The sequence below is a fragment of the Allobosea sp. GW823-FHT02B03 genome (assembly GCF_058797755.1).
In genome coordinates this window covers 56,061-167,051 of the sequence record NZ_JBXAJY010000007.1, presented here as the reverse complement: position 1 = coordinate 167,051, position 110,991 = coordinate 56,061, and the positions used below count along the sequence as shown (strand labels likewise).

Below are 110,991 nucleotides of genomic sequence, written 5' to 3'. Positions count from 1 at the left end.
CCGCCGCCGCCGGTGAAGACGAAGACGTCGCTGCCGGCGCCGCCGGCAAGAACGTCGTCGCCGGCACCGCCGAAGAGCAGATCGTCACCCGCTCCGCCCTGGAGGACGTCGTTGCCGTCGCCGCCCTGGAGGACGTCGCTGCCATCGCCGCCCTGGAGCAGGTCGTCGCCATTGCCGCCCTGCAGGATGTCGTCACCCGGACCGCCCTGCAGAATGTCGTTGCCTTCACCGCCGCGCAGCACGTCGTCACCGGCATTGCCGCGCAGGATGTCGTTGCCGTCGCCGCCCGAGAGCACGTCGTTGCCCTCGCCGCCGAACAGCGCGTCATTGCCGACGCCGCCGTCCAGGACGTCGTCGCCCAGCCCGCCGAACAGGGCGTCATCGCCTTCGCCGCCGGACAGGAAGTCGTTGCCGCCGTCGCCGTAAAGCAGATCGTCGCCTTCTTCGCCGAACAGGGAATCGACCTGGTCGCCGCCCTTGACGATGTCGTCGCCGGCGCCCGCCATGATCACGTCGCTGAACCGGGTACCAATCAAAAAGTCGTCGAATGCGCTTCCTTCGATCGTGGCCATTCGTCACCTCCTAGGCAGTTTGGGGCACCACCAGCATCGCGGATCAGCGTCGCAATGGATGCTGGATAAAAGGTGCGTTTCCGATGAAGTCGAAAGACGTATCATCGCTCGACGGTCGGAGATTATTCAATATGTGCGACGCAGCAAGGAATTTATTGTGACCATTTTGCGGTGCAAAATCGATTTTATGCTTATATGTATTGTCTAAGCGTAGATTTATATTCGATGTTGTTTCGATTTTTGATCTATTTATACGATTGTTTCGTTTCAGGTTTCGAATCAAATCCGGGCAAGCAGGCGCAAACGCTTGATCGGCGTCGTGAAATCAATCCTCCCGGAAGGCGCGGTTGAAGCTGTCCTTGAAGGGCGACAGCAGATAGTCGGCGGCGAAGCGCCGGCCGTTGACGATCAGCACCTCGGCCGCCATGCCGGCATGGAGGGTGACCTTGTTCTCGGCCAGGCTCTCGGGGGTGATCTCGGCGCGGACGATGAAGTAGGGCACGCCGGTCTTGTCGTCGACGAGCTGGTCCGGCGCGACATAGCTGACCTTCGCCAGCAGCGGCGGCATCAGCCGGGCGTTGAAGGCGGTCAGCCGGATCCGCGTCTCGGCCCCGACCCGCACCGAATCGATGTCGCGCGGATCGACCCGCGCCTCGACGATCAGCGGCTCCTGCTCGGGGACGATGTCGAGGATCGCCTCGCCGGCCGCGATCGCGCTGCCGGCGGTCCGCATCCGGATATTGGCGACGATGCCCTCCTGCGGCGAGGTCACCACGAGCCGGCGCAGCACGTCCTCGGCCTGGACGATGCGCTCGACCACCTCGGAGAGCTGGAGCTGGCTGTCCTGCAGGTCTTTGGCGATCTCGCTCTGGCGCTCGAGGCTGATCGAGAGGATTTCGAGATTGGCGCCGGCGACCTGCTGCTCCGCCTTGGCCTTGCGGGCGGCGATCTCGCCGCCGCGGCCGCTGAGTTCGCTCTGCTTGGTCTGCAGTTCGACGAGCTGCGAGCGCTTGGCATAGCGCTTCTCGTAGAGGTCGGTCATCACCTTGACCTCCTCGTCGATCAGTGAGCGCTGGTAGCGCACCGCCTCGATCTGGGCCTGGAGCGCCTCGGCCTCGGCCTGATGCTGCTCGATGACGCGCTGCTGAATGCCGACCTTGCCGGCATGGACCTTGGCACGGGCCCGAAACAGGGTGCGCTCGGCCGTCACCACCTCGCGGGCGATCGGCGTGTGCCCTTCGCCGATGTCCTTGGGAAAGGTGATCTCCTGGAGGTCGCCCTGTTCCGCCCGCAGGCGCGCGAGACGGGCTTCGAGGCCGACGCGCTTGCCCTGCAGCTGCTGCAGTTCGGCGCGGGCTCTAGCATCCTCCAGCCGCAGCAGGGGTTCGTCCTGCCCGACGCGCTCGCCTTCCGCCTTCAGCAGGGTCTTCAGGATGCCGCCTTCGAGATGGCTGACCGTCTTGCGCTTGCTGTCGACGACGACGGTGCCGGCGGCGACGGCGGCATTGTCGAGCCGGGCCGTGATCGCCCAGGCGCTGAAGCCGCCGAAGCCGATCGCCACCGCCGCGACGCCGGCGAGCACGAGATTGCGCAGCGAGGGCGTACGCTCGGCCGGCTCCGCTTCGGCAGCGAGCGGCACGAGGGCGGTTCCAGGCTTGCGGAGCATCGGCAGCTTGCTCATGCGCTGGCCTCGCGAATGGGGGTGGGCTGCTTCGCAGGCTCGAGCTCGACCACGCCGCCGGGGGTGATCATGCCGGCGATGGCCGAACGCGGACCGAACTGGGCGACGCGGCCCTCGCGTAGCACCAGGATCTTGTCGACCGTCTGCATCACCGAGGGGCGATGGGCGATCAGCACGACGATGGCGCCGCTGTCGCGGGCCGCGTTGATGGCGCGGATCAGGCTCTGCTCGCCTTCTGCGTCGAGATTGGCGTTGGGCTCGTCGAGCACGATCAGCCGGGGCGAGCCGTAGAGCGCGCGCGCCAGGCCGATGCGCTGGCGCTGGCCGCCCGAGAGCTTGAAATCGCCATCGGCGACATTGGTGTCGTAGCCGAGCGGCAAGCGGCCGATCAGCTCGTGTACCCCGGCGATCCGGGCCGCTTCGAGGATGGCGTGCGGATCCGGCTTGCGCATCCGCGCAATGTTCTCGCCGATGGTGCCGTTGAGCAGCGAGACCGATTGCGGGAGATAGCCGACCATCGCGCCGAAGGAGCCGCGCTCCCAGAGATAGGCGTTGTGACCGTCGAGATAGACGCCGCCGGCATTGGGCTTGAGTACGCCGACGAGCAGCCGGGCGAGCGTCGATTTGCCGGCTCCGGACGGGCCGACGACGCCGAGCACCTCGCCGGGCTCGAGGCTGAAGGAGACGCCCTTGATGATCGTCTGCTCAGACCCCTGCGGGGCATAAATCACCCGGTCGATGACGAGGTCGCCCTGAGTCGCCGGGGTCGGCACGGTCTGGCGCTGCGAGGCGCGCGACTGCAGGAGCTCGCGCACCCGCTTCCAGGCCTGAGCGGCGGTGACCCATTGCCGCCAGTCGGTGATCATCGAATCGAACGGCGCGAGCAGGCGTCCGAGCAGGATGCTCGCCGCCATCAGCGTGCCGATGGAGACCTCGTTGCGGATGATCAGCACGGCGCCCGTGGCGTAGATCGCAAGCTGCATCGTCATCCGGCTGGAGCGGGTCAGCGCGGCGATGAACTTGCCGCGGGCCATACCGAGGTCGAGATGCTCCAGCATCGCGATCTGCCCGGTACGCCAGCGCGCCGCCAGGGCCGGCAGCATGCCCATGGCCTCGATCGTCTCGGCATGGCGCAGGCTGGCGCCGACCTCGTTGATCGAGGTGACGCCCTCCTCATTGGCCTCCTTCAGGACGCGCCGCGTCAGCACGTCGGCGAGCACGCCGAGGATCAGCAGGATCAGGAGCGAGACGACGCCAACCAGCCCGTAGACCGGGTGGAAGGCGAAGAGCACGGCAAGGAAGATCGGCGACCAGGCCGCTTCGAGCGGCGTCGCAATCGCCGAACTCGCGATGAAGGTGCGGATGTCGTTGAGATCGCGGATCGCCTGCGTCGCCTGGCCCGAGCCGCTCTCCAGCGCGGCTGACACCGCCGCCTGAAGTGCCGGCAAATTGAGCCGACGTGCAAAAATGCTCGCCATCGTCTGGAAGGTCAGCGAGCGGATGAACTCGATCGCGCCATAGAGCACGAGCGCGCCGACGGCGATCACCAGCAGCATGGTCAGCGTGTCGTAGCTGCGGCTGACGATGACGCGGTCCTGCACCTGCAGCATGAACAGCGGCACGGTCAGCAGCAGGACGTTGACGCACAGGCTCAGGAAGCCGGCATAGGCCAGGCCGCCGGCGAACGAGCGCTGCAGGTCCCGGATCAGGGCATCGGTTTTCGCTGTCGGAATCTTCATGCATCTCTCCGGCGCGGAAGCGGCGGCTGCGCGCCTGTGAACGAAGCAGTAGGTGATTGGATGATGATCAGCGTGCCACGAAAGACGTGTCCATAGTATGACAGAATACGTCTTTGGAAGTGCTAGAAAATATCTCAGAGTATGGCGAAAAAGTGTGCTATTTCAAATTTTGAAACAGTTTATGACTATAGAGCAACTGTTAAAATCTTAATCCGATGCTATTTGAGGTGGCATGTGCTTTGCGTCTAGGCTATTCGACGTGCGGAGTGGTTCGCAGGGGTAGGCTGCCCATCTCGAGATCAGGCGGAGTAGGGAATGCATTTCAAACCGCATGTCGGCGATAGATTCCTCGGCCAGACCTTCAATGGAGAGCATGGAGAGGGGGTGGAGCGAAGCGATCCTGATTCGGCTCCGGGGCGTGCGCTGGTCTCGCAACTCGAACTCGCCCGCATGATCGAGCGGGCCAGCCGGCGCTTCCTCGATTATCTCCGGCTCGAGCTGGGAAGGCTCGGCGTCGATGACATCTCGCCTTCGCAGGTCATGGTGCTGTTCACCATCGGCAGCGGCGAAGTCGCCGTGCGCGACCTGCTCGACCGCGGCCACTATGTCGGCTCGAACGCCTCCTACAATCTCAAGCAGCTGGTCGAGAGCGGCTATCTCGACCGGGGCGCTTCGCCGCGCGATCGGCGGCTTGCCCGGATTTCGCTCTCGCCGAAAGGGCAGCTGCTGGTCGAACGGCTGCGCATGCTCGACGAGAACAGCCAGTTCGGCCAGGGGCTCGACAGCGACCTCGTCGCCGATCTCCAGACCACCCACGATACGCTGCGCCGGCTCGAACAGAGCTGGGGTGACGCGCTGCGCTATGGAGGGATCCTGCTCGCCTCATGCACGTCCTATTCGTTCATCGTTCAGGATCTGGTCAATTCGCTCACCTGATCGCGCGCCTCGCCGCCGAAGGCGCCGAGGTCACGCTGGTCACGGAGAGGCCCGAGCCTGCTCAGCCTGGCGTCCATCAGATCGCCTATGCCGTCGGGGAAACCACGACGGCGCATCCCGCCCTGGCGGCGACCGAGTATCATGTGCGCACCGGCGAGGCGGTGGCGGCCGAACTCTCGCGTCTGCCTCGCCATGACCGGCCGGACGTCATCGTCGGCCATACCGGCTGGGGCGGCCTGCTCTTCGTCAAGGATGTGCTGCCGGCGGTGCCGCTGCTCGGCTATTGCGAGTATTTCTACAACGCCAACGGCTCCGATCTCGATTTCGGATCTGCTTCCGAGGTCACGGAGGCGGAGCGCCGGCGCATCAGGATGCGAAACGCCGCCCAGTTGCTGACGCTGGAGGCGCTCGATTTCGCCTATGCGCCGACGCGCTGGCAGCGCCAGCAATATCCGGCCTCGGTCCGCGAGCGCATCGCGCTCTGCCATGACGGCATCGACATCGCGGCCTGCCGGCCCGATCCGGAGGCGGCCTTCGCCTTGCCCGACGGCCGGGTGCTCCGGGCAGGCGACCCCGTCGTCACCTTCGCCGCCCGCGATCTCGATCCCTATCGCGGCTATCCGCAGTTCATGCGCGCCGCGGCCCGTATCGCGCGCCAGCGGCCTGATACGGTCTTCGTCGCCGTCGGGGGCGACGGGCCGGGCTATGGCCGCCCGCGGCCCGATGGCAGGCTCTGGCGCGAGGTCATGCTGGCCGAGACCGGCCTGGCGGAGCGTGTCGTCCACATCCCCTGGCTCGCCCACAAGGAGCTGGTCCGGCTCTTCCAGGTCTCGGCGGCCCATGTCTATCTGAGCGTGCCCTTCGTCCTGTCCTGGTCGCTGCTCGAAGCGATGGCCTGCGGCTGCCTGATCGTAGGCTCGGCGACGCCGCCGGTTCGCGAGGTGGTCCGGGACGGCATCAACGGTCTGCTCGCGCCCTTTTTCGACGAGGCGGCACTGGCAGACCGCGTCCTCACCGGACTCTCCGGTACAACCGGCCTGGCGGCGCTGCGGCAGGAGGCGCGGCGCACCGTCGCCAGGGGCTATGAGCGCGAGGCCTGCGTCGACCGGCAGCTCGGCTTCGTCATGCAGCTCGCCGCGGAAGCGGAGTTCGCGGCAGCCTGACGGCAGACTGCCGCACTGCGTGACAGCATGCGGCCGGCCTCAGCCCTCAGCTGTCGACGCGAAACTCCCAGCTGCCTTCCGTCTCGATGGCGCTACGCACGGAATTGGCGAGAAAGCAGTTCGCATGCGCTTCGTGGTGCAGCGCTTCGACTGCTGCGTCGTCGGGAGACTGCGCGCCGCCGAACAGGACCTGCGGTCGCAGAACCACGCGCGCGACCCATTCCTTGCCCTCGGCTTTCTTCGCCATCACGCCCTCGGCGGCGTCGCGATAGCTGTCGATCCGGAAGCCAGCCCGCGCGGCGAGGTCGAGAAACCAGAGCATGTGGCAGCTCGAAAGCGCCGCGACATAGGCCTCTTCGGGGTCGACATTGGCCGGGTTCGAGAAGGGCTCGCGCACCACATGCGGCGAGCTCGAGGCCGCGACCTCCGCCCCGCCGTCGAAGCGCCAGCGATGCGCCCGGCTGTAACGCCGGTCGAGGAAATCCTGATCGCCGCGCTGCCATTCGATCGTCGCGCCGTGATTCGCCATCATCTGTCTCCGAGGTCGGCGCAGGCCGTCAGCACGACCATGCGCGTTGCGTCGAGATGTGCCGCCAGTGTCACCAACGCCGCCGGGACATCGCCGGACGCCGCGGCTGCGATCAGTTGCCGGTGCTCCTCGGCCCAGCCCTGCTTGCGGGCTTCCGGGCCGAGTTGCTGCACGCTGAAACGGTCGATCGGCGCGCGCAGCTGCCTATAGAGCGCAAGGCTGCGCGGGCGTTCGGCCGGCCGGTAGAGCGCTTCATGGAAGGCGATGTCGCCGCCGATCCAGCCGAGCCGGTCCTGCGCGTCTTCGAGCTGGTCCTGCAGTCTCGCCAGTTCGCGGCAGGACCGCTCGCCGTGTCGGGGCAGGGCCCGGGCGGTGAGATCGCTCTCGACCAGAAGGCGCAGGTCGAAGATCTCGTCGATCTCGGCCGGCGTCGGCCAGCTCACGCGGGCGCCGCGATAATGCTCGATCCGAAGCAGGCCCTCGCTCTGCAACTGTGCCAGCGCCTCGCGCACCGGGATCCGGCTGACCCCGAACTCGCTCGCGAGTTGCTCCTGGCGGAGCAGCTCGCCGGCTTGCCAGCGTCCCTGGTCGATCTCCTGACGCAGACGCGCGGCGAGGGCGGCGGCGGTGGTCGTGGCGGCTAGGGGAGGAGTGTTCATCGAATAATTGTATCCAATTATTCGATCGATGCAATCCTGCCTCTCCAAGTGCACAGCGATGCAGCCCGTAGTCGAGCGCCGCAGCGGCGCCTTGCCCGTCGGATCGGATCACGCGGCCGCGGGTTCGCAGCCGATCATCCAGAGCGCCCCGTGGCGGTCACCCAGCATGCCGAAGCGCGGCGCCCAGAAGGTCTCTGCCATCGGCATCGTCACCGTTCCGCCTTCGGCCAGTGCGGCGAAGATGCGTTCCGCCTCGGCCGGCTCCTTCACGGTGACGCTGACATAGACGCTCCGCATCGGCCCGCTGCTTTGATCGGGCGGCGCGTCGGAGGCCATCAGCATCTGGCCATCGGCGAGTTCGAGGCAGGCATGCATGATCTTGGAGCGCCATTCCGGCGCGACGTCGACCGGCGAGCCTTCATAGGGCAGCATCGCCTCGATCCGGCCGCCGAGGATCCGCTGGTAGTCGGTGAAGGCGGCTTCGCACTGGCCGTCGAAGAGAAGATAGCTCGCAAGTTTCATCGTCATCCTCCCGGTGTATCTCTGGCCGGCGCGCATCGCCGGCATGGCTGCGAAGCGCGGAGCGTGGCAGGATCGCAAGACAGGCCTCGTCAGCAGGCCGGCCGCCCGTCGCTGCGACGGGCACCTGAACCGGAGACTTTCCCGCGACATGACATTCGAGATCGCCGCCACCCCCGAAGCCGCCGTCGACCGGCTCGAGGCGCTCTACAGCCAGGCGAAGCAGGCTCTGTGCGACGACCTGCAGCGCTTCTTCACCACGCAGGAGCCGCCGACGCCGGAAGAGCGCGCGCTCTACCGCTATCCGATGCTGCGCGTCACCTACGAGCCGTCGAAGCTGCCGGCGGCGACGCGGCGCGGCTATGCCAAATTCGCCATGCCCGGCGTCTACTCGACGACGGTGACGCATCCGGCCGAGTTCCGCGCCTATCTGCTCGATCAGCTCCGGCCGCTGGTCGGGGAATACGGCGCCACCATCGAGACCGGCGTCAGCGCACAGGAGATCCCGTACCCTTACGCCCTCGACGGCGGCGACGAGCTCGGCCGCGGCAAGGTCAGCCCGGCCGAGCTGGCCCGGCATTTCCCGACGCCGCTGCTCTCGCTGGTCGGCGACGAGGTCGCAGACGGCTCGTTCGACATCATCGAGGGTGAGCCGCGCCCGCTCTCGCTCTTCGATGCGGTCAGGGTCGACTATTCGCTCCGCCGCCTTGTCCACTACACCGGTACCGACTGGCGCGCCGTCCAGCCCTGGGTGCTGCTGACCAACTACCACCGCTATGTCGACCAGTTTGTCCGGCTGGCCCTGGCCGAGATCGAGGCCGGCACGGCGCTGGCCTTGGTTGCGCCGGGCGGCGTCCGCATCGAGCGTGAGAGCATCGACGTCAGCGCCGCCGAGCGGGTGATGTCCGCGCCCTGGCACCGTTTCCAGATGCCGGCCTATCACCTGATCCGGGCGAAGGGAGAGGGCGTGACGCTGGTCAATATCGGCGTCGGTCCTTCCAACGCCAAGAACATCACCGACCATCTCGCGGTGCTCAGGCCGAATTGCTGGCTGATGGTCGGCCATTGCGGCGGCCTGCGCCAGACCCAGATCATCGGCGACTACGTCCTCGCCCACGCCTATCTGCGCCAGGACGGCATTCTCGACGAGCTCGTCCCGCCCGACATCCCGATCCCGGCATTGGCCGAGGTCCAGGTCGCGCTGCAGGAGGCCGCCGCCGCCGTTACTGGCGAGAAGGGCGACCGGCTGAAGCAGCGCCTGCGCACCGGCACCGTCGTGACGCAGGACGACCGCAACTGGGAGCTGCGCTGGACCAAGGAGCGCAAGCGCATCAACCTCTCGCGCGCCATCGGCGTCGACATGGAATCGGGCACGATCGCCGCCCAGGGTTACCGTTTGCGCGTGCCCTACGGCACCTTGCTCTGCGTCTCCGACAAGCCGCTCCATGGCGAGATCAAACTGCCCGGCGCCGCCAACGCCTTCTATGAGCGCGCCGTGAGCGAGCATCTGAAGATCGGCCTCGCCGCGCTGGAACGGCTGAAAGAGGCCGGCTCCTCGATCCATTCGCGCAAGCTCAGGAGCTTCGACGAGCCGCCCTTCCGTTGAGAGTGGCGGCCTGCTGGCCGATCGTGTCGGCGCGGGGCGCAGGGGTGCCCCGCATCGCCATCGCTGGGCATTTCCGGCGAGGCGGGCCATAGGCCCCAGAGCATGCTGCGGAGATGTGGCAACGATTGTCGTGTCGGACATGCTCCAAATCAATGCAATCGATCGCATTAACTGCGCGATCTGGCAGCCTCGCCGCTTGCAGGAAGGATTTCAGGGGAATTGGAGTCCGGAGTGACGATGGCCCTGATCGGGCCGGCCGTTCTATGCGTTTTCAGTCTCGCCTTCCTCTGGGCCTGGGTGATCGAGCGACGGCGCGACCATCTCCTGCTGCTGGCCGCAGCTCCGGCGCTGTTCGCGATCGCAGTGACGATCCAGGTCTTCTTCTGGCCGCCATCGGTGCCGGCGAACGCCGTTCTGTCGGGAGTGTTCTACACGCTGGCCGTCCAGATCGCGGCCGAAGGCGTGCTGCGCCGCTCCGGCAAGCGGCTCGGGCGGGCCTGGCATCTGTGCGCCTTCGCAGCGGTGATGGGCGGCCTCTGGTACTTCGCCTATCTCGTGCCGAACCTGCTGGCGCGCGTCTATCTGCAGAATTTCGGCTACGGCTTCGTCCTCCTGGTCGCGAGCCTGCAGCTGGCACCTCTGATGCGTGGCCGACCGGTCGACCGGGTGCTGTTCTGGGTGCTGTTCGTCTTCGGCCTGCACTTCTTTCCGCGCACCATCCTGACGATCGGGCTGGAGGCGCCGGGGGATGTCAGGATCTTCCAGGAATCGCTGTTCTGGCAGGCGATGCACTTGTCGCTGGCCGTGCTCGGCGCCGCCCTCGCGGCGGCGCTGCTGGCGGCGACGCTCTCCGACGTGATCGACGATCTGCGCCGCGAGCGCGACAGCGACGGGCTGACCGGCCTGCTCAACCGACGCGCCTTCGAACAGCGCGCCGGCGCCGTGCTCGCTGCCACGGGAGATGCGCCCTGTGCGCTGCTCGTCTGCGATCTCGACCATTTCAAGCGGATCAACGACAGCCATGGCCATGGCGCCGGCGACGAGGTGCTGAGCGCCTTTGGAAGGCTCCTGCGCCGTGTGAGCCGTGAGAACGATCTGGTCGGGCGGATCGGCGGCGAGGAATTTGCGATCCTGCTGCCGGGAGCGGCGGAAGCCGCCGGCCAGGCCTTGGCGAAGCGGGCGCGTAACGGACTGTCCGGGCTGGTCGTTTCCTTTGCGCCGAGCGGTGGCGCGGTCACGGCGAGCTTCGGGATCGCGGAACGCCAGCCCGGGGACTCGTTTTCCGAACTCTTTACCCGTGCCGACCGCCGCCTCTACCTCGCCAAGGCGGGCGGCCGGGACCGTGCGGTCGCCGATGATGCGGCCCCGAGTCCGGCAGCGGGAGCGGTCAGCGCGGCAGCCCTGGACGCTTCCTCCGCCCCGGCGCCCCGATGACATCCCAGCCCGCCGGATGCTACGACACGGGCCGTCCTGGCCCAGGAGCCCGCCCTTGTCTGCTTCCCGCTCCATCCTGCTGATCATCGGTGGCGGCATCGCCGCCTATAAGTGCCTGGAACTGATCCGGCGGCTGAAGGATCGCGGCATCGCCAGCCGTTGCATCCTGACGCGCGCGGGCGAGCAGTTCGTCACGCCGCTCGCGGTTGGCACACTCGCCGGCGAGCGCTGCTTCACCGACCTGTTCTCGCTGACCGACGAGGCCGATATCGGCCATATCGCCCTGTCGCGCTCGACCGACCTCCTGGTCGTCGCCCCCGCCACCGCCGACCTGATCGCCAAGATGGCGAACGGCCATGCCGACGATCTCGCCTCCACCGCGCTTCTGGCGACCGATAAGCGCATCCTGATCGCCCCGGCGATGAATCCGCGGATGTGGCAGCACCCGGCGACCCGCCGCAACATGGCGCTGCTGCAGAAGGACGGCGTCCTCGTCGTCGGCCCGAATTCCGGCGCGATGGCCGAGCGCGGCGAGAGCGGGCCGGGCCGGATGGCCGAGCCGCAAGAGCTACTGGCGGCGATCGAGCAGGCACTGGCCGGCGAGCAGCGCCAGCCGCCTTCGATCGGCTTTCTCGGCCGCCTGCCGGGCCAGGGCACGGCGCTTGGCCGGGCGCTGGCGGGCAAGCGCGTGCTCGTTACCTCCGGGCCGACCCATGAGCCGATCGACCCGGTGCGCTATATCGCCAACCGCTCCTCCGGCAAGCAGGGCCACGCCATCGCTGCCGCCGCGGCCGCTGCCGGCGCCGAGGTCACGCTGATCTCCGGTCCGGTAGCCATTCCCGATCCTGCGGGCGTCACGACCATCCATGTCGAGAGTGCCCGCGACATGCTGGACGCCACCGAACAGGCGCTGCCGGCCGATATCGCGATCTTCGCGGCCGCCGTCGCCGACTGGCGCGTCGCCGGGGCGGCCGACCAGAAGATGAAGAAGGGCGAGCACGGCACGCCGAGCCTCGCCCTCGTCGAAAATCCGGACATCCTCGCGACCATCGCGGCCCGCGAGATCGACCGGCCGCAGCTGGTCGTCGGCTTCGCAGCCGAGACGCAGAACGTCATCGCCTATGCCCGCGCCAAGCTGGCGAAGAAGGGTTGCGACCTGATCGTCGCCAACGATGTCGGCGGGACCGGCGTCATGGGCGGCGACGCCAACACCGTCCATCTCGTCACCGCCGATGCCGTCGAGACCTGGCCGACTCTGCCCAAGGCCGAGGTCGCGGCGCGGCTGGTCGAGCATCTCGCAGCCCTGCTGGCGGATAAGGGGTGAGTGGCGATGGAGCCCGTCCGTATCAAGCGCCTGCCGCATGCGCAGGACCTGCCGCTGCCGGCCTATGAGACGCAAGGCGCCGCCGGGCTCGACCTGCGGGCCGCAATCCCCGAGAGCGATCTGGAGCTTGCTCCCGGTGCACGGGGCCTGGTTCCGACCGGGCTGGTGCTGGCCTTGCCGCCGGGTAGCGAAGGACAGGTCCGGCCGCGTTCCGGGCTGGCGCTGCGCCATGGCGTGACCGTACTCAACGCGCCCGGCACGATCGACGCCGACTATCGCGGCGAGGTCCAGGTCCTGCTGGTCAATCTCGGGCAGGAGCCCTTCACCATTCGCCATGGCGACCGCATCGCCCAGCTGATCGTCGCGCCGGTGGCGCAGGCCAGGCTCGTCGAGGTGCAGTCGCTCGACGATACCGTCCGCGGCGCCGGCGGCTTCGGCTCGACCGGGATCACGGATCCTGCGGTCTCCTCTGCCCGCGAGGCCCGCTCATGATCCAGCTTTCGCGCCGCAGCCTGCTCGCCATCGCCGCGGTGGTCGACATCGCGCTGCATGCCCGCCCGGCCCCGGTCGCGGCCAAGGCGCTCGCCGCCCGCCACGAATTGCCGCCGCGCCATCTCGAGACGATGCTGCAGGCGCTGGTCAAGGCCGGTATCCTCAAGGGCGTGCGTGGCCCGCGCGGCGGCTACGAGCTTGCCCGAGAGCGTAGGCGCATCACAGCAGGCGCGATCGTCCGTGCCGCAATGCAGGCCAATTCCGAGGAGAACCTGCCGCCGCTGCCGCGCTCGCCCCTGGTCGAGAGCGTCGTCGGGCCGGCTGTCCAGAGTGCGCTCGACGCGTGCCTTGCGGCGCTCGACGCGGTCACCGTGGCCGAGCTCTGCCAGCAGGCGGAAAGCCTCGCAGCGGCGGCAGGCAAGGATATCGGCGCAGATTTTACAATATAGAACGTAAATTTATCTGTTTCTCGACAGATTCTGTAATTTGATGCTAGCCTGTCGTCGAACCTACTGATCTTGACTCAGGGAGGCCGCCATGGCCGACGCCGCGCAGAAGCTCAACCCAGTCCCGACACCCGGCCGTGGCCGGGTCTATGACTCGATCACCGACACGATCGGCGATACGCCGCTGGTGCGGCTGAACCGGCTTCCTGCCGAGCGCGGGGTCAAGGCCACGATCCTCGCCAAGCTCGAATTCTTCAACCCGATCTCGAGCGTCAAGGACCGTATCGGCGTCAGCATGGTCGACGCGCTGGAGGCCTCCGGCGCGCTGAAGCCCGGCGGCACGCTGATCGAGCCGACCTCCGGCAATACCGGCATCGCGCTCGCCTTCGTCGCCGCCGCGCGCGGCTACCGGCTGATCCTGGTCATGCCGGAAACCATGTCGATCGAGCGCCGCAAGATGCTCGCCCTGCTCGGTGCCGAGCTGGTGCTGACGCCCGGCCCCGGCGGCATGCGCGGCGCCATCGCCAAGGCCGAGGAGCTCAAGGCCGAGATTCCCGGCGCGATCATCCCGCAGCAGTTCGAGAATCCGGCGAACCCGGCGATTCATCGCAAGACGACTGCCGAGGAGGTCTGGAACGACACCAATGGCGACGTCGACATCTTCGTCTCCGGCGTCGGCACGGGCGGCACCATCACCGGCGTCGGCCAGGTCCTGAAGGCGCGCAAGCCCGGCGTGAAGATCGTCGCGGTCGAGCCCGAGGATTCGCCGGTGCTCTCCGGCGGCCAGCCCGGCCCGCACAAGATCCAGGGCATCGGCGCCGGCTTCGTGCCCGGCATCCTCGATCGCGGCGTCATCGACGAGGTCGTGACCGTCGGCAACCAGACCGCCTTCGAGACGGCGCGCGCGCTCGCCAAGAGCGAGGGCATCCCGGCCGGCATCTCCTCGGGTGCGGCGATCGCCGCGGCGCTCGAGATCGGCGCCCGGCCGGAGAATGCCGGCAAGAAGATCGTCGTGATCGTCCCGTCCTTCGCCGAGCGCTACATTTCGAGCGCGCTGTTCGAAGGTCTCTGAGACGCTTCCCAACGAAAGCAGGGCGCCTTTCCGGAGAGGGAAGGCGCCCTTTTTCGTCAGCGGCTGAGTTCGACCCGGTTGCCCCAGGGGTCGGCGATCCCCGGCGCGCCGCCGGCCTCGTCGCCGCCGGCCGCCAGCATGCGCTCGCGCAGGCCGGCATAGGCCGCATCGTCACGGGCCACGAGTTCGAAACGCGAAAGCCCGGCCTCGTTCGCCCGGCGCGGCCCGGCGCCGCGGCTGTGCCAGATATTGGCCGCGATATGGTGATGGTAGCCGCCTGTCGCCATGAAGGCCGCGCCGGGATAGTGCACCATCACCTCGAAGCCGAGCTTGTCGCGATAGAAGGCCTCGGCACCCGCGACGTCGCCGACGCGCAGATGGATATGGCCCATCACCGTGCCGTCAGGCATGCCGGCATGGTCGCCAGCGTCGGCCTCGCGCAGCAAGGCGTCGAGATCAAGCCGGTCGGTCGCCATCTTGATCTCGCCCCCCGGTCCGCGCGGCCATTCCGCCCGGCTGCGGTCGCGATAGATCTCGATGCCGTTGCCCTCTGGATCGGAAAGGTAGAGCGCTTCGCTGACGAGGTGATCCGAGGCTCCTTCGAGCGGCAGGCGCCGGCTTGCGGCATGGCCGAGCCAGTTGGCGAGATCGGCGCGGGAGGGCAGCAATAGCGCGAGGTGGAACAGGCCCGCGGCTGAGGAGGGCGCCTGCGCGCCCGCTTCCAGCCTGACCAGCGGCACCCCGCCGGCCCCGAGCACGCTTTCCCGCTCGTTCTCGCTGATCACGGAAAGGCCGATTGCGTCGCGATAGAAGGCGGTCAGGCCGGGCAGATCGCGCACGCGCAGGCTGACCGTGCCGATATGGACGGGGGCGTCGAGGGACTCGTTGGCGCGGGGCTGGGTGGTTGTTGTGACGGCCATGGCGGGCTCCGAAATGACTGCGGCCAATGCCGCGTGCCCCTAAAATGGTCCTTCAGCCCCCTCTTGTCGTCCCCGGGTGCGGCAAATCCGAGATTGCGCAGTTGCAATCGAAGCTTGCGCCAGCTCCGCCTTTCGCTGGCGCAGGGTCCGCTTCGGAGCCCTCAGCGGCCGCGCCCGGCGACCCTCCGCGCCAGCTGCGCGGTCGGCGGAATCGCGGCGCCATGCCGGCTCTGCTGCTCCAGCTCGGCATTGAGTTCGGCGCCCGCAAGCACGATCGTCGCCGAGAGCCAGAGCCAGGTCATGAAGACCACCACCGTCGCCAGCGAGCCATAGGTCGCGGTGTAGTTGCCGAGCGTGCTGACATACCAGGAGAAGGCGCTCGACGTCGCCGCCCAGAGCAGCGAGGCGACTGCCGCACCGGGCAGGACCCAGGCGAAGCGCGGCGGCTTGCGGTCGGGGCCGATCCAGTAGAGGCAGCCGATCGCGATCGTGCCGATCACGAAGAAGGCCGGCCAGCGGGCGAGGCGCACCATGGTCTCCAGCTCGTGGCCGAAGGGGAAGAGGGCCGTCACCACCGGCAGGCTGGCGATCGCGGTCAGCGCCAGGACGAGCAGCAGGAGCCCGCTCAGTGTCGTCGCCAGCGAGATCAGGTTGAGCTTCAGGAAGCCGCGCTGCTCGCGCGCGCCATAGATGATGTTGAGCGCGTCGAAGATCGCCTTCACCGCGGCATTCGCGCTCCAGGTCGCCACCGCAAAGCTGATGAGGAACGTCAGCGACAGGCTTGCCGCATCGCGGCCCGCAAGCCGTACCGCCTGCTCGCGGATCAGTTCGCGCGCTGCTTCCGGGAAGACCAAAGTGAGATCGTCGAGCTGGGCGGCGATGGTCGCGGGATCTGTCATCCCGCCATAGATCGTGACCAGCAGCGACAGCGCCGGGACCAGCGAGAGCAAGGTGAAGAAGGCGACGGCGCCGGCGAGCGAGAGCACGCGCGCCTCCTGGATGCGGACGATGAAGCGGCCGAGCACGTCCTTCCAACCGCGCCAGGGCAGGGCGATCGGGGAGGCGGCGCCGCGGCCGCGGCGCGTCTGGCGCAAGGGATCGCGGACGCGCCGGGTGAAGGTCGCGTGGACATAGCCGAGCGCCAGCGCCGCCAGTCCGGCAGCGCCGGTGATTCGTTTCAGATACGCCATGCCCGTCTCCGCCGATCGATGCGGCCCCGCCTGCCGGGAACGCCGGGCGACCCGGATCGTTCCAACTCCTGACGCTCGAATAATCTGCTTAGAGCTTTGTTAACCTTAACGGTTTCTTATCGTGGCAGGCCAGCGCGTCTTGAGAGGCGCGAAAGGCGGGGCGAGCTGCCCCATCTCCTTCTACGACCAGAGTGCCCGATGAAGACGCTCCTCAAAGCCACCGTCGCGACCTTCCTCCTGCTCGGCAGCGGTGCTGCTCTGTCCGCCGATCTGCCGTCGAGCAAGTATCTGCCGCTCGCTCCGGCCCTGCCGCCGCTCTACAGTTGGACCGGCTTCTATGTCGGCGGCCAGGCTGGCTACTCCTGGGGCTCCGATCGACAGAACCTCTACACCACGGTCGGCCGCGTGCCGGTCGGTGTCTCCTTCGACTACAGCCCGTCCTCCTTCATCGGCGGCGTCCATGCCGGCTTCAACTACCAGATCGGCTCGGTCGTCCTCGGCGTCGAAGGCGATATCGAGGCGATCAATGGCCGCGATCAGCGCAGCGGGCTGTTCAGGGTCGAGCAGGACTGGCAGGGCTCTGTGCGCGGCCGCATCGGCTATTCCTTCGACCGCTTCATGATCTATGGCGCCGCCGGCGCCGCCTTCAGCCGCTTCGAGTACGGCTACTTCAACCCGGCGCTCGGCTTCGGCGAGAATGGCAGGTTCTCCCGGACTGGCTGGACCGTCGGTGGCGGCGTCAACTTCGCCTGGACCGACAATCTCATCTTCGGCCTCGATTATCGCTACACCGATTATGGCAATTTCGATTTCGTCGCGAGAAACGCCTATCTCGGCCTGACTGCCGAGCATGAGCCGACTTCGCACGCCGTCCGCGCCAGCGTCGCCTACAAGTTCTGATCCGCCGCCCACTCCGGGTATCGACGAGGCCGCGCCGCAAGCGCGGCCTTCCTGCTTGCGCGTTGTCGCCTGAATGCGCGCAGGCTTCACGGCTCGTCGCTTCGGCCGCGCTGCGCCAGCAGCCAGGACCTGACCATCGCGGTCGGCTCCGGATGGCGCGGCTTGCGCGCCGAGACGACATGGAAGTCGAGGCTGCCGCGCATCGTCGCGGGGAAGGCCTGGACCAGGCGGCCGGCAGCGAGGTCGGGCTCGACGAGGAAGCGGCTGGCGAGCGCCAGGCCCTGGCCGGCGAGGGCGGCATCGAGGGCCAGCGCCGTCTGGTTGAAGCGCATGCTCCGCATGCCCGGCGGCATCGGCCGTGCCAGAGCGCGCTCGATGAATTCCGGCCAGAGGTCATGTCCGTCATGCAGCAGCACCAGCTGCGCCAGTTCGGCATCGTCGAGCGCGGCCGCGGCGCCGGTACGGAGCTTGGGGCTGCAGATGGCGACGACATCCTGCGGGAACAGCAGATCGGCTACCAACCCGGCTCCAAAGGGCGGCCGGCCTTGCCGCACCGCGATGTCGACCCCGTCGGACTGGAAATTGGCGAGGCTGTCGCTGGCGAGGATGCGCAGGTCGAGCTGCGGATGGGCGGCGGTGAACGCCGGCAGGCGCGGAATCAGCCATTTCGAGGCGAAGCTCGGCGTCACACTGATCGTCAGCCGCAGCGGCTGCGGGCGCAAGGCGGTGGTCGCCTCGGTGATCACAGCGAAGGCGCGGGCAAGCTGCGCTGCATAGCCCCGGCCGGCGCTGGTCAGGGCGAGACCGCCCTGCAGCCGCTCGAACAATTGCATGGCGAGGTCCCGCTCAAGGCCGCGCACCTGCTGTGCGACGGCGCCCTGCGTCACGCCAAGTTCCTCCGCTGCCAGCCGGAAGTTGAGATGGCGGGCGGCGGCCTCGAAGGCGCGCAGGGCATTGAGCGAGGGCAGGCGGCGTGAAGGTTTCATCAGCCAGTAGATTTCCTACAGTCTGAGCGGTGACGAACTCGCTGGCCAAGGCTCGTGCCTGCTGCCAAGAACAGGGTGTGCATGGCGCCGGCTTTGTGCATGGAGCCGCTTGTAGAACGAATGGTGGACGCGATGGCAGCAGAAAAAGTAGCGATCGTCACGGCAGGCGGCAGCGGCATGGGTGCCGCCGCGGCGCGGCGGCTGGCGCAGGACGGCTTCAGGGTCGCGATCCTGTCCTCCTCGGGCAAGGGCGAGGCGCTGGCGGCGGAGCTCGGCGGCCTCGGTGTCACCGGCTCGAACCAGTCGAATGACGACCTCAAGCGCCTCGTCGACGAGACCATGGCGCGCTGGGGCCGGATCGACGCGCTCGTCAACAGCGCCGGCCATGGCCCGCGCGCGCCGATCACCGAGATCACCGACGAGCAATGGCATACCGGGCTCGACGTCTATCTGATGAACGTCATCCGCGCGACACGCCTCGTCGCCCCGGTGATGGCGGCGCAGAAATCCGGCGCGATCGTCAACATCTCGACGGCCTGGGCCTTCGAGCCGGCAGCGACCTTCCCGACGTCGGCGGTGTTCCGCGCCGGGCTCGCCGCCTACACCAAGCTCTTCGCCGACCAGTATGCCGAGCATAATGTCCGGATGAACAATGTCCTGCCCGGCTGGATCGATTCGCTGCCGCAGACCGAGGAACGCCGCGCCGGCGTGCCGATGCAGCGCTACGGCACCAGCGAAGAGATCGCCGCGACGGTCGCCTTCCTCGTTTCCGAGGGCGCCGGCTACATCACCGGCCAGAACCTGCGCGTCGATGGCGGGTTGATGCGCTCGGTCTGAGCGACGGCTCGGTCTGGGCACGCTCCTGGCGTCATGGTCGGCCTTGAGCCGACCATCTCGGTCCGGATGAGGCTCCTGCCGGGGCCCGCTCGTCGCTGCGAGATTCTCGGCTCTGCGCTCCGCTCCGGCCGAGAATGCCTTCCGCGAGGGTCAGAACCCCGTCCGCTGGCGGATCGCCGCCGCCAGCGTGCCGTCGTCGAGATAGTCGAGCTCGCCACCGACCGGCACGCCATGGGCGAGCTTGGTCACCTTGACCTCAAGATGCGCCAGAAGGTCGGTGATGAAATGCGCCGTGGTCTGGCCCTCGACCGTGGCGTTGAGCGCCAGGATGATTTCCTTCACCGCCGGTTCCGAGGCGCGGGCGACGAGCGCGTCGAGCGTCAAATTCTCCGGCCTGATGCCGTCGAGCGCCGAGAGCACGCCGCCGAGCACGTGATAGCGCCCGCCGACCGCGCCGGAGCGCTCAAGCGCCCAGAGATCGGCGATATCCGCGACGACCACGATGACGCTGTCGTCGCGGCGCGGATCGCGGCAGAGCCCGCACGGGTCGCTGGTGTCGACATTGCCGCAGCTCGAGCAGACGACGATTCGTTCGCGCGCCACCGCCATCGCTTCGGCCAGGGGGCCGAGCAACTGCTCGCGCTTCTTGACGAGATGCAGCGCCGCGCGCCGCGCCGAGCGCGGCCCCAAGCCCGGCAATTTCGCCAGGAGCTGGATCAGGCGCTCGATTTCGGGGCCGGCAATGGTGCGGGACATGGCGAGCCTAAATAGGGAATAGCGCCGTCATTCCGGACAAGCCGCGCAAGCGGCGCCGATCCGGAATCCATCGAGGGGCGCGGCGCTCTACGATGGATTCCGGGACGTCGCTGCGCTTGCCCGGAATGACGGTGCGCGAGGCGGACTCAGAACAGCTTCATGCCGGGCGGGATCGGCAGGCCGCGCGTCACCTCGGCCATCCGGTCTGCGACAGCGCGCTCGGCCTTGTTGCGGGCGTCGTTACAGGCGGAGATCACGAGGTCCTCGAGGATCTCCTGCTCGCCGGCGACCATCAGGCTCGGGTCGATCTTCACCGACTTCAGCACGTTCTTGGCGGTCATCACCACCGTGACCAGCCCGCCGCCGGCCGAGCCCTCGAACTCGAGCGTGTCGAGCTGGGCCTGCATGTCGGCCATCTTCTTCTGCATGTCCTGCGCCTGCTTCATCAGGCCCATCATGTCGCGCATCGCGGCGCTCCCTCTTGCTCAGTTGTCCGTCCAGAACTCGAAGCCCTCGAAATCCGGCTCGCTGTCGTCGAACAGCGGCTCGGCCTCGGGCAGATACTCGTCGCCGGCCGTCGCGCTCGCCTGCTGCTCGGCCTCGGCGGCACGCGGGTCGCGGACGTCGACGATGCGGGCGCCGGGGAAGCGTTCCAGCACCGCGCGAACCACCGGGTGGCTGGCGGCATCGCTCTCGCGCTTGTCGCGCGCGGCCTCGGCCTGCTCGCGCAGGGTCGGTGCGCCTTCGGTGTTGGCGAGGGCGACCAGCCAGGTCTGGCCGGTCCAGTCCTTCAGCCGCTTCGACAGGTCGGTGGCGAAATGGCGATTGCTCGAATTGGCCAGCGCGAACTCGATGCGGCCCGGCTCGAACTTGACCAGCCGGACGTCGCGCTCCAGCGCCAGCTTCATGGTGATGTCGCGCTGGCGCGAGGCGAGCGCGACGAGATCCTCCAGGCTTTGGGGCTGCGGCAGGCCACCCGCCATCGCGCGCGGTGCCACCGCGACGGCCGGCGCCGGATTGGCGGCGGCGAGCACCGGCCTTGCCGCCAGCGCGGTCGCGCCTCCGCCCGAAGGTGGGCGCGGGGAGGGGGAGCCGTTGCCGTTGCCGGCGCCGCCATTCCCGTCACGCAGCATCCGCAGCGCCTCGTCCGGCGTCGGCAGGTCGGCGGCATGGGCGAGGCGCACCAGCGCCATCTCGGCCGCCATCACCGGGCGGTCGGCCTGGCGGACTTCGGCGATTGCCTTCAGCAGCATCTGCCAGGCGCGTGCGAGCACGCGAATCGACAGGCGCTGGGCGAAATCGGCGCCGCGGGTACGCTCCGCCTGGCTCAGGCTGTTGTCCTTGGCGGCATCGGGCACGAGCTTCAGGCGCGTCACCAGATGGCTGAATTCGGCGAGGTCGGAGAGCACGACGGCAGGGTCGGCGCCGGCATCGTATTGCGCCCGGAGCTCGCCGAGTGCCGCCGCGATGTCGCCCTTCATCACCTGCTCGAACAGGTCGATAACCCTGGCCCGGTCGGAGAGGCCGAGCATGGTGCGGACTTCTTCCAGTGTGATCTTGCCGCCGGCATGGGCAATCGCCTGGTCGAGGATCGAGAGCGAATCGCGCACCGATCCCTCGGCGGCGCGCGAGATCGCGGCCAGCGCCTCGTCCTCGGCCTCGATGCCCTCGGCCTTGCAGATGCCGCCGAGATGGCCGACCAGCAGGCCGGCATCGACGCGGCGCAGGTCGAAGCGCTGGCAGCGCGACAGCACTGTCACCGGCACCTTGCGGATTTCCGTGGTGGCGAAGATGAACTTGGCGTGCGGCGGCGGTTCCTCCAGCGTCTTCAGGAAGGCGTTGAAGGCGCCTCCCGAGAGCATGTGGACCTCGTCGATGATGTAGACCTTGTAGCGCGCGCTGGTCGGCGCATAGCGCACGGCGTCGTTGATCTGGCGGACATTGTCGACGCCGTTATTGGAGGCGGCGTCGATCTCCATCACGTCGATATGCCGGCCCTCGACGATCGCCTGGCAATGTACGCCGAAGCTCGAAAGGTCGGTGGTCGGCGCGCCCGTGCCGTCGGCATTCTGGTAGTTCAGGGCGCGCGCCAGGATGCGTGCCGTCGTGGTCTTGCCGACACCGCGCACGCCGGTCAGCATCCAGGCCTGAGGGATGCGGCCGGCCGCGAAGGCATTGGTCAGTGTCCTGACCATGGCATCCTGGCCGATCAGGTCGCCGAAATGCGCCGGCCGGTACTTGCGGGCGAGCACGCGATAGCCGGCCGGCTGGCTCGCAGCGGCGGCGGGCGCGGGGGCAAGGCCGGGGAAGCCCGGCTCGTCGGCGGGGACGGTCGCGTCGGTCATGCCATTGCTTTCGCCAATCGCGGCGCGGCGGTCAACGGCGCCTTGCATCCGCCGGGCCTGACCATGTCAGGAACCGCGCCACAGATGCGTCGCCGCGCGAGGCGGCAGGTGGGAGGCTGGACGAAGACCCGTTCGGTCTCGTTACGGCTGCTTCCTTCCGGACCTGACCGGGTTGGCGAGTGAGACGTCCCTCGCCAACCTCCCGCCGGCTATATCGGTGAAGTGAGGCGCGAGCGCAAGTCGGCTTTCGACAAGTCGCCTTCCCAGCAAGTCGACTGGAAAACCATCCCTGCGCTGCTGCGACACAGGTGTTTCGGCATTGACTCGGGTCGCCCCTTCCGCCATAAGCCCGCGACCTGTGCAGCCCAACGGCGGCGCGGAACCTTTTGCATGACAGGCTTGGTTGGCCTTGGCTTTCTCTTCGAGAGCTGTGGTCGCTACGCCGAGACAAGGCCCCGGAGACGGACCGTGAAGAGAACCTATCAACCCAGCAAGCTGGTTCGCAAGCGTCGCCACGGCTACCGTGCCCGCATGGCGACCAAGGGTGGCCGCAAGGTCATCGCTGCCCGTCGCGCCCACGGCCGCAAGCGCCTGTCGGCCTGATGAGGTGAGGCGCGCGCTCCCGGCGCGCCGGTTTCGTGAAGACTGGCCAAACGCCATGCGCATCGCCCGTCTGACGCAACGCAGGGACTTTCTCGCGGCGGCCGAGCACGGCCGCCGTTTTCGTTCGCCTGCCTTCGCCGTGCAGGTCAACGATCAGCGGCGCGACGCCGCCGAAGTCGGGCTGAGGCTCGGCCTCACTGCCTCCCGCAAGGTCGGCGGTGCGGTCGAGCGCAACCGTATCCGCCGGCGCCTGCGCGCCGTAGCCAAGCTCGCTCTGGCCGAGCAGCTCGATCGCTCCTGCGACGTCGTCGTCGTCGCCCGTCCCGAAACGATCGCCGCCGATTTTCGCGCCATGGTCGCCGACCTCTCGGTCGCGCTCGACCGCGCCCGCCCCGGCGGTAACCGTCGCGGCCCGCCTTCCGGCAAACGCCCCCTTCCCGAGAAGCCCGCCAGGGCCGACAGCGAGACCCGTTTTCGACCATGAAGATGAAAGAAGAAAACCGTAATCTGCTCCTGGCGATCACGCTCTCCGTGGTCGTGCTGCTCGGCTGGCAGTTCTTCTACGGCGTGCCGCAGATGGAGAAGCAGAAGCAGGTCGCGCAGCAGAACCAGCAGACGCAGAGCCAGCAGCCGCCGGCTCCGGGAAGCGTGCCGACGCCGGGCGCCGCCCCGGCCCCTGGCGCTGCCCCGGCGCAGCCTGCTGCCGCCGCTGCGCTCGCGACCCGTGAGGCCGCGCTCGCCGCTGGCCCGCGCATCCGCATCGAGACGCCGAAGATCGCCGGCTCGCTCTCGCTGACCGGCGCGCGCATCGACGACGTTTCGCTCAAGGCCTATCACGAGACGGTCGACCCGAAGAGCCCGATCATCGTGCTGCTCTCGCCGGCCGGCGGCCCGAACGCCTATTATTCCGATTTCGGCTGGGTCGCGGGGCCGGGCGTCAACGTTCCCCTGCCGAACGCCTCCACAGTCTGGACCGCCGACAGCCAGGTCCTGACGCCGGCCAAGCCGGTGACGCTGACCTGGGACAACGGCCAAGGCCTCCTGTTCCGTCGCATCATTTCGGTTGACGACAACGCCTTGTTCTCGATCCGCGACGAGGTCGACAACAAGGGCTCGACCCCTGTTTCGCTCTACCCCTATGGCCAGGTCGTCCGCGTCGGCAAGCCGGCGACGCTCGGCTACTACGTGCTGCACGAGGGCATGATCGGCGCGCTCGGCGAGCAGGGTCTGCAGGAATACACCTACGACGCCATCGACAAGGAGCCGGCCCTCGGCGCGGCGACGCATGGCAAGGCCTGGAAGGACGCCGTCGGCGGCTTCGTCGGCATCACCGACAAGTACTGGGCCGCTGCTGCGATTCCCGACCAGACCAAGAAGTACGAGGGCCGCTACTCGTCGGTGCAGACCGGTCCGGTGCGCACCTATCAGGCCGACTTCCTCGGCGAGGCGGTCACGATCGCGCCGGGTGCTTCGGCCACCGCCTCTTCGCGCCTGTTCGCCGGCGCCAAGGAAGTCGCGGCGATCGACGGCTACGAGAAGAATCAGGGCATCAAGCGCTTCGAGCTGATGATCGACTGGGGATGGTTCTACTTCATCACCAAGCCGATGTTCTACCTGATGGACTGGGTCTACAAGCATGTCGGCAATTTCGGCATCGCGATCCTGGTCGTCACCGTCCTGCTGAAGCTGCTATTCTTCCCGCTCGCCAACAAATCTTACGCCTCGATGGCTAAGATGAAGGCGGTGCAGCCGGAAATGATGGCCATCCGCGAGCGCTATGCTGACGACAAGATGAAGCAGCAGCAGGCGCTGATGGAGCTGTACAAGACCAACAAGATCAACCCGCTCGCCGGCTGCTGGCCGGTGCTGGTCCAGATCCCGGTCTTCTTCGCGCTCTACAAGATCCTGTTCATTACCATCGAGATGCGGCATGCGCCGTTCTATGGCTGGATCAAGGACCTTGCCGCGCCGGATCCGACCAATCTCTTCAACCTGTTCGGCCTGCTGCCGTTCACGCCGCCCGCCATGCTGCATCTCGGCATCTGGCCGATCCTGATGGGCGTGACGATGTTCGTGCAGATGAAGATGAACCCGGAACCGCCGGATCCGGTCCAGAAGATGATGTTCACCTGGATGCCGGTGTTCTTCACCTTCCTGCTCGGTTCGTTCCCGGCCGGCCTGGTGATCTACTGGACCTGGAACAACCTTCTCTCGATCCTCCAGCAGGGTTTCATCATGCGCAAGCACGGCGTGAAGATCGAGCTCTGGGACAACCTGAAGGGCATGTTCGGCAAGAAGCCCGCGGCCGCTGCCGCGGCGGGCGTGCCGAAGCCGGCGAACAGCAACAAGAAGTGAGAATGGCCGGGGCGTTTCGCCTCCGGTTTCCGAAAACCTCATCCCGGGCGGCGCGAGCCGACCCGGGATGTGTGCTTTAAGAGCCCCGAGAAGCGCGGGGCGAAGGCCGGTCGGCATTTCACCTGCGGCCGGGCCGACGAGGAGACCGGCATGCCCCTTCCCGATCCGCTGACGCGTCATCCGATTCCCGGCTGGAAGGGCACTGCCTTTCTGAAGGCGATCGTCGACCATCCGCTCGTCGAGGTCGGCGACTACTCGTACTATGACGACTCGCGTGGCCCCGAGCATTTCCTCGCCCGTTGCGTGCGCTACCATTTCGACTTCATCGGTGACCGGCTGGTCATCGGCAAGTTCGTCGCCATCGCCCAGGCGGCGCAGTTCATCATGAACGGCGCCAATCATCCGATGGGAGGATTCTCGACCTTTCCCTTTCAGATGTTCGGTTTCGAGGGTGCGCCTGCGATGACGCCGGAGGGCCTCGGCCATCGCGGCGATACCGTGATCGGCAACGATGTCTGGATCGGCCGCGAGGCGGTGATCATGCCCGACGTCACGATCGGCGACGGCGCGATCATCGGGACCCGGGCGCAGGTCTCGCGCGACGTGCCCCCCTACGCCGTCGTGGTCGGCAATCCCGGCAAGGTGGTGAAGCTGCGCTTCCCGCCGGAGGTCGTTTCGGCCCTGCTCGCGATTCGCTGGTGGGACTGGGATTCGGAAAAGATCGCCCGCAACCTGACCTTGATCGCCGGCGCGGACATCGACGCGCTGCGACAGGCCGTGTAGGCAAGGCAGATGACCGCAAGCACCACCACACCCTACGACGCCGACGAGATCGAGGCGGCCCGCAAGCTCTTCGAAGGGCCCTGGGATTTCGTCTGGGCCTCGACCAAGATCGATGACCTGCCGCCCATGGTCGGCCAGGAGATCGCCTTCGCCGGGCGCTCCAATGTCGGCAAGTCGAGCCTGATCAATGCGCTGACGCGGCGCAATGCACTCGCCCGCACCTCGCATACGCCGGGCCGCACCCAGCAGCTCAACTTCTTCCGCCAGGTCGACCATGACGAGCGCCTGACCATCGTCGACATGCCGGGCTACGGCTATGCCGCCGTCGGCAAGGAGAAGGTCGCGGCCTGGACGAAGCTGATCCACGACTATCTGCGCGGCCGCTCGAACCTGATGCGCGTCTATGTGCTCATCGACGCCCGGCACGGCATCAAGGAAGTCGACAGCGCGGTGCTGGAGACGCTCGACAAGGCGGCGGTCAGCTATCAGGTCGTTCTGACCAAGGGCGACGCCATCAAGCAGTCCGACCAGACCTTCATGGCCGAGGCGACCTTCGACGAGATCAAGCGCCGCCCGGCCGCCTTCCCCGAGGTTCTGGTGACCTCGAGCGAGAAGGGCCTCGGCATTCCCGAGCTGCGCGCCGCGATCGCCCGGGTGCTGGCGGAACGCAGCTAGTCGACTGCGATCGCGCCGCTTCACCGCGCCGCGGCGGCCGGGCTTGACGCTGGCCCGGCCGCGTCGTCTTTGGCGCCCGCAGATGCCTCGCGCCGGCCCTGGTGCGCTGCCGGAGCCCGTCATGATCACCGCCACCCGCATCCATCTCACCATCGCCATGCTGATGGGACTGTTCGGCGTCACCCTGCTCGCCGCCGCGACCCATGCGGGTGCTGCCGACACGCTCCAGATCGCCGGGCAGATGCTGCTCTTCCACGCCTCGGCCGTGATCGGCGCCTGCGTCGCGCGTCGTGCCGGCCTGCTCGCCGATATCGGGGCGCGCCTCGCGATCTCGCTGCTGATCCTCGGCGTCGCTCTGTTTGCCGCCGATCTCGCCATGCGCGGCTTCCATGGCGCGCGCCTGTTCATGGGCGCCGCCCCGGCCGGCGGCTTCATGATGCTCGGCGGCTGGCTCGGGCTCGCCGGCTCGGCACTGTTCGCAAGGCGGGTCTGAGCCGCGCCGCCGCGCTTTCGCCGCGGCGCGTCTTCGGCTAGAAGGCGGCCCGGCGCGGATCGGGCGCGCCTTCGCGGAGCCTGCCGATGAACGCCCCTCACAACCTCACGCCCTCGCAAGCCGCCGATCTTCTGGTGCAGGCGCTGCCGCATATGCAGCGCTACGACCAGGAGGTGATCGTGATCAAATATGGCGGCAACGCCATGGGCGACGCCGCCACCGCGGAGGATTTCGCCGAGGACGTGGTGCTGCTCGAGCAATCCGGCCTGAAGCCGGTGGTCTGCCATGGCGGCGGGCCGCAGATCGCCCGCATGCTCGACAAGCTCGGCCTCAAATCCGAGTTCAAGCAGGGCCTGCGCGTCACCGACGCGGCGACGGTCGACGTCGTCGAGATGGTTCTGGCCGGCTCGGTCAACAAGGAGATCGTCGGCTATATCTCGCGCGAGGGCGGCAAGGCGATCGGGCTTTGCGGCAAGGACGGCAACATGGTGCTGGCCAAGAAGGCGACGCGCACCATCGTCGACCCCGATTCGAAGATCGAGCAGATCCTCGACCTCGGCTTCGTCGGCGAGCCGGACAAGGTCGACACCACCGTGCTCAAGGCGATCCTCAAGGAAGAGCTGATCCCGGTGCTGGCGCCGGTCTGCGCCGCCGCGGACGGCCAGACCTACAATGTCAATGCCGACACTTTTGCGGGTGCGATCGCGGGCGCGTTGAATGCCAAGCGCCTCCTGCTTTTGACCGACGTGCCGGGCGTCCTCGACAAGGACAAGAACCTGATTCCGGAGCTGACCGTCGAGCAATGCCGGCGCCTGATCGCCGACGGGACCATCTCCGGCGGCATGATCCCGAAGATCGAGACCTGCATCTACGCGCTGGAAAAGGGCGTCGAGGCCGTGGTCATCCTCGACGGAAAGGTGCCGCATGCCGCCCTGATCGAGCTCTTCACCGACACCGGCTCGGGCACGATCATCAGGAAGTGAAGGGGCGCTGCGCCGGTCGGGCTCGTGGAGGCGCATCGGCGCGCCTCCTACCCCTCACCCGTTCGGGCGAGGGCACTCCGCTGGTGCCCCCTCGCAATGAGGACCTCGTCATCGCAAGGACTTTGCAAGAACCTTGTATGTCATGCTGGCGCGTCCCACATGACATGATCCAATGAACCACAACGCAAAAATCACCAGCGCTCTGCCGCTCCTGCCCCAGCTCGACGCCTTCGGCCATGTCGACCACTGGATTTTTGATCTCGACAACACGCTCTATTCGCACGAGGCGAAGGTCTGGCCGCAGGTCGACGAGCGCATCACGCTCTTCCTCGCCGAGATGTTCGGGCTCGATGGCATCTCGTCGCGGGCGCTGCAGAAATATTATTACCAGCGCTACGGCACGACGCTGAAGGGGCTGATGGAGGAGTACGGCATCGACCCCGCCGATTTCCTCGACTTCGCCCACGAGATCGACCTGACGCTGCTCGATCCCAACCCCGCTCTTGGGGCGGCGATCGCGGCGCTGCCCGGCCGCAAGCTGATCCTGACCAACGGCTCGCGCGGCCATGCCGAGAATGTCGCCGGCAAGCTCGGCATCCTCCAGCATTTCGAGGACATCTTCGACATCGTCAACGCCGGTTTCACGCCGAAGCCCGAGCGCGCGACCTACGAGAATTTCCTGACCAAGCACGGCGTCGATCCCGCCCGTGCGGCGATGTTCGAGGACATCGAGAAGAACCTGATCGTCCCGAGCGCGCTCGGTATGAAGACGGTGCTGATCGTGCCGCGCACGCCCGATCCCTTCCGCGAGGCCTGGGAGCAGGCGGCGGTCGAGGCCGGCCATGTGCATTTCGTCACCGACGACCTGACCGGCTTTCTGGGGCCGCTGACACGTGCGGAACTCCCTTCGCTTCCTGTTTCGAAATAGCTCTGAGTCATCCCGGGCGACCGAAGGGAGGCCCGGGATCCATTCCGGAACGGTTTAGGCATGGATCCCGGATCAGCGCCGCTTCGCGGCTTGTCCGGGATGACGCTGCAGGGGCTCAGGCGTAGCGGCGCGACGCGAGCCCGTGCGACCGGCGCAGGCCGGTGAGGTCGAGCCCCGGAATTTCGCCGTCGATCACCCGCCAGCGTCCGCCGACCAGCACCCGGTCGGCCCGGCTGGCGCCGCACAGCACCAGCGCCGCGATCGGGTCATGCGCGCCGGAGAAGCGCAGCTCATCGAGCTTGTAGAGCGCGAGGTCGCCCTGCAGCCCCGGCGCGATCTTGCCGATATCCTCGCGGCCGAGGCAGCGCGCCGAGCCTTCCGTCGCCCAGCGTATCGTGTCGCGCGCCGTCACCGCGCTGGCGCTCTTGTAGTGCAGCCGGTTGAGCAGCAGCGCGTGGCGCAGCTCTTCCATCAGGTTTGAGCCGTCATTGGAGGCCGAGCCGTCGACGCCGAGGCCGAGCGGAGCGCCGGCCGCCTCGAGCTCGCGGGTCTTGCAGAAGCCGGAGGCGAGCACCCCGTTCGAGGTCGGGCAATGGCAGACGCCGACGCCGGCCTTGCCCAGCCGCTCGCATTCCTCGCAGGAAAAGTGGATGCCGTGCGCCAGCCAGGTCTTCGGCCGCATCCAGCCGGCTTCCTCGAGCAGGTCGAGCGGCCGCTTGCCGTAAACGTCCTGGCAATAGGCGTCCTCATCCTCGGTCTCGGCGAGATGGGTGTGCAGCGGCGCATCGAAGCGCGCCGCGAGCTCTGCCGATTTCGCCATTAGCGACGGCGTTACCGAGAAGGGCGAGCAGGGCGCGAGTGCGATCTGGACCATGCTGCCGGGAGAAGGGTCGTGGAACAGTTTCAGCACCCGCTCGCTGTCGACGAGGATCGTCTCCTCGTCCTGGACGACCTCGTCCGGCGGCAGACCGCCATCCTTCTGCGACAGGTTCATCGAGCCGCGCGAGATGGTGACGCGGATGCCGAGCGCGCGGGCTTCCTCTACCGCGATGTCAACGGCGTTCTCCAGGCCTTCGGGGTAGAGATAGTGGTGGTCGGCCGCGGTCGTGCAGCCGGACAGGAGCAGCTCGACCAGCGCCGCCCGCACAGCGATGCGCAGATCCTCCGGCCGCAGCCGCGCCCAGAGCGGATAGAGCGCCTTGAGCCAGGGAAAGAGTTCGCGGTCGACCGCCGCCGGATGGGCGCGCGTCAGCGTCTGGTAGAAATGGTGATGGGTGTTGACGAGCCCCGGCAGCACGACATGGTCCGAGGCATCGAAGCTCTCGGTCACCGGCAGCGAGGGGAAGCCGCCAAGCGTGACCAGCTCGACGATGACGCCGTCCTCGATCACCACCCCGCCGCCGGCGTTTTCAGCGAGAATGGCGAGCGGGTTTCTGATCCAGAGGCGCATGATGAGTCCGGGTATAAAGGCGGCGATTCAGTCAATTGTCCCGCATAGGCGGGGCATTGGTCGAAGGCCAGCCCGGGGTACTCATTTCGCGGTGGGTCAATCGTCCCAGAACGGGCCGCTCTTGCAGCGATAGCCGATGAAGCATTGCGGGGTGTCGCGTGCCGGCACCCAGGCCGGATCGGCATATTCGTCGAACTGGCAGAAGCCGCGATGGGCGACGAAACGGTCATAGGTATAGCCGCCGGTGCCGAGCACGATCGCGCCATTGGCGCGCACGGTCTGCTGGTTCGCGGCGCAACTGCGTGACAGCGTCGACGGTCGGCCCTGGGCGAGGCTCGCTCCGGTGAAGGCGAGCATCAGGACGAGGGTCAGGGCGATCCGTTTCATCGGGTTTTTCCGCGTGGCAAGCCTCTCCATCATAACACGTCTCGCCGGCCGGCGTTCCCCAGCCTTGACGTTGCCCCCCGCATCGGCCATCGCTCCGGGCGACCTCATGACTGCCGGAGCTGTCTCATGTCGCTGACCGATCTCGCCGCCACCATCGATGCCGCCTGGGAGAACCGGGCCGAGATCGGCATCTCGACCAAAGGCGCCGTGCGCGAGGCCGTCGATCAGGCAATCGAGATGCTCGATGCCGGCCAGGCCCGCGTCGCCGAGAAGATCGACGGCGAATGGGTCACGCATCAGTGGCTGAAGAAGGCGGTGCTGCTCTCCTTCCGCCTGACCGACAACCAGATCATTGCGAACGGCCCGGGCGAGGGCGTGTTCTGGGACAAGGTGCCGTCGAAGTTCGAGGGCTGGGGCGAGAACCGCTTCCGGGCCGCCGGCTTCCGCGTCGTGCCGCCGGCCGCGGCGCGCAAGGGCTCCTTCCTGGCGCCGAACGTCATCCTGATGCCGTCCTTCGTCAATATCGGCGCCTATGTCGATTCCGGCACCATGGTCGACACCTGGGCGACGGTCGGCTCCTGCGCCCAGATCGGCAAGAACGTCCACCTCTCGGGCGGCGTCGGCATCGGTGGCGTGCTCGAGCCGCTGCAGGCCAACCCGACGATCATCGAGGATAACTGCTTCATCGGCGCCCGTTCCGAGGTGGTCGAGGGCGTCGTCGTCGGCGAAGGCTCGGTGCTCTCGATGGGCGTCTTCATCTCGGCCTCGACCAAGATCGTCGACCGCGCGACCGGCCAGGTCCATATCGGCAAGGTGCCGCCCTATTCGGTGGTGGTCTCCGGCTCGCTGCCGGGCAAGCCGATGAATGACGGCACGCCCGGCCCCTCGCTCTACTGCGCGGTGATCGTCAAGACGGTCGATGCCCAGACCCGGTCGAAGACCGGCATCAACGACCTGCTGCGGGACTGACCGCACCGGACGGAAGATCCGAGAGGGTCCGCAGCGCTCCGCGTGCGGGCCTTCTCGTCCTCGTCGCCCTCGGCCGGGGCGGACGATCGCCCTCACCGGGGGCGAGACTCCAGGCGGAGTCGAGGTGTAACGGTCGCGCAACGCGAAACGCCGTCATTCCAGATCTGCGCCGCTGCGCGGCTCTCCGGAATGACGGGTTCTTCAGCTTGTCCGAGGACGAGCGAGTGCCTCAGGCGGCCGGGGCAGGGTTCGTGGTCGCCTCAGGGCCGGGGCCGGTCGGCAGCGGCTGGGCGGCCGGGGAGGCGGCGAGCGCATCGCGCAGGGCCTGCTCGCGGGTATGGTCGAGCGAAGTCTTCAGCACGACGCCGCCGGTACCCTTGATCGCTTCGAGCACCTTGTCGCCGGTCATCTTCTGGATCAGCACGAACAGCGCCGCATTGCCGGGCTGCAGGCTCCCCGAGAGTTCCTTCATGAAGTTGTCGTTGACGCCGTAATCGGAGAGAGCGCCGCCGAGCGCGCCCGAGGCGGCACCGATCGCCGCGCCGAACACCGGCATCAGGAAGATCGCACCGATCAGCAGGCCCCAGAAGCCGCCGGATGCGGCACCGAGCGCCGTGGTGTTGAGCAGCTGGTTGAGCTTGATCTTGCCGCCTTCATGCATCACGGCGATCGCCGCGTCGCTGATCTGGATCAGGTATTCCTTCTGCAGCCCGAAGAGCTTCTGGCGCATTTCCTCGGCCTTGGCCTCGGTCGGATAGACGATGACGACGAGATCAGACATGGGGGAACTCCTGGTAAGGCGGGAATGCCAAGCTGACGATAGCTTGTGACAGGCTTGCGGCGAAAGCCATGATTCAAATCAAGGCAGGTAGGGCTCGCCACCTCTGCTTGGCGCCGGGAATCCGCGCTTACTCGGTCGTCAATTCCTTGGCAGCCTCCTTCGCCGCGCCGCGCAGCGGCAGCTCCTTCATCCGCGCGAGGAACAGCAGCGAGAGCGCGAAGCCGACGAAGGTCGCGGCGAAGACATAGGTGAACAGCCGGACCATGATCTCCCGGTCGACCGCGCCGGCCTTGAGCGTCTCGGCCGAGAGCCCGGCGCCGCTCGCGCCCATGCCGCCGAGCACGATCGCGCCGAACACGGCGACGATCAGCGCTCCGCCGATCTGCCGGAAGAAATTGGCGGTTGCCGTCGCAGTGCCGAGCTGGTGCATCGCGACGGCGTTCTGGATCGCGACGGTCGCGACCGGCAGCAGCGTGCCGAAGCCGAGGCTGATCACCGCGAGCACGGCGCCGAAAGGCACGAGCGGCAGGCGACCGGAGAAGATGGCCAGCACCGCCGTGCCGATGAGCGCCACGACAAGGCCCGCCAGTGGTACGCGCTTGTAGTGCGTCAGCTTGGTCATCGCCCGGCCGGATGCGGTCGCGCCGATGACCGTGCCGCAGGTCAGCGGGATCAGCCCGAGCCCGGAATGGGCGGCGGACAGGCCGGCGACGGTCTCGAAATAGAGCGGCAGATAGATCGTCAGCCCGATGAAGGTCCCCATGCCGAAGCCGGCGGCGATGGTGCCGTCGCGCACCACCGGATTGGCGAGGATGGCGAGCGGGATCAGCGGCTCGGCCGCGACCCGCAGCCGCCAGGCGAAGCAGAGCCAGAGCCCGAGCGAGAGCAGCACCAGCCCGAGGATCGGCGCCGAGAACCATGCGTAGACGACGCCACCCCAGGACAAGGCGAGCAGCAGGGTCATGGTCGCGCTGGTCATCAGCAGGGCGCCGAGCACGTCGAGCTGGTGCGGTCGCTCATGGCGCGGCAGCCGGCGCAGCGCCTTGTCGGTCATCCAGTAGGCGGCAAGCCCGAGCGGCAGGTTGATCCAGAAGATCACCGACCAGTGCAGCGCCTCCGAGATTACGCCGCCGAGCACCGGCCCGAGCAGCGAGGAGGAGAAGAACACGCTGGCGATGTAGACCTGATATTTCCCGCGTTCCTTCGGCGGCACCATGTCGCCGATGATCGTCTGGGCCAGCGCGATCAGCCCGCCGCCGCCGAGGCCCTGGATGAAGCGGGACACCACCAGCAGCCAGATCGAGGAGGAGAGCGCGCAGGCGACGGAGCCGACGATGAAGATCACGATGCCGCCGAGCAGCGTCACCCGCCGGCCATGGATGTCGGCGAGCTTGCCGTAGAGTGGGGTCACCGCCGTCGAGGCCAGCAGATAGGAGGTCACCACCCAGGGCAGGTGGGTGACGTCGCCCAGTTCGCGCCCGATCGTCGGCATTGCGGTCGCGACGATGGTCTGGTCGAGCGCCGCCAGGAACATTGCGAGCATGATGCCGATCAGGATCGAGCGGATATCGGCATGGCTGAGCGCAGCCGCCGGCGCCTCGGTCTCGACCCGCTTGTCCATCGGCACTGCGCCCGTCCTGTGAATTGGGAATGGCGGACCTTAATGCGCTGTCAGGCCATGCGCCATGCGCGGGCGCGCAGGGCCGATCGGCGTTGCGATCACGCTGCCGTTGCGGAGGCCTTCAGGCAATGCACAATATCGGCAGGCGCGGTACGGCGCCGGGGAGGGGGGCTGCGATGCGGGCGGTGTTGCTGCCGATAGTCGTGCTGCTCGGCGCGGCGCCGGCCTTCGGGCTCGAGCTCGAAGGCCGCTATGGCTTTGCCGGAGAGTGGGCGGTCTCCGCGAGGCTGACAGAGGGCACGGTCCCGGGCCTCTGGCGCAAGCGCGAATTCGCCGGGCCGGTGCAGCTGAAGCACCTCGCCATCTGCGGGCCGGGAGAAGTGTCCGAGAAGACCGGTACGCTGCGCTTGAGCCGCACTGGCGCGCGCTATCTCGCGAAGCTGACCGTCGGCGAGGACAGCTGCGAAGCCAGCGGCGTGCTCAACGAGGACGGGGTCGCCTTCGCCGATTGCGGGAAGAACGGCAAGATCCCGCTGCGACTCTGGTCGAAATGAGGCGGGCGATCCGGCGTTGCGCCGCCTTCGAGCCGGGGCGCTGACAAAGCTCGGCCGCGCCGCCGCGATGGGCGGTGGCGCGGCCGGATCAGGCACCGGTTCGTCGGCTCACTTCAGCTTGGCCGCGATCGCCTGGAGGCCGGCATTGGCGCATTCCTCGTCGAGATGACCGCCCGGCGCGCCACCGACACCGACCGCGCCGACGACATCGTCGCCGACCTTGACCGGCACGCCGCCGCCGAGCAGCAGGAAGCCCGGGATGTGCACGAGATTGCGCGCGCCGGCATTGTTGGCGGCGGCTTCCGCCATCGCGCCGGTGTTCGAGCGGGCCGAGGCCGAGGTGAAGGCCTTGGCGCGGCTGGCTTCGAGGGTATGCGGGCCGGCGCGGTCGGCGCGGACCATGGCGCGCACGACGCCCTGGCGATCGACCACGGTCGCGGTGACATTGAAGTTCTTGGCGGCGCAGGCCGCGACTGTCGCCTGGGCGAGCTCGACGGCGAGGGTGGAGGGCAGGACGCGCTCCTGCGGCACCTGCGCCTGGGCGAGGGCCGGCAGGGCGACGGCGGCGGAAATCAGGACGAGACGGGCGAAGGACATGGCGAACTCCTCTGACGGCCACCGAGGGTGGCGGCGTGAGGGGAGAATGGCGAAGCCGCCCGGCCGCGTGCATCCGGGTGATCGACGCGCGGTATCGGTAGTTCTACCGATCGGCGCCTTGCAGGTGCAGCCGCACCATCTCCGCGAGCGAGCTGGTTTCGAGCTTCTCGGCGAGGTGGGCGCGATGCGTGTCGACGGTCCGCGGCGAGATGCCGAGCAGGCGCGCTGCCTCCTTGCTCGAATGGCCCTCGGCGATCAGGGCGAGGATTTCCCGTTCGCGCTCCGAGAGCCGCTCCAGCCGCTGCCGCGAGGACGAGGCATCCGCTTCCGACGCGAGCATCGCCTCCAGCCGGGCGAGCGCAGCCTGGACCGTGTCGATCAGCACCTGCTCGTCGATCGGCTTGGTCAGGAAATCGGCGGCGCCGTTGCGGAAGGCGGCGCGACAGGCCTCGACATCGCCATGGCCGGTGATCACGATCACCGGCCAGCGGCAGCGGCTCGCCGCCAGGCGCTCCTGCAGCTTCAGCCCGGTCAGGCGCGGCATCCGGATATCGGTGACGATGCAGCCGGGCGGCAGCCCGGGCAGCGCGTCCAGGAAGGCGAGGCCATCCTGATAGCCCCTGACCTCGAGGCCTACGGTGCGCAGCAGGAAGCTGAGCGCCTCCCGCACCTCCCAGTCATCGTCGATCAGGTGGACGAGGCGCAGGCTCATTCGGCGGCCTCGCGGCGGATCGCTTCGGCCGCCAAAGGCAGGTGGAAGCTGAACACGGCGCCGCCGGTGGCGGCGTTCCTGCCCTCAAGCGTGCCGCCGAAGCGCTCGATCAGCCGGTTGCAGAGCGCAAGGCCGAGCCCGAGCCCTTCCGGCTTGGTGGTGAAGAAGGGTTCGAAAAGCCGCGCCTCCGCCTCGGACGAGAGACCGGGGCCGGTGTCGGCGACGCTGAGCACGGCCTGTGCTCCTTGCGTCGCCACGGCAATCGTAACGATCCGCTCGCCCTTGGCCTCCGCGACCGCGTCGAGCGCGTTGCGGCCGAGATTGAAGACGACCTGTTCGAGCTGGACCCGGTCGGCTCGGACCAGTGGTCGGCTGCCATCGCTCTCGACCTTGAGCGCGGTGCCTGCCGGCAAGGCTCCGGTCGTCAGCAGATGGGCAACCTCGCGAGCGAGTTCGGCGAGATCGACGATTTCGAGATCGGGCTCGGACTTGCTGATCCAGGCCCTGAGCCGGCCGAGGATTTCGCCGGCCCGCTTGGCGTTGCGCGCAATCGCGTCGAGGGCGGGCGCGAGCGTGGCGGGCTCCATGCCGGGACGTTGTACGAGGCGCTGGCCGGCCTGGGCATGGCTGAGGATCGCGGTCAGCGGCTGCGTCAGCTCATGGGCGATGCCCGAGGCGAGCTCGCCCATGGCGTTGACGCGCCCGGCGTGGGCGAGCCTTGCATCCTGGGTGGCCAGGGCGGCCTTGCGCGCCGCGTCATTGGCCTTGGACCGGGCGTCGAGCAATCTTTCGATCAGCGCTCCGCCGAGCGCTGTGAGCAGCGCTGCGAGCAGCAGGAAACCCAAAGGCGGAACCGGCCAGCGCGGTGCGGTCGAGGCGAGGTCGAGGCGCAAGGGCTGGGTGCGGCTGGCGATTTCGGCGCTGAACGCGCTGGCCTTGTTCCCGGCCGGAGGCGGCTCGCTGGCGAGCCGCAGAGTCGCCGTCGCACCCTCCGGCAAGGCGATGTCGCTGGCCGACAGCCTAGCGATGTCGACGATCAGCGCGATTGCATAGTGTCCGACACCATCGGTCAGGGCGCGCTTGACGAGGAGCAGCTTCGACCCGTCCTCGATGGCGCGAGTCCGCACCGTCGCGCCGGAGGCCTGCGCCGCCTCGGCTGCGACGATGGCCGGGTCGCTGGCGTCGAGCAGGGAAGCCGGCGGCGTGGTGGCGAGATCGATCACGTCGATCCCGATGATGCGCGGGTAGAAGCGCGTAATGCTGGCGGCGACCTGCTCGACCGTCGCGATCTGCGCGGGGTCGGCGGCCTGGACCAGAGCGGAGAGGCTGGTCAGATGCGCGTCGTGCTGGTCGGCCCGCTGCGAGATCAGGCGATGCAGCGTCTGGCCCGCGCTGGCGAGTTCCGCCGCGGCCTGACGGCGCTGCAGCAACGAATAGAGGACGCAGACGAGCCCGAGCACGGCGATGCCCGAGAGGAGAATGATGCTGCGCCGCCGCCGTCCCGTCATCCTGCTTCGTCAGCTCCATCCGGGTCCGCTCCCGGCAGGCCGAGGATAGCGATTTTCCGGCGGGGCTGCACGGGCTCGCGGCGGATCGTGACGAAGCTAGGTTTCGGCCAAGCCCGACAGCGGCGCCCGCAGGGATAGGATGATGCCTTCGGCCGCATAGTCGGTCTGGGCCGTGCCGCCGAGATAGCTGCCGAGCGCCTTCTCGATCATCTGCGAACCAAAGCCGCGCCGGGTCGGCGGCGTCACCAGCGGGCCGCCGCTCTCCTGCCAGCGAAACAGCATCTCCCCGGCCTCGATCTGCCAGATAACTTCGACGCGGCCGGCCTCATGGGACAGCGCGCCATACTTGATGGCGTTGGTTCCGAGCTCATGGGTGGCCAGCGCCATGGCCAGGGCGCATTTCGGCGACAGCGCGACGGCCGGCCCTGCGATCGCGATGCGGGCGCCGAAGCGATGGGGGGCCAGCACGACCTCGACCAGTTGCTTCAGGTCGGCGCCGTGCCGGCTCGCCGACAGCAGCAGGTCCTGCGCCGCGCCAAGCGCCTGCAGACGGTCGAGCAGGCGGGGCTTGGCGGTCTCGATTGGCTCCTCGCGCTGGCGCAAGGTCTGGTTGACGATGCCCTGCACCATGGCGAGCAGGTTCTTGATGCGGTGGTTGAGCTCGCCGGCGAGCATGCGATAGCGCTCTTCGCTGGCCCTGAGTTCGGTGATGTCGCGAGAGACCGAGAGAATGGCCTCCGTCCGGCCGTCCGGCCCGATGATCGGCGAGACCTGCACGTCCCAGTAGCGGGGATTGCCGGCGGCGGTGTTGGCCGGGCCCTGGAAGCGATAGCTCTTGCCGTCGCGCGCCGCGCCAATCGCGGCCCTGGCTTCCTCAGAGCCGGCATTGTCCCAGAAATCCGGCCAGGCGCAGCCACGGATCGCCTCGAAGTCCGTGACCTCCATGACGCGCTGGCCGCCTTCGCTCATGAAGGTGAGCCTGCCCTCGAGATCGAGCACCTTGATGCAGTCATCCGACGCCGCGAGCACCGCGCGCATGAGGCGCGCATCCTTGTCTACCTGTGTCGGCACGTGCGCGCTTTCGATCGCTGGGGCTGTTCTCGTCCAGTTCGACCGCTACAGCATTGCTTGTCAAACCAGCATGTCTTTTGACAGGTTTTCCCGCCTCGTCGTCGGCGGGGCGGCGATTGACGCGAGCCCCCGGTCCCGTCAGCTTGGCGCGATCCCGAAGGAGCCTCGCCCATGGAAAGCCTGACGCCGCGCCAGCGCGAGATCGTGACGCTGGCGCGCAGCCAGGGCCGGGTCAGCGTCGAGGAACTGGCGGCGCGCTACGAGGTCAGCGTCCAGACCATCCGCAAGGACCTCAACCAGCTCTGCGAGCAGCGCGTGATGTCGCGCGTCCATGGCGGCGCGGTCGTCGCCTCCAGCGTCGAGAACCTCGCCTATGAGGCGCGCCGCTTCATCGCCGGCGAGGAGAAGGCGGCGATCGGCCGTGCCGCCGCGGCGCTGATCCCCAACGACGCCTCGCTCTTCATCAACATCGGCACCACCACGGAGGAGGTCGCCCGCGCGCTGACCGACCATCAAGGCTTGCTGGTGATCACCAACAACCTGCATGTCGCAACGCTGCTCTATCCGCACCCGCGCATCGAGGTGATCGTTGCGGGCGGCCCGGTGCGGCGTTCGGATGGCGGGGTCATCGGTGCGGCCGCGATCGACCTGATCCGCCAGTTCAAGGTCGACTATGCCGTGATCGGCACCTCGGCCATCGACGAGGAGGGCGCGCTGCTCGATTTCGACTATCGCGAGGTCAGGGTTTCGCAGGCGATCATCGAGAACGCCCGGCAATGCCTGCTCGTCGCTGACAGCACCAAGTTCGAGCGCTCCGCGCCCGTCCGCATCGCCCATCTGCGCGATGTCGACGTGTTCGTCACCGACCGTCTGGAGGCCGAGCCGCTGCGCGAGCTCTGCCGCAGCGAGGGGGTCGAGCTGGTCGAAACGGCTGCGAAAGGCTCTTCCTGAAGCAAGCTTCGCGCTGACCAGTCGTCATTCCGGACAAGCCGCGCAGCGGCGCAGCTGCGGAATCCATCATGGAGCGCCGTAGCCCTGCTAAGAATTCCGGCATTCCGCTTCGCTCCAGCCGGAATGGCCTTGGAATTTTGTTGGAAGGCGCTTCATGCGGGAGAGCTTCTAGAAACAGGGTTGAGGTTTCGTTTTTGATTTCGCTTTTGCATTGCACGCAAGCAAAGCGCGCATTATCTATCCCGTTGCAGGCGGCGTCCGATGCTCCCTGCCGGGAGGGTAATCGTGTCGGCTCCGGTCTTCGATGTCGCCATCATCGGCGGTGGCGTGAATGGTTGCGGGATCGCCCGCGATGCCGCCGGCCGCGGCGCCTCCGTCATCCTGTTCGAGCAGGGTGACCTTGCCGGCGCCACCTCTTCGGCCTCGACCAAGCTGATCCATGGCGGCCTGCGCTATCTCGAGCATTACGAGTTCCGGCTGGTGCGCGAAGCGCTCACCGAGCGCGAGGTGATCTGGCGTGCCGCCCCGCATATCGTGCGCCCGCTGCGCTTCGTCCTGCCGCATCACGAAGGCCTACGACCCTGGTGGCTGCTGCGGCTCGGCCTCTTCCTCTACGACCATCTCGGCGGACGAAAGCTCCTGCCGGCGACGCGCTCGCTCGACCTGCGCCGCGACGAGACAGGCGAACCGCTGCAGCCGCGCTTCAGCCGCGGCTTCGAGTATTCCGATTGCTGGGTCGACGATGCGCGGCTCGTCGTGCTCAACGCCCGCGATGCGGCCGAGCGCGGCGCGCAGATCGTGACACAGACCAAGGTGGTCGGCGCGCGTCGCCAGGGCGATCACTGGCTGGTCGAAACCGAGGCTGCCGATGGCAGCAGGGCGCAGACGGCGGCCCGGACCCTGGTCAATGCCGCCGGGCCCTGGGTGGCCGAGGTGCTGAACGGCATCGCCCCAAGCGAGCAGCCGGCCGCCGTCAGGCTGGTCCAGGGCAGCCACATCGTCGTGCCACGCCTGTTCGAGCATGACCGCTGCTACATCTTCCAGAATGCCGATGGTCGCATCATCTTCGCGATCCCCTATGAGGGCGATCTCACGCTGATCGGCACCACCGACAGGGATTATCGCGCCGATCCGGCCAAGGTCGCGGCCAGCGAGGAGGAGATCGCCTATCTCTGCTCCGCGGCCAGCGAGTACTTCCGCAAGCAGATCCGGCGCGAGGACGTGGTCTGGACCTATTCCGGGGTGCGGCCGCTCTACGATGACGGCGCCAGCAAGGCCCAGGAGGCGACGCGCGATTATGTGCTGAAGCTCGACGAGCCGGCCGGCTCGGCGCCGCTGCTCTCGGTCTTCGGCGGCAAGATCACGACCTCGCGCCGCCTTGCCGAGGCCGCGGTCGAGAAGCTCGCAGCCGCCGTGCCGGCGCTTCGCGCCGCGCCCTGGACGGCCGGGGCGCCGCTTCCCGGCGGCGATTTCCCGGTCCAGGGTTTCGGGGCGCTGGTCGAGCGGATCTGCACGGCGCGGCCCTGGCTCGACCGGGCGCTGGCACGCCGCCTGGCGCGTGCCTATGGCACCCGCGCCGAGCGTCTGCTGGAAGGCGCGGCGTCGATGGCCGATCTCGGCCGGAATTTCGGCGCCGACCTGACGGAGCGCGAGGTTGGCTGGCTGATGGCGCAGGAATGGGCGGTGACCGCCGAGGACGTGCTGTTCCGGCGCAGCAAGCTCGGCCTGCGTCTCTCGGCCGAGCAGCGTCAGGCGCTCGACGACCATATGGCAGCGCAGCGCGCCGGCGCGCCGGCTCTGGCCGCACAGGGCTGACGCCGGCGGCCTCCATCGGAGCTCTACTGGGCCGTTGCCGCCGCCGGGTCCATTCAGAACGCCTCCCAGACATGGCCGTCGAGATCGCGGAAGGCGCGGCCATACATGAAGCCGTGATCCTGGGGCTCGCTGAAGGTGCTGCCGCCGGCCGCGAGGGCGGCCGTGACGATGGCGTCGACCGCCGCGCGATCGTCGCGGGAGAGCGCGATCAGCACCTCGGTCGTCTTCTGCGTATCGGCGATCGGCTTAGGCGAGAAGCCGGCGAATTTCTCATGGGTCAGCAGCATCGCGAAGATGGTGTCGCTGATCACCATGCAGGCGCCGGTCTCGTCGGAGAACTGCGGGTTGAAGGAGAAGCCGAGCGCCTTGAAGAAGTCCATCGACTTGGCGAGGTCCTTCACTGGCAGGTTGACGAAGATCATCTGAGGCATCGCGTTCTCCTTGGAGGGCGTCCTTGCGCGGGCATGGAGCAGGGCGGGAATGGCGTGGTCATGACAGGGCGCGCAGCGTCTGCCTGAGCCGTTCCGGCTCGGCTTCGCCCAGGCGCTCGTCGACCGCGTCATGTGTGCTTCGCCAGATCGGCACGGCCTCTGCCAGCAGCGCAATTCCCTCCGGCGTAATTGCCAGCAGCCGGCTGCGGCGGTCCTTATCGCCGGGAGAGACGGAGACGAGGCCGCGCCGCTCGAGCGGCTTCAGCGCTGCGGTCAGGGTCGTGCGGTCCATGCCGAGCAGCTTCGCCACCGGTGCGATGCTCGGCGGTTCCGGCCGGTTGAGGGACATCAGCAGCGAGAACTGCTGGTTGGTCAATCCCAGAGGCCGCAGCGCCTCGTCGAACAGCCGGGCCAGTGCGCGGGCGGCGCGCTGCAGGTGCAGGCAAAGGCAGTGGTCGCGCACATGCAGCGTGGTCGCGAAGGGGACCGGCGATTCCGCTGGCATGAGGGCTGATTTTGACATGGCTCAATTATGTTGATATCAACTATTAAAGTCAAGAACAGGGGCGCAGCGCTGAAGGGAGAAAACCATGCAGCATCATCAGCTTGCCTCTAAGGCCGAGTGGCTTGAAGCCCGCCGCGCGCTTCTGAAGCGTGAGAAGGAGTTCACCCGGCTGCGCGATGCGATCAATGCCGAGCGCCTGGCTCTGCCCTGGGTCGAGGTCGAGAAGGACTACGTCTTCGACACGCCTTCCGGACGGCGCAGCCTCGCGGAGCTCTTCGACGGCCGCAGCCAGCTCATGATCTACCATTTCATGTTCGGGCCGGACTGGGAGGCGGGCTGCCCGGGTTGTTCCTTCATGGCCGATCATTTCGACGGGACCTTGCCGCATCTCAACAACCATGACGTCACGCTGGTCGTGGTGTCGCGGGCGCCGCTCGCCAAGATCGAGGCCTACAGGAAGCGGATGGGCTGGAATTTCCCCTGGGTCTCATCCTTCGGCAGCGACTTCAATGCCGATTTCCACGTCTCCTTCACCAAGGAGGAGCTGGCGAGCGGCAAGGTCGAATACAATTTCACGCAGACGCCGTCGGAGCAGGCTTTCGATGAGCTACCGGGCATGAGCGCCTTCAGTCGCGACGAGCAGGGGCGGGTCTTCCACACCTACTCCTCCTATGCCCGCGGCGGCGAGGAACTGCTTTCGACGTTGATGATCCTCGACCGCGCGCCCAAGGGCCGCAACGAGACGTCGACGCTCAGCTTCGTCAAGCGCCATGACGAGTACGAGGAGCCGGCACGGGCCCACGCCTGCTGCGCCGCCTGAGGCGGCGCGCCACGGAACGCGCGCATAGGGTTGGCAGGGTGTCCGCCTCTTCAGGAGAACGGACTTGGGGCGCGTGATTTCGCAGAGCAGTGGCCGCCAGTGCTGTCATTGCGAGGAGCGGACCGACGAAGCAATCCAGGGCGCGCAAAGCCCTCCTGGATTGCTTCGCTTCGCTCGCAATGACGACTGGCTCAGCCCTGCGCCACGGTCGCCCGCCGCACGATGCCCGCCAGTTCCGGCGAGGGCTCCAGCGTACCGAAGACATAGCCCCAGTCGGCATCGAGCCGCGAGCGGCAGAAGGTTTCGAACACCGCCTCGTCGGCATGCTTGCGCAGCTCCGAGGCCTGCAGCGCATAGGCCATCAGATTGGCGAGCCGCCGGCCATGGCCGTCATCATTGCGCGGCTTGGCGACTTCCGTGCCGAGCCGGTCGAGCCAACGGTCGAGGGCACGATTGGCGCCGCGCGCGCTGTCGACCTCTGCCATGAAGGCCTCCTTCGTGCGCGGGTCGCGGTTGAAGGAGCGCAGCACGTCCATGCACATCATGTTCGAGGTGCCCTCCCAGATCGCGTTCAACGGCGCCTCGCGATAGAGCCGCGCCATCGGGTTCTCCTCGATGAAGCCGTTGCCGCCATGGCATTCCAGGGCTTCGACGACGAAGGCGGCGGCGCGCTTGCAGTTCCAGAACTTGGCCAGCGGCGTCGAGACCCGGGCGAGGTGGCGCTCCTGCTCGGAGCTTTCCATCGCGTCCGTCGCGGCGGCGATCCGGAAGGCCATCAGCGTCGAGGCTTCCGAGTCGATCGCGAGATCGGCGAGGATGTTGGTCATCATCGGCTGCTCGGCGAGCGAGGAGCCGAAACCCCGGCGCGACTGGGTGTGGTTCAGCGCCAGCGTCAGCGCCTGCCGCATCAGTCCGGCCGAGCCGACGGCGAAGTCGAGCCGGGTGAGATGGGCGTGGGAGAGGATCTCCTTGATGCCGGCGCCCTCCGCGCCGACCAGCCAGCCCAGGCACTCGCGGAACTCGACCTCGGAGGAGGCGTTGGAGCGGTTGCCGGCCTTGTCCTTCAGGCGCTGGATTTGCAGCCGGTTGCGGCTGCCATCGGGCAGGAAACCCGGGCAGAACAGGCAGGAGACGCCGCTCTCGGTCTGCGCCAGGGTAAAGAACCCGTCCGATTGCGGCACCGAGAAGAACCATTTGTGCCCGGTGATCAGGTAGACCCGGCCTTCCGGCGTATCCTCGAGGAAACGCGCCGTCGTCTGGGTTTGGCGCAGATCCGAGCCGCCCTGCTTTTCTGTCATCGCATAGCCGATGCTGGCCCCGGTCTTCTGGGCCACCGGCAGCGGGCGCTTGTCGTAGCGGCCCGAGGTGATTTTCTCGCGCCAGAGCGAAAATTCGGACTGGGAGAGGCCGGGATAGGCCGCGTAGGTCATGCCGGTCGGGCAGCCGACGCCGTGCTCGACCTGGTTCCAGAGATAAGACATCACCGCCCTGGCCGCGTGGCCGTTCGGCTCCTTCGTCGTCCAGGCGAGCGAGGGCACCTCATGGGCGAAGGCGAGGCCCATCAGCTCGTGCCAGGCAGGATGGAACTCGATCCAGTCGGTGCGGTTGCCGAACCGGTCATGCGTCTTCAGTTCGGGCCCATAACGATTGGCGAGCCGCGCCAACTCCTGCACCTCGCTATCGCCGGCGAGCGCGCCGAGCGCACGTGCTTTCCCGGCGGCCCAGGGCGCGAGCCGTGCGACGACGCCCTGCAGCACGGCGTCCCCGGAAAAGGCGTTCCAGCCGGTCGCCGGGCGGGCCTGGTTGAGGACCTGGTGGGTGGCGCTGGTGTGAATGTTCATTCCGCCGCCTCCTGCGTGGTCATGCGTTCCGGCACCTCGCAGCCGGTGACGCAGCAGCGCCCGGGCTGCTTCGAGACACGCGAGCCGTCGGCGAGGACGCCGCGGTCGAGCAGGCTCTCGACCAGCTCGACCTTTTCCATGACGGGATAGTTGCGCCAGATCTCGCGCTTCATCGCCTCGGGCGAGCCGCCTCCATGCAGCGAGATCACCGAATACCAGCCGGCCTCCTTGGAGACGGTCAGGTCCTCGATGAAGCGCGCCACCTCGGCGCGCTGTTCATAGGGCACGTCGGGACGCCCGGTCAGCACGGCGGCGAGCGAGCCGGCGGTCTCGGGATTGTGGTCTTCGTCCGGCCCAGGCAGGGCGACGATCAGTCCGCCCGAGACGTAATGGGCGATGCGGTGCATGTCATAGATCTTGGTTGCGAGCAGCAGCTTGCCGATGTTCGAGAACACCGCGTCCGGCATCGCCACGCCCGAAGCGTCCTTCTGGCAGTAGACCGAGGCCGCAACGCCGCAGGCGAAAAAGCTTTCGGTGATGGTGATCAGCTCGACCATCTGCTCGCGGATATGGGAGTGGCGGTCGGCGTCGAGCCCGTTGGCCTCGATCATCAGCGCCCCCGCGCCGATCAGCAGGTCGCCGAAGCCGGCCCGCGCCCCGATGCAGCTATGGCGATGATGGCTGGCATAGCTGGTGGTGAGGTAGCCGGCTTCCTCGATCTCGCCGGCCATGAACACCCGGTCCCAGGGCACGAAGACGTCGTCGAACATCACCGCGCCGGTCGATTGGCCGTACTTCGCCGAGAACTTCGCGGCCGGATCGCCCGGCCTGCCTGCTGGGCGGGCGACGATGGTCACCCCGTCCGCATCGCAGGGCACGGCGCAGCACAGCGCGAAATCCTCGTCGCCCGGCGCATGGGTCCGACAGGGCATCACCAGGAATTCGTGCATATAGGGCGCGCCGGTAACGATCGCCTTGGTGCCGCGGATGACGATGCCGTCCTTACGTCGCTCCTTGATGTGGACATACGCATCGCGGTTCGCCTGCGCGCCAGGACGCTTCGAGCGGTCGCCCTTGGCGTCCGTCATGGCGACGCCGATCGTCAGGTCGCGATCCTGCGCATCGTGCAGATAGGCGAGGAAGCGCTGGCCGTAATCGGTGCCGTGGTTCGCGTCGGCCCGCGCCGTCGCTTGCAGGATGCCGCCGAAGGCGTCATGCGTCAGATAGCGCTGGGCGCAGCCGGAGATCTTGCAGACCAGCCTGACAGCTTCGAGCTTGGCGAGCAGATCGCTGGACGAGCCGTCGACATGCAGCATGCGGTTGACGGTCTTGCCCGAGCCCGCCTGCACCGCGGTCATGATCGGCCGGTGTGCTTCGTCATGGGCAAGATCGTAGGTGATGCCGACAGCGTTGATCCCGGGCGCCAGCAAGGGTTCGTCGGCGACGCTCTCGACGCGCTGTCCGTTGACGAAGACCCTGGGGTGATAGGCGCGCAGCGATTCGCGGTAGCCGGCGGCATCCATCAACATGGCGTCGTCCTCCAACGGGTTGTTGTCGACAAAATCGAACGGTGTTAGATTTTCGTCAAGCGGTCATTTGCAGGCGGTCTTTTGGAAGGGAGTTCCAGCGTGGGGGGCGAGGCGACGGGACGAAAGCGCGGCCGTTATGCCGCGACCGATCTCAAGCGCGGCCTGATCCTGACCGCGGCGCGGGCGATCTTCGAGCGCGACGGGCTCGACGGGGCTTCCTTGCGGGCGATCGCGGCCGAAGCCGGCTACACCCCGGCGGCGCTCTATTTCCATTTCGACTCGAAGGAGGCGCTCTATGCCGAGGTGCTCGGCCAGTCGCTTGCGGCTTTGAGCGCCTTCGTCGACGCCGCGGTCGCGGGCGCGGAGACGCCGCCTCAGCGCTTTCGCGCGGCTGCGCTCGGCTTCTTCGACTTCTACGCCGCCAATCCGCGCGATCTCGATCTCGGCTTCTACCTGTTTCGCGGCGGCATGCGTCCGCACGGCCTCGGCCGCGAGCGTGACCGGGCGCTGAACGAGGCGCTGGAGGCGAGCCTGTCGCCGATCCGCGTCGCGGCGCGCGAACTCGGCGCGAATGCCGAGCTCGCAGACTTGATCATGGCCGATGCCTTCGCCCATGCTTCCGGCGTGCTCCTGCTGGCGCATACGCGGCGCATCCGGATGTTCGGGACGCCGCCGCGTACGCTGATGGAGCGCCATGTCGAAACGGAGCTGGACCGGCTCCAGCGCGGGGTATGACGTCGATGAGCCTGATGGATGCCGCTCGCTCGCGCCTCGTCATCGTCGATTTCCAGGCGCGGCTGATGCCGGCGATCCATGACGGGCCTCGCCTCGTTGCCAATGCCCGCCGGCTGGTCGATGCCGCCTTGCTGCTCGGCGTGCCCGTGCTGATGACCGAGGAGAACCCGGCGGGGCTGGGAACGACCGTCGCGGAGCTTGCCGGCGCCGGTCCCGTGATCGCCAAGATGAGCTTCGATTCCTGCGGCGAGCCGGCTTTTCTCGCGGCGCTGGCCGACGACGAGGATCTGATCCTCTGCGGCTGCGAGGCGCATGTCTGCTTCGGCCAGACCGTGCTTTCATTGCTGGCCCGCAGGCGCCGCGTCTTCGTGGTCCAGGATGCCGTCGGTTCGCGCGCGCCCGAGAGCAAGGAGGTGGCGCTGCGCCGCATGGAGCGCCATGGCGCCGAGATCGTCACCACCGAGATGGTGGTGTTCGAATGGCTGCGCACCGCCGAGCATCCGCAGTTCCGTGCCGCCAGCAAGCTGATCAAGTGAGCCCCGTGACCAAGCCCGCCATCTGGTATTTCGACATCATCTCGCCCTTCGCGCATCTCGCGCTGACGAAGCTCGACGAGATCCGCGCCTATCGGCCGGTCGAGCTGAAGCCGATCGTCTTCGGCGGCGTGCTCAAGGCCTGGGGCCAGCTCGGCCCGGCCGAGATCGCGCCCAAGCGCGTCCACACCTATCGTCTCGCCACGCATCTCGCCGAAGCCATGGGCGTCCCCTTCCGCTTTCCGCCGAGCCACCCGTTCAACCCGCTGGCGATGCTGCGCCTGCTGACAGCGCTGGAAGGCGACGAGCACGCGGTGGCGGAAGCCTTCCGCCTGGTCTGGGCCGAGGGGCGCGACGCCAACGACCTGCAAGTGCTCGGACTGGTGGCGATCGCCGGCGGCCAGCCCGACGCCGTCCAGGCGATCGGCTATCAGAACGTCAAGGACAGCCTGCGCCAGAACACGGAGGAGGCTGTCGCGGCGGGGATTTTCGGCGTGCCGAGCCTGCTGATCGACGGCGAGATCTTCTGGGGCGTCGATGCCATGGCGATGGCCTGCGACTATCTCGCGGCGCCCGAGGAATTCCTCGGCGGCGAGATGGCGAGGGTCTCGACCTTGCCGGCTTCGGTCCAGCGGCAGCTATAGAGCCGAATCCGATCGGATTGAATCGATCTGATCGGTGAATCCGTCTCTCACTTCTAAGGGAACCGCGGCGCAGCGAGCCAAGTTTCACCAAGTTGTCGGTTTAGGCCAAGGGCCGATGGCTGGATGATCCAGCCTGCCGACAGCGAAAGGAGAAGCCGATGCTGCGCCGTTCGTTCCTGAAAGTCGGTCTTGCCGGCCTTGCTGCTCCCGGCCTGATCCTGCGCGCGCAGGCGACCGAGCAGCCGCGGCCCGGCAGCCCCTTCATTGTCACCTATTTCGACGTGCCCGGGATCAAGGGCTCGCGCGACGTCACCGATGCCGGCGACGGTACGCTCTGGGTTTGCGGCCAGCGCAACGGCACGCTCGGGCGCTTCGATCCGCGCACCAGCCAGATCAAGGTGATCTCGCTCGGCGAGGGCGCGGCGCCGCATGGCGTGGTGCGCGGCCCGGACGGCGCCGCCTGGGTCACCGAGGGCGGCCAGAACGCCATCGCCCGGGTCGACGACAAGAGCCACGAGGTCCGGCTCTTTCCGCTGCCGGCGGGCCGCGAGCGCGCCAATCTCAACACCCCGGTCTTCGACAAGAAGGGCATTCTCTGGTTCAGCGGCCAGAACGGCATCATCGGCCGGCTCGATCCCAATTCCGGCAAGATGGAGGTGTTCGACGCCCCGCGCGGCGCCGGTCCCTATGGCATGACCCGCACTCCCTCGGGCGAAATCTGGTTCGCCTCGCTCGCCGGAAACTACATTGCGCGGGTCGATACCGAGACCGCTGCCTTCACAGTGGTCGACCCGCCGACCGAAGGGCAGGGCGCGCGCCGGGTCTGGTCGGATTCGAAGAACCGGATCTGGGTCAGCGAATGGAACTCCGGCCAAGTCTCGTCCTACGACACCGAGAGCGGCAGCTGGAAGGGCTGGAAGCTGCCGGGCGACAAGCCGCGGACCTATTCGGTCTATGTCGACGATGCCGACAAGGTCTGGCTCACCGATTTCGCCGCCAACGCCATCCTCCGCTTCGACCCGCTGACCGAGGGCTTCCACAGCTTCCCGAGCGACCGGGCAGGCGCCAATGTCCGGCAGATGGACGGGCGCTCCGGCGAGGCCTGGGGCGGGGAGAGCGGCACCAACCGGCTGGTCCGGATCCAGACCGTGAAGCCCGCGTGAGGCTGGGCCTTGCCGTGCTGACTGCATTGACGCTCGCCGGCGGCACGAGCGCGTCGGCCGATGAGTCAGGGCGCGGCGAGCTCTTGTTCCAGGGCTGCCGCTCCTGCCATGCGCTCGAGCCGGGCAGAGTCGCGATGGCCGGCCCGACCCTCGACGGGCTCGCCGGCCGGCTTTTCGGTGGGGCCGCCGGCTTCGATTACTCGCCGGCCTTCAATGCAATGCGCGAGAAGGGCCTGCGCTGGGACGCGGAGCGCCTCAAGGCCTATCTCCGCGATCCCGATTCGGTCGTGCCGGGCGGCTGGATGAGCCCGCCCGTCGGCCTTGGCGAGGCTGATCGGGCGGCGCTGGCAGAGTTCCTGCTGGAGCGCTGAAGCGTTTGATCAGAGCGGCTTCTTGATCCATTTGGCGATGACGCCGAGGATGCCCTCGCGGAAGAGCAGCACGCAGAGCACGAAGATCACGCCCTGGATGACCGTGACCCAGGCGCCGAGCGTGGCGAGGAAATTCTGCATCGAGACGATGACGAGGGCGCCGACGATCGGGCCGAAGATGGTCCCGAGCCCGCCGACCAGCGTCATCAGCACCACTTCGCCCGACATTGACCAGTGCACGTCGGTCAGCGAGGCCAGCTGGAAGACGATCGCCTTGGTCGAGCCGGCGAGCCCGGCCAGCATCGCCGAGAGCACGAAGACGGCGAGCTTGTACTGGTTGGCGCGATAACCGAGCGAGATGGCGCGCGGCTCGTTGTCCCGGATCGCCTTGCAGACCTGCCCGAAGGGCGAGTGGATGATGCGGTAGAAGGCGAGCAGCCCGGCCATGAAGATCAGCGCCACGACCCAATACAGGGTGCGGTCGTCGGCGAGGTTGATCATGCCGAAGAGCTTGCCGCGCGGCACGGCCTGGATGCCGTCCTCGCCGCCGGTGAAGCGCGGCGTCTGCAGCGAGAAGAAGAACACCATCTGGGCCAGCGCCAGGGTGATCATCGCGAAATAGATGCCCTGGCGACGGATGGCGAGCGAGCCGAAGACGAGGCCGAGGATCGCGGCGACGCCGGTGCCGACCAGGATCGCGAATTCCGGGTTGAGGCCCCAATGCTTGGCGGCATAGGCGCAGACATAGCTCGCCATGCCGAAATAGGCGGCATGGCCGAAGGAGAGCAGGCCGCCATAGCCGAGCAGGAGGTTGAAGGCGAGCGCGAACAGCGCAAAGCACAGCACCTTCATGACGAAGACCGGATAGGCCACAAAGGGCGCGATCACCAGCGCGATCGCGATGCCGATCATGACGTTGCGGTGCAGGCTCGCCGTGTCGCGCTCGGCTGCGGCGTGCGTCACGGAGCCGTCGGCGGGGAGGACGTCAGCCATGAGCGGCTCCTTCGAAACGAAGCGGCAGCGAGGCCGTGATGACGAGAGGCGCGCGCATCAGGCGGCGCGCCCGAACAGGCCGGCCGGCTTCACCAGCAGCACCAGCACCATGATGATGAAGATGACGGTGGCGGAGGCTTCCGGATAGAACACCTTGGTCAGGCCTTCGACCAGGCCGAGCGAGAAGCCGGTGACGATCGCGCCCATGATCGAGCCCATGCCGCCGATCACGACGACCGCGAAGACGACGATGATCAGGTCGGCGCCCATGTTGGGGTTGACCGAGTAGATCGGTGCCGCGAGCACGCCGGCGAAGGCGGCGAGCGCCACGCCGAAGCCGTATGTCAGGGTCACCAGCAGCGGCACGTTGATGCCGAAGGCCTGGGTCAGCGTCGCGTTCTCGGTGGCGGCGCGCAGATAGGCGCCGAGCTTGGTCTTCTCGATCATGAACCAGGTCGCGAGGCAGACCGCGATCGAGGCGACGACCACCCAGGCGCGATAGGTCGGCAGGAACATGAAGCCGAGATTGTAGCCGCCGCGCAGCGCGTCGGGAATCTGGTAGGGCAGGCCGGACGAACCGTACTGGTTGCGGAACAGACCCTGGATGATCAGCGCGAGGCCGAAGGTCAGCAGCAGCCCGTAGAGATGGTCGAGATGGGCGATCCGTGACAGGAACAATCGCTCGATGACGACGCCGGTAAAGCCGACGATCACGGGCGCCAGCAGGAGCGCGGCCCAGTAGTTCACGCCGAGATAGTTCAGGCACATCCAGGCGACGAAGGCGCCCATCATGTACTGCGCGCCATGGGTGAAGTTGATGATGTTGAGCAGGCCGAAGATCACCGCCAGCCCGAGGCTGAGGATGGCGTAGAACGAGCCGTTGATCAGGCCCAGCAGAAGCTGGCCGAACAGGGCTTGCGGCGGAATGCCAAGTAACTCGAACATGCGGATCTACCGTTCCCGACAACAGCGAATCCGGGGCCGTCTCGCGGCCCCGGAGCCTCGGATGGTGCGGAGGCTGTGGTCAGCCCCTCACTTCTTGACGAGCGGGCACTCGCTTTCGGAGAGCGGCTTGAAGGCGTCGTCGGCCTTCAGCACCGCGACCTGCTTGTAATAGTCCCACGGAGCCTTCGATTCAGACGGCTTCTTGACCTCGAACAGGTACATGTCGTGCATCTTGCGGCCATCGGCGCGGACCGAGCCCTTGCCGAACAGCGGGTCGTCCGTCGGCATTTCCTTCATCTTTGCCATCACCGCGGTCGGGTCCTTGCCCTTGGTCGCCTCGATCGCCTTGAGATAGTGCAGCATGCCCGAATAGACGCCGGCCTGGACCATGGACGGCTTCTTGCCGCCATTGGCCTTGGCGAAGCGCTCCGACCAGGCGCGGGTCCCGTCGTTGTTGTCCCAGTAGAACGCCTCGGTCAGGACGAGGCCCTGCGCCGTCTGCAGGCCGAGCGCATGCACGTCGGTGATGAAGACCAGGAGCCCGGCGAGCTTCTGCCCGGCCGAGGTGATGCCGAACTCGCCCGCCTGCTTGATCGAGTTGATCGTGTCGCCGCCGGCATTGGCGAGGCCGATGACCTTGGCCTTCGAGGCCTGGGCCTGCAGCAGGAAGGAGGAGAAGTCGGTGCCCGGGAAGGGCGTGCGCACCGCGCCGACGACCTTGCCGCCATTCTTGGTGACGATCGCGCCGGTGTCGCGCTCGAGCGCATGGCCGAAGGCGTAGTCGGCGGTCATGAAGAACCAGCTGTCGCCGCCGGCCTTCACCATCGCGCCGCCAGTGCCCTGCGCAAGGGCATAGGTGTCGTAGGTCCAGTGGATCGTGTTCGGCGAGCAGGCCTTGCCGGTCAGGTCCGAGGAGGCCGCGCCCGAATTGATGTGGATCTTGTTCTTTTCCTTGGTGATCTGGTTGACCGCCAGCGCGACCGACGAGGTGGGCACGTCGAGGATCGCGTCAACGCCGTCCTGGTCATACCACTGCCGGGCGATGGTCGAGCCGACGTCCGGCTTGTTCTGGTGGTCGGCCGAGACGATCTCGACCTTGATGCCCTTTTCCGCCGCCTTGAAGTCCTCGACGGCCATGCGGGCCGCGATCACCGAGCCTTCGCCCGAGAGGTCGGCGTAGAGGCCCGAGCGGTCGTTCATCACGCCGACCTTGACGCTGGTCTGGGCCTGGGCGGCACCGGCCGCCAGGGCGGCGAGCGCGGTCCCGAGAAGCAATGCTGTAGTCTTCATGCCGTTCCTCCACCTTATGTCTTTGTTCTGGACTGGTTCAGACGCCGAGATAGCCGTGCAGCTTGTCGATATTGGCGTCGAGCTCCTCGTTCGGGATCATGTCGATCACCTTGCCCTGCTCGACGATGTAGTGCCGGTCGGCGACGGTCTGGGCGAAACGGAAGTTCTGCTCGACCAGGACGATGGTGAAGCCCTTCTGCTTCAGCATGCGGATGGTCGCGCCGATCTGGTCGATGATGACCGGGGCGAGGCCCTCGGTCGGCTCGTCGAGCAAGAGCAGGTTGGCACCGGTGCGCAGGATCCGGCCGATCGCCAGCATCTGCTGCTCGCCGCCGGAGAGCTTGGTGCCCTGGCTGCGCAGCCGCTCCTTGATGTTGGGGAAGAGCTCGAAGATCTGCGCGACCGAGAGCCCTCCCGGCTTCACCTGCGGCGGCAGCATCAGGTTCTCCTCGACCGAAAGCGTCGAGTAGATGCCGCGCTCCTCCGGGACATAGCCGAGGCCGAGCCGCGCGATCGCGCGCGAGGGCAGGCCGATCGTCTCCTGGCCGCCGAAGCTGACCGAGCCCTTGCGCTTGCCGATCACGCCCATGATCGACTTCAGCGTCGTCGTCTTGCCGGCGCCGTTGCGCCCGAGCAGCGTCACCACCTCGCCCTCGCCGACGTCGAGATCGATGCCGTGCAGGACGTGGCTTTCACCGTACCAGGCCTCGAGGCCGCGCACCTTCAGCAGTGGCTTCGTCCCGGTCTGCGCCTTGCGCTCCAGGGTCGCTTCAATGGCCATGGCCGACTCCCGAGCCGATATAGGCCTCGACCACGCGCGGGTCCTTCGAGACCGTGGCGTAGTCGCCTTCGGCAAGGACCTGGCCGCGGGCGAGCACGGTGATACGGTCCGACAGCGAGGCCACCACCGAGAGGTTGTGCTCGACCATCAGGATGGTGCGGTTCTTCGAGACCTTGCGGATCAGTGTCGCGATCCGGTCGATGTCCTCGCGGCCCATGCCGGCCATCGGCTCGTCGAGCAGCAGCATTTCCGGATCAAGCGCCAGTGTCGTCGCGATCTCGAGCGCGCGCTTGCGGCCATAGGAGAGCTCGACGGCCGGCAGGTCGGCGAAGGCGGAGAGGCCGACCGCCTCGACCAGCGCCAGCGCCTCCTTGTCGAGCGAGCGCAGCACCTCTTCCGAACGCCAGAAATCGAACGAGTCGCCGCGCTTGCGCTGCAAGGCGATGCGCACATTGTTCATCACGCTGAGCTGCGGGAACACCGCCGAGATCTGGAAGGAGCGCACCAGCCCGAGCCGCGCGATCTCTGCCGGCTTCTGCCGCGTGATGTCGCGCCCATTATAGACGATCGAGCCGCGCGTCGGTGCGAGAAACTTGGTCAGAAGATTGAAACAGGTCGTCTTGCCGGCGCCGTTGGGGCCGATCAGCGCGTGGATCGTGCCTCGCTTGACGCTGAGGTCTACGCCATTGACTGCTGTGAAGCCGGCGAATTCTTTCGTAAGACCCGACGTCGAGAGAATAATATCCTCAGACATACAACTCACGCATGTCGGTCACCCCGTTCAACCTTGTTTGATCGTTTCCCCTAGTTCATCATGCTGCACCGCGCATATCACCCATGTCAACGGCGCGGGTGTGCGGGTTCGTCCATCCCGTTGTGCGACGGCGCCGGGCCTAGACCAAAGGTGTAGACCGAGTTGCAAGCTGAGTTCGCTTGTCGAGTGGCGCCCGGTCCAGGGATGCCGGTCGGGCTACGCAGCGCATCTTCCGATTGTCTGTGTCGCTTCTAGAATGGAAGTGCAGGGAAAAATCGTCGTTAGGTAATTGTTACAAGGCGTCTATGGATTGACGTAGCGTTCTGGCTTCGCGATCCTGTTTTCCTGGGTTTATGCGGAGCGTCCGTTATGTTCGTCTCCTTGCGACTGCTGTCTACCCTGCCGCTGACGATGCTCCTGATGGCGGCCTTTTGCTGGTTTTTCGTTCCGGCCCATGCCTTCGCGGAAGCGCGCGTCGCGCTGGTCGTCGGCAACGGCGCTTACGTAAACGTCGCATCGCTGGCAAACCCGCTGGGCGATGCGAAGGCGATGGCCGCCTCGCTCAGACGCCTGAATTTCGAGGTCGTCGAGGGCTACGACCTGAACGTCGTGGAGATGACCCGAATCGTTCACGAATTCGCCAGGAGGATGGAGGGGGCGAAGGTCGGCCTGATCTTCTATGCCGGGCACGGAATTGCCGTTGGCGATGAGAATTATCTGCTGCCCGTCGATGTCGATCTGAAGTCTGAATCCGATCTCGATTTTCGCGCGGTCAATCTCGATTTCGTCATCCGGCAGATGCAGCGTGAGGAGCGCGTCAACATCGTCGTGCTCGATGCCTGTCGCGACAATCCCTTCGCATCGCGCTTCAGCACCAGAACGCGGTCGATCACGCGCGGGCTCGTTCCGGTCGAACCGCGCGGCGCCTCCGGCACGCTGATCGCCTTCGCGACGGACCCGCGTGCTGTGGCGTTCGACGGCGAGGGTGGCGGGAACAGCCCCTTCACCGCGGCGCTGCTCAGGCACATGGAAACCCCGGAGATATCGATCACGACGGTGATGGACCGTGTGCGGGCCGACGTCTGGGAGGCCACCGGAAAACGGCAGAAGCCATGGACCAACTCATCGATCATCGGTGAGTTTCGGCTGAACCCGGTATCACCGACGGCAACAGCGCCGGCGCTGGAAGCCGCGAGCTCCGCAGCGTCCGGTGCCGAGGCCTCAGTTGCCGCCATCGGCCGGCTCGCAAGGCTCGACGAGCGCGTTCCGAGCCAGCGCCCTTCGGCCGTCGACTCGTTGGGGGCCGGCGATGCGCTGGCGCGCGAAACCGGTTCGCGGGAAACGGAGGCGGCAATGAAACTCGGCCCTTCCGATTATCGGGAGCTGCACGCGCGGCTTCGCGCGAGTGGGTTTGGAAGCGGGCGGCCGAGCGGCTGGTTCGGCGCGCGCGAGCGGGAGGCGGTGCGGCAATGGCAGCTCTCGCGCAGGATTCCGGCCACGGGCTTCTTCACCGACGCACAGGTGAAGGCGCTGGTCGGCCAGAGCGAAAGCGCCTATCGCCGCAGCCTGGACGCGGAACCGCCAGTGTCGCCGGCTCGAAAGCCGAGGAATGCGAGGCCTGTCGAGGAACCGCCGCGCTCCGTACTGCAACGCGGGCGGGCCGCCGCTCCCGCGCAGGCAGAGCCGGGCGGTGCGCGCGCCGCGGCTCCGGCAGCCACCTTCATCGATCCGGTTCTGCGGGGGCGCGATCGGTCCTGGCCCGATCTGGGGCGCTACCCGAAGCCCGCGGAAGGGCGGTAGGCGGCAGGCCATTGGTCTGGGCCTATGGCGAAATCGCCCGCGCCTCATGGACTCGGCGCACGCTTGTCCATGTTGCAACCGCACCGGGGGCTCGGCTAGTCCTTGAGGGGAACGCTCCTCCTCATTCCCAGTGGCAAAGGCATCACGATGAAGAAGGTCTATCCCGATGCGGCGGCAGCGCTCGCCGGCATCGTCAAGGACGGCATGACCATCATGGCCGGCGGCTTCGGTCTTTGCGGCATCCCCGACAAGCTGATCGAGGCGATCCGCAATTCCGGCGCCAAGAACCTGACCTTCATCTCAAACAATGCCGGCGTGGATGGAGCCGGCCTCGGCATCCTGCTCGAGACCAAGCAGATCAAGAAGATGATCAGTTCTTACGTCGGCGAGAACAAGCTCTTCGCCGAGCAGTACCTTTCCGGCCAGCTCGAGCTCGAATTCAACCCGCAGGGCACGCTCGCCGAGCGCATCCGCGCCGGCGGCGCCGGCATCCCGGCCTTCTTCACCAAGACCGGCGTCGGCACGCTGATCGCCGAAGGCAAGGAGGAGCGCGAGTTCGACGGCGAGCGCTACATCATGGAACGCGGCCTCTTCGCCGACATCTCGATCGTCCATGCCTGGAAGGGCGATACCGAGGGCAACCTCGTCTACCGGAAGACGGCGCGCAACTTCAATCCGATGATGGCTTCGGCCTCGCGCATGACGATCGCGCAGGTCGAGCATCTCGTCCCGGCCGGCGAGATCGATCCCGACCACATGCACACCCCCGGCATCTTCGTGAAGCGGATCGTCCATGTGGCGAACCCGGCGAAGCGCATCGAACAGCGCACCGTCCGCAAGCGCGAAACGGTCTGAGAAGGAGATCACGCACATGGCCTGGACCCGTGAACAGATCGCCGCTCGCGCCGCCAAGGAGCTGAAGGACGGCTTCTACGTCAATCTCGGCATCGGCATCCCGACGCTCGTCTCGAACTACATCCCCGACGGCATGAGCGTGCAGCTCCAGTCGGAGAACGGCATGCTCGGTATGGGCCCCTTCCCCTATGAGGGCGAGGAGGATCCCGACCTGATCAACGCCGGCAAGCAGACCATCACCGAGCTGCCGACGACGAGCTATTTCTCGTCCTCCGACTCCTTCGGCATGATCCGCGGCGGCCATATCGATCTTTCCATCCTCGGCGCCATGCAGGTTGCGGAGAATGGCGACCTCGCCAACTGGATGATCCCCGGCAAGATGGTGAAGGGCATGGGCGGCGCCATGGACCTCGTCGCCGGCGTCAAGAAGGTCGTCGTGGTGATGGAGCATGTCGCCAAGAACAAGGACGGCTCGGAATCGCCGAAGCTGCTCAAGGCCTGCGACCTGCCGCTGACCGGCGCCGGCGTCGTCGACATGGTGATCACCGATCTCGGCGTCTTCACCGTCGACGAGAACGGCGGCGGCATGACCCTGATCGAGCTCGCCGACGGCGTTTCGCTCGACGAGATCAAGAGCAAGACCGAAGCGCCGTTCAAGGTCGCCCTGTAATCGCAGACGTCATGGCCGGGCTTTGCCCGGCCATCTCCTGGATAACGGAACTCCGGCAATGAAGGGCGCAGCTCAGCTGCGCCCTTTCTCCCAGCCCGCCCGCACCAGCTCGGGCACGTCGTGCTCTTCCACCGGGAAGCCGACGCAGAGATAGCCGACCAGCTTCCATTCCGGCGGCGCCTCGACGATCCGCCGCACCGCGTCTGGATCGAGGATCGAGACCCAGCCGACGCCGACCCCGTGGGCACGCGCCGCAAGCCAGAACTGCGTGATCGCGGCGACGACCGAATAATCCAGCATTTCCGGCATGGTCCGCCGGCCGAGGCCGTGGCCCTGACCGGTGCCGTGGTCGCAGAACACCGCGAACTGCTCCGGCGCCTCGCGCAATCCCTCTAGCTTCAGCGAGGCGTAGAGCCGCGCCTGCTCGCCCTCGTAATCGGCGAGCGCTGCGGCGTTGCAGGCCGCGAAGCTCGCCTGTACCGCCGCGCGCTGCTCGAGGTCGCGCAGCCGGACCCAGCGCCAGGGCTGCGAATGGCCGACCGAGGGCGAAAGCTGCATCAGAGCGAGGAGCTTCTCCAGCAGCGCTTCCGGTAGGGTGTCCGTGCGGAAGCGTCGGACGTCGCGGCGCCAGGCCAGCAATTCGCCGAGCTTCGCAGTGAAGGCCTCATCGAAGGAGGGCGCTGCACTCAAGGCTCAACCCTGCGCGGCGATCGCGTGGAAGAAGGAGCCGGTGACCAGGCCGCGCCGGCTGCCGGCCGGGACGGGGGCCGAGCCGTGCGGGTCGCCGACCATGGCGAGCGGGGGATCCTCGCCTTGCGAGACGATGCTGGCATAGTGGAATTCGTGCCCGCTCAGCCGCCCGCCCGCCGCGCCGAGCGGGCAATCGGCCTGCAGCACGGCATTGCGGTAGCCGAGATTCATCTTGCGCCTGGCAAAACTGGTCTCGACCGAGAGCAATCCGGCCATGGCATGGCTCGCGCCGTCGGCGTCGGTCAGGCTCCTGCCCAGCACCATGTAGCCGCCGCACTCGCCATGGACCGGGCGTGTGCGCGCAAAGCTGCGCAGACCGCCTAGGAAGCGCGAGGCGGCGGCGATCCGCCCGGCATGCAGTTCGGGATAGCCGCCCGGCAGCCAGCAGGCGTCGCATTCCTCCGGGGGCGCTTCGTCGGCGAGCGGCGAGAAGGGAAGGAGTTCGGCGCCCTGCGCCCGCCAGCTGGCCTCTACATGCGGGTAGACGAAACTGAAGGCGGCATCGCGTGCGATGGCGATCCGTTTTCCCGGTGCGGGCAGGGCCGGTAGGGCCTCGCCCGATGCCGGCAGCGTCGTCGCACCGGCGGCGGCGACGACCGCATCGAGATCGACCGCCGCTGCGACCGCCTCCGCCAGTGCATCGAGCCGGGCATGCAGATCGGCGGTTTCGCCGGCCTGCACCAGCCCGAGATGGCGCTCGGGCAGGATCAGGCTGGCTTCGCGCGGCAGGGCGCCGAAGACAGGCAGGCCGATCCGCTCCATGCCGGCCGCGGCAAGCCGGCGATGGCGCTCGCTCGCGACCTTGTTGAGGATGACGCCGGCAATCCTGATGCGCGGATCATAGAGCTTGCAGCCGAGCGCGACGGCGCCCGCTGATTGCGCCTGTCCTGAGACGTCGACGACGAGCACGACAGGCCAGCCGAACAGCGCGGCGATATCGGCGCTGGCGCCGGTATGGCCTTCCCGTCCCGGGACCCCGTCGAACAGCCCCATCGAGCCTTCGGCGACGATGACGTCCACAGCCTCCGCTGCCGAGCCGGCGATGCCGAAAAGCAGGGCGTCGGGCATGGCATAGCTGTCGAGATTGGCACTGGGTGCGCCTGTCGCAGCCGCATGGAAGGCAGGGTCGATATAGTCCGGCCCGCATTTCAGACCGCGCACGGAAAGCCCGCGGCGGACCAGCGCCCGTTGTAGGCCGAGCGTGATCGTGGTCTTGCCGGAGCCGGAGCGCGGCGCGGCGACGAGCAGGCCCTTGGCCGTCATGCCTGGCCTCCGTTCGGCCGGAAGCGGCGATCATAGCCGGCGGAATACAGCGCACTCTCGCCGAAATCCTCGGAGCCGAGCGCCGGGCCGACCAGGATCAGCGCGGTGCGCTCCAGTGCGGCTGCGCGGACCTCTGCGACGATGCTCGCAAGCGTGCCGCGCAGTACGCGCTCATCGGGCCAGGAGGCGCGAAACACGACCGCCACCGGGCAATCGGCGCCGTAGAACGGGGTGAGTTCGGCAGAAACCTGCTCGATCACATGGATCGAGAGATGGACGGCGAGCGTCGCGCCCGAGGCGGCGAAGGTCGCGAGCTTCTCTTTCTCGGGCATGGCCGAGGCGCGGCCGGAGGTTCGGGTCAGTACCAGCGATTGCGCCAGCCCCGGCAGGGTCAATTCGCGCTTCAGCGCGGCCGCGGCCGCGGCGAAGGCCGGCACGCCCGGCGTGATCTCATAGGGGATGCCGAGCGCTTCCAGCCGGCGCATCTGCTCGCCGACGGCGCTCCAGATCGAGATGTCGCCGGAGTGCAGGCGGGCGACGTCCTTGCCTTCGGCATGCGCAGCCTCGATTTCGGCGATGATCGCGTCGAGATCGAGCGGGGCGGTGTCGACGATGCGCGCATCCGGTGGGCACCAGCCGAGCATCGCCTTAGGGATCAGCGACCCCGCATAGAGGCAGACCGGGCAGGACGCGATCAGGTCGCGCCCGCGCAAGGTGATCAGGTCGGCGGCGCCTGGGCCGGCGCCGATGAAATGCACTGTCATCAGGAATTCCCGTCCGCTTCGGCGCCGCGCGCGAGCGCACAGGTGACGCGGCTCGTCGCGATCCGTGGCTGCACCAGGACGGCGCCCGGCCCGGCCGCCGCGAGCGCTGCGGCTTCCGCGACGGAGCCGACGCCGTAGAGACCGGCGATGCGGCTCGAGCGCGTCGCGCAGGCGGCCTCGAAACCGGCCAGCGCCTCGTCGGGAATGGCGACGAGTGTCAGGTCATGGGCCTGTGCCAGGGCGGAAAGCCCCGGCTCGTCGCGACGCGACGCCAGAGTGGCGAGGCGCGTCAAGGCCGAGCGTGCGAGGCCGGCGACGGCCAGCGTTTGGTCGAGACAGGCTTCTATCTCGGCCGCCGCCGTCCCCGGACGCAGCCCGATCCCGGCGGTGATCATGTGCCAGACCTCTCTTGGTCATCCCGGACGGAGCGCAGCGAAGATCCGGGATCCATTCCGGAACCACTTTCGGCAAGGCTCCGGAATGGATCCCGGGTCTCCCTTCGGTCGCCCGGGATGACAAGGAACTGTCGGACAAGAGCGCGCGAATTCAAGGCTTCACCACCCGCCATTGCGTCACCGGCATCGCAGGGCGCCAGCCATGCATCGTTCCGACGGGGTCGAGATGGGCGATGCCGATGCGGCGCAGATTGCCGCCATGCTGCGCGAACAACGCTGCGAGCCGGGCTTCGCCTTCGAGCGTCACCGCATTTGCGACCAGCCGGCCTCGCGGCTTCAGCGCCGCGAAAGCCGCCTCGAACAGGCCAGGCTCGGCCAGTCCGCCGCCGATGAAGACTGCGTCGGGGGAAGTCTTGCCGGCAAAGCTTCCGGGAGCCTTGCCCTCGACGATCTCGATCGGTGGCGCGCCCAGCGCCAGCCGGTTGCGGCCGATGCGTGCCGCCCGCTCCGGCCGCTCCTCGAAGGCGATGGCGCGGTTATGGCGATGGCGCAGGCACCATTCGATGCCGATCGAGCCTGAGCCGGCGCCGACATCCCAGAGCAGTTCGCCTGCGCGCGGCGCGAGAGCCGAGAGCGTGATCGCGCGGATGTCGGCCTTGGTCAGCTGGCCGTCGTTCTCGAACCATTCGTCGGCCAGCCCGTTGGCCAGAGGCAGGATTTGGGCATCGTCGCCGGCGACGACGCTGACCGCCAGCATGTTGAGCGGCACGATCCCGTCCAACGCGAAATCCTGCGCGCGTGTCTCGCGAATGCGCTCCTTCGGGCCGCCGAGCGCTTCCAGCACGGCGAGAGGACTGGCGCCGAGGCCGCGTTCCGACAGAAGCGCCGCGACCGCGGCCGGAGTCGATTCGTCCCAGGACAGTGCCAGGATGCGTGCGCCCGGCTGCAGCAGCGGGATGATGCGCTGCAGCGCCCTCCCATGCAGGGAGACCAGCGCGCACTCCTCCTGCGGCCAGCGCATCCGCGTACAGGCCATCGAGAACGCCGACAATTGCGGGATAACCCGCATTTCCTCCGGGGCGAGCGCCTTGGTCAGCCCGGCGCCGATGCCGTAATGGAACGGGTCGCTGGTCGCCAGCACGCAGACCGCCCGGCCGCGTTCCGCGAGGATCGCCGGCAGCGCGTTTCGGAAGGGCTGGGGCCAGGCCCTGGCCTCTCCGGGGACGTCGCCGATCAGCTTGAGATGACGCTCGCCACCGAAGACGATCTCCGCCTGCCTCAGGGCAGCGAGGGCATCGGCACATAGCCCGGAAGGCCCATCCTCGCCGAGCCCGACCAGGGAGAGCCATGGGCCGGTCGGCCCCGTGCTCGACAGTTCACCGGTTTCGCGCGAAAACTGATTCATGACGGTCCTCATCCTAGGCGGCACGAGCGAAGCGGCTGCACTTGATCAGCTTCTGGCTGAGCAGGCCCCCGAAATCCGTGCCGTGATCTCCCTGGCCGGGCATACATCCGACCCGCGGCCGCTGTTGCTGCCGAGCCGTATCGGCGGCTTCGGCGGCATTGCCGGCCTGCGTGAATATCTCGTCGAGGAAGGCGTCGTCGCAGTCATCGATGCGACCCATCCCTTCGCCGCGATCATGCCCTATCACGCCGAAGCCGCCTGCAAGGCCGAGGGCGTGCCGCTGCTGGCGATCCGGCGCGAAAGCTGGCGGCCGCAAGCTGGCGACCGCTGGCGCAGCGTGCCCGACATCGGGGCCGCCGTCGAGGCGCTGGGTACGGAGCCGCAGCGCGTCTTCCTGACCATCGGCCGGCTCGAGCTGCCGCAATTCTTCGCCGCCCCGCAGCATCGCTATCTTATCCGGGTGATCGAGCCTGTCGGCGAGCTGCCCTTGCCGCATGCCAAGGTGCTGCAGCAGCGCGGGCCCTTCGAGGCCGAGGCCGAGGAGAGGCTGATGCACCGCGAGGGCACGCAGATCCTGGTCAGCAAGAATGCCGGTGGCCCGATGACGCTCGGCAAGCTCGTCGCGGCGCGCCGGCTCGGCCTGCCCGTCGTCATGGTCGAGCGGCCACCCAAGCCCGATGTCGAATACGTCACCCATATCGATCAGGTTCTGCCCTGGCTGGTGGCGCAGGGGCTCTTCGTCACCGAGCGCGGCGTATAGACGAACGGCGCCTTTCCCTCGCGTGCGATCAGGCGTGTGCCGCTCGCGCCGATCATCACCAGCGTCGCCATGTCGGCTGAGCCGGCAGTTTCATGGGCTTCGGCCAGCGTCAGAATGCGCAGCGCCTCGTCGGCTCGCCCAATCGAGCGCGCGAACAGCACCGGGGTTTCCGGCGCCCGGACGGAAAGGGCGAGCTCCAGCGCCTTGCCAAGCTGCCAGGGCCGCGCCTTCGAGATGGGATTGTAGAGGCAGATCACCAGATCGGCACGCAGCACCGCTTCCAGCCGGGCGGTGACGACCTCCCAGGGCTTCAGGTTGTCGGACAGCGAGATCGCGCAGAAATCGCTGCCGAGCGGGGCGCCGGCCGCCGCCGCCGCCGCCAGCATCGCGGTCACGCCGGGCTCAACTGTGATCGCAAGCTCGCGCCAGCCGGGCTCTCCAGCCTCGACGGCCTCGAACACTGCCGCCGCCATGGCGAAGACGCCGGGATCGCCGCCGGAGACCACCGCGACGCGCTTGCCTGCCGCGGCCAGTTCCAGCGCGTGCCGCGCCCGGTCGATCTCGACGCGGTTGTCGCTGGCATGCTTCGTCTGGCCACTCTGGGCGGGGATGCGGTCGAGATAGGGGCCGTAGCCGATGAGATCGCTCGCCGCATCGAGCGCCGCCTGCGCCGCCGGCGTCAGATAGCGGGCCTCGCCGGGACCAAGGCCGACGACGGTGAGCGAGCCGGTCACAGCCGCCGCCCTTCGCCGGGCACCAGGATCATCGAGAAATAGGGCGCCTCGTCATCGGACTTCTCGGCCAGACGGATGACGCGCTGGTCGGCCATGGTGGCGCGTTCGACATAGATGGCGCGGTTGATCAGCCCGGAGGCCTTCAGGGCGCGCCGGACCTTGGGCAGGTTGCGGCCGAGCTTCATGATCACCGCCGCATCGGTGTCGACGAGGCGGCGCGTCAGCTCGCCCTCGGCGAGCGTGCCAGGCAGCACGGTCATCACGTCGTCGCCCCAGGTGATCGGGGCGGCTGCCCGCGTCCAGGCACCGGCCATGCCGGTGACGCCAGGGACCACCTCGGTCGGGAAGCGCTGGGCGAGGCGCCGCCAGAGATGCATGAACGAGCCGTAGAAGAACGGGTCGCCGTCGCAGAGCACCGCGATGGTGCGGCCGGCCTCCATCTCGTCCGCGAGCCTTGCGGCAGCGGCATCGTAGAAGGCGGCGATCGGCCCGCTATAGCCTTCCTCCTCGACAGGCACTTCGGTCGTCACCGGGAAGGCGAGCTCGATCTCGCGGGCGGCGTCGGGCGGGATGATCGCGTCGGCCGTGACGCGGGCATTGCCGCGCCGGCCGCGCTTGCAGAAGTGCACGAGACGGTCGGCCTTCAGGATGATGTCGCGGGCGCGCACGGTCATGTAGTCGGGATCGCCGGGGCCGAGGCCGACGCCGAAGAGCAGGGTGCGGGGGGCTTGTTCGCTCACCCTCTCACTCCTTCACCTGCGCCAGCGCATTGACCGCCGCCGCCGCCATCGCCGAGCCGCCACGCCGGCCATGCACCACGAGGAAAGGCACGCGCCCGTCCAGCGCCAGCGCCTCCTTCGATTCCGCCGCGCCGACGAAGCCGACGGGGATGCCGATCACGGCCGCCGGCTTCGGCGCGCCGGCATCGAGCATGTCGAGCAGGCGGAATAGCGAGGTCGGCGCGTTGCCGATCACCACGACACTCCCCTCCAGATGCGGGCGCCAGAGCTCCATCGCCGCCGCCGAGCGGGTCGTGCCCATCTCCTGCGCCAGCTTCGCCACGCTGGGATCGGCGAGCGTGCAGATCACCTCGTTGCCGGCGGGAAGCCGGGTGCGGGTGACGCCGTCGGCGACCATGCGGGCATCGCAGAGGATCGGCGCGCCCTTGGCGAGTGCAGCTTCCGCCGTCGCTGCAAAGTCCGGCGACATCGCCACGTCCTTCGGCAGGTCGGTCATGCCGCAGGCATGGATCATCCGCACCACGACGCGTTCGGCGGTACCGGAAAAGCCCGACAGGTCGGATTCGGCCCTGATGATGGCGAAGGAGCGCTCGTAGATCGCGGCTCCGTCGCGGAGATAGGCGTGACGCGTGTTCAAACTTTCATTCCCGATGGCGCGCGGCGGTTTCGAGCCGCGCGCGGATGTCCTGACCCGGTTCGAGCCGGCGCACAAGTTCCGCCAGCGTCAGATGCGCGATTGGCCTGTCGCGGGTGCCGCCGGCGAGGATGACGTCGTAGCCTGCCTCACCGGCCAGGAGGGTGAGATCGGCGGCGTCCTGGCGGGCGCAGGACTTGGCGCAGCCCGAGACGTGAAGCGTCAGCCCGTCTGCCAGCAGGGGCGCGAGAGCCTCGGACAAGGTCTCGGCATCGGCGAGCGTCGGCGCAGCCGCACGGTCGCAGGCCGGCGCGCCGGCACAGGCGGAGACGGGCAGGCGTGGGTCGCGCGGCGAGAGCACGAGACCTTGCTTCACCAGGGCGGCGGCGAGCTCCTCGGTAGCGGCGAACGAAACCCCGCAGAAGCCGAGGCCCCGCCAGGGCGAAAGCCGGATCTCTTCGACAGTGAAACGCTCGGCGAGTTCCGAGAGGCGCGCCAGGCCCGCGGCGTCGCTGCGGCCGAAAGGCAGGGCGGCGAGAACTGCGAAGCGGCCGTCCCGCTCGGCCGCGATCCCGACCGGGGCGGGAGACGGGCGGATCGCCGGCGTCGACATGGCCGAAAGCCCGCAAGCGGCGGAAAGGGCGATCAGCGCCTTGTCGTCGAGCTCGCGCATGCGCCGGACCTCGCCGCGTCGTACACGCTCATCGGCAGCGAAGCCGGCGAGAAGCATTGCGGCGATCGCTGGTGCACTCGTTGGATCGACCGGCCCGAACCAGAGCCCGCCCGGCAGACCGAAGGCGACAGCCTCTGCCGCGACGGCACGCAAACGCAAATCGGCCGCGAAACCGTCGAGCGCGAGAGCGCCGCCACCATCGACCACGATCGAGAATTTCGCGGGCAGTCCCGCGATATGGCGGCCCGCGCTTTCGACTGCTGCGGCCAGGGCGGCGGCATCGAGCAACTCGCCTGCTTCACGGCCGGCGAGCGGCGAAGCCAGCACCAAACGGTGCGGCCCGTCCCCTGTCGCCTCGTCGACCAGCCCGGCTTCGAGCAGTTCCGCGACCAGGACCGGATGCGATGCTTCGCGCACGCCGCGCAGCTGGAGGTTGCCGCGACTCGAAATCTCGATCTGGCCGTTGCCATGGCGGACCGCCAATTCGCTGACGAAGGCCAGCTGCGCCGGTGCAAGTCTTCCGCGTGGCGGGTGGAGCCGCACCAGCCAGCCATCGCCGGTCTGCATCGGCCGCAAGGTGCCGGGGCACCAGCCGCGGCGCATCGTTTCGGGAGTGGGCAGGCTCATTCCGCAGCCTCCCGCTCGGCGGCGAGAAGCGCCGCGGAATTCAGTCGGCTGTGCCAGAGCCCGCGCGTCTGTGCCTCCGCAAGGCGCGAGCGGATCGAGGCGGCGGCCGGCGCATTGGCCTCCTCCAGCGCTCGCCAGACGGCCGGATCGCCGCAATAGGCCTGGAACACCGCATCGAACAGGGCGTCGGAGACGGCGTCCGTACTCGCCGCGTAGACGAAAAGCGCGTCGACCGCCTCGGCGAGTTCGGCCGCACCACGCCAGCCATGGGCGAGATGGCTTTCGATCCAGCGGGGATGGCAGAGCCTGCCATGGACGATGCGCGAGACATCCTCGGCGAGCGTCCGGGCCTTCGGAGCCTGAGGATCTGAGGTGTCGAGGCTGTAGGTCGCGGCGTTTCCGCCCAGAGCCTGCATCGCCGCGACGAAGCCGCCGATGACATCGGCCGCGCTCGTCGCTTCCAGAATGTCGCGCCCGGCGGTGTCGCTGGCATGGATGAAAGCATCGGCGCCTGCGACCCGCGCGGCGAACCCGGCATCGGCCCGCCCGGTTCCCTCCACCCCGCCATAGGCATGGCCGCTGGCGGCGAGATAGGCGGCGCCGAGTTCGTCGCGCGAACGCCAGTCGCCGTCGAGCGCCCGGTCGGCCATCGCCGCGCCGTAGCGGCCGGGCGCCGCGCCGAAGATCCGGGCGCCGGTCTCGCCGCGCCGGCGGGCGGCGGCCGGCTCGTTCCATTCGTCCGGCTCGTCGAGCGCCGCGACGGCCCTGGTGGCCGCGTCGAGCAGGGCGATCTGCGCCGGGAACGTGTCGCGGAAAGCGCCGGAAATGCGGATCGTCACGTCGAGCCGGGGCTGCGCGAGCTTGGCCTGCGGCGTGATCGCAAAGCCGGTGACCCGGGTCGAGCCATGGTCCCAGATCGGTGCGACCCCCATCAGATGCAGCGCGTGCGCGATGTCCTCGCCGCCTGAGCGCAGGGTCGGCGAGGCCCAGAGATCCATGACGATGCGGCGCGGATAGTCGCCCTGCTCCTGCAGGTGACGCGCGATTACGGCTTCGGCCGCGAGCACCCCCAGTCTGGCGGCGGCGCGCGTCGGCACGGCGCGCGGATCGAGCGTCGAGAGGTTGCGCCCGGTCGGCAGCACGTCCGGCCGGCCGCGCTGCGGTGCTCCGGCCGGACCGGGCGGTACGAACCGGGCATCGAGGGCCCGCAGCAGGTTGCGCCGCTCGTTCGCCGCGGAGACTGGATCGACCTTCGAGCTGCCGAAGACGTGCAGCCCGTCGCGGAACTGCATCTCGGCGAGATCGCAGAGATGCGCGTCGAGCGCCGCGAGCGCGCTCGGCATGTCCTGGTCCGGCGTGACGCCGCACGCTGCGGCGAGGCCGCTCGCCTGCGCCCGGTCGAGGATCTCGCGCGCTACGATGCCCGCTCGGCGTGGGTCGAGCACCTGCGCCTGCGAATACTCCTCTACGAGCTCGCGGAGCAGGGCCGCATCGCCGGCAGCCTCGCTAGCGGCCAATGGCGGGGGGAGGTGTCCGAGTGTCAGGGCGGAGAGCCGGCGCTTGGCCGGTGCCGCCTCGCCGGGGTCGTCGACCACATAGGGATAGATCACCGGTAGCGCACCGATCGCGAGGCGCGGCCAGCACGATGCGGAGAGCGCCACCGCCTTGCCCGGCAGCCATTCGGTGGTGCCATGGGTGCCGAGATGGATCAGGGCGTCGGCCCGTTCGATCTCGCGCAGGCCGAAATAGAAGGCGAGATAGGCGTGGCCCGGCGGCGCGTCGGGATCGTGATAGCGCGCCTTGCGGTCGGGCGTCGCGTCGCGGGCCGGCTGCAGGGCGATGGCGAGCTTGCCGAAACGGACGATCCGGAAACGGAAGGCCTCGCCGTCGCAGGCTGCATCGGCTTCTGGCCGACCATGGCTGGCGAGAAGAGCGTCGCGGGCGGTCGCCGGAATGGTGGAGAGCCAGGCGCGATAGGCGGCGAGCGGGACGGTGAAGTCGGCGGAACCCTCGGTGAGTGCGGACATCATGTCTGCACTGACCCTTCCACCTTCTGCGCGGTCGTCCCGGACGAAGCGAAGCGGAGATCCGGGACCCCTGCCTGGACCTTTGGCGGAGGGGCTCAGGCATGGATCCCGGGTCTCCCTGCGGTCGCCCGGGACGACGGCGTCGAGGGGAGATGGACCGATATCATAGCCCGCTTCGCCCAGCAGTTCCCGGATCGCCAGTGCGCTCGCAGGCGTATCGAGCCCGACAGCGAACCCGGCGCGGCCGCCGCGTGCGGGATAGTCGGACATCACCAGCGCGATTTGGCGCTCGCTGTGCGGCTTGCGGCCGAGCGCGACCCAGTTCGCCGCGAGATCGGCGAGCGCCGCGATGCCGTCGGCATCAGGTGCGAGCCGCCGCAATGTCAGGCCGGTCGCTGGATCGGCGATCTCCTGCTTGAAGGCAACGGGGATCGCGCCAAGCCTGCCGTCGAACTCCGGCAGCGCCGCCTGCATGGCTAGGTCGGCGGCGGAAAGTCCGCGCGGCGAGGCTTCCCAGGCATCGCGGAGGCTGCCGACCGGGACGGCCTGCAATATCGGGCAATCGGCGGCGTCGAGCACGAAGCCCTCGCCCTCGCGCGCCGAGAAGGCGGTGGTGGTGACGATCAGGGCCGGCTTGCGTGCAGCGATCAGCCCGGCGAGCCCGGCTGCGACGGCCTCGTCCTTGAGACTGGTCAGGGCGAGCGGAAGCGGGGCGAGGCCGCGTGCGGCGAGAGCCGTGGAGATCGCCTCGACCATCGCCGTGTCGCCGGCGGCGACGCCGGAACGGTAGACGAGGATGGGGACCAGCGGGGCGTCGGCCGGCAGCGTGGCGAGCGCGTCACGCCAGGGTTTGGGCGTGGCGTTGGGGCCCAGGGCAAAGAGCGTGGGGAGGGCGATTGGAGCAAGGTCGCGCGGGCCCTCATCCCCCTGCCGGGACCTTCTCCCCCAAGGGGAGAAGGGGGCTGCCAGTGCCGCTTCGTCCTTCTCCCCTCGGGGAAGAAGGTGGCCCGGCGAAGCCGGGTCGGATGAGGGCAGCGCGGCGAGATAGCCATCGATCCGCCCCAGCAGCCGCCGCATGTTCTCGGAGCCGCCGCCGGCATGGAAATAGCCGAGCAGCGCTGCTGCGAGCGCCGGCGGCACCGTGCCATGGTCGGCCAGCCGTTCATCCTCCCGGTCGTCGCCGGGCAGCACGGCGAGCGCCACGCCGTTCTGCCGGCAGGCGGCGCCGACCTGCTCGATGCCGTAGCGCCAGCTGTCGAGCCCGCCAAGGCAGCGCAGCAGCACGAAGCGCGAGCGGCTCAGCGTCTTTTCGATCAGCATGTCGATCGAGAGCGGATGCTTGAAGCGCCGCAGGGGCACGAGGCGGATGGCGAGGCCGCTATCGGCAGCGGCCGCCACCGCCGAAAGATCGCTGTCGCTGAAGGAGAGGACGATGATGTCTCCCGGCGGCAAGGCGAGGTCGACGGCGTCCTCACCGTCGTCGAGCCTCACCTCGCTGGTCGGAAGCAGATGCATCGCATCACTTTCTGAACACGCTGGCCGGAAGGCTCAAGGAAGCCTGCCGGCCAGCGTCGATATCAGCCCTTGAGGGCGGCTTCCACGGCCTGCCGGTCGAAACCCTTGAGGCCGATCACGACGAGCCTGCCGTCACGGGCCTCGTCAGCCTCCCAGGCGCGGTCGTAATGGTGACCGATGCGCCGGCCGACACCTTGCACCACGAGCCGCATCCGCTTGCCCGGGACGGCGGCGAAACCCTTCAGGCGCAGCACGCCTTCGGCCTCGGCGGCCTTGGCGAGGCGGGCGACCAGTTCCTCCGGCGAGGTGGCCTCGGCCAGCGGCAGGGCGACGCTGTCGAAATCGTCATGGTCGTGGTCCGCGCCCTCGCCATGATGCGAGGGGCGCGCTGCGAGATCGGCTTCTGCAGCGGCGCCCAGCCCGATGATCAGGGCCGGCTCGACCTTGCCATGGGCGGTCTCGACCACCTTGATCGCCTTGGGCAGATGCTCGGCGATCTCGGCCTTGACGCGCTCGCGCCCTTCCGCATCGACGAGGTCGCTCTTGTTGAGCAGGATCAGGTCGGCGCAAAGGATCTGGTCCTCGAAGACCTCCTCCAGCGGGTTGTCGTGGTCGACTGACTGGTCCTGAGCCGCCTGCGCCTTCAGGGCTTCGGGATCGTCGGCGAACTGACCCTCGGCGACGGCCGGCCCGTCGACCACGGCGATCACGCCATCGACGGTGACGCGTGAGCGGATCGCCGGCCAATTGAAGGCCTGGACCAGCGGCTTCGGCAGGGCGAGGCCCGAGGTCTCGATCAGGATGTGCTGCGGCGGGTTCGGCCGGTCGAGCAGCTTCTCCAGCGCCGGCACGAAGTCATCGGCGACGGTGCAGCAGATGCAGCCATTCGGCAGTTCGACGATGTCCTCCTCCGAGCAGCCCTCGATGCCGCAGCCGGCGATGAAGGAGCCGTCGAAGCCGAGATCGCCGAATTCGTTGACGAGCACGGCGAGGCGCTTGCCGCCGGCATTCTCGAGGAGGTGGCGGACGAGGGTGGTCTTCCCGGCGCCGAGGAAGCCGGTGATGATCGTGCACGGCACCTTGCCGAGCGCGGGGTTCTGCGGAGCGTTCATTCGTTTGATCCTTGCTGGCGCGGCAGAGGAGGCACGCGCGCGACCACGCCCTTGCGGAACGAGGCGGGTCTTTCCTTCCAGGGAACGATACCGTTGGCGCTGGCGGCAAAGCTCTCCGCCGCGCCGGCGATCTCGTCGAGATGGCTGTCGGTGTCGAGGTCACCGATCAGATAGGTCCATTTGCCATCGGCGGCGAGCGCGATGGTGCAGGGCCGCTTGCAGACGGCGAGGCATTCGACCGGGACGACGGCGATGCCGCTGCTGGCCATGCGTTCGCCGAGCGCCGCCGCGAGAGCGATGCCCGGCTGGTCGAAGCCATCAGGCAGATCCGCGCGCTGGCGCCGGCAGACGGTGCAGACATGGATGGTGCAGCCCGGCTCCTGCCGGGCGACGGTCGCGAGGGCGAGATCGCCTTCGAGCATGAGAGTACTTCCTTGGGCTGGCGCGGCCGTTTCCGGCCGCGCGAGGCGTCAGGCCGCCGCGGTGGCGGCGCTGCGGCGCGTGGCCCAGGGCCAAAGCACGCCGACGGCGAAGCCGGTGGCGAGCCAGAGCGCGGCCTGGATGGCGAGCGAGAGCGCCGCGAAATGCGCCGCGATCTCGGCCGGGACCTTGCTCTCCGGCGCGACCGGATGCGGCGCACCGATCAGATGCGGCAGCAGCAAGGCGAGCACGGCGAGCGCCCTTGCCCAGGAGGCTTCGACCCGCAGGAAGACGAAGAGCGCGCCGGCGGTGACGGCGGCGGTCATCAGCCACCAGAGCTGCCGGTGCTGCAATTCGGCCGCGGCGGCGCCAGGCAGTTCCGGCGCGAGCCCCATCGCCGGGGCGAGCCCGAAGGCGAGGAAGCCGCAGACGGCCCAGGCCAGCGCCCGACGTTCATCGATCCGCTCATTGGCCGCGATCATGCCGGCGAGCAGCAGGGCGGCGAAGCCGATCGCGGTGCCGATCGTCACCAGGCTGGTGAAGGCGGTGCGCTGGAAGCCGTCCTGCGGCTTCCATTCATGCTCGCCGGTATGCTCGGCACCGGCGGCCGGATTGTTGTGCGCGAGGTGGATGCGGGCTTCGCCGTTGAAGGCGGCGAGCGTCGGTGCAGGCTGCGCGCGCAGCGCTGCCTCATAGGTTTCCGCCTTGAGGATCAGCGGCGTCGTGGTGACGTGCTGGAGCGCCGAGATCAGCAGCCCAGCCAGAAGCCCGGCCAGAAGACTGACCGTGAGAACACGAGTGACCATGATGCTTCCCCGTCAGTGGCAGGGGAAGGCGAGGCCGTGGCGGGCGTCATGCGCCGCGTTGTGGACATTCGCGGAGGCCGCGAAGCCGACGGTGTAGACCAGCACGAAGCCGAGGATCAGTGCGGCAGCGACGGCTTTCGCGCGTTCGGAGACGCTGGCCTGGCTGGAGACGGTAGCCGTATTCATCTTGGTTCACTTCCTGGCCACCCCACCGGCAGCCTGTTGGACGACATCGAAAGACGGCAGGTCTCCTGGCTCGCGGCTTGATGTCCTGCTCCGCCTTCCCGGGGAAACCCAGTGGCCGATGGCGCAGGACGCGCCGCTTACAGTTGCGGGGGCAGCCGCGGTATCGCACCGCGTTCCCTTTTCACCTCGTCGCCGAGGCACCGTCCGCAGGATCATTAGCCATCCGGCGGGCGCTGTGCAATGCAGTGCCGTCATTCTCGGTCGCAGCGAAGCGGAGAGCCGGGAATCTCCTGAACGAGATGCGCGGGCCTGCGCCCGAGCCTGACGCGGAGACCGCAGGCATGACCCTTCCCTCGCTCACCCTCGTCCTCGGCGGCGCCCGCTCCGGCAAGAGCCGGCATGCCGAGACGCTGATCGAGGCCCTGCCGGCGCCCTGGGTCTACATCGCCACCGCCCAGGCCTATGACGACGAGATGCGCGCGCGGATCGCCGAGCACCGCGCCCGACGCTCGCAGGACTGGCGGACGGTCGACGCGCCGATGGCGTTGCCCGAGGCGTTGCGTGCGGTACCGTCGGGGCAGCCCGTGCTGGTCGACTGCCTGACGCTCTGGCTGACCAATCTCATCCTGGCCGAGCGCGACATCGCCATCGCGACCGGCGAACTCATGGCGGCCTGCCGCGAGGCGCAGGGCCCGATCGTGCTGGTCTCGAACGAGGTCGGCCTCGGCATCGTGCCGGAGAATGCGCTCGCCCGCCGCTTCCGCGACGAGGCGGGGCGCCTGCACCAGCGGCTTGCGAGTCAGGCGGAACGCGTGGTCTTCATGGTCGCCGGTCTGCCCATGCAGGTGAAGTAGCAGAGAAAAGCCATGACGATCGATGACGCCGAAGCCGCCCGTCACAAGGCGAAGATGGAAAAGCGCAAAGCGGTCCAGGATGCCGAGGTCGCCGGCAAGACGCTCGAAAAGGGCCTGCTGATCGTCAACACCGGCCCCGGCAAGGGCAAGTCGACCGCCGCCTTCGGCCTGATCCTGCGGGCGCTCGGCCATGGCTGGCGGATCGGCGTCGTCCAGTTCATCAAGGGCGCCTGGTCGACCGGCGAGCGCAAGGCGCTGGACGCCTTCGGCGATCAGGTCTCCTGGCATTCGATGGGCGAAGGCTTCACCTGGGAGACGCAGGACAAGGCGCGCGACATCGCGGCGGCGACAAGAGCTTTTGAGAAAGCGAAAGAGCTGATGGCCGACGAGGGCATCAGGCTTCTGGTGCTGGACGAGCTCAACATCGCCTTGCGCTACGACTATCTGCCACTCGCCGAGGTCGTCGCCGCGCTGCAGGCCCGCCGGCCCGATCTCCACATCGTCGTCACCGGCCGCAACGCCAAGCCGGAGCTGATCGAGGCCGCCGATCTCGTCACCGAGATGACGCTGGTGAAGCACCACTTCGCCGCCGGGGTGAAGGCGCAGGAAGGGATCGAGTTCTAGAGGACGATGGCGGCAAGGCTTCCAAGCCCCGCCAGCCCCCAGAGCAGCAGACAGGCTTTCCGGTAGAGTACGAGCGCCCTTCTGATGTCCGCTGCCGTCGCCTCGGCCCGGCCGTCGCCCATCCAGCCATCATCGACCCTGACGGCGCCATAGACGCGCGGCCCGGCGAGCCGAAGCCCGAGCGCTCCGGCCATCGCCGCCTCCGGCCAGCCGGCATTGGGCGAGCGGTGGCGCCTCGCATCGCGGCGCACGGCGCGCCAGGCGGCGGAAGCATCGGCCTGCCGGTCGAGCGCCGCGGCGCCGATCAGCAGCAGCGCGGTCAGTCGCGAGGCCGGCAGGTTGACGAGATCGTCGAGCCGCGCCGCCGCCCAGCCGAAGGCGAAGTATCGCGGCGATTTGTGACCGATCATCGAATCTGCGGTGTTGATCGCCTTGTAGAGCGCCGCACCCGGCAACCCGCCGACACCGAGCCAGAAGGCCGGTGCGACGATGCCATCGGAGAAATTCTCGGACAGGCTCTCGATCGCGGCCCGCGCCACGCCGGCCTCGTCGAGGCTTTCCGGATCCCGCCCGACGATCATTGAAACCGCCTTGCGCCCGCCCGGCAGTCCGCCGTTTTCGAGACCTTCGGCGACGGCGGCGACATGTTCGTAGAGGCTGCGCTGCGCCAGCAATGTCGAGGCCAGCAAAGCGAGCGGCAGCAGCGCAAAGGCTCCGGCCAGGCGGCAGAGCCAGACCAGGACAAGGCTCGCCGCCAGCGTCGCGCAGAGCAGGATGGCGAGCGCGACGATGCCGGCGAGGCGCCTTGCGGCGAAGGCGGCGCTCTCGCGGTTCAGTCCTCGGTTCAGCGATGCGATCAGCGCCCCGATCCAGGTGACGGGATGGCCGATCCATGCGTACAAGCGCGCCGGATAGCCGAGCGCCGCTTCGATCAGCAGGGCGGCGAGGAGCAGCGGCAAGGTGTCGGGGAAGATCATGGCGGACGGGGCTGGGGCGGGAGAGGCGATCTGGCATGGCGGCGATCTCGCCACGGCCAAGGCGCTGTTTCCCAATGCGCCGGAGCCCTGGATCGATCTCTCGACCGGTATCAATCCTTTCCCCTATCCGCTTCCGGCGCTGCCGTTAAGCCTGTGGCAGCGCCTGCCCGGCGCGCGCGAAGAGGCGGCGCTGTTGGCGGCCGCGCGCAGCGCCTATCGCGTCCGGCCGGAAAGTGGCGTGGTCGCGGCCCCCGGCACGCAGATCCTGATCGAGCTCTTGCCGCGCCTCGCGCCGCAGGCGCGCGTCGCCGTGCTCGGGCCGACCTATGGCGAGCACGCGCTGGCCTGGCGCAAGGCCGGCTGCGAGGTCCGCGAGATCGCCGATCTCGCCGAGGCCGGCGGGGCCAATGTCGTGGTCGTGGTCAATCCCAACAATCCCGATGGCCGCGCCCTCGGCCTTGCGGCGCTGACGGCCCTGGCAGCGGAGCTTGCGGCCCGTGGCGGCCTGCTGGTGATCGACGAGGCCTTCGCTGATTTCCAGCCGGGAATCAGCCTGGTGCCGGCCTTGCCGGAGGGCGCTCTTGTGCTGCGTTCCTTCGGCAAGGCCTACGGGCTGGCGGGCCTGCGGCTCGGCTTCGCGATCGGCGAGGCGAGGCATGTCGAGGCGCTGCGCGGCATGCTCGGCCCCTGGGCTGTGGCGGGACCCGCACTCGAAATCGGCGCGCAGGCGCTCGCCGATGCCGGCTGGCTCGCGGCGCAGGAGCGGGAGCGGGGCGATGATGCGCGCCGGCTCGACGCTTTGCTCGCCAGGCGTGGTCGCGTCGTCGGTGGCACGGCGCTCTATCGCCTGCTCGAGACGCCCGATGCGCCGCAGCTCTTCGCGCGGCTCGGGCGCGCCGGCATCTATGTCAGGCGCTTTCAGTCCGATCCGTCGCGCCTGCGCTTCGGCTTGCCGGGCGACGAGGCGGGATGGGTGCGGCTGGCTGAGGTGCTCGCCTGATTCAGGCCGATTTTGCCGCGGGCGGGCGCGTCACGATCAGGATGCCGACGACGACGAGCGCGAAGCCGAGGGCGTGATAGAGCGCGAGCCTCTCGCCGAGGAAGAGCGTCGCGAGAATGGCGCTGAAGATCGGCAGGAGATGCATGAACATGCCGGTCCGGCCGGGGCCGAGCACCGCGACCGAGCGGTTCCAGAAGATATAGGCCAGGATCGAGGGGAAGATCGCGAGATAGAGGATCGTTCCGGCGCTGGCCGCGTCGAGCGTGAAGCCGCCGAGGTTCCGATACTCCCAGGCGACGAGCGGCAGGTGGAACAGGACGCCAAAGCCGACGGTGATGCCGAGCAGCGCCATCGGCTCGAGCCCGAGCGGCCGCCAGCGGATCAGCACTGTGTAGAGCGCCCAGAAGCTCATCCCGCCGAGCACGAGCAGGTCGCCGGGATTGGGCGAGAAGCTGCGCAGCGCCGCAAGATCGCCGCGGGCGATCACCACGGCCGCGCCTGCGAGCGAGACCGCGATGCCGAGAATCTGCCGGGGCGCCAGCCTTTGCTTCAGGATCAGGAAGGCGAGCAGGAAGGTCGCGATCGGCAGGAGCGAGTTGACCAGCGCGGCGTTGACCACGGTGGTGTGATGCAGCGCCGCGTAGACGAAGCAGTTGAAGGCGGTGACGCCGATCGCGCCGAGCAGAGCGAGGAAAGGCAGGTTCGCCCGGATGCGCGGCCATTGCGCCCGGATCGCCGGCAGGCAGAAGGGCAGCAGGATCGCGAGCGCCACCGCCCAGCGCCAGAACGACATCTGGAAGGGCGGGATCGCATCCCGCATCGCCCGGGCGAACAGGAAATTGCCGGAAAAGAACAGCGGCGGCAGCGCCGCCAGCCACCAGGCCGAGGCCGGGATCGCCGGGCTCCCGGCAGGGATGGTCTTGGCAGCGCCAGTCTTGGCAGGTGTCGTGGTCAAGCCTTCACCGTCCGCAGCTCCGTATAGCGGCCGAGCCAGACATTGATGCCGACGGCCAGCATGAAGACGATCAGCAGCAGTGCGTACATCTTCGGCATGTTGAAGGTCGCATAGGTCTGGATCACGGCATAGCCGAGTCCCTGATTGGCGAGCTTGGTCTCGGCCAGCAGGGTGCCGATGATGGCGACGCCGAGGCCGATCCTGATGCCGTTGATCACCGGCGCCCGCATCGCCGGCAGGTAAATCTTCGAGACCATCTGCAGCGAGGTCAGGCGGAAGCTGAGGCCGACGCGGATCAGCACCTTGTCGATCTCGCGCATGCCGCCGGCGACGCTGATGGCGACCGGAAAGAAGCAGGAGAGCGCCCCCATCGCCACCTTCGAGCCGGGCCCGACGCCGAACCACATGATCAGGATCGGGAAGAAGATGATCTTCGGGGTCGGCCCGAGATAGTGCAGGAAGGGCTCATAGGCCTGCGCCAGGAAGCGGCTGCGCCCGAGCGCCATGCCGGTCAGGATGCCGGCCCCTCCGCCGATCAGGGTCGCCAGCGCGACCTCGCCGGCGGTGACGCCGAGATCGGCATAGAAGCGCCGGTCGAGCAGGATCAGCCCGAGCTCGCGCAGAATGCGGACCAGCGAGGGCACCACGTCCTTGTAGAGCAGTCCCGACTGCGCCATCGCCTCCCAGAGCAGCAGCACGGTGCCGATGATGACGAGGCGCGTCATCAGCACGGCGCGCGCTTCGCTGTTGGCAACGCCCGAGGGCGAGATTGGCGTCGTGGCCGTCATCGACATGGGGCGCCCAACCTCCACTCTTCCTGCCGTCGGATCGGTTCGATCGACATTGCCGTCATTCCGGCGCTGCGCTGCTTCGCAGCGGCCGGAATGACGCGGAAGGCTTGCTGCCGCAGATGCATACTCAGCGCGGCGGGATCTGGATCAGCTCGGAAAGCTGTTCCTTGGTCAGCGGCTGCGCGGTGTATTTCAGCGTCACCGCGTCCGGCACGATCGTCTCCAGGCCGACGATCTTGTCGGGGTCGATCGCCGTCTTCGGGAAGAACTCGTCGCGGGTGCGCTTGGCGATCGCTTCGGGGATGCCGACGAAATCGGCATAGTGCTTCAGCGCCGCCGGGTCGGAATACATGGCGTCGACGGTCTCGCGATACGCCTTCATGAAGCGCTCGAGCACCGGCTTCTTGGCCTGCATCGTCGCGGTGTTGGTGACGAGCAGGCGAACCGTCTGGCTCTTGAAGGCCTGTGTGTCGTTGCCGGTCGCGATGACGCGGATCTCGCCCTTGTCGAGCTGCTGCAGGCCGAAGGGCGGCGCCGACCAGCCGACATCGATCTGGCCGGACATCACCTGCGTCAGCGTCGCCGCCGGGCCGCCGGTCGCGGTCGGGCGCGGCTTGATGTTGTTTTCCTTGATGTAGGCGTTGACCACGCCATGGGTCGAGGAGCCGTTGGTCGAATAGGCGACGGTCTTGCCCTCGAAATCCTTCAGCGTCTTGATCGGCGAATCCGCCTTCACATACCAGAACAGGTCCTGGCCGCCGGTGGTCTCCGCCCCGATGATCCGGATCGGCGCGCCCTTCGAATAGGCGCCGAGCGCGCCCATGATGCCGACCGCGACGCCGATATCGACGCTGTTCGAGAGCACCGCCTGCTGGGTCTCGCCGCCGCCCTGGGTATAGAGCATTTCGAGCTCGAGCCCGTGCTTCTTGAAGATGCCGAGCCTGGTGCCGACCTCGGAGACCGAGGTGTCCCAGTTGCCGCGCTGGCCGATGGCGAGCTTGAGCTTGTCCTGCGCCGCTGCCGGCAGGGCCATGCCGGCGGCGAGGCCGAAGGCGGCGAGCGCCAGCCCCAATTGCCTGATCTTGGTCATTCCATCCTCCCTCTGTCGCATCGTCGGGCGATGCTTTTTGGATCGGCTCTCGCGCTCACCGCTCTGTCGGCGGCCTGCGGGCGCGCGCGCCGCATGCGAAATCAGATCTTGAACCCCTCCAGCGTCGCGGGATGGAACAGCTCCTCGATGCGAAGCTGCCGTGCCGAAAGGCCCTGCCGGTGGTGGGCCTTGAGGAAAGCATCCAGCACATGCCGGTTCGGCGCAACGCCATAGGACCAGAAGTCTTCCCCGAGCAGTGCGCGCGCGCCCTGCAACTGCTCCTCGACGAAGGGCAGGGTGATCTTGGTGGCCGAGGTGTCGGAAAGCCTGACCAGCGCCAGCTTCTTGGATTGCTCGAAGGCCTTGAGCAGGGCCGCCGGCAGCCAGGGCTGCGCCTCGGCGATGGTCTTGCGCACGCCGAGCACATGCATGATCGGGAAGATGCCGGTGCGGCGGAAATAGTCTCCGGCCGCGGCCGTCGGGTCGGGGAACAGGCGGCCGACCTGCGGGTGGCCCTCGTCGAAGCAGGACGGCGCGCGCGGCCCGATGAAGCCGTCGATCTCGCCGGCCATCAGCATGGCATTGAGCGAGCGGTCCTCCGGCGCCTGCTCGATGCGGATATCGGCCGGCAGCTCGACCTTGATCTTCTCGGGACGGCCCGGCTGCTCGATGCCGCCGCGCACCCAGATCACGTCGGAGGGCTTCACGCCATAATCCTGCTCCAGCATGTCGCGGATCCAGACGCAGGCGGTGAGCTGATATTCCGGGCAGCCGATCCGGCGCCCCTTGAGATCTTCGGGTTTCTCGATGCCGCGGTCCTTGCGGACGAGGATGCCGGTATGGCGGAAGGCGCGGGAGAGGAAGGCCGGCACGCCGACATAAGGGTTCGTGCCCTGCGCCGTCTTCACAGTGAAGCTCGACAGCGAAGCCTCGCAGACATCGAACTCGGCATGGCGGAAGGCGCGGAAGAAGATCTCCTCCGGCGCCAACGTCATGAACACCGGGTCGACGCCGTCGATCTGCACGGCGCCGTCGATCAGCGGGCGGTTGCGGTCATAGTCGCCGATGGCGACGGACAGGCGCAGTTTCGACAAGCCATCCTCCCGGCGCGGGCTTAGCGAGCGCCCGTCATTTTGGCCAGAATGCCGCCGGCGGCCGGAGGCGACAAAGACTTCCGCTGGCTGTCTGGGAGACGCTGCCGATATGGCGGGAGGTCATGGCGACGGGGGTGGGATCGCAGGCTATCGTCGCAGCCTGTCGTGATTCTGATGCCCCGGAGAAGATGACATGCAGCCTTGGCCGAAGCAGAACGCCCTGACCATCGGCTTCGGGCACGCCGCCTATCAGCTCAGGGACGAGTACCTGGCCCGGAACGGGCAGGCGACGAGCTTCGAGGTTCGCACCGTCGACGAGCTGAAGGCGCGGGCGCACGAGGCCGATGTGCTCGTCGTTTCCGGCCTCTGGCGCAACGAGATGCTCGATCTCGCCGGCAAGCTGCGCTTCATCCAGTCGGTCAGCGCCGGCACCGACCAGTTCGACAAGCAGCGCCTTGCCGCCGGCGGCATCCGCCTCGCAAGCGGCCAGGGCAGCAATGAGCGTGCCGTCGCCGAGCATGCGATGTCGCTGATCCTGGCCCTGTCGCGCCAGCTCCATCTCGCGCGCGACAACCAGGCCAGGCACTTCTGGCGGCCGATGATCGGCGACCGCAGCCGTCGCGAGGACGAGCTCGGCGGCAAGACGCTTGTCGTGGTCGGCCTCGGCCGCATCGGTTTGCGGCTCTCTGCCCTGGCCGGCGCCTTCGGCATGCGCGTCATCGGCGTGCGCCGGCGTGGTGGCAGCGAACCGGGGATCGAGAAGATCGTGCCGCCTGCCGAGCTCGCGAGCGCGCTTGCTGCAGCCGACATCGTCGCGTTGACCTGCCCGCTGACGCCGGAAACCGAGGGGCTGATCGATGCCGCCGCGCTCGCGGCGATGAAGCCCTCGGCCTTCCTGATCAATGTCGCGCGCGGCCGCGTCGTCGACGAGGCGGCGCTGATCGCGGCCCTGGCCGCGGGGCGCCTCGCCGGCGCCGGCATCGACTGCGTCCATGAGGAGCCGCTGCCGGCGGATTCGCCGCTCTGGACCTTCCCCAACGTGCTGGTCACGCCGCACAGCGCTGGCGAGACCCGCGCCTATGAAGGCAATATCGTCGACATGCTGCTGGAAAACCTCGGACGTCTCGAGCGCGGCGAGACGCAGCTCTTCAATCAGGTGGTGTGAGCGGAAGCGCCCGGTTCAGCCGATGCGCCTCGCGAGCGGGCCAAGCGACTCCAGCAGGTGCTCGGTCACCGTGCCGAGGAAGCGCTCCATCGCCTCGTTCTGGCGTGAGGCCTGGCCGCCGGCGGCGCGCACGAGATAGAGCGTGCGCTTGATCGGCTGGTCGACGATGCGCCGGCCGATCAGCTTGCCCGCCTTCAGCTCCTCGATCGCCGTGCCATAGGGCATGATGCTCGCTGCCGCGCCGCGCACCACCAGCGTGCGCATCGCCGGGATGGACTGGGCCTCGTAGAGGATGCTGAGCGGCAGCGCGAAGCGCTCGGCGGCCTGCTTCAGCAGCTTCTGGACCTGATCGCGCTCGCCGGCCTGGACGAGTTCGTGGCTGAGCGCCTCGGCGAGGGTGATCGTCTCCGGCACACCGTCCGGGCCCGGTGCGGTGGCGAAGAGCAGTTCCTCTTCGAGGATCGGCCGGCGCTCGATTCCCGGCCGCTCCTCGACGCCGTAGGCGAAGGCGATGTTGACCTCGCCACGCTCCAGCGCCTGGACCAGCACATGGCTCAGTTCCTCGACCAGGCTGAGCGAGATCGCGGGAATCTCGTTCTTGGCGTCGACCAGGAGGTCCGGCCCGATCTGCAGCATGATGCTCGGGGTCAGGCCGAGGACCAGCGTTTCCTGTTCGCTGCCGGACAATGCGCGGACATCGCGGCGCGCTTCCTCGACATCCTGCAGGATGCGGGTCGCCCGCTCGAGCAGGAGCTTTCCGGCCGCGGTCAACACGACGCCGCGCGAATGCCGCAGCAGCAGCTCCGTCTTCAGGTCCTGTTCGAGCTGGCGGATCTGCAGGCCCAGTGCCGGCTGCGCGACATTGAGCTGTTCTGCCGCCCGCGTGATGTTGCCGACCTCGGCGATCCTGACGAAGTAGCGGAGCTGGCGGAGATTGATCGGGACCTCCCGGATAGCGTTGGCGGCGCGGGCACTATGCTGCCTGCCATCGGTGCCAACAAGCCCGTGCCGGCGCGGCTACTGCACCGGCCGGAACCAGCGCTCCATCCGTTCCAGCGCGGCGAAGATCACGACGCTGACCAGGATCACGAAGATGATCGTCGCGAACATGCCGGGCAGGTCGTAACGCTCGGCGAGATCGTTGATCAGCTGGCCGAGGCCGCCGAAATTGATCAGGAATTCGACGCCTATCAGGTTGATCAGCGCAAAGATCAGCCCGAGCCGTACGCCGACGAAGATGGTCGGCACCGCTGCCGGTAGCAGGATCATGCGAAATTGCTGCGCGGGCGTCAGATTATAGCTGCGCCCGACATTGATCAGGCTTTTCCTGACGCCGTTCAGCCCTTCCAGGGTCTTCAGGATCACGGGGCCGAGGCCGGCGACGAAGCCCATGGCGACGATGGTCGCGGCGCTGCGCCCGAAGATCACCAGGAAGAGCGGGTAGGCGAGCACGATCGGCGCCGCCGCGACGGCCGCGACCCAGGGCTCTGTCGCGAGCCTCAGGGTTCGGAAGCGGTAGAGCAGCATGCCGAGCCCGATGCCGACGATCGCGACCAGGACGCTCGCGGTCAGGGCTTCTGCGCCGGTGAGCAGCAGCCGCCGTGCCAGCTCCTCCTCACTGAACAGGCGCCCGAAGCTGCCGAACACCGCCGAGGGCAGGGGGATGACGAATTGGTTCAGGACCTGCAGGCGCAGCAGGATTTCGACCACGCCGAGGACGAGGCCTAGCGTAGCGAGACCGAAGGCGATGGGCGGGATGCGGGTCAGGAGCACGGCGTCAGCGTCCCGCGCGGCCGAGCGCGCCCTTTTCCGATTCCGCCATGCCGCGCGAGGCTTCCTCGCGCAGATCGTTCCAGATCTCGGCGACATAGCGGCCGAAGGCATCGCTGCCGACGACATCGCCGCGCCGCGGCCGCGGCAGGCGGATATCGACGATGCGTTTCACCTTGCCCGGCCGGAAACTCATGATCACCACCCGGTCGGAGAGCTGCACGGCTTCGGTGATGTTGTGCGTGATCAGCAGGGTGGTCTGCTTGAGATCCTGCTGGATGTTCAAGACCTTGTCGCCGAGCAGGAGCCGCGTCTGCTCGTCGAGCGCCGCAAAGGGCTCGTCCATCAGCAGGATCTTCGGTTCGAAGACCAAAGTGCGGGCGATGGCGACGCGCTGGCGCATGCCGCCCGAAAGTTCGGCCGGATAGCGCTGCTCGAAGCCGGCGAGCCCGACCATGTCGATGAACTTGCGCGCCGTCGCGTAGCGTTGGGCCTTGGCGACGCCCTTCACCTCGAGCGGAAAGGCGACATTGTCGATCACCGTGCGCCAGGGAAAGGTCGATTCCTCCTGGAAGACCATGCCGATCGCCGGATGCGGGCCGCTGACCGTCTCGCCCGCAACCGAGACTGTGCCGTCATAGCCGCTGACCAGACCTCCGAGGATGTTGAACAGGGTCGACTTGCCGCAGCCGGATGGGCCGATGATCGAGACGAACTCGCCGCGCTCGATCGACAGCGAGACGCGGTCGACTGCGGTGATCGTCCCTTCCCGGGTCTGGAAGCGCATGGTGACGTCGTCGAGGACGAGGTCGTTGGTCGTCTGGCTCGAGGCCAGTCGCAGCCTGGCAGTCGAGGCAGCCATCTCGGTCCCGTCTCCTTGCGTTTCGCCGGTCATCGCGGCGTCCGCCGCCCGCGCCGATGCGGGCGGTTCCGGAACGGCGTGGCGGCAGTGGCCGTCGGCAACGGCGGCATCGTTTCATCCCCTCGTGGCCGCTCGTGGCGAATGGCGGCCGATCTTGGCAGAAGCCTAGCGAGCGCGGGGCCTGCGGGTCCAAGACTATCTTGGTTGACCTCGCCAAACTTTTGACGAGGGGCTGGCCAGATGGGCGCTCGCCGGCGCATCGGCTATAGTTGGGCGGCGCAATGTCGCGCGCGGGGACGATTCGCGCATGGCCGAACCGAATGACGGCGCCGGGGACGAGCCGGAGCTGCCCCTTGCGACCAGCGTTGGCTACCAGCTGCGCATGGCGCACCGCGCCTCACAGCGTTACCTGCAGGAGCGGATCGAGCCGCACGGCGTCACCCTCGGCATGTGGTACTTCCTGCGCGTGCTCTGGCAGGAGGATGGGCTGACCCAGCGCGAGCTCTCGCGCCGGATCGGCACGATGGAGCCGACGACGCTGAGCGCCATCGCCGGCATGGAAAAGAGCGGTCTCGTCGTACGCGAGCGCAACGCCGTCGACCGCCGCAAGCTGCACGTCTGGCTGACACCGAAGGGCCGGGCGCTGAAGGCGCAGCTCCTGCCGCTCGCGGTCGGCGTCGTCGAAAAGGCGACGGAGGGCTTCTCCCCCGAGGATCGCGAGCGCTTCCTGACCTATCTCGGGATGGTCCAGCGCAATCTCGCCGAACCCCGCTCCCAGGCTTCGGCCGAGGAATGAATGCGGCGGCCATTGGCTGCCGCGACCTCATTCACCAGCGCGGGCGCGGGCCATAGGAACCGTCGCAGCCGACCAGCGGTCCGCCGGGATAATAGTCGTCGATGATGATGTCGGGCAGCGGGCAGCCGCGGCCGCGCGCGGCCCGGCGCTTGGGCGCCTGGTAGCTGTCGCGCTCGACCATCGCGGTGCGGGCGACCGGACGCGGCGGAGCGGCAGGCATGTCGAGTGCGGGGACCTCGGGACGGGCGGCGCGGGCGCGCTGCGGCGCGGGCACCGGAGCTGCGGCGGGCCGGTCCTCGCTCAGGCGGGGCCGCGGCGCGGGAAGCGGTACGGCGGTGATCTCGTTGCTCTGCTTGTCCGCGGTGTTCGGCGAGGAAACCGCGACGATGACGTCCTCGGAGGTGGCGCGAACCAGCTTCGAGACCCCGGTGTCGAGGGCGACGGTGCGGAACGGCGTATTGCCGCAGCCGCCGCAGCGGCTGGGGTCGAGCGGCACGAGGTCGACACGGGCCTTGCCGTCATCGGCGCTCTGGCCTTCGCCGGCGGCGCGCGCCGCGATCATGATCTGGGCGGCTTCCTCGAGCTGCTGCTCGATCAGCGCGGTGCGCAGGCCGCGCGCCCGGCGATAATTGACGACCTCATCGCCGCCGGAAACCAGGATCGCGAAGGGCGCGCCCTTCGGCACATTGCCGCGGAACTCGTTGCGCAGGCGGCCGATGGCGCGTTGCGCCTCGGAGGTGACCTCCCAGCTGCCCGGCGCGAAGGGGATCGCGCCCGTCGTCATGATCTCGCGGGCCGCCTGGACGACGCCGATGGTGACGGTGCGGCCCGAGAATTCGAGGCGCAGCGACTGCGGGCGTTCCGCGATCTTCGGCGCGCCGGCGGGGGCCGTCTCAGTAAAGCTCGGCATCTGGCTGGCGGCGGCGCCGTCGCGGTCGGGCTGGGCCAGCGCGGCGCCGGCCGAAACGAGGATGGCGAGGGCGGCGACGGCGAGGCACTTGCGGCTCTCGCTGCGGATCGCGGTGACGATGTCGGTCTGGAAGCCCATTTCGGGTCTCCTCATGAAAGTGGCGAGCACGTTGCCGGGTCCTTGGCCGGCTTTGGGCTGCTTTCGCAGGCGAGGCCTGCGACCCGGTCATTCGAGACCTTCTTCCCCTGCCTCGCCGAGAAAAATTACGGCGTTCGCGAAAACGCAGCTGAAGCGTGCAAGGTTCGGGCAATGCCGTTGCAGCGCCCGGCCCTCCAAGGGCTGGCCGTGGCACTGGCGAGGCAATATGACTATACGGCAAGGCAACACGGGGGAACCGATCGTGAAGATCGCAGATAATCACCACGAGAGCATCGAGCTTGATCAGAACATGACGCGCCGGACACTGGGCGGATTGTTCGCGGCTCTGCCTTTGCTGGCCTCCGTGCCCGCGCTGGCACAGACTGATCAGGCGGCTACCAGCATTCTGCGCTCGCTCGCTCCCCATGATCGCAGCCCCGGCCGGCGCAGCGCGCCGGTCACCCGCCGCGTCCGTACCCGCTCCTCCGGCGTCGTGCAGGAGATCGAGATCGATCTGAGCCGCCGCGTCGAAGTCACGGTCTTCTTCGCCAACGATTCCGCCGCCCTGCGCCCGGGCGCACAGCAGGCGCTGGCGCGCCTGGCGGTGGCGCTGCGCGATCCGATCCTCGCCGATCAGCGCTTCCTGATCGCCGGCCATACCAGCCAGGACGGCGACTACGACTATAATGTCGCCCTGTCGCAGGACCGTGCGGCTTCGGTCACCAACTGGCTGATGGGTTATGGCGGTGTCGACGGCAACCGGCTGCAGGCCCATGGCTTCGGCCCGGACATGCTGCGCAACCCGCGCAACCCCTTCTCGCCGGTCAATCGCCGCGTCGAAGTCATCGCCATCACCGGCTGACGTGCCGGTCGCCTTATCGCTTCAACCGCCTGCCTCCAGGGGTAACCACCATGGCCTTCTTCAAGCGTCTCATGCTCGGCTTCGCCCTGCTGCTCTCTTTCGCAGCCGCCGCCAGCGCCCAGTCGACCAATTCCCGCATCAACCTCCTGGTGATGTCGGATGATGCCGATCCCGATACGGTGCCGCGCAACAACCGCATCTTCAACCGGGTGCAGCTCCAGCTTTCGGAGTATCTCAACACCCGCGGCTTCCAGGTCTATGACGAGACCAGCCTGGCCCTCGGCATCACGCCGACCGGCCGTGTCCGCCGCCGCGACGCCGAACTGATCGAGATCGCCCGTTCGGTTTCGACGCCGATCGACGCTATGGTGGTCTATCAGATCTACGCTTCGGCACGCCGCTCGGTCGCGGCCGACATCCGCTTCCCCGAGATCCGGATCGCCGGCCGCGTCCTGAACGTGCGCAGCGGCCAGTTCATAGCGGCCTTCGAGGTCGGCGGCTTCCAGCTGCCCGCGCTGCCCAATCCCTGCGGCGCCGAATGCCTGCTCGAGACCGTCGGCACCCATTCCCGCGTGCTGGCGACCGATCTTGGCGCCGCCATCGCCCTGAAGCTCGAGGGCTTCGCCCGTCAGCCCGGCGTCGCTGCCGGCGGCGGCAAGGATGGTGTCGGCGGTGGTGTCGCCGTGGCCCAGGGCGATGGCTGCGCCAACCTGCCCACCGACTTCGAGATCCAGCTGCGCGAGTTCACGACCTCCGAAGTCGACCGGATCGAGAGCGAGTTCGTGCGCTGGGGTTGCTATCGCAGCCACCGCACCGTGCGGATGACCGGCAACTCGGCCGACTTCTTCTACAGCACCTCTTCGGACTCGGCTCGCCTGACCCGCAATTTCCGTCTGATGATGGAACTGGTCGGTCTCAACGGCCAGATCACCTTCACCGGTAATCGCCTGACCGTGAGCAAGGTCTCGACCCGCTGACAATTTGACTGAAAATAGCGGCCGGGTAACCATTATTGCCGGCGCGGCTATACGAAGATGCCACCCGGTCGACAGGTGCCGGGTGGCTTGTTATTTTAAATGTGGCAGAAATTAGCATTGTGGACGGCGCAGGCGGAAGGGCTGGGTTTCCGCTCCTGATGATCGTGTCCGATGCTGGATGCGGGCAATTTGCAAATGGATTGGGGCATCGACCCGGCACGGGTCGCGGAGATCGGCACCATTGCCTCTTCGCGCCGTTTCTCCGCCCGGGACACTGAGAAGTTCGTTCTTGCGATCACTGGTGGCGGCTCGGAAAATGCCGACCTGCCGCTCTGGGACATGCTACAGGTGCTGTTCGCACTGGGGGCATTGACCGCCGGGCCGCGCATGCCGGCACGCGACGCAGCGATCGGCTGCCTGCTGGACGAGAGCGGCATCCTGCTCCGGCCGCTGCGGCAGGAGAAGCCCGTCGGCGCCGAGCTGGCCGGCGCCTCGATCGAGGCCTCCGCCGCCGAGGTCGTCCTGTCCTACGGCGCCGGCAAGACCCGCTCCTTCTCCTGGAGCCGGGTGCGGCGGGCGCTGGGGCTGGCGGACTTTCTGTTCGCGGCCGAGGCGGATGATCGTTCGGAGGGGGGGCTCGCGGCGCTGCGCAGCGCGCTCGACGCGGTCTTCGCCCTCGCGGTCTTCGACGAGGACGGGCTGAAGCGGGCGGTGCAGGAGCCGGCGCGCTTCATGCGGGCGTGGCGCAGGCGGCATCTGCCGCTGCTCGCCTTCGCCGATCTGATCCGCCAGCGCGAGGCTTTCCTCAACGCCAGCGGCCGGCGCGAGCGCCAGCGCGAATTCGATCCCGACGACCTCGTCTCGCTCTGGAGCTTCGCCTTGCTGCACGGCGAGACCTGGAGCTTTGCGCGCTTCGCCGAGCGCTTCAGCGCGCTGATCCGCGAGGAGCGTTCCAGTGTCGGTCGCCGCGACTTCATGGCGCCGGCCTCGATGGACAGCCTGATGGCGCGCCAGCCCTCCGAGAACCCGGAGGAAGCGCTGATCGCCTGGCTCGACCACCAGGCGGTCCTCGGCGAGCTCGAGCCCGAGGATATTGACGAGGAGGACGACGACGAGCCCGAGGAGGAGGATGAGGACGGCGTGGTGCGCGAGCGTGTCTACGCCGCGCTGATGCGCCTGCCTGCCGATCCGAAATTCCTCAACAAGGAGGAACGTGAATCCGTCGGCCGGGCGCTCGCTTTGCTGCCGATCGCCCATGAGCAGCCGTTGACGCTGGCGCGCTCGCGGGCGGTGGCGCCCTGGGAGAACCGGCTGGTCGAGGCCAGCCGCCGCGTCGCAGGCTCCAATCGCGGGCAGGTCGACCAGACTCCCGACCCGTTCGACTATCCCGGCATCGCCCAGGCGTTGGGCGCGCTCGGCAAGCGCTTCGACGAATTGCTGCTGATCGGCGTCGCGCTTGAGGCGCTGGAAGGCCCCGCCAATGCGGCGGTCCTGGCCGAGGGACAGAAGGTTCTGCGGCGCTGGCGCCATGATCGCGCCAGTTTCCGGATCGACGATGCGAAACTGGCACTGATCTTCGCAAGGCATGGGGGAGCACTGAGAACCGTTGCAGGAGCCCTGCAGCGGATCGTCAGGCAACAAAGGCGCTTCGGAGAATCCGCGGACCTGGCTGCCCAGGCCGCACTCGACGAGGCGCGCTTCACCGAAGTGTTTTCGCAGCGCTATCAGGGGCGGGTGAAACGGCCATGACAGATTTCGCTACCCAGGGTCCGAGCGAGGAAGATCCGCGCATCGGACGTGCCGCCGCCCGGCTGGTTCTGGCCGCGCTTGCGAGTACCGAGGCGGAGGAGACTGCGGCTGCGAGCATCAGCCGTGCCGATCTCTGGGCCCATGCCCGCCGGGTTCAGGGCGATCCTGTGAATTTCGCCGCCGAGCGCGCCATCCGCACCGATCCCGAGGCGGCAAGGCTCTATCGCCGACTGCTGTCCTTCCAGGCGGTGGCGCGCAGCGAGCTCGCCGCCGCCGCCTATGACAGCAGCGCGACGCACCGGCGCATCGGTTCCTTCGAGCTCGACGTGATCGAGGAGGACGACGCCCCGCCGGCGCTCGTCATCCAGTGCCTGTCGGACTCGGTGCCGGCCCCGACCATGATCGAAGTGGTCTCGATCGAGGGCGTTGTCCGCCTGTCTCTGCCGGCGCCGGTCGACAAGCACATCGTCATCGATCTGCCGCGCCAGGACGCCGAGCGCGATCTGCTGCGATTGATGCTCGCCAACCCGCTCGCGGGTGTTTATCTGCTGTAACGTCAAGTATACGCCGCTTGGAGGCGGCGAGGACGGCTTGGCTTCCGCAGCGGCAGAGTCTGGCGAGAGAGGGAAATGGCTTCAGGAGAACAGAACGTCAGGCGTTCCGGCGTCTTCGTCGTCGTGCCCACCACCGACCAGCCCATCGTCCTGAAGAAGCTCGCCTGGTCGGCTCGCGTGCCGGTCTCGCGGGTCGTGCTCGCGACCGAGAGTTCGGAAGTGTGCGAGCCCTGGAGCACGCAGTACAGCAATCTGCTGCGCCCCGGTGAGCCGCTACGCCAGATTCTCGGCCTGCCCGATGGCGGCAGCTATCGCCTTGCCGCGTCTGGTGCGATCGATCAGGGCAAGAGCTGGATGGTGCCGACGCTGGCCGCGCATTGCGCGCTCGCCCATGGCGAGGCGGTGACGCACAAGGCGTCCGAAGCCAGGTTGCTGATCTGGGGCACCGGCGCGATCGACCTCTCCGTCGCCGACACCGCCGCCGAGGCGCGGGTCACCCAGCAGGAATACCATCTCACCACGAAGATCGACCGCTCTCGGCACCTATTCGCCGATGCCGAGCATGGTGCGACCCCGGTTCTCGCGCTGGTGCCGCATGGCGACGAGGCCGAGCGTGCCGCCGGCATCCTCGGCAAGATCCTCGGCAACCAGCCGCATCACATCGCGATCGTCGCTTCGCTTGCCGACATCGTCGCCCCGATCGAGCTTTATCTGCGCTCGGGCTCGTTCCAGCCGCAGATGGCGGCACCGGAGCCGGAAAGGCCCACGGCCCCGGTCTCCGCCTCGATGGCCCTGAAGCCATTCAAGCCCGAGCCGGCAGAGCAGCCCCCCGAGCCGCAGCCCCCCGAGCCGCAGCCCGCGCGCGCAGCCGAGCCGCCGCCGCAGACGATCGCTCAGCCGCGACCGGCCGATGAAGCACCTCCCATGGCGGATATGGCGCCACGCTCGCGGCGTTCGGTGCTTGGTGAGGAAGCCTCGCGGCCTTCCTCGTCGCGCCTGCCCGTCATCGCAGCCGCGGCCGTGGTCCTGCTTGCTGGCGGTGCCGGCGCGGCCTGGTATGCGCTGCGCGATCCCGGGCCGCGTGGGTCCGATCAGGGGCCGCCGACCCTGACCCTGTCGACCCCTTCGACCGGCGCGAGCGGGCAGAGCAGGCCGAGCCAGCCCCAGTCGCAGCCTGCACAGCAGCAGAGCGCAGCGGTTCAGAACAACGCGCCGGCCGCCGCCTCCGGGCCGGCGCTGGCGCGGCTGGTGATGCTGTCGCCACCGTCCGGCAGCAGCTGCGATGCGCAGATCTACGAACTGAGCCCGCGCTATAGCGAGAGCGCGGTCGAGGTCGCCGAGGCGGCCAGCATCCAGATCGATGGCCAGGAGATTTGTGGCCTGGCGCTGGAGCCGGTGGCGCCCGCCAAGGGCAAGTTCCAGCCCGGTACCGGCCCTGCCGTTGTCGCCTCGAAATCGAGCGCCACGCGCCTCGTCTTCAACCCCACGGCGATCCGCAGCGGCATCACGGCCTTCCCGGTCATCCGGATCGAGGAGCCGAAGCCGCTCGCCATCGAGATCAAGCGACGCTAGAGCATTTTCAGGCGAAGCGGGTACCCGTTCGCGTGAGGAAAGTGCGATAAAACAAAAGATTAGAGCATTTCCGCTATTCGTGGAATGGCGGAAATGCTCTAGGCGCCGCGCCTCCGTTCTGACGCGGTCACGGCGAACTCTCGCATTCGAGTTTTCCGAAGAGCAGATTCCACTTTTCGGGCCGTTGCCACGAGCCGGTCCGGTTCACGATGCCCGCACCCGGCCCGGGCATCTGCGAGCCGCGTCATCCGAGCGCCGCCGGTCACCTCATCTCGCGCAAATCGCTGCCGCGGCCAACCGCTCCAGCCGGAGCGATGGCGTAAGGGGGGCGTTACAGCCCCGCCCGCGTCAGCCCGCGCCACAGGCCCCAGGGCGGCGGGTCGCTCGTCGGCGAGAGCTGGCGGATCGCGGCGAGGCGCCCGGCGATCAGCGCGATCGCGATCGAAGGTAGCGCCATCAGCATGTGATGCGAGGTCGCGGCCGCGATGAAGGTCATCGGCTGGCCCATCACCGGCAGCAGGCCGAGGGCGTTGCCCCAGGAAATGCTCCAGTGCAGCGCGAAGATGGTGACGATGCCGACCAGGATGATCGCCATGCCCTTGTTGGCGCCTTCCTGAGCCGAGCCCATGGCACGCTCGCGCATCAATCCGACGGCGAGCGTCAGCAGGCCGAAGGCGGTGACGACCTGCGCCGCCAGCAAGGCAAGGCCGGCAGGCAGGCCGAAACGGACCATCATGAAGGTGGCGATGAAGTCGTTCTGGACCACCGGCACGCGCACGAGGTCGCTGACGGCGAAGCGGCTCGCCGTCTCGTCGACGATCTCGCTCTTGCGCTCGGCGATCGGCGTCGCGCGCGCGCCCGGCAGCATGGCGCAGAGCGAGACCGGCGAGGGCGGCAGCTCGTCGAGCGCCCGGCGAACTTCCGGCGGCGTCTTGTCGAGGCCGAGATCGAGCCGCGCCAGCGTGCAGGGCATCTCGGCGAGCGCCACCTTCGACTGCAGCAGCTGGAAGCCGAGATCGCGATGGATCACGTCGGGATTGCGGGTCTCGCCGGCAGCGGCGCTGCGCAGCTTGGCGTGGTCGAGATCGTACCAGGTCAGGAGGCGTTCGGCAGGGACGCGGAAGGCGCCGCCGCGGGCCTTCTCGAGCACGTCGATCGCCGCCAGCCGCTCCTTCGGCAGGTTCCACTGGCCGGAGATCGCATAGGTGACGAGGCCCGGGAAGGCGTAGATCAGCGCCGCGTTGATGCCGAGCAGGATGACAAGCACCAGCGCCAGCACACCACCGCGCGGCCAGCCGAGCTTGCGGACCTTGCGCTGCGGCGCATCGGCCCGGCGCAGGAAGACGCGGGTGATCTCGAACAGGCGCTTCAGCGTACTCGGCAGCAGGAAGGCGAAGGCGAGCACCACCGTGGTGATGATGATGATCAGTGCCGGTGAGTAGTCGCTCTTCAGGAACGGGATCGCGGTCAGGAACAGGATGAAGACCAGCACCGTTGCAAGGCTGACGCCGAGCCAGGAGATGTAGTGGCGCTGGTTGTAGAAGAAGTCGATCCGCGAGAAGCCGAGGAAGATATGCGCCAGCACCAGTACGAGCGCGATCTTGCCGAGCTCGACCGGCTGGAAGCCGGCGACGCCGGTTTCGGTGCCGAGCACGCCCCAGGCGACGAAGGCGACCAGGATCAGGAAGGCCGGAATCGCGCGCAGCAGCTGGTCCTTGAAGCCGACGCCCATGAAGAAGGAGCGCGGCAGGGCGGCGATGGCGCGCTGCGGCTGCAGGGCGACGACGACCGCGACGACCGGGATCAGGTCGAAGAACAAGAGCTTGTTCTTCTCGGCATGGATGGTGAAATCGGTCTTCTCGGCGTCGATGCCGAGCGCCAGCAAGGTCAGGCTGCCGAGGCAGCACAGGCCGAGCAGGCCGAGCCAGGCGACGCGCATCGGCGTGGTGAAGCGCGGCCCGACCATCAGCAGCAGGCAGGCGATGGCATAAGCCAGGATGGTGGCGTGCAGCGCGCCTTCATAAGAGATCGAGGCACCGCCGAGCCGCGACAATTCCGGCGCGAGCACCAGCATCGTCGTCGCGGCGATGAAGCCGGTGGCGCCGAGCGCGCCGACCAGCCTGACCAGGATGGCGCTACGGCGGAAGGCGCTGGCCTGATGCATCGCCGACAGGATGCCGAAGGCGGCGAGGCCCAGCGTCAGCACAAGGCGCACGATCCGCTCGACGCCGTTGAGCGAACTCAGCGGATTACCGATCTCCGCACCGGACATGGGCTGACGCGGCGGTGTGATCACCGGCCTGACGCTTTCCGTTGTCGAGGCCTCGCGCAATTGCTCGGCATCTGCGGGGTCGAAGCGGTGGGTCTTGCTGAGCGGGGTCAGCCGTAGCGGCAGGCGCCCGCCGGCTTCCTCCCCGATATCGACCGCATAGCGCGTACGCCCGATGATCAGATGGCTGAGCCGGGCCGGCCCCTCGGGATCGAGCTCCCAGGCGATGTCGCCGAAATCGGTGACGCGCTGGTTGCCGCGGGCGAAGACCACCGGCGGGCGCGGGGCATCGACGGCGTCGCCCGGCGCCAGGAAGAAGCCGCCGCCACGCGCCACGATGGTCAGCGCCTTGAAGGGCAGGGCGCCGGCGGCGACATGCGCCTCCTCCCTCACCGTGCAGGTCAGGCGTCCGCCGATCTGGACGATGCGGTCCTCGCCGCGCTCGTCGGTGGCGATCATGCCGGTGACGACCTCGCGGATGCGGTCGGCGGTGCTGCGCGGCTGGCAGACCGGCAGGGCATTGCCGTCGAGCCGCAAGGTCGAGACCGGGCCGGTGCGCTGCACCGTCAGCTTGCGGCCGGGGCCAGGCTTGCCGGCCTCCGTCAGGGTCAGCTGCAGGTTGCCCGGGCTGGCCTCGTCGACGGTGATCGCCAGCGCCCCGGCGGCGATGCGGTCGCCGGGCTGGAAACGCCAGCGCGACGAGAAGCTGCCCGAGCCGTTGGCATAGTCGAGCCAGAGCCGCCGGCTGTTGGCGACATTGCGGATATTGACCCGCCCGTCGGGCAGGCGGGTGAAGGCGACATGGCGCGTCTCGGCGGAATCGAAGCGCTGCGGCTGCAGCAGCTCGCGCCGGCCGATCGCGACGGTTTCGCCGCGCGCCAGAGCAAGATCGAGCCGCTCGAGGCTGACAACCGGCCGCGCCGTCTCGATCAGGTAGCTGGTGTTGTGCCACCAGAAGCCGAGCACGGCGAAGCAGGCGGCGAGCAGGACGAGGCCGGTCACCGCGCCGCCGGTGGAGCCGAGGCGGATGCGCGGCAGGCGGAAAGGGCGGAGTTGGAGCCAGCGGCCGAAGAGCTGGCGCAGTGCGGTCGTCTCGCTCACTTCTTGTCTCCGAGCGCGGCGACCTTGCCGAGCAGCCCGGCCATCAGCCGGCCGCAGGCGCGTCCGCCGGTTTCCCGCGTATGCGAGACCAGGCAGGTGAAGGCGACGCGCTTCCTGCCGGCGACATCGTTCATCCAGCCGGCGAACCAGGCCGAGTTCATGCCGTCGGTGGTGTCGGCGGTGCCGGTCTTGCCAAAGATGCGGCGCCTAATATCGGGCGGCAGGCTCGCCATCACGCCGGCGGCGGTGCCGCCCGGCGAGTTGACCACGCCGAACAGGCCGCGCTGGGCACCATCGAGGAAGGGTTCGGCCTGGCGCGGGTCCATGCCGGGGATCACCGGCTCGCCCTCGTTCGGCTGCGGCGTCTCGGCGACGTCGCCGACCGGCTTGAGCACGCGCGGGCGGATCACCTTGCGGGCGCCGAGCGAGCCGTAGATCGAGGCCATGGCGATCGGTGTCGCACGCACGCCCTGGCCGTAGGAGTTTGTCACGAGGTCGATGCGGCGGGCGTTGCGCTTGTCCTCGACGGCGAGGTCGAGCGCCTCGCCCGTCAGGCGCTGCGCGCCCGGCACGATGCCGCGGGTCAGGTCGACGCCGGGCTGGGCGAGCTGACCGGGTTGGGTGATCGGGTAGAGGTGCTCGGTCATGCGGGCGAGAACCGTGCCGGTGCGGGCCGGGACCGTGCTCGGCCTGCCGCCGACCTTACTGCCGTCCATGGTCAGCGCCACGCCAGCGAACCACAGGTTCGACGACTTGATCAGGGCCTCGCAGAAGCCGATTTGCGCGCCGCGTCCGCCGTCGGGGCAACCGGTCTGCGATGGCGCCAGGATTCCGACATTGAAGCCCGCGCCGCCATAGTTGGCGATCTGCACGCCGTCGACGTTGAGCGTTCCGCCCCCGGGGATGCCGAAGATCTGCGCCTGCTGCGCCGGCGGGGTCCGGCCCATGATGATGTCGGCGAGGCGCGGTTGCTCCTTCAGGGCGAGGATGCCGGCAAGGCCGGTGACCAGCTTGAAGGTCGAGCCCGGCATGGTGTGGACGTCGCCGGCGCGCCAGCCATGGCCGGCGAGTGGGCTATCGCTATCGCGGCCGGTCGAAAGCGCCTGGATGTCCCAGCTATGCATGCCCGGCACGAAATCCGGCCAGCTCGCCATGCCGAGCACGGCGCCGGGCTCGTCGCCGGCATCCATCAGCAGCACGACGGCGCGGCCATCGCCCTGGTCCGGCGGCTCCTGCTCGGGCGCGAGGTTGACCGGCAGCGGGCCGGGCTTGCGCGGGCGCTTGCCGCGGGCGATGCGCTCGCCCATCTGCGTGTAGACCGCTTCCTGCACCAGCTTTTGCAGGCGCGGCTCGATGGTCAGGACGAGGTTCTCGCGGGTCCGGGCCCGGCCGAGCGCGGCCGAGAGCGAGCCGACATCACCGGCGCCATAGCCGATCATCGCGGTCAGGCCGAGCTCGTCGACGATCGGCAGCGGCACGCCATTGGCGTCGAGCGCCGGCGTGCCGTCGGCGAAGGCGAGCGCCCGGCCGGCGCCGCTGCGCCTCTGGGTTACGGCGCCGCGCCAGCCGAGCTCGCAGACCAGCTTGGCCTTGGCGCGCTCGCAATCGGCCTCGATATGTGAGGAGCGCCAGAGCTTGACCTTGCCGTCTTCGGCCTGCACCCCGGTGCCGCCGAGGATCTCGCGGGCCCGCGGCGGCACGGCGCGCACCGGCGAACCTTCGACCGTGATCTCGGTCTCGCGCCGGCGCTGGCCGGTGATGGTGAAGCGCCAGCCATGCGGCAGGCCCTGCGCCGCCTCCTCGACGCAGGTCGCGAATTCGTCGCTGTCGGAGCAGATGCGCTCGGCGGCGATGCTCATCCCGGCGAGGCGCACGGTCTGCTGGTCGCGCTTGGGGTCGAGATTGGCCCGCTCATTGCCGACGACGATGCGGCTCGGCTCCAGGATCATGTCGACGGTGATGCGTCGGCTGCCCGCCGGCAGGCGAGAGGAGAGCGCGAGCCGGTCGTCGCGCTCGCGCAGGGGGCCGAACAGCGCCCAGTCCGAGAGCTGGTTGGCGCGGCGGGTGGCGAAATCGGAGAAGTCGCGCGGCGGCGGCACCGCATTCGGCATCACGTTGAGCGGTGCGGCGAGATCGGTGGTCTGGGCGACGCGGGCCGTCCAGCTCGAGGGCCGGCAGCCGGCCGGCACCACCGGCAGGCTCAGCGGCGTGCCGTCGGCGCAGCGTCGGTCGGGCGCGCGGTCGTCGCGGGCGGCGGCGATCAGGAAGGAGTTGTTCCAGGCCAGCATCTCGGAGCGGATCTGCTGGCCGGCCGGCAGGTTGCAGAGCCGGTCGAGCAGGGTGCGCGAGAATTCCTTGGTGCCCTGCGGCGTCGGCAGGGTGAGCGACGGGTCGTACAGCGCTTCGCAGGGCTGCGAGCGGATGGTCGGTCCGGCCGGGTCGAGCCAGATCAGCCCGGTCGATACTGCCTGCGCGAACAGGTCCTCGTTCGAGCGGCTGGTTTCGGTGAAGTCGGGCTGCTTGATCCAGGCCCGGCTGGCGGCGAGCTCGCCGATCAGCCCGCCTGAGAGCCAGAGGAAGCCGGCGATGGTGACGAGCCCGACGGCGAGTGCGACCAGGCTGCGCTTGAGGCCGCGGAAGAGCGGATGGCTCATGGCGTCGCCCCCCGAAGCTCCACGACAAGCGGCCCGAGCACGAAGGGGCCGTTGGCGGGGATGGTGCAGGTGCCGGCCGGCTGCGCCTTGCGGTCGCCGAGGATCCAGATGTCGCCGGCCGATTGTACCGCAACGCCCCCCGGCACGGCGGCGATGAAGCCGACCGGGTTGTGATCATAGAGATTGTCGAGGCGCTCGACCACGCCGGAGCCGAATTGCACCCGCACGGCTTCGCCGAGCCAGTCGAAGCTGCCATAGCCGCGCGAGGACTGGTCGGGGCCGAAGGCGATCGCGGTCTGCTCGCGCGGTAGCGCGATATAGCCGAGCTCGCCTTCCTCCAGCATCAGCACCGAGCGGCGGCGATTGTCGAAGCCGATGCTCTCGGCCCGGAACTCGCCGCCGGCGCGGCTGTAGCGCAGCTCGCGGCGGTCATAGCGGCGCGCGTCGCGCCCCTGCACCACGATGCTGTCGCGCGGCGCGAGCATCGCCGAGGACATCAGTCGCCCGCCATGGCTGCGCTCGACCCAGTAGCGCGCCATGCGCCGGCCGCCGAAATTCTCGGGGATGGCGAGGCCGAGCACGGCAAGGTGCGGGCCCCTGGGCGGCTGCTGGTGCAGGCGGCAGGGCCGGCGGTCGAGGATGACGTCGACCATGCCGAGCGAGACGCGGCCGGTCTGCGGGCGGATGCCGAGAATCTCGAAGCGGGCATCGATGCCGCCCTGCATCGGCGTCGCCAGCGTCTCGACCTGGATCGCCTGTGCCCGTGCCTCCGGCGTTTGGGGCAGGGCGGTGAGCAGCGGCAGGCCGCCGGCCTCGCGCGCCGAGGAATCGACCGGGTAGCGGCCGAGGAAGAAGATCGTCCCGGCCGGCAGGTCGGGATGGACGGCCGGGGTCAGCATCTCGCTGCGCGAGAAGGCGAAGCGCGACTGGCCGGGATAGAGCCCGCCGGCGGTGTTGGCGCCGATGATCGGCTGGCCGATGGCGATATCGGCGTTCTGCTTGATGATCACTTCGCCATGCGGGAGCAGCCCGCCCTGCGGCGGCGCGTGCACGCCATGGCCGAAATAGACTGCGACCGGGGCCGCTGCGTGCATGCTCTGCTCGACATGGATGGTGACGCCGATATCGGGGTCGATCACGTCGCGGAAGCGCTGCTCGATCCGGTCGGCGAGGAACCGGCCGAGTTCCTGTGCGCCGGGCAAGGCTTCGGCGGTGAGCACCACGATCGAGGTGAAGGGGATGTCGATCGGCTGCGGCCCGCTGCCGCCGTCGATCAGAGCGATGCCGCGATTGCGATCGATCAGGTCTTCCAGCGAGAGGCGCGCATCCTTGGTCGGCTGTCCCGCCTGGGTCAGGGCGAAGACCGGCTTGCGCCAGAGGTTCTCGATGCCCGGCATCGCCTCGCCCGGCTCGCCGGCGACCGCGCGCAGGCAGGTCAGCCTGCGGGGATCATGCATCACCAGGTCCATCAGGTCGGGCAGGGCCATGGCGTCAGCTCACTTGGCGTCGGGAAAGGCAGGGCGGAGAAGACTGGAAACGGGTGAAAGCGCAGCGCGGGAGCGAGGCCAGCTCGTCCTTGCTGCCGTCAGAGCGGTTTTCGCAGCGGGGAGCGTCACGATCGTCCCCGTCTCAGTAGATGCGCGAGACGCGGTCGTGCTCGATCCGCCAGCAGGCTTCCCAGCCTTCATTGGCGGCGAGCACGGTGACCTTCCGGCTGGTCGGCGACAGCACCTCGGAGACGATCTCGCAGGTGCCGAACCCGTCCAGCCCCTCGCGATGCGCTTCGACGATCGAATCGCCCTCGAGCAGCACCATCGGGTCCTGCCCGGCGAGCAGCGGCCGCAGGCGCGACAAGGCCTTGCCCTGCGGGTCGAGCCCGGGGATCGTCCGCACGAACTGGAAGCGCCGGCCGAGATTGGCCCGTCCGCCGAGGCTGGGGGCGATCTCGTCATGCTCGGCATGGAGCCGGTCGCCCGAGCCCATGTCGTAGCCGAGATAATGGATGCGCTCGGCGGCGAATTCGGTGCGCAGGCCGGTGGCGCCGAGGTCGCGCATCTGCACCGCCATGGCGGCGATGCCGAGCGGATTCTTGTGCAGCACGGCGCTGCCGGCCATGTCGCCCTCGATGCCGAGGATCGCGGCACCGGCGATCACCGCCTTCTTCATCGCTGCCGGCGAGAACGGGCGCTCGAACGGCAGGGCAGCGTGACTCGCCTTCGATTCCTGCGCAATGGCCTCGAAGATCGGGGGCCAGAGCGCGGCGCGGCCGGTCGGCACCATCACCACGGTCGGCCGCTGCTGCGGATTCGGGCCGGCGGCGCGCGCCATGCGCGGCAGCATACCGCCGAGCACGGCGGCGATTTCGTTGAGACGTTCGGACGCTGCGCCGGCACCTTTTTCGAGAGCCGTGCGCGGCAGCTTCAGGATGAGGCGTCGCGTCCCCGCGCGGTCGGTGGGGTCGAGCGCAAGGCGCAGGCCGGACGGCAGCTCCGCCTCGGCCAGAGCCGGCTCGCCTTGCGCGACGAACAGGCCGGCGGCCTCGCCATCGCCCCGCAATTCAGCGAGCACGAGGTCGAGGCTCTCATCCGGCGCCTCGGGATTCCAGCGATAGGGCGCCCGGGCGGCCTCCGATTTGGCCGTGAGCCGCGCGGCGAGGTTCGCCTTGGCCCGTTTGACGGCATTGCGCAGCCAGGCTTTGGCGGCGAGCGCCGCCGCGTCCTGGCGCTGTACGGCGCGCGCCAGAGAGGCCTCGGCGAAGGCCGGCTGCCAATGCGCCTCTTGGCCCTCCATCGCCTTGTCGATCAGCAAGGCGGCCGCCTCGGCCAGCGCCTCGTCCATCATGTCACCGCCGACCGGCAGGCCGAAGGTCGCGAGCGTCTGGTTGGTCAGCCGGTCGCCGTCTCGACGTAGGCGCGCGAGCGCGACGTCGCTGGTGCCGCCGCCGATGTCGAGCGTGACAAGCAGCGCCTCGCCCTGGTCCGGCACCGCGGCGCGGACCTCGGGCAGGCTCGCGACATAGCGCGCCGCCGCGACCGCCTCGGGCACGGTGACGGCTGCGTCCGCAAAGCTCGTGGCTCCCGGAAAGAGCCGCTCCAGCCGCTGCGAGAACAGTTCGAGCGCCGCCCGGTAGCGAGAGGCGATCTCGTCGCCGATGCCACTCGGGCAGGAGATCAGGATGCGCGGCACGATCGGCGCCGGGGCATGGTCCTCGACCCGCAACCGGTCCTCGCCGAGGCGCAGCACATAGAGGTCGACCAGCTCGTCGAGCACGTCGGCGACGAGCGGCGCGATCTCGACCGTATTGGTGGCTACGACCCGCTCCGCCGCCGCGTCGTAGCGATGGACCTGCTCGGGCAGCGTCAACGAGACGGCGCCGGAGGTCAGGGCATGCTTCAGCGAGTCGACCCGCTTTCCGCCCTCCGGCAGCCCTCCCTGCGCCGGCGGCGCCGGCGCGGAGACGTCGTAGCGGCGCGAAAAGGCCTTGAGGCGCCGCGCCACGGTTGCCCGATCGGAGCCGATCAAGGAGAGGTCGGGCAAAGCGTGCGGAGCATGGTCGGCACGTAAGTTATTGCCGGAATCGAGGCCGACATGGCTCGGGATCAACGGCGCGGCGCCGGCGTCCTGCAAGGCCGCCTCGCCATGGCGCGGATCGACATGCCGCGCCAGCCAGGAGCCCAGCGCCAGTGGCCTGATCTCGGTGGCGCGGCCGGCGGCACGCGGCGCTCCCGACCAGATCGAGGTCGCGGAGGCGCCGAGGTCGATGCAGATCGGCAGCCTGTGGACGCGGCGGCTGTAGCGCACCGGAAGGCTCGCGCGCACCAGCGGCTGCCCGCCATCATCACCGGCCGCGATGGTGAGCTCGACCGTGATCGGCCCGCGCAGGACATTGGGGCCGCTGGTCCGGACGGCGCGCGAGAGCGTGGTGGTCAAATTCTGCATCGGCACGACGGCGCGGCCGCGCCGGCCGAAATCGCCCTCGCGGACGATCTCGAGCGGGAAAGGCGTCGTAGCCTCCGCGACCTCGTTGTCGCCCATCCGGCTGACCACCTCGACGCTAAGCGGTGCTGTGCGGGTCAGCGGCCAGCGCCTGAGGTCGATCACCAGCCCGTCGCAGCGCACGATCGAGGTCTCGTCGTCGGGGTCGACCTCGGCGTTGAGGCCGCCTTCGATCACGAGATCGGACGTCGTGCCGAGCGGGCAGCTGAGATGCGCACCGGCGATCGTCAGGGCGACATCGCCACGGTTCTGGCTGCGGATCGGCACCGAGCGCGCCTCAAGCGCGCTCGACCAGGGCCTCGCAGGCCCGTCGGGGTCATGGCCCGAGCCGTCCTGCGCGACCCAGCCGCCGAGCTTGGCGGTCAGGCGAACCTGCAACGCCGCCTTTGGATTGGCCTGGATCGTCTCGTCGACGAAATCGAGCACGGCGTCGCGCGTCAGCGTCACGTCGAGCCTGACCTCCTGCCCGGCCAGCGCCGGTGCGTCGGCCAGCCAGAGCAGGTGCCGGCAGGTGCTGGCGCCGGCGTCGGGGTAGCGTCGCAGCGAGACCGAGTGGTCCATCGGTGCGGCGATGGCGAGCGACAGGTTCTGCGCCTTCAGGCCGAAGCAGCTCGCCTCGATGGTCAGGCCGCGCCTGCCCTCCAGCACGATGTCCTTGGGGATGTCGATGGCGATCTGGCTGACGCCGAGCGTCTTGCCGGTGGCGAGCGAATCGAGGTCGATCTCGACCGGCTCGATCCGCCATTCCGGCTGCGAGGCGCCGGCCAGCACCGCGATCTTGACGACGCGGCGCGGCGAGGCGCGGGCGCCACCGGGCGTTTCGACGATGGTCGAGAAGGCGATCTCGAGACTGGCATCGCTCTCGATATCGGCCTGCTGGCGGTGGGCCGCGACGGCGCGCATCACCGCCTCGCGCCGCAGGCCGAGCATCAGACGCTCGCCGGCACGCACTGCCGCCTTGTCGAGCAGCGCGCCACCCTGCAGCCAGCCGATGTCGATGCCGCTCGGCAGGCTGGGAGCGTGCGAGATCAGCGAGACCGTGACCGCCTTGACCATGTCCTCGGGCGCTTCGAAGGCGAGGATGTCGATCAGGCCTTCGCTGCGGTCGAGCGCGATGGTGGCGCTGAAGCTCGCGAGCCGGGTCTCGAGATTATAGCAGGACGCGACGCTCATCCGTTCTCTCTTCCGGCTCCGGTCGGCGCCGGCTCATGCGTTGTGGCGCGGCCGAGCGCGGCGCCCCATTCGTGGTCGACGCCCGAGACGGCTGCCGCCCCGGCGAGATAGCGGGCGAGCGTGTCGCTCGTTCCGGCGCGCAGCCGCCGATAGGCGGCGCCGAATCCTGGATCGCCGGTATCGGCGAGTGCCTTGGCCGCGAAGGGCGTGCCGGCGAAGGCGGCATCGGCCTCGCGCAAGGCGAGATCGGCCAGCAGCAGACGGCCATAGCCGCCCAGGACCCGACGCAGACCCAGCGCGTGCGGGGCCGCGGCATCCTCCTGGCCGAGAACCTGACCGATCTGCGCCTCGATCGCGCCGAGCGCCGGCGTCAGGCCTTCCACGGCGTCGATCGTCGCCACGAAGCCCTGGGTCGTGGCTGCGAGGCGCGAGGCGCCGCGCAGGGCATCGCCGGCACGGTCATTGCGCGCGGCGAGTCCCGCGAGGCCGGCCACCTTCTCCCAGGCGACGATCAGCGCGCCCGCCGAGGCACTCTGCGCCGCCTCGCGGCGCAGCCCGGCGAAATGCTCGTGCAGCAGCATGATCTCGCCGGGCGTCAGCTCGCCCAGCCGTTTGCCCAGCTCCGCCAGCAGCGCGGAAGACTGGCCCGATTGCGCGCCAGCCTCGATGAGTTCGCTGCGCCGGCGCGCGACTTCCTCGAGTGCCGGTGCGGCCAGAGGGCGGCGTTGCGCTCTGCGGCGCAGTTCAAGGAGAAGGCCGTCGAGATTGCTCAGCGGGCGCTGGCCGCGGCGCTTGCGGGCCTCGGCGATCGTCTGCTCGACCTCGGCGACGACATTCGTATCCAGCCAGCTCTGGTGCGCGCAGGCCGCGATGTCGTGCAGAAGGCGCATTGCTCGACGGTCCTGGCCTGCCAGCGTCATCGCTTCGCGACCGAGGAGCTGCGGCAACACCGGCTCCTCGTACCAGCCGAGCAGGCGTTCGGTCTCCGCCGGCGGGTTCTCGGGCCCGGGCGCGGGCAGGAGCATGCGCACCGCACAGGCGCGCGCCGCGACCCTCGGCTGCTCCACGGCCCAGAGCAGCATGGCGATCTGCTCGCCTAGCGTGCGCTCGCCGAGCTCGTCGGCCCGCGACGGATCGAGGCCCGTCAAGGCCGCTGCCGCCTCCAGCAGGTTGCTGCCGGCCTCCGGTGCTTTGGCGCGCGCGTCGATCCGGGCGAAGGGGCCCGCATCGGCCGGCGCCTGTGCTCGTGCCGCCGCGATCTCCGCCAGGATCAGGCTCAGCTGGGCGGTTCGTGCCGGCGTGGCCTGCCAGAGGCCGTCGGCCAGCCGGCCGGCGGCGAGCGCGAGATCGTCGCGCAGAGGGGCTGCTGCGCCGGGCGTCGCTACGACGAGGGCCTGGCCGGTGCCACCGCCCAGCGTGAGCCCGGTCGAGACCGAAGCGGCATAGGTTTCGCGGTGCGAAACCGCGCCGAGCTCTCCGTCCTGCCAACGGATGGTCATCGGTGCGCCGTTTGCCGCCTCGCCGGCGCCGATCCAGACGAGCTGGCGGCGTGGTTCGGCGAAGACCAGGACCTCGTCCTCTTCGAGCCAATCGGGAAGGCTCAGGCGGCAGGACCCGTCCGCATTGGCGATCGGCCGCAGCAGGCGAAAGCCGCGCCGCAAGGCGGCGACGCGGTTGAGGCCGGTGGCGTCGGTATCGCGCAAGTCGGCGGGCGTCGCGCCCAGCGCGTCGAGTTCCTCCTCGACGGCGAGCCGCAGGTCCTGATCTAGCTGCGCCAGTGCCTGTCGGGCTTGCCGCATTGCGGCCGGCAGATGCGCGACCAGAACGCCGCCGCCGCTGCCTTCGCCGCTGAAATCGAGCGCCAGCCCGTCGTTGCGGATGGCGGTGACGCGGGTCAGTGTGGCGCGCTCATCCGCCGGGTGCATGAACGGGCCGGCGAGCAGGCGTAAAGTCCCCGCTCCGGTTTCGGCGACCTGGTTCAGGCCACTGGCAATGAGCGTCTCCGGCGCGTCCTGCGGCCGCTCAGCGAGGGAGTGGCGCTCGATCGCCAAGCTGCCGGCGGTGTCACTGGAACTCGCTCGCAGCAAAGCGAGGCCGGTGCCCTGCGCGTCGGCCTGGTCCGGCGTCAGGCGCTCGTCGAGCTGGATCGCCACGACGCGGCTCTCGCCTTCGGTCGGGACGGTGACGGCATGAAGCACGCGGCTGCCGGGCGGCAGCTTGCCTGAGAGCGGCGCGTCTTCGCCGTCGCCGGCCGCAATCAGCGTGATGCGGCTGCCTGTCTCTTCAGCCGCAAGGAAGCGGGCGCGGGCGCTTTCGCTCCAGACCGCGGCGACATGACGTGAGCCGTCCCAGATGATGGCGACGGGCGCCACGGAAAGATGCACGGGGGCTGGCTCCGGAAAGACTGGCGCGGGAGGATGTCGGTGGCGGACCTTGCGCGATGGTCCGTCGTCTTGCAAGACGTTGCGGCATGACAGGCGGCGAAGCTTCCGTGTTGCTGGCGGATGCTGTCGCTTGCGAGGTCGAGTGGTCCCGCCCTAATCTTGCCGAGTTGGACGTGCGACTTTGCGGGATGGGCTTGCCTCGTCCTGCTCGTCCGGGCCGGACATGTCGACAGGCGTAGAGAACGGAGAGCGGTTTCATGGCGGCAGAGCCGGTTTGTTTCGCGGCCTTGCCCGCAGCCTTGCCCGCGCAGTGGGGCGTTTCTCCCACGGACGCGCCGACGGGCGACGAGGTCGTCCGGCGCCGTCTCATCCTGACCGGTCTCGACGATTCCGAGGACGCCCAAGAGACAAAGGCGAGTTTCCTCGCGCCACGCCTGTTGCCCCGCCTGTTCCGCGAGCCAGCGCAGGTCGGCTCCGAAGCGCGTGCGGCGCTCGAGGGGGCGGACCGCCTCGTCATCCTGCTGCCCATCGGCCGCTATGATGATGGCGTCTGGGCGCCGATCATCGAGCGCATCCTGCTCGGTGCCGGCGAAGGCGCCGCAAGGCCGCGCGAGACGATCCTGGCCTGGAGCGGCATCGAGCCCTTCCTTGCGCCCTTCGGCAGGCGCGCTTCGGAGATCTGGAGCGATCCGCGCCTCGTGGAATCGATGCTCGGCGTGTTCGAGCGCTCCGCCCGCTCGCTCGCCGCAGTCCTGCGCGAATCCGGCGCCGGGATCCGGCGCGGCCTGATCCGGTTCGAGCCCGGCCCGGCCGAGTCGCCGGCGCGCGTGGCGCTGGCGCTCGCCTGAGCCGACGGCTACTTCCAGACGAGGGCGTTGGCGAGGTCGCGGCGGCCGCATTCGAGCGACATGGCGTTGACGGCGGCGCGGTAGCCCTGCAGCGAATAGACCACATGGGCGGGCCTGCCGTCGGGGGTGGTGCCGTTGAGTTCGAGGGTCGTGCCTTTGTTGTAGCCGGCGACCGCGTCCATATCGAGGATCGGCTGGCCGTTGGAGCCCTCCTTCATCGGGCGGATGAAGTTGCCGGGCGCGCTGGCGTTGAGCGGGCGCACATCGCCGCCTTCGGTCACCGAAGCCTCGATCGGCGCGCCGGGGCGGTAGTAGCGCTTGTCGTCGAGCAGGTGCTGGATCGCGCCGCTGCCCTCGCTCTCGGCCGAGAGCAGGATGAAGGGCGCCTGCTCGCGCCAGTTGGTCGGCCCGGCTTCGGCGGCGGCGGTGTAGGCATAGCAGGTGCGCTTGCCGGTGGCCGCATCCTCGACGACGCTCGCATACCAGTTCTGGAAGCGACGGATCAGGCGGCCCGGCGCTTCCGGCAGCAGCATGTCGCTGGTGTCGACCGCGCGGGCACGCAGCTGGTATTCCTGTCGGCTCGGACCGGTATTGGCGACGCGGATGGTGTACTGACCCGCCCCGAGTCGGTAGCGGCGCAGATTAGGCCGGCTCGGATTGGCGATGTGGATCGTCCGCAGCGGCGGGTGGCCCGGCGCGAAGACCTCGACGAGCAGCTTGCCGGGGCCGCGCAGGCTCGGCAGCGGGATATCGACCTCGACATAGGATTCGCGGGCGATCGAGAAGGCGTACTGCTGCAGGCCACGCCCGCCCTCGACCCGCCCGTCGATGCGCAGCGGCGTTTCGCTCAGGCGCGGCGCCGAGACGGCATTCTGGTTGCGCGAGGAGCCGAGCGCCGCCCACTGCGTCGCGGTCGGCAGGTCGTCGAAGGCGACGAGGCCGCCGCTGAACACCGGGGTCGTGTCCTTGCGGTTGGCGCTGACGGCGATGCGGAAGCCGTTGTGCCGCTGCTCGACAGAGACCGAAGCGCTCCAGCGCCGCGCCTCGTCCGAGGAAGGGTCGTGCAGCATGGCGAAGGAGACGTGGCGCGGCGCACGGATGCGCGACTTCTTCTCCTCGTCGGCCTGCTTGCTCAGCGCCCGGCGCATACGGTCGGAGAAGAACTCGAGCCAGCCCGGATTGACCGGGGCGCCGTTCAGCATGTGGGCTGACAGCGCCAGGGTGTTGGAGGTCTCTGTCGACTGCTCCCAGATCGCTTCCGCGACCTCGTCGAAGATGTTCTCGGTCCGGCGATAGATCTCGCCGATGAACTCTTCGGAGACGGTGAACGGGTCGAGGCTCGGCGAGCAGCTCTCATAGCCGTTCCAGCCGTGCGCCGACAGCAAAAGCCGCGTCGAGGGGCCGATGCGCTGGCCGGTGGCCCGGATCTCGATCTCGATCTTGCTGAGCTGTTCCTTGGCGTTGCCCGCGAGCGCGCTGTCGAGGATGCCGGTGTCGTTGATGTTCAGGACCGGGCCGATGTCGAGGAAAGGCGCCATCCGGACGCCGTCCAGGCGCGAGAACGCGGCATGGACCTGCTGCATCACATTGTTGCCCTGGTCCCGGGAAAAGGCGTTCTCCGGCTGCGGGCGCGAGGCGGTGCCGATCCGGACCGGAAGCCGCAGTGGCCCGCATTGCTTCTCGATGCGCTGCCACAAGGCCTGCGCGGCCGAACCGATCGGGTCCTGCGGATTGTATCCCGGGAAGGTCTGAGTCTGCGCCGCCGTCACGGTCGGTGACGCGGCTGCCAGCCAAACCGTCGCCATCCAGCTCGCCAACTTCGGCAACGCTCTGCCCGTCATCCCTGTCCCCATGGGGCCCTCCCGCGCGAGGCGAGGGAGGGCCGTTCTTCTCGGCTATGCCCGGCTCAGATGCCGGAGGCTTCGTTGGTCGCCAGGTTGACCTCGACCGTGTCGGTGCCGGCGGCCTGGCCGTTGCGGGTCACGGTGCGCTCGACGACGCGGACGCGCTGGCCCGCGCTGTTGTTGTAGGTCTTCACCGTGCGCGCCTTCACGACCACGTCCTGGCCGCTCGAATTCCGGAAACGCTGGGTGTTCGCACCCGAACGCGCGGCGATGTAGGCGGCCTCGCGGGCGCGCTCACGCTCGATCGCGTCGGCGATGACGAGGCCGGTAAGGCCGCCAATCGCGGCGCCGATCGCCGCCCCGCGCCAGCCACCGACCGCACCGCCGATCAGGGCGCCGGCGCCGGCGCCGAGAGCGCCGCCGGTGGCGACACGTTCCTGGGACGCGGTGCAGCCGCCCAGCGCAAGGGCGCCGGCGACGAGGATGGTTCCGACTTTCATGGTCTTGGCATGCATTACGTCACCCCACTGCAAAAGTTGCTTCTTGAAACATGGCGCTTGCAGCTGTCACAGCCTTTGCGGCCGACAGGGCGTCTTTCGCCAAGCCGACCAAAAAATTACGCAGCACCACACGCGCCATCTGTTCCATATCGCCCATTTCTGGGCAAGTGGTGCAAAATGTGGCAGTCACTTGTGCCAATAGTGGCGGAGCCGCTCTTGAAAATCGGGTTCTGACGAAGCAGAGGCCGTGCAGGGCGGCGTTGCCGCGGAAGCCTGCTGCCTCTATGGCCTGCTCAGAACAGGGCGAAATCTTGTCTGTGGAATGTCTTTTTCTTGGCCTATGTGGTTAATTGGCCGCGCTCGATCTGTTGACCTTACGCAAGGTAATTCATCCCCTTCCGCAGCGCTTCCTACTCTATTCCTTTGCGCGACGTCACGCGCATCGGCATGCCGTGGCGCGGCCGGAGCGTGACATGGTGCACCGGCGTCGGCGGCTCGCCGGCATGCTCGAAACGCAGCCTGCGAAGCAGCGTCGCCAGCACGATCGACGCTTCGACCATGGCGAATTGCTGCCCGATGCAGACCCGCGGCCCCGCCCCGAAGGGAAGGTAGGCGTAGCGCTCGATCGTATCGCGCGCGCCGGGCATGAAGCGCTCGGGGTGGAAGCGGTCCGGCTCGCGCCATAGCGTTTTGTGACGGTGGAGCAGATAGGGCGAGATCACCACGAGCGCGCCCTTGGGAATGAAGCAGCGCCCGCCGACCGCGTCGTCCGCCAGCGCGGTGCGCGACAGCGACGGTACCGGTGGGTAGAGGCGCATCGCTTCTTCGATCACGGCGCGTGTCAGCGCCAGTCCGGAGCCGGAAAGGGCGGCCGCCGCTAGGTCGTCGCCGGCGGCGTCGACCTCGGCTTCCAGCGCCCCCTGCGTCTCGGGAGCCTGCGACAGCAGAAACAGTGACCAGGTCAAGGCATTGGCGGTCGTCTCGTGCCCGGCGCCGATGAAGGTGATGATGTTCGCGCCGATCTCGGCCTCCGAAAGGCCGGTCCCGGTCTCGGGGTCGCGCGCGGCGAGCAGCGCGTCGAGCAAGTCGGGCGCGCCGTCGGGTGGCGGGGAGTGCCTGCGCAACGCCTGCCGCTCGGCGATGATCGCGGCGACCTGCGTCTCGAAGAACGAGATCGCCGGGCGCGCCATCCAGCGGCCGAGCCGTGGCACCCACGCAGGCGCGCCGAGAATGTCGAGCGGATCGATCTTTCCTTGGGTCTCGAAATAGCGGGTCAGCGCCTTGCCGAAAGCGTCGGCACCGCCGGCGATCGCATTGGAGAACATGGTCTCGGCGAGAATGTCGTAGGTCACGCGGGTCATGTCCTGCGCGATGTCGACGACGCGGCCGGGTCGCCGCCGCGCCATGCGCTTCGCGGTCGCTTCAGCCGGGCCCAGCATCCTGCGGGCGAGAGAGGCGACGGCGCGCGGCGTGAAAAGCGGCGCCAGCGTTCGGCGAGCCCGCTTCCAGGCCTCGCCTTCTGCGGTCAGCAGGCCTTCGCCGAGGCCGGGCGCGAGGATGGTGCGCTGCAGGTCGTCCTTGCGGTAGTTCGCGGCGTTCTCGACCAGGACATGGCGAATGGCCACGGGGTCGGACAGCACGACGCCATAGCCGAATATCCCTTCGCCCGCGACGATCGGCTCGCGGAAATGCCGCTGGCGCCAGATCGTTAGGGGATTCTGGCGCAGGCGCAGCAGCAGTTCCAGGCGGCTGAGCTCGCGGTCGCCCGGCACCGGGGCGGGCGGGCGCCTGCCATGCACGTTCCTGGCGGTGTTTGCGGCGTTTGGAGCGGTCATCGGTGACGATTCTCCCGCGGCGAGGTCAGGCAGCCTGGCGGGACTTTCGGGCCGGATGAAGGCGCGATGACATGTCACGGCGCGTTTTTGGTCTCCGTCATGCAAACGGTGCAGGGCTGTTCGCTTTGCTGCGCTGCGGCCAAACTCCGACATAATCTTGTGCGATGCACAATGGATGCCTATCTTCGCCCCTAAGGAGCGACCCTAATGCCTGCTTACAAGAACCCCCCGCCGCGCATTTTGCGGCCCCGCGTCGAACTGCCGACCCTGGACGAGGCGATCACCGCCGCGCAGGGCCTGAGCGATTCGCCGGAGGAGCAGGCCGAGATCGCCGCCAATCTGATGGGCGTGCCGGTCTCCGATGTCGTGCCGCTGGTTCGCAAGGCCGCCAACCGCACCATGGTGACGACGCCGAATCGCGCGGTCGTCGTCGTCCGTCGGCCGGTCCGCACCTTCTCGCCGCGTCTGGCCGAGGCGATGCGCCGCTGAGCTTCGCTGCCGCCCGGAAACGGGCTTTCGCAGCACCCGAGACAATTGAAGCAGTGCCGGCCCGAAAGGCCGGCACTGCTTTTTTCATCGCACGCTGAAAAACGGCGACCGGTCGGCTTCAAGCCGATCGCCGGGGAATTCAGCTGCTGATCTCGTCCAGGATCGGGCAGTCCGGCCGGCCGTCGCCATGGCAATGGCTGGCGAGATGACGCAGCGTCTTCGCCATCGCCTTCAGCGCTGCCGCCTTCTCCTCGAGTTCGGCGACGTGCTTCAGCGCCATTGCCTTGACATCGGCGCTGGCCCGCGAGCGATCGCGCCAGAGCGCCAGCAGCGCTCCGGTTTCCT

106 protein-coding genes, 1 other RNA gene and 1 riboswitch (2 of these 108 running past the window's edge) are annotated in these 110,991 nt (G+C 68.4%); of the genes, 44 read left to right on the top strand and 63 right to left on the bottom strand.

Annotated features, from left to right (window positions below; translation table 11 throughout):
* From AC1REK_RS23620 to AC1REK_RS23610, 3 genes are all read right to left on the bottom strand, one after another.
* Window positions 1-572, bottom strand: partial view of a calcium-binding protein gene (locus AC1REK_RS23620; RefSeq protein WP_316016216.1) — the 5' portion only. The gene continues 223 nt to the left of window position 1, outside the view; the window shows 572 of its 795 coding nt (coding positions 1-572); the start codon lies at window positions 570-572; its stop codon lies off the left edge, out of view.
* A 325-nt stretch (window positions 573-897) separates the two neighbouring features.
* On the bottom strand, window positions 898-2,253 hold the full coding sequence (locus tag AC1REK_RS23615) for an HlyD family type I secretion periplasmic adaptor subunit (protein ID WP_316016215.1): 1,356 nt from the start codon (window positions 2,251-2,253) through the stop codon (window positions 898-900).
* Window positions 2,250-3,992, bottom strand: coding sequence for a type I secretion system permease/ATPase (locus AC1REK_RS23610; protein WP_492269721.1), 1,743 nt, complete (start codon window positions 3,990-3,992; stop codon window positions 2,250-2,252). The genes AC1REK_RS23615 and AC1REK_RS23610 overlap by 4 nt, the downstream gene beginning before the upstream one ends.
* Before the next feature lie 315 nt (window positions 3,993-4,307).
* On the opposite strand from AC1REK_RS23610, the gene AC1REK_RS23605 reads away from it, so the two are divergent.
* Window positions 4,308-4,928: a MarR family winged helix-turn-helix transcriptional regulator gene (locus AC1REK_RS23605; protein ID WP_492269722.1), complete on the top strand. Its 621-nt coding sequence runs from the start codon at window positions 4,308-4,310 to the stop codon at window positions 4,926-4,928.
* Window positions 4,877-6,091 (top strand): glycosyltransferase, encoded by a 1,215-nt coding sequence (locus AC1REK_RS23600; protein ID WP_492269723.1) that lies wholly within the window; start codon window positions 4,877-4,879, stop codon window positions 6,089-6,091. The genes AC1REK_RS23605 and AC1REK_RS23600 overlap by 52 nt, the downstream gene beginning before the upstream one ends.
* A 46-nt stretch (window positions 6,092-6,137) precedes the next feature.
* Here AC1REK_RS23600 and AC1REK_RS23595 read toward each other — a convergent pair whose 3' ends face one another.
* The 3 genes from AC1REK_RS23595 to AC1REK_RS23585 form a co-directional block, all read right to left on the bottom strand.
* A complete protein-coding gene (locus AC1REK_RS23595) occupies window positions 6,138-6,620 on the bottom strand; it encodes an OsmC family protein (protein ID WP_492269724.1) in 483 nt (160 codons plus the stop codon).
* Window positions 6,620-7,279, bottom strand: coding sequence for a GntR family transcriptional regulator (locus AC1REK_RS23590; protein WP_492269725.1), 660 nt, complete (start codon window positions 7,277-7,279; stop codon window positions 6,620-6,622). The genes AC1REK_RS23595 and AC1REK_RS23590 overlap by 1 nt, the downstream gene beginning before the upstream one ends.
* Before the next feature lie 108 nt (window positions 7,280-7,387).
* Complete coding sequence (locus AC1REK_RS23585; protein ID WP_492269726.1) at window positions 7,388-7,801, bottom strand: VOC family protein; 414 nt, start codon at window positions 7,799-7,801, stop codon at window positions 7,388-7,390.
* A 148-nt stretch (window positions 7,802-7,949) separates the two neighbouring features.
* Between AC1REK_RS23585 and AC1REK_RS23580 the strand changes: the two genes are divergently transcribed.
* From AC1REK_RS23580 to cysK, 6 genes are all read left to right on the top strand, one after another.
* Window positions 7,950-9,404, top strand: coding sequence for an AMP nucleosidase (locus AC1REK_RS23580; RefSeq protein ID WP_492269727.1), 1,455 nt, complete (start codon window positions 7,950-7,952; stop codon window positions 9,402-9,404).
* Window positions 9,405-9,641: 237 nt separating this feature from the next.
* Window positions 9,642-10,838, top strand: a complete 1,197-nt coding sequence (locus tag AC1REK_RS23575) for a GGDEF domain-containing protein (protein ID WP_492269831.1) — start codon at window positions 9,642-9,644, stop codon at window positions 10,836-10,838.
* 16 nt (window positions 10,839-10,854) lie between these two features.
* On the top strand, window positions 10,855-12,162 hold the full coding sequence (locus tag AC1REK_RS23570) for a phosphopantothenoylcysteine decarboxylase domain-containing protein (protein ID WP_492269728.1): 1,308 nt from the start codon (window positions 10,855-10,857) through the stop codon (window positions 12,160-12,162).
* A 6-nt stretch (window positions 12,163-12,168) separates the two neighbouring features.
* Window positions 12,169-12,654, top strand: a complete 486-nt coding sequence (gene dut / locus AC1REK_RS23565) for a dUTP diphosphatase (protein WP_492269832.1) — start codon at window positions 12,169-12,171, stop codon at window positions 12,652-12,654.
* Window positions 12,651-13,103, top strand: coding sequence for an RrF2 family transcriptional regulator (locus AC1REK_RS23560; protein WP_316016205.1), 453 nt, complete (start codon window positions 12,651-12,653; stop codon window positions 13,101-13,103). The genes dut and AC1REK_RS23560 overlap by 4 nt, the downstream gene beginning before the upstream one ends.
* An 88-nt stretch (window positions 13,104-13,191) precedes the next feature.
* Window positions 13,192-14,172, top strand: a complete 981-nt coding sequence (gene cysK / locus AC1REK_RS23555) for a cysteine synthase A (RefSeq protein WP_316016204.1) — start codon at window positions 13,192-13,194, stop codon at window positions 14,170-14,172.
* 56 nt (window positions 14,173-14,228) lie between these two features.
* Here the strand turns inward: cysK and AC1REK_RS23550 are convergent, their stop codons facing one another.
* Both AC1REK_RS23550 and AC1REK_RS23545 read right to left on the bottom strand, forming a co-directional pair.
* Complete coding sequence (locus AC1REK_RS23550) at window positions 14,229-15,092, bottom strand: VOC family protein (RefSeq protein ID WP_492269729.1); 864 nt, start codon at window positions 15,090-15,092, stop codon at window positions 14,229-14,231.
* 161 nt (window positions 15,093-15,253) lie between these two features.
* The gene (locus AC1REK_RS23545; protein WP_492269730.1) at window positions 15,254-16,282 is read right to left on the bottom strand and encodes a YihY/virulence factor BrkB family protein; all 1,029 of its coding nucleotides are present in this window, start codon (window positions 16,280-16,282) and stop codon (window positions 15,254-15,256) included.
* 198 nt (window positions 16,283-16,480) lie between these two features.
* On the opposite strand from AC1REK_RS23545, the gene AC1REK_RS23540 reads away from it, so the two are divergent.
* The gene (locus AC1REK_RS23540; protein WP_492269731.1) at window positions 16,481-17,182 is read left to right on the top strand and encodes an outer membrane protein; all 702 of its coding nucleotides are present in this window, start codon (window positions 16,481-16,483) and stop codon (window positions 17,180-17,182) included.
* Between the two features lie 86 nt (window positions 17,183-17,268).
* Here AC1REK_RS23540 and AC1REK_RS23535 read toward each other — a convergent pair whose 3' ends face one another.
* Entirely contained in the window at window positions 17,269-18,168 is a 900-nt protein-coding gene (locus tag AC1REK_RS23535; RefSeq protein ID WP_492269732.1) for a LysR substrate-binding domain-containing protein, read from the bottom strand.
* 132 nt (window positions 18,169-18,300) lie between these two features.
* Between AC1REK_RS23535 and AC1REK_RS23530 the strand changes: the two genes are divergently transcribed.
* Complete coding sequence (locus tag AC1REK_RS23530) at window positions 18,301-19,005, top strand: SDR family oxidoreductase (protein ID WP_316016199.1); 705 nt, start codon at window positions 18,301-18,303, stop codon at window positions 19,003-19,005.
* Window positions 19,006-19,155: 150 nt separating this feature from the next.
* Here the strand turns inward: AC1REK_RS23530 and recR are convergent, their stop codons facing one another.
* From recR to ffs, 4 genes are all read right to left on the bottom strand, one after another.
* Window positions 19,156-19,761, bottom strand: a complete 606-nt coding sequence (gene recR, locus AC1REK_RS23525; RefSeq protein ID WP_316016198.1) for a recombination mediator RecR — start codon at window positions 19,759-19,761, stop codon at window positions 19,156-19,158.
* 146 nt (window positions 19,762-19,907) lie between these two features.
* Window positions 19,908-20,228 carry a YbaB/EbfC family nucleoid-associated protein gene (locus AC1REK_RS23520; RefSeq protein ID WP_066478747.1) on the bottom strand — a complete coding sequence of 107 codons (321 nt, stop codon included), beginning with the start codon at window positions 20,226-20,228 and terminating at the stop codon, window positions 19,908-19,910.
* An 18-nt stretch (window positions 20,229-20,246) separates the two neighbouring features.
* A complete protein-coding gene (locus tag AC1REK_RS23515) occupies window positions 20,247-22,106 on the bottom strand; it encodes a DNA polymerase III subunit gamma/tau (RefSeq protein ID WP_492269733.1) in 1,860 nt (619 codons plus the stop codon).
* A gap of 107 nt (window positions 22,107-22,213) precedes the next feature.
* Window positions 22,214-22,310, bottom strand: an RNA gene (gene ffs / locus AC1REK_RS23510) — signal recognition particle sRNA small type.
* Between the two features lie 264 nt (window positions 22,311-22,574).
* On the opposite strand from ffs, the gene rpmH reads away from it, so the two are divergent.
* The 8 genes from rpmH to AC1REK_RS23470 all read left to right on the top strand — a co-directional run bounded on the left by rpmH (window position 22,575) and on the right by AC1REK_RS23470 (window position 28,926).
* On the top strand, window positions 22,575-22,709 hold the full coding sequence (gene rpmH / locus AC1REK_RS23505; protein WP_038364779.1) for a 50S ribosomal protein L34: 135 nt from the start codon (window positions 22,575-22,577) through the stop codon (window positions 22,707-22,709).
* Window positions 22,710-22,764: 55 nt separating this feature from the next.
* Window positions 22,765-23,193, top strand: a complete 429-nt coding sequence (gene rnpA / locus AC1REK_RS23500) for a ribonuclease P protein component (RefSeq protein ID WP_492269734.1) — start codon at window positions 22,765-22,767, stop codon at window positions 23,191-23,193.
* A gap of 2 nt (window positions 23,194-23,195) precedes the next feature.
* On the top strand, window positions 23,196-25,064 hold the full coding sequence (yidC, locus tag AC1REK_RS23495; RefSeq protein WP_492269833.1) for a membrane protein insertase YidC: 1,869 nt from the start codon (window positions 23,196-23,198) through the stop codon (window positions 25,062-25,064).
* A gap of 150 nt (window positions 25,065-25,214) precedes the next feature.
* Window positions 25,215-25,847, top strand: coding sequence for a CatB-related O-acetyltransferase (locus tag AC1REK_RS23490; protein WP_492269735.1), 633 nt, complete (start codon window positions 25,215-25,217; stop codon window positions 25,845-25,847).
* Between the two features lie 9 nt (window positions 25,848-25,856).
* Window positions 25,857-26,522: a ribosome biogenesis GTP-binding protein YihA/YsxC gene (gene yihA / locus AC1REK_RS23485; RefSeq protein ID WP_316020394.1), complete on the top strand. Its 666-nt coding sequence runs from the start codon at window positions 25,857-25,859 to the stop codon at window positions 26,520-26,522.
* A 121-nt stretch (window positions 26,523-26,643) separates the two neighbouring features.
* Window positions 26,644-27,015 carry a DUF423 domain-containing protein gene (locus tag AC1REK_RS23480; protein ID WP_492269736.1) on the top strand — a complete coding sequence of 124 codons (372 nt, stop codon included), beginning with the start codon at window positions 26,644-26,646 and terminating at the stop codon, window positions 27,013-27,015.
* Between the two features lie 86 nt (window positions 27,016-27,101).
* Window positions 27,102-27,998, top strand: coding sequence for an acetylglutamate kinase (gene argB, locus AC1REK_RS23475; RefSeq protein WP_316020397.1), 897 nt, complete (start codon window positions 27,102-27,104; stop codon window positions 27,996-27,998).
* Between the two features lie 172 nt (window positions 27,999-28,170).
* On the top strand, window positions 28,171-28,926 hold the full coding sequence (locus tag AC1REK_RS23470) for a pyrimidine 5'-nucleotidase (RefSeq protein ID WP_327521033.1): 756 nt from the start codon (window positions 28,171-28,173) through the stop codon (window positions 28,924-28,926).
* 115 nt (window positions 28,927-29,041) lie between these two features.
* On the opposite strand, the gene AC1REK_RS23465 is transcribed toward AC1REK_RS23470, so the two are convergent.
* Both AC1REK_RS23465 and AC1REK_RS23460 read right to left on the bottom strand, forming a co-directional pair.
* On the bottom strand, window positions 29,042-30,376 hold the full coding sequence (locus tag AC1REK_RS23465) for an 8-oxoguanine deaminase (RefSeq protein WP_492269737.1): 1,335 nt from the start codon (window positions 30,374-30,376) through the stop codon (window positions 29,042-29,044).
* A gap of 96 nt (window positions 30,377-30,472) precedes the next feature.
* Window positions 30,473-30,763, bottom strand: coding sequence for a hypothetical protein (locus AC1REK_RS23460; RefSeq protein ID WP_327521035.1), 291 nt, complete (start codon window positions 30,761-30,763; stop codon window positions 30,473-30,475).
* A gap of 126 nt (window positions 30,764-30,889) precedes the next feature.
* Here AC1REK_RS23460 and dapD point away from each other — a divergent pair, with 126 nt between their 5' ends.
* On the top strand, window positions 30,890-31,732 hold the full coding sequence (gene dapD / locus AC1REK_RS23455; RefSeq protein WP_327521036.1) for a 2,3,4,5-tetrahydropyridine-2,6-dicarboxylate N-succinyltransferase: 843 nt from the start codon (window positions 30,890-30,892) through the stop codon (window positions 31,730-31,732).
* A gap of 229 nt (window positions 31,733-31,961) precedes the next feature.
* Here the strand turns inward: dapD and AC1REK_RS23450 are convergent, their stop codons facing one another.
* Together AC1REK_RS23450 and AC1REK_RS23445 are read right to left on the bottom strand one after the other, a co-directional pair.
* Window positions 31,962-32,513 (bottom strand): DUF1269 domain-containing protein, encoded by a 552-nt coding sequence (locus AC1REK_RS23450; protein ID WP_316020402.1) that lies wholly within the window; start codon window positions 32,511-32,513, stop codon window positions 31,962-31,964.
* Window positions 32,514-32,640: 127 nt separating this feature from the next.
* On the bottom strand, window positions 32,641-34,134 hold the full coding sequence (locus AC1REK_RS23445) for an MDR family MFS transporter (RefSeq protein ID WP_492269834.1): 1,494 nt from the start codon (window positions 34,132-34,134) through the stop codon (window positions 32,641-32,643).
* Between the two features lie 176 nt (window positions 34,135-34,310).
* Here AC1REK_RS23445 and AC1REK_RS23440 point away from each other — a divergent pair, with 176 nt between their 5' ends.
* Entirely contained in the window at window positions 34,311-34,688 is a 378-nt protein-coding gene (locus AC1REK_RS23440) for a hypothetical protein (RefSeq protein ID WP_492273825.1), read from the top strand.
* A 108-nt stretch (window positions 34,689-34,796) separates the two neighbouring features.
* On the opposite strand, the gene AC1REK_RS23435 is transcribed toward AC1REK_RS23440, so the two are convergent.
* The 4 genes from AC1REK_RS23435 to AC1REK_RS23420 form a co-directional block, all read right to left on the bottom strand.
* Window positions 34,797-35,285, bottom strand: coding sequence for a GlcG/HbpS family heme-binding protein (locus AC1REK_RS23435; RefSeq protein ID WP_327521038.1), 489 nt, complete (start codon window positions 35,283-35,285; stop codon window positions 34,797-34,799).
* Window positions 35,286-35,388: 103 nt separating this feature from the next.
* Window positions 35,389-35,997 carry a response regulator transcription factor gene (locus AC1REK_RS23430; RefSeq protein WP_327521039.1) on the bottom strand — a complete coding sequence of 203 codons (609 nt, stop codon included), beginning with the start codon at window positions 35,995-35,997 and terminating at the stop codon, window positions 35,389-35,391.
* Entirely contained in the window at window positions 35,994-37,505 is a 1,512-nt protein-coding gene (locus AC1REK_RS23425) for a sensor histidine kinase (RefSeq protein ID WP_492269739.1), read from the bottom strand. The genes AC1REK_RS23430 and AC1REK_RS23425 overlap by 4 nt, the downstream gene beginning before the upstream one ends.
* A gap of 96 nt (window positions 37,506-37,601) precedes the next feature.
* Entirely contained in the window at window positions 37,602-38,543 is a 942-nt protein-coding gene (locus AC1REK_RS23420; RefSeq protein ID WP_492269740.1) for an HWE histidine kinase domain-containing protein, read from the bottom strand.
* Between the two features lie 204 nt (window positions 38,544-38,747).
* Between AC1REK_RS23420 and AC1REK_RS23415 the strand changes: the two genes are divergently transcribed.
* Both AC1REK_RS23415 and glpD read left to right on the top strand, forming a co-directional pair.
* Window positions 38,748-39,527: a DeoR/GlpR family DNA-binding transcription regulator gene (locus tag AC1REK_RS23415; protein WP_492269741.1), complete on the top strand. Its 780-nt coding sequence runs from the start codon at window positions 38,748-38,750 to the stop codon at window positions 39,525-39,527.
* A gap of 261 nt (window positions 39,528-39,788) precedes the next feature.
* Entirely contained in the window at window positions 39,789-41,342 is a 1,554-nt protein-coding gene (glpD, locus tag AC1REK_RS23410) for a glycerol-3-phosphate dehydrogenase (protein ID WP_492269742.1), read from the top strand.
* A 53-nt stretch (window positions 41,343-41,395) separates the two neighbouring features.
* On the opposite strand, the gene AC1REK_RS23405 is transcribed toward glpD, so the two are convergent.
* Window positions 41,396-41,773: a VOC family protein gene (locus AC1REK_RS23405; protein WP_492269743.1), complete on the bottom strand. Its 378-nt coding sequence runs from the start codon at window positions 41,771-41,773 to the stop codon at window positions 41,396-41,398.
* Between the two features lie 58 nt (window positions 41,774-41,831).
* A complete protein-coding gene (locus tag AC1REK_RS23400; RefSeq protein WP_492269744.1) occupies window positions 41,832-42,278 on the bottom strand; it encodes a MarR family winged helix-turn-helix transcriptional regulator in 447 nt (148 codons plus the stop codon).
* A gap of 85 nt (window positions 42,279-42,363) precedes the next feature.
* Between AC1REK_RS23400 and AC1REK_RS23395 the strand changes: the two genes are divergently transcribed.
* Window positions 42,364-43,098 (top strand): DUF899 domain-containing protein, encoded by a 735-nt coding sequence (locus AC1REK_RS23395; protein WP_492269745.1) that lies wholly within the window; start codon window positions 42,364-42,366, stop codon window positions 43,096-43,098.
* Window positions 43,099-43,289: 191 nt separating this feature from the next.
* Here the strand turns inward: AC1REK_RS23395 and AC1REK_RS23390 are convergent, their stop codons facing one another.
* Window positions 43,290-44,939, bottom strand: coding sequence for an acyl-CoA dehydrogenase family protein (locus AC1REK_RS23390; protein WP_492269746.1), 1,650 nt, complete (start codon window positions 44,937-44,939; stop codon window positions 43,290-43,292).
* Window positions 44,936-46,468 carry a 4-hydroxyphenylacetate 3-hydroxylase family protein gene (locus AC1REK_RS23385; protein ID WP_492269747.1) on the bottom strand — a complete coding sequence of 511 codons (1,533 nt, stop codon included), beginning with the start codon at window positions 46,466-46,468 and terminating at the stop codon, window positions 44,936-44,938. Before AC1REK_RS23385 ends, AC1REK_RS23390 begins: the two co-directional genes overlap by 4 nt.
* Before the next feature lie 99 nt (window positions 46,469-46,567).
* Between AC1REK_RS23385 and AC1REK_RS23380 the strand changes: the two genes are divergently transcribed.
* From AC1REK_RS23380 to AC1REK_RS23360, 5 genes are all read left to right on the top strand, one after another.
* Window positions 46,568-47,203: a TetR/AcrR family transcriptional regulator gene (locus AC1REK_RS23380; protein ID WP_492269748.1), complete on the top strand. Its 636-nt coding sequence runs from the start codon at window positions 46,568-46,570 to the stop codon at window positions 47,201-47,203.
* A gap of 5 nt (window positions 47,204-47,208) precedes the next feature.
* Window positions 47,209-47,739: a hydrolase gene (locus tag AC1REK_RS23375; RefSeq protein WP_492269835.1), complete on the top strand. Its 531-nt coding sequence runs from the start codon at window positions 47,209-47,211 to the stop codon at window positions 47,737-47,739.
* Window positions 47,740-47,744: 5 nt separating this feature from the next.
* Window positions 47,745-48,380: a 2-hydroxychromene-2-carboxylate isomerase gene (locus AC1REK_RS23370; RefSeq protein ID WP_492269749.1), complete on the top strand. Its 636-nt coding sequence runs from the start codon at window positions 47,745-47,747 to the stop codon at window positions 48,378-48,380.
* 158 nt (window positions 48,381-48,538) lie between these two features.
* Entirely contained in the window at window positions 48,539-49,543 is a 1,005-nt protein-coding gene (locus AC1REK_RS23365; protein ID WP_492269750.1) for a Vgb family protein, read from the top strand.
* Window positions 49,540-49,914 (top strand): c-type cytochrome, encoded by a 375-nt coding sequence (locus AC1REK_RS23360; protein WP_492269751.1) that lies wholly within the window; start codon window positions 49,540-49,542, stop codon window positions 49,912-49,914. Before AC1REK_RS23365 ends, AC1REK_RS23360 begins: the two co-directional genes overlap by 4 nt.
* A 9-nt stretch (window positions 49,915-49,923) precedes the next feature.
* On the opposite strand, the gene AC1REK_RS23355 is transcribed toward AC1REK_RS23360, so the two are convergent.
* From AC1REK_RS23355 to AC1REK_RS23335, 5 genes are all read right to left on the bottom strand, one after another.
* A complete protein-coding gene (locus AC1REK_RS23355; RefSeq protein WP_492269752.1) occupies window positions 49,924-50,907 on the bottom strand; it encodes a branched-chain amino acid ABC transporter permease in 984 nt (327 codons plus the stop codon).
* Window positions 50,908-50,964: 57 nt separating this feature from the next.
* A complete protein-coding gene (locus tag AC1REK_RS23350) occupies window positions 50,965-51,852 on the bottom strand; it encodes a branched-chain amino acid ABC transporter permease (RefSeq protein WP_316020420.1) in 888 nt (295 codons plus the stop codon).
* An 87-nt stretch (window positions 51,853-51,939) separates the two neighbouring features.
* On the bottom strand, window positions 51,940-53,142 hold the full coding sequence (locus AC1REK_RS23345) for an ABC transporter substrate-binding protein (protein ID WP_066478815.1): 1,203 nt from the start codon (window positions 53,140-53,142) through the stop codon (window positions 51,940-51,942).
* Between the two features lie 37 nt (window positions 53,143-53,179).
* Window positions 53,180-53,923 (bottom strand): ABC transporter ATP-binding protein, encoded by a 744-nt coding sequence (locus AC1REK_RS23340; protein ID WP_492269753.1) that lies wholly within the window; start codon window positions 53,921-53,923, stop codon window positions 53,180-53,182.
* Window positions 53,913-54,677, bottom strand: a complete 765-nt coding sequence (locus AC1REK_RS23335) for an ABC transporter ATP-binding protein (protein WP_066478818.1) — start codon at window positions 54,675-54,677, stop codon at window positions 53,913-53,915. Before AC1REK_RS23335 ends, AC1REK_RS23340 begins: the two co-directional genes overlap by 11 nt.
* Before the next feature lie 369 nt (window positions 54,678-55,046).
* On the opposite strand from AC1REK_RS23335, the gene AC1REK_RS23330 reads away from it, so the two are divergent.
* From AC1REK_RS23330 to AC1REK_RS23320, 3 genes are all read left to right on the top strand, one after another.
* Window positions 55,047-56,477: a caspase family protein gene (locus AC1REK_RS23330; protein ID WP_492269754.1), complete on the top strand. Its 1,431-nt coding sequence runs from the start codon at window positions 55,047-55,049 to the stop codon at window positions 56,475-56,477.
* Window positions 56,478-56,624: 147 nt separating this feature from the next.
* A complete protein-coding gene (locus AC1REK_RS23325) occupies window positions 56,625-57,332 on the top strand; it encodes a CoA transferase subunit A (protein WP_492269755.1) in 708 nt (235 codons plus the stop codon).
* A 16-nt stretch (window positions 57,333-57,348) separates the two neighbouring features.
* Window positions 57,349-58,002 (top strand): CoA transferase subunit B, encoded by a 654-nt coding sequence (locus AC1REK_RS23320; RefSeq protein ID WP_316020424.1) that lies wholly within the window; start codon window positions 57,349-57,351, stop codon window positions 58,000-58,002.
* A gap of 72 nt (window positions 58,003-58,074) precedes the next feature.
* Here the strand turns inward: AC1REK_RS23320 and bluB are convergent, their stop codons facing one another.
* The 5 genes from bluB to cbiE all read right to left on the bottom strand — a co-directional run bounded on the left by bluB (window position 58,075) and on the right by cbiE (window position 62,579).
* Entirely contained in the window at window positions 58,075-58,692 is a 618-nt protein-coding gene (gene bluB / locus AC1REK_RS23315) for a 5,6-dimethylbenzimidazole synthase (protein ID WP_492269756.1), read from the bottom strand.
* Window positions 58,693-58,695: 3 nt separating this feature from the next.
* Entirely contained in the window at window positions 58,696-60,015 is a 1,320-nt protein-coding gene (locus AC1REK_RS23310; protein WP_492269757.1) for a cobyrinic acid a,c-diamide synthase CobB, read from the bottom strand.
* Entirely contained in the window at window positions 60,012-60,779 is a 768-nt protein-coding gene (gene cobM, locus AC1REK_RS23305) for a precorrin-4 C(11)-methyltransferase (RefSeq protein ID WP_492269758.1), read from the bottom strand. Before cobM ends, AC1REK_RS23310 begins: the two co-directional genes overlap by 4 nt.
* Window positions 60,779-61,174 (bottom strand): cobalamin biosynthesis protein, encoded by a 396-nt coding sequence (locus AC1REK_RS23300; RefSeq protein ID WP_492269759.1) that lies wholly within the window; start codon window positions 61,172-61,174, stop codon window positions 60,779-60,781. Before AC1REK_RS23300 ends, cobM begins: the two co-directional genes overlap by 1 nt.
* A 151-nt stretch (window positions 61,175-61,325) precedes the next feature.
* Complete coding sequence (gene cbiE, locus AC1REK_RS23295) at window positions 61,326-62,579, bottom strand: precorrin-6y C5,15-methyltransferase (decarboxylating) subunit CbiE (protein WP_492269760.1); 1,254 nt, start codon at window positions 62,577-62,579, stop codon at window positions 61,326-61,328.
* Here cbiE and AC1REK_RS23290 point away from each other — a divergent pair.
* Complete coding sequence (locus tag AC1REK_RS23290) at window positions 62,578-63,339, top strand: cobalt-precorrin-6A reductase (RefSeq protein ID WP_327521064.1); 762 nt, start codon at window positions 62,578-62,580, stop codon at window positions 63,337-63,339. The two genes, cbiE and AC1REK_RS23290, sit on opposite strands and share 2 nt — an antisense overlap.
* On the opposite strand, the gene cobJ is transcribed toward AC1REK_RS23290, so the two are convergent.
* The 9 genes from cobJ to AC1REK_RS23245 all read right to left on the bottom strand — a co-directional run bounded on the left by cobJ (window position 63,282) and on the right by AC1REK_RS23245 (window position 72,813).
* Window positions 63,282-64,073 (bottom strand): precorrin-3B C(17)-methyltransferase, encoded by a 792-nt coding sequence (gene cobJ / locus AC1REK_RS23285; RefSeq protein WP_492269761.1) that lies wholly within the window; start codon window positions 64,071-64,073, stop codon window positions 63,282-63,284. The genes AC1REK_RS23290 and cobJ overlap by 58 nt on opposite strands.
* The gene (locus AC1REK_RS23280; RefSeq protein WP_492269762.1) at window positions 64,070-64,813 is read right to left on the bottom strand and encodes a precorrin-2 C(20)-methyltransferase; all 744 of its coding nucleotides are present in this window, start codon (window positions 64,811-64,813) and stop codon (window positions 64,070-64,072) included. The genes cobJ and AC1REK_RS23280 overlap by 4 nt, the downstream gene beginning before the upstream one ends.
* A 4-nt stretch (window positions 64,814-64,817) precedes the next feature.
* Window positions 64,818-65,450, bottom strand: a complete 633-nt coding sequence (locus tag AC1REK_RS23275) for a precorrin-8X methylmutase (RefSeq protein WP_492269763.1) — start codon at window positions 65,448-65,450, stop codon at window positions 64,818-64,820.
* A gap of 4 nt (window positions 65,451-65,454) precedes the next feature.
* Entirely contained in the window at window positions 65,455-66,747 is a 1,293-nt protein-coding gene (gene cobG / locus AC1REK_RS23270; protein ID WP_492269764.1) for a precorrin-3B synthase, read from the bottom strand.
* Window positions 66,744-70,289 carry a cobaltochelatase subunit CobN gene (gene cobN / locus AC1REK_RS23265; protein WP_492269765.1) on the bottom strand — a complete coding sequence of 1,182 codons (3,546 nt, stop codon included), beginning with the start codon at window positions 70,287-70,289 and terminating at the stop codon, window positions 66,744-66,746. The genes cobG and cobN overlap by 4 nt, the downstream gene beginning before the upstream one ends.
* Window positions 70,290-70,351: 62 nt before the next feature.
* Window positions 70,352-71,401: a cobalamin biosynthesis protein CobW gene (gene cobW, locus AC1REK_RS23260; RefSeq protein WP_492269766.1), complete on the bottom strand. Its 1,050-nt coding sequence runs from the start codon at window positions 71,399-71,401 to the stop codon at window positions 70,352-70,354.
* Entirely contained in the window at window positions 71,398-71,823 is a 426-nt protein-coding gene (locus AC1REK_RS23255) for a DUF1636 family protein (protein ID WP_492269767.1), read from the bottom strand. The genes cobW and AC1REK_RS23255 overlap by 4 nt, the downstream gene beginning before the upstream one ends.
* Window positions 71,824-71,871: 48 nt before the next feature.
* Window positions 71,872-72,627 carry a CbtA family protein gene (locus AC1REK_RS23250; protein WP_492269768.1) on the bottom strand — a complete coding sequence of 252 codons (756 nt, stop codon included), beginning with the start codon at window positions 72,625-72,627 and terminating at the stop codon, window positions 71,872-71,874.
* A 12-nt stretch (window positions 72,628-72,639) separates the two neighbouring features.
* Window positions 72,640-72,813 (bottom strand): CbtB domain-containing protein, encoded by a 174-nt coding sequence (locus AC1REK_RS23245; RefSeq protein WP_291636049.1) that lies wholly within the window; start codon window positions 72,811-72,813, stop codon window positions 72,640-72,642.
* Window positions 72,814-72,851: 38 nt separating this feature from the next.
* Window positions 72,852-73,033, bottom strand: a riboswitch (cobalamin riboswitch).
* A 121-nt stretch (window positions 73,034-73,154) separates the two neighbouring features.
* Here AC1REK_RS23245 and cobU point away from each other — a divergent pair.
* Entirely contained in the window at window positions 73,155-73,667 is a 513-nt protein-coding gene (gene cobU / locus AC1REK_RS23240) for a bifunctional adenosylcobinamide kinase/adenosylcobinamide-phosphate guanylyltransferase (RefSeq protein ID WP_492269769.1), read from the top strand.
* Window positions 73,668-73,679: 12 nt separating this feature from the next.
* Entirely contained in the window at window positions 73,680-74,291 is a 612-nt protein-coding gene (gene cobO, locus AC1REK_RS23235; RefSeq protein WP_492269770.1) for a cob(I)yrinic acid a,c-diamide adenosyltransferase, read from the top strand.
* Here cobO and cbiB read toward each other — a convergent pair.
* Window positions 74,288-75,268 (bottom strand): adenosylcobinamide-phosphate synthase CbiB, encoded by a 981-nt coding sequence (gene cbiB, locus AC1REK_RS23230; protein ID WP_492269771.1) that lies wholly within the window; start codon window positions 75,266-75,268, stop codon window positions 74,288-74,290. The two genes, cobO and cbiB, sit on opposite strands and share 4 nt — an antisense overlap.
* Here cbiB and cobD point away from each other — a divergent pair.
* Window positions 75,252-76,268: a threonine-phosphate decarboxylase CobD gene (cobD, locus tag AC1REK_RS23225; protein WP_492269772.1), complete on the top strand. Its 1,017-nt coding sequence runs from the start codon at window positions 75,252-75,254 to the stop codon at window positions 76,266-76,268. The two genes, cbiB and cobD, sit on opposite strands and share 17 nt — an antisense overlap.
* A 1-nt stretch (window position 76,269) precedes the next feature.
* Here the strand turns inward: cobD and AC1REK_RS23220 are convergent, their stop codons facing one another.
* The 4 genes from AC1REK_RS23220 to AC1REK_RS23205 all read right to left on the bottom strand — a co-directional run bounded on the left by AC1REK_RS23220 (window position 76,270) and on the right by AC1REK_RS23205 (window position 80,198).
* Window positions 76,270-77,223: a DMT family transporter gene (locus tag AC1REK_RS23220; protein WP_492269773.1), complete on the bottom strand. Its 954-nt coding sequence runs from the start codon at window positions 77,221-77,223 to the stop codon at window positions 76,270-76,272.
* Entirely contained in the window at window positions 77,220-78,017 is a 798-nt protein-coding gene (locus AC1REK_RS23215; protein ID WP_492269774.1) for an ABC transporter permease, read from the bottom strand. The genes AC1REK_RS23220 and AC1REK_RS23215 overlap by 4 nt, the downstream gene beginning before the upstream one ends.
* 124 nt (window positions 78,018-78,141) lie before the next feature.
* Window positions 78,142-79,104: an ABC transporter substrate-binding protein gene (locus tag AC1REK_RS23210; RefSeq protein WP_316018838.1), complete on the bottom strand. Its 963-nt coding sequence runs from the start codon at window positions 79,102-79,104 to the stop codon at window positions 78,142-78,144.
* A gap of 101 nt (window positions 79,105-79,205) precedes the next feature.
* Window positions 79,206-80,198, bottom strand: coding sequence for an ABC transporter substrate-binding protein (locus tag AC1REK_RS23205; RefSeq protein WP_316018837.1), 993 nt, complete (start codon window positions 80,196-80,198; stop codon window positions 79,206-79,208).
* A 193-nt stretch (window positions 80,199-80,391) separates the two neighbouring features.
* Between AC1REK_RS23205 and AC1REK_RS23200 the strand changes: the two genes are divergently transcribed.
* Complete coding sequence (locus AC1REK_RS23200; RefSeq protein ID WP_492269775.1) at window positions 80,392-81,363, top strand: D-2-hydroxyacid dehydrogenase; 972 nt, start codon at window positions 80,392-80,394, stop codon at window positions 81,361-81,363.
* A gap of 15 nt (window positions 81,364-81,378) precedes the next feature.
* Here the strand turns inward: AC1REK_RS23200 and AC1REK_RS23195 are convergent, their stop codons facing one another.
* From AC1REK_RS23195 to AC1REK_RS23185, 3 genes are all read right to left on the bottom strand, one after another.
* Window positions 81,379-82,302 carry a LysR family transcriptional regulator gene (locus AC1REK_RS23195; protein WP_492273828.1) on the bottom strand — a complete coding sequence of 308 codons (924 nt, stop codon included), beginning with the start codon at window positions 82,300-82,302 and terminating at the stop codon, window positions 81,379-81,381.
* Window positions 82,303-82,380: 78 nt separating this feature from the next.
* Complete coding sequence (locus tag AC1REK_RS23190; protein WP_492269776.1) at window positions 82,381-83,136, bottom strand: ABC transporter permease; 756 nt, start codon at window positions 83,134-83,136, stop codon at window positions 82,381-82,383.
* A gap of 4 nt (window positions 83,137-83,140) precedes the next feature.
* Window positions 83,141-83,995: an ABC transporter ATP-binding protein gene (locus AC1REK_RS23185; protein ID WP_316018834.1), complete on the bottom strand. Its 855-nt coding sequence runs from the start codon at window positions 83,993-83,995 to the stop codon at window positions 83,141-83,143.
* A 307-nt stretch (window positions 83,996-84,302) separates the two neighbouring features.
* Between AC1REK_RS23185 and AC1REK_RS23180 the strand changes: the two genes are divergently transcribed.
* Window positions 84,303-84,791 carry a MarR family winged helix-turn-helix transcriptional regulator gene (locus AC1REK_RS23180; RefSeq protein ID WP_316018833.1) on the top strand — a complete coding sequence of 163 codons (489 nt, stop codon included), beginning with the start codon at window positions 84,303-84,305 and terminating at the stop codon, window positions 84,789-84,791.
* A gap of 31 nt (window positions 84,792-84,822) precedes the next feature.
* Here the strand turns inward: AC1REK_RS23180 and AC1REK_RS23175 are convergent, their stop codons facing one another.
* The gene (locus AC1REK_RS23175; protein WP_492269777.1) at window positions 84,823-85,839 is read right to left on the bottom strand and encodes a hypothetical protein; all 1,017 of its coding nucleotides are present in this window, start codon (window positions 85,837-85,839) and stop codon (window positions 84,823-84,825) included.
* 262 nt (window positions 85,840-86,101) lie between these two features.
* Between AC1REK_RS23175 and AC1REK_RS23170 the strand changes: the two genes are divergently transcribed.
* The 5 genes from AC1REK_RS23170 (at window position 86,102) to AC1REK_RS23150 (ending at window position 91,553) form a co-directional block, all read left to right on the top strand.
* A complete protein-coding gene (locus tag AC1REK_RS23170) occupies window positions 86,102-86,701 on the top strand; it encodes an OmpA family protein (protein WP_316018831.1) in 600 nt (199 codons plus the stop codon).
* Window positions 86,702-86,751: 50 nt separating this feature from the next.
* A complete protein-coding gene (locus tag AC1REK_RS23165) occupies window positions 86,752-87,678 on the top strand; it encodes a hypothetical protein (protein WP_316018830.1) in 927 nt (308 codons plus the stop codon).
* A 195-nt stretch (window positions 87,679-87,873) separates the two neighbouring features.
* Window positions 87,874-89,427, top strand: a complete 1,554-nt coding sequence (locus AC1REK_RS23160; protein WP_327521082.1) for a hypothetical protein — start codon at window positions 87,874-87,876, stop codon at window positions 89,425-89,427.
* Entirely contained in the window at window positions 89,424-89,981 is a 558-nt protein-coding gene (locus AC1REK_RS23155; protein WP_316018828.1) for a hypothetical protein, read from the top strand. Before AC1REK_RS23160 ends, AC1REK_RS23155 begins: the two co-directional genes overlap by 4 nt.
* A gap of 75 nt (window positions 89,982-90,056) precedes the next feature.
* Window positions 90,057-91,553: a hypothetical protein gene (locus tag AC1REK_RS23150; protein ID WP_492269778.1), complete on the top strand. Its 1,497-nt coding sequence runs from the start codon at window positions 90,057-90,059 to the stop codon at window positions 91,551-91,553.
* A gap of 331 nt (window positions 91,554-91,884) precedes the next feature.
* On the opposite strand, the gene AC1REK_RS23145 is transcribed toward AC1REK_RS23150, so the two are convergent.
* The 5 genes from AC1REK_RS23145 to AC1REK_RS23125 all read right to left on the bottom strand — a co-directional run bounded on the left by AC1REK_RS23145 (window position 91,885) and on the right by AC1REK_RS23125 (window position 105,130).
* Window positions 91,885-94,923 (bottom strand): hypothetical protein, encoded by a 3,039-nt coding sequence (locus AC1REK_RS23145; RefSeq protein WP_492269779.1) that lies wholly within the window; start codon window positions 94,921-94,923, stop codon window positions 91,885-91,887.
* Window positions 94,920-97,577 (bottom strand): penicillin-binding transpeptidase domain-containing protein, encoded by a 2,658-nt coding sequence (locus tag AC1REK_RS23140; RefSeq protein ID WP_492269780.1) that lies wholly within the window; start codon window positions 97,575-97,577, stop codon window positions 94,920-94,922. Before AC1REK_RS23140 ends, AC1REK_RS23145 begins: the two co-directional genes overlap by 4 nt.
* Window positions 97,574-99,064, bottom strand: coding sequence for a hypothetical protein (locus tag AC1REK_RS23135; RefSeq protein WP_316018824.1), 1,491 nt, complete (start codon window positions 99,062-99,064; stop codon window positions 97,574-97,576). The genes AC1REK_RS23140 and AC1REK_RS23135 overlap by 4 nt, the downstream gene beginning before the upstream one ends.
* A 142-nt stretch (window positions 99,065-99,206) precedes the next feature.
* A complete protein-coding gene (locus AC1REK_RS23130) occupies window positions 99,207-102,746 on the bottom strand; it encodes a hypothetical protein (protein ID WP_492269781.1) in 3,540 nt (1,179 codons plus the stop codon).
* The gene (locus tag AC1REK_RS23125; protein ID WP_492269782.1) at window positions 102,743-105,130 is read right to left on the bottom strand and encodes a hypothetical protein; all 2,388 of its coding nucleotides are present in this window, start codon (window positions 105,128-105,130) and stop codon (window positions 102,743-102,745) included. Before AC1REK_RS23125 ends, AC1REK_RS23130 begins: the two co-directional genes overlap by 4 nt.
* A 257-nt stretch (window positions 105,131-105,387) precedes the next feature.
* On the opposite strand from AC1REK_RS23125, the gene AC1REK_RS23120 reads away from it, so the two are divergent.
* On the top strand, window positions 105,388-105,978 hold the full coding sequence (locus AC1REK_RS23120) for a hypothetical protein (RefSeq protein ID WP_492269783.1): 591 nt from the start codon (window positions 105,388-105,390) through the stop codon (window positions 105,976-105,978).
* Window positions 105,979-105,986: 8 nt separating this feature from the next.
* Here the strand turns inward: AC1REK_RS23120 and AC1REK_RS23115 are convergent, their stop codons facing one another.
* The 4 genes from AC1REK_RS23115 to AC1REK_RS23100 form a co-directional block, all read right to left on the bottom strand.
* Window positions 105,987-107,783 (bottom strand): hypothetical protein, encoded by a 1,797-nt coding sequence (locus AC1REK_RS23115; RefSeq protein WP_327521089.1) that lies wholly within the window; start codon window positions 107,781-107,783, stop codon window positions 105,987-105,989.
* A gap of 101 nt (window positions 107,784-107,884) precedes the next feature.
* On the bottom strand, window positions 107,885-108,322 hold the full coding sequence (locus AC1REK_RS23110) for a YMGG-like glycine zipper-containing protein (protein WP_184231736.1): 438 nt from the start codon (window positions 108,320-108,322) through the stop codon (window positions 107,885-107,887).
* 19 nt (window positions 108,323-108,341) lie between these two features.
* Window positions 108,342-108,470, bottom strand: coding sequence for a hypothetical protein (locus tag AC1REK_RS23105; RefSeq protein ID WP_327521090.1), 129 nt, complete (start codon window positions 108,468-108,470; stop codon window positions 108,342-108,344).
* A 262-nt stretch (window positions 108,471-108,732) separates the two neighbouring features.
* Window positions 108,733-110,157: a cytochrome P450 gene (locus tag AC1REK_RS23100; protein WP_492269784.1), complete on the bottom strand. Its 1,425-nt coding sequence runs from the start codon at window positions 110,155-110,157 to the stop codon at window positions 108,733-108,735.
* Window positions 110,158-110,364: 207 nt separating this feature from the next.
* Here AC1REK_RS23100 and AC1REK_RS23095 point away from each other — a divergent pair, with 207 nt between their 5' ends.
* Window positions 110,365-110,646: a hypothetical protein gene (locus AC1REK_RS23095; RefSeq protein WP_316018817.1), complete on the top strand. Its 282-nt coding sequence runs from the start codon at window positions 110,365-110,367 to the stop codon at window positions 110,644-110,646.
* Between the two features lie 139 nt (window positions 110,647-110,785).
* Here the strand turns inward: AC1REK_RS23095 and cueR are convergent, their stop codons facing one another.
* Window positions 110,786-110,991: the 3' portion of a Cu(I)-responsive transcriptional regulator gene (cueR, locus tag AC1REK_RS23090; protein WP_316018816.1), read on the bottom strand. Its footprint extends 181 nt past the window's final position; 206 of the gene's 387 nt are visible here — the last part of the coding sequence; its start codon lies off the right edge, out of view; the stop codon is at window positions 110,786-110,788.

Bases quoted from the DNA above. Each gene is read 5' to 3' on its own strand.
- AC1REK_RS23615 (WP_316016215.1), bottom strand. From the start codon at position 2,253: ATGAGCAAGCTGCCGATGCTCCGCAAGCCTGGAACCGCCCTCGTGCCG.
- AC1REK_RS23610 (WP_492269721.1), bottom strand. From the start codon at position 3,992: ATGAAGATTCCGACAGCGAAAACCGATGCCCTGATCCGGGACCTGCAG.
- AC1REK_RS23605 (WP_492269722.1), top strand. From the start codon at position 4,308: ATGCATTTCAAACCGCATGTCGGCGATAGATTCCTCGGCCAGACCTTC.
- AC1REK_RS23600 (WP_492269723.1), top strand. From the start codon at position 4,877: ATGCACGTCCTATTCGTTCATCGTTCAGGATCTGGTCAATTCGCTCAC.
- AC1REK_RS23595 (WP_492269724.1), bottom strand. From the start codon at position 6,620: ATGGCGAATCACGGCGCGACGATCGAATGGCAGCGCGGCGATCAGGAT.
- AC1REK_RS23590 (WP_492269725.1), bottom strand. From the start codon at position 7,279: ATGAACACTCCTCCCCTAGCCGCCACGACCACCGCCGCCGCCCTCGCC.
- AC1REK_RS23585 (WP_492269726.1), bottom strand. From the start codon at position 7,801: ATGAAACTTGCGAGCTATCTTCTCTTCGACGGCCAGTGCGAAGCCGCC.
- AC1REK_RS23580 (WP_492269727.1), top strand. From the start codon at position 7,950: ATGACATTCGAGATCGCCGCCACCCCCGAAGCCGCCGTCGACCGGCTC.
- AC1REK_RS23575 (WP_492269831.1), top strand. From the start codon at position 9,642: ATGGCCCTGATCGGGCCGGCCGTTCTATGCGTTTTCAGTCTCGCCTTC.
- AC1REK_RS23570 (WP_492269728.1), top strand. From the start codon at position 10,855: ATGCTACGACACGGGCCGTCCTGGCCCAGGAGCCCGCCCTTGTCTGCT.
- dut (WP_492269832.1), top strand. From the start codon at position 12,169: ATGGAGCCCGTCCGTATCAAGCGCCTGCCGCATGCGCAGGACCTGCCG.
- AC1REK_RS23560 (WP_316016205.1), top strand. From the start codon at position 12,651: ATGATCCAGCTTTCGCGCCGCAGCCTGCTCGCCATCGCCGCGGTGGTC.
- cysK (WP_316016204.1), top strand. From the start codon at position 13,192: ATGGCCGACGCCGCGCAGAAGCTCAACCCAGTCCCGACACCCGGCCGT.
- AC1REK_RS23550 (WP_492269729.1), bottom strand. From the start codon at position 15,092: ATGGCCGTCACAACAACCACCCAGCCCCGCGCCAACGAGTCCCTCGAC.
- AC1REK_RS23545 (WP_492269730.1), bottom strand. From the start codon at position 16,282: ATGGCGTATCTGAAACGAATCACCGGCGCTGCCGGACTGGCGGCGCTG.
- AC1REK_RS23540 (WP_492269731.1), top strand. From the start codon at position 16,481: ATGAAGACGCTCCTCAAAGCCACCGTCGCGACCTTCCTCCTGCTCGGC.
- AC1REK_RS23535 (WP_492269732.1), bottom strand. From the start codon at position 18,168: ATGAAACCTTCACGCCGCCTGCCCTCGCTCAATGCCCTGCGCGCCTTC.
- AC1REK_RS23530 (WP_316016199.1), top strand. From the start codon at position 18,301: ATGGCAGCAGAAAAAGTAGCGATCGTCACGGCAGGCGGCAGCGGCATG.
- recR (WP_316016198.1), bottom strand. From the start codon at position 19,761: ATGTCCCGCACCATTGCCGGCCCCGAAATCGAGCGCCTGATCCAGCTC.
- AC1REK_RS23520 (WP_066478747.1), bottom strand. From the start codon at position 20,228: ATGCGCGACATGATGGGCCTGATGAAGCAGGCGCAGGACATGCAGAAG.
- AC1REK_RS23515 (WP_492269733.1), bottom strand. From the start codon at position 22,106: ATGACCGACGCGACCGTCCCCGCCGACGAGCCGGGCTTCCCCGGCCTT.
- rnpA (WP_492269734.1), top strand. From the start codon at position 22,765: ATGCGCATCGCCCGTCTGACGCAACGCAGGGACTTTCTCGCGGCGGCC.
- yidC (WP_492269833.1), top strand. From the start codon at position 23,196: ATGAAAGAAGAAAACCGTAATCTGCTCCTGGCGATCACGCTCTCCGTG.
- AC1REK_RS23490 (WP_492269735.1), top strand. From the start codon at position 25,215: ATGCCCCTTCCCGATCCGCTGACGCGTCATCCGATTCCCGGCTGGAAG.
- yihA (WP_316020394.1), top strand. From the start codon at position 25,857: ATGACCGCAAGCACCACCACACCCTACGACGCCGACGAGATCGAGGCG.
- AC1REK_RS23480 (WP_492269736.1), top strand. From the start codon at position 26,644: ATGATCACCGCCACCCGCATCCATCTCACCATCGCCATGCTGATGGGA.
- argB (WP_316020397.1), top strand. From the start codon at position 27,102: ATGAACGCCCCTCACAACCTCACGCCCTCGCAAGCCGCCGATCTTCTG.
- AC1REK_RS23470 (WP_327521033.1), top strand. From the start codon at position 28,171: ATGAACCACAACGCAAAAATCACCAGCGCTCTGCCGCTCCTGCCCCAG.
- AC1REK_RS23465 (WP_492269737.1), bottom strand. From the start codon at position 30,376: ATGCGCCTCTGGATCAGAAACCCGCTCGCCATTCTCGCTGAAAACGCC.
- AC1REK_RS23460 (WP_327521035.1), bottom strand. From the start codon at position 30,763: ATGAAACGGATCGCCCTGACCCTCGTCCTGATGCTCGCCTTCACCGGA.
- dapD (WP_327521036.1), top strand. From the start codon at position 30,890: ATGTCGCTGACCGATCTCGCCGCCACCATCGATGCCGCCTGGGAGAAC.
- AC1REK_RS23450 (WP_316020402.1), bottom strand. From the start codon at position 32,513: ATGTCTGATCTCGTCGTCATCGTCTATCCGACCGAGGCCAAGGCCGAG.
- AC1REK_RS23445 (WP_492269834.1), bottom strand. From the start codon at position 34,134: ATGGACAAGCGGGTCGAGACCGAGGCGCCGGCGGCTGCGCTCAGCCAT.
- AC1REK_RS23440 (WP_492273825.1), top strand. From the start codon at position 34,311: ATGCGGGCGGTGTTGCTGCCGATAGTCGTGCTGCTCGGCGCGGCGCCG.
- AC1REK_RS23435 (WP_327521038.1), bottom strand. From the start codon at position 35,285: ATGTCCTTCGCCCGTCTCGTCCTGATTTCCGCCGCCGTCGCCCTGCCG.
- AC1REK_RS23430 (WP_327521039.1), bottom strand. From the start codon at position 35,997: ATGAGCCTGCGCCTCGTCCACCTGATCGACGATGACTGGGAGGTGCGG.
- AC1REK_RS23425 (WP_492269739.1), bottom strand. From the start codon at position 37,505: ATGACGGGACGGCGGCGGCGCAGCATCATTCTCCTCTCGGGCATCGCC.
- AC1REK_RS23420 (WP_492269740.1), bottom strand. From the start codon at position 38,543: ATGCGCGCGGTGCTCGCGGCGTCGGATGACTGCATCAAGGTGCTCGAT.
- AC1REK_RS23415 (WP_492269741.1), top strand. From the start codon at position 38,748: ATGGAAAGCCTGACGCCGCGCCAGCGCGAGATCGTGACGCTGGCGCGC.
- glpD (WP_492269742.1), top strand. From the start codon at position 39,789: ATGCTCCCTGCCGGGAGGGTAATCGTGTCGGCTCCGGTCTTCGATGTC.
- AC1REK_RS23405 (WP_492269743.1), bottom strand. From the start codon at position 41,773: ATGCCTCAGATGATCTTCGTCAACCTGCCAGTGAAGGACCTCGCCAAG.
- AC1REK_RS23400 (WP_492269744.1), bottom strand. From the start codon at position 42,278: ATGCCAGCGGAATCGCCGGTCCCCTTCGCGACCACGCTGCATGTGCGC.
- AC1REK_RS23395 (WP_492269745.1), top strand. From the start codon at position 42,364: ATGCAGCATCATCAGCTTGCCTCTAAGGCCGAGTGGCTTGAAGCCCGC.
- AC1REK_RS23390 (WP_492269746.1), bottom strand. From the start codon at position 44,939: ATGAACATTCACACCAGCGCCACCCACCAGGTCCTCAACCAGGCCCGC.
- AC1REK_RS23385 (WP_492269747.1), bottom strand. From the start codon at position 46,468: ATGTTGATGGATGCCGCCGGCTACCGCGAATCGCTGCGCGCCTATCAC.
- AC1REK_RS23375 (WP_492269835.1), top strand. From the start codon at position 47,209: ATGAGCCTGATGGATGCCGCTCGCTCGCGCCTCGTCATCGTCGATTTC.
- AC1REK_RS23365 (WP_492269750.1), top strand. From the start codon at position 48,539: ATGCTGCGCCGTTCGTTCCTGAAAGTCGGTCTTGCCGGCCTTGCTGCT.
- AC1REK_RS23355 (WP_492269752.1), bottom strand. From the start codon at position 50,907: ATGGCTGACGTCCTCCCCGCCGACGGCTCCGTGACGCACGCCGCAGCC.
- AC1REK_RS23350 (WP_316020420.1), bottom strand. From the start codon at position 51,852: ATGTTCGAGTTACTTGGCATTCCGCCGCAAGCCCTGTTCGGCCAGCTT.
- AC1REK_RS23345 (WP_066478815.1), bottom strand. From the start codon at position 53,142: ATGAAGACTACAGCATTGCTTCTCGGGACCGCGCTCGCCGCCCTGGCG.
- AC1REK_RS23340 (WP_492269753.1), bottom strand. From the start codon at position 53,923: ATGGCCATTGAAGCGACCCTGGAGCGCAAGGCGCAGACCGGGACGAAG.
- AC1REK_RS23335 (WP_066478818.1), bottom strand. From the start codon at position 54,677: ATGTCTGAGGATATTATTCTCTCGACGTCGGGTCTTACGAAAGAATTC.
- AC1REK_RS23330 (WP_492269754.1), top strand. From the start codon at position 55,047: ATGTTCGTCTCCTTGCGACTGCTGTCTACCCTGCCGCTGACGATGCTC.
- AC1REK_RS23325 (WP_492269755.1), top strand. From the start codon at position 56,625: ATGAAGAAGGTCTATCCCGATGCGGCGGCAGCGCTCGCCGGCATCGTC.
- AC1REK_RS23320 (WP_316020424.1), top strand. From the start codon at position 57,349: ATGGCCTGGACCCGTGAACAGATCGCCGCTCGCGCCGCCAAGGAGCTG.
- AC1REK_RS23310 (WP_492269757.1), bottom strand. From the start codon at position 60,015: ATGACGGCCAAGGGCCTGCTCGTCGCCGCGCCGCGCTCCGGCTCCGGC.
- cobM (WP_492269758.1), bottom strand. From the start codon at position 60,779: ATGACAGTGCATTTCATCGGCGCCGGCCCAGGCGCCGCCGACCTGATC.
- AC1REK_RS23300 (WP_492269759.1), bottom strand. From the start codon at position 61,174: ATGATCACCGCCGGGATCGGGCTGCGTCCGGGGACGGCGGCGGCCGAG.
- AC1REK_RS23290 (WP_327521064.1), top strand. From the start codon at position 62,578: ATGACGGTCCTCATCCTAGGCGGCACGAGCGAAGCGGCTGCACTTGAT.
- cbiE (WP_492269760.1), bottom strand. From the start codon at position 62,579: ATGAATCAGTTTTCGCGCGAAACCGGTGAACTGTCGAGCACGGGGCCG.
- cobG (WP_492269764.1), bottom strand. From the start codon at position 66,747: ATGAGCCTGCCCACTCCCGAAACGATGCGCCGCGGCTGGTGCCCCGGC.
- cobN (WP_492269765.1), bottom strand. From the start codon at position 70,289: ATGCATCTGCTTCCGACCAGCGAGGTGAGGCTCGACGACGGTGAGGAC.
- cobW (WP_492269766.1), bottom strand. From the start codon at position 71,401: ATGAACGCTCCGCAGAACCCCGCGCTCGGCAAGGTGCCGTGCACGATC.
- AC1REK_RS23255 (WP_492269767.1), bottom strand. From the start codon at position 71,823: ATGCTCGAAGGCGATCTCGCCCTCGCGACCGTCGCCCGGCAGGAGCCG.
- AC1REK_RS23250 (WP_492269768.1), bottom strand. From the start codon at position 72,627: ATGGTCACTCGTGTTCTCACGGTCAGTCTTCTGGCCGGGCTTCTGGCT.
- AC1REK_RS23245 (WP_291636049.1), bottom strand. From the start codon at position 72,813: ATGAATACGGCTACCGTCTCCAGCCAGGCCAGCGTCTCCGAACGCGCG.
- cobU (WP_492269769.1), top strand. From the start codon at position 73,155: ATGACCCTTCCCTCGCTCACCCTCGTCCTCGGCGGCGCCCGCTCCGGC.
- cobO (WP_492269770.1), top strand. From the start codon at position 73,680: ATGACGATCGATGACGCCGAAGCCGCCCGTCACAAGGCGAAGATGGAA.
- cbiB (WP_492269771.1), bottom strand. From the start codon at position 75,268: ATGATCTTCCCCGACACCTTGCCGCTGCTCCTCGCCGCCCTGCTGATC.
- AC1REK_RS23215 (WP_492269774.1), bottom strand. From the start codon at position 78,017: ATGTCGATGACGGCCACGACGCCAATCTCGCCCTCGGGCGTTGCCAAC.
- AC1REK_RS23210 (WP_316018838.1), bottom strand. From the start codon at position 79,104: ATGACCAAGATCAGGCAATTGGGGCTGGCGCTCGCCGCCTTCGGCCTC.
- AC1REK_RS23200 (WP_492269775.1), top strand. From the start codon at position 80,392: ATGCAGCCTTGGCCGAAGCAGAACGCCCTGACCATCGGCTTCGGGCAC.
- AC1REK_RS23185 (WP_316018834.1), bottom strand. From the start codon at position 83,995: ATGGCTGCCTCGACTGCCAGGCTGCGACTGGCCTCGAGCCAGACGACC.
- AC1REK_RS23180 (WP_316018833.1), top strand. From the start codon at position 84,303: ATGGCCGAACCGAATGACGGCGCCGGGGACGAGCCGGAGCTGCCCCTT.
- AC1REK_RS23175 (WP_492269777.1), bottom strand. From the start codon at position 85,839: ATGGGCTTCCAGACCGACATCGTCACCGCGATCCGCAGCGAGAGCCGC.
- AC1REK_RS23165 (WP_316018830.1), top strand. From the start codon at position 86,752: ATGGCCTTCTTCAAGCGTCTCATGCTCGGCTTCGCCCTGCTGCTCTCT.
- AC1REK_RS23160 (WP_327521082.1), top strand. From the start codon at position 87,874: ATGGATTGGGGCATCGACCCGGCACGGGTCGCGGAGATCGGCACCATT.
- AC1REK_RS23155 (WP_316018828.1), top strand. From the start codon at position 89,424: ATGACAGATTTCGCTACCCAGGGTCCGAGCGAGGAAGATCCGCGCATC.
- AC1REK_RS23150 (WP_492269778.1), top strand. From the start codon at position 90,057: ATGGCTTCAGGAGAACAGAACGTCAGGCGTTCCGGCGTCTTCGTCGTC.
- AC1REK_RS23140 (WP_492269780.1), bottom strand. From the start codon at position 97,577: ATGAGCCATCCGCTCTTCCGCGGCCTCAAGCGCAGCCTGGTCGCACTC.
- AC1REK_RS23135 (WP_316018824.1), bottom strand. From the start codon at position 99,064: ATGGCCCTGCCCGACCTGATGGACCTGGTGATGCATGATCCCCGCAGG.
- AC1REK_RS23130 (WP_492269781.1), bottom strand. From the start codon at position 102,746: ATGAGCGTCGCGTCCTGCTATAATCTCGAGACCCGGCTCGCGAGCTTC.
- AC1REK_RS23120 (WP_492269783.1), top strand. From the start codon at position 105,388: ATGGCGGCAGAGCCGGTTTGTTTCGCGGCCTTGCCCGCAGCCTTGCCC.
- AC1REK_RS23115 (WP_327521089.1), bottom strand. From the start codon at position 107,783: ATGGCGACGGTTTGGCTGGCAGCCGCGTCACCGACCGTGACGGCGGCG.
- AC1REK_RS23110 (WP_184231736.1), bottom strand. From the start codon at position 108,322: ATGAAAGTCGGAACCATCCTCGTCGCCGGCGCCCTTGCGCTGGGCGGC.
- AC1REK_RS23105 (WP_327521090.1), bottom strand. From the start codon at position 108,470: ATGGAACAGATGGCGCGTGTGGTGCTGCGTAATTTTTTGGTCGGCTTG.
- AC1REK_RS23100 (WP_492269784.1), bottom strand. From the start codon at position 110,157: ATGACCGCTCCAAACGCCGCAAACACCGCCAGGAACGTGCATGGCAGG.
- AC1REK_RS23095 (WP_316018817.1), top strand. From the start codon at position 110,365: ATGCCTGCTTACAAGAACCCCCCGCCGCGCATTTTGCGGCCCCGCGTC.